At 64.1% G+C, this 112,643-nt stretch carries 119 protein-coding genes, 5 tRNA genes, 1 pseudogene and 1 riboswitch (1 of these 126 running past the window's edge); of the genes and pseudogenes, 15 read left to right on the top strand and 110 right to left on the bottom strand.

All coding sequences use genetic code 11. The features are described from left to right. Positions 1–132: pseudogene (locus WS69_RS35690) on the top strand (phage integrase); its annotated part reaches 141 nt to the left of the window's first position; the annotation flags it as partial. A 42-nt stretch (positions 133–174) separates the two neighbouring features. Beyond that, entirely contained in the window at positions 175–732 is a 558-nt protein-coding gene (locus WS69_RS34895; protein ID WP_231747164.1) for a tyrosine-type recombinase/integrase, read from the top strand. Here the strand turns inward: WS69_RS34895 and WS69_RS33510 are convergent. Then, entirely contained in the window at positions 719–1,060 is a 342-nt protein-coding gene (locus tag WS69_RS33510) for a hypothetical protein (RefSeq protein WP_156438235.1), read from the bottom strand. The two genes, WS69_RS34895 and WS69_RS33510, sit on opposite strands and share 14 nt — an antisense overlap. 90 nt (positions 1,061–1,150) lie before the next feature. Here WS69_RS33510 and WS69_RS19080 point away from each other — a divergent pair, with 90 nt between their 5' ends. The 3 genes from WS69_RS19080 to WS69_RS19070 are packed head-to-tail and all read left to right on the top strand — an operon-like array spanning position 1,151 to position 4,964. Beyond that, positions 1,151–3,220, top strand: coding sequence for an AAA family ATPase (locus WS69_RS19080; RefSeq protein WP_059472250.1), 2,070 nt, complete (start codon positions 1,151–1,153; stop codon positions 3,218–3,220). Continuing rightward, positions 3,217–3,864: a hypothetical protein gene (locus WS69_RS19075; RefSeq protein ID WP_146123369.1), complete on the top strand. Its 648-nt coding sequence runs from the start codon at positions 3,217–3,219 to the stop codon at positions 3,862–3,864. The genes WS69_RS19080 and WS69_RS19075 overlap by 4 nt, the downstream gene beginning before the upstream one ends. Beyond that, on the top strand, positions 3,861–4,964 hold the full coding sequence (locus WS69_RS19070; RefSeq protein WP_059472248.1) for a hypothetical protein: 1,104 nt from the start codon (positions 3,861–3,863) through the stop codon (positions 4,962–4,964). Before WS69_RS19075 ends, WS69_RS19070 begins: the two co-directional genes overlap by 4 nt. 6 nt (positions 4,965–4,970) lie before the next feature. Here the strand turns inward: WS69_RS19070 and WS69_RS19065 are convergent, their stop codons facing one another. The 8 genes from WS69_RS19065 to WS69_RS19030 all read right to left on the bottom strand — a co-directional run bounded on the left by WS69_RS19065 (position 4,971) and on the right by WS69_RS19030 (position 11,834). Beyond that, entirely contained in the window at positions 4,971–6,308 is a 1,338-nt protein-coding gene (locus WS69_RS19065) for an SAM-dependent methyltransferase (protein WP_059472247.1), read from the bottom strand. Positions 6,309–6,694: 386 nt separating this feature from the next. Continuing rightward, positions 6,695–6,770: transfer RNA gene (locus tag WS69_RS19060), tRNA-Thr, on the bottom strand. Between the two features lie 20 nt (positions 6,771–6,790). Further along, a complete protein-coding gene (locus tag WS69_RS19055; protein ID WP_059472260.1) occupies positions 6,791–7,315 on the bottom strand; it encodes a ClpXP protease specificity-enhancing factor in 525 nt (174 codons plus the stop codon). A gap of 69 nt (positions 7,316–7,384) precedes the next feature. Further along, a complete protein-coding gene (locus WS69_RS19050; RefSeq protein WP_010106845.1) occupies positions 7,385–7,996 on the bottom strand; it encodes a glutathione S-transferase N-terminal domain-containing protein in 612 nt (203 codons plus the stop codon). Between the two features lie 88 nt (positions 7,997–8,084). Next, a complete protein-coding gene (locus tag WS69_RS19045; protein ID WP_059472246.1) occupies positions 8,085–8,843 on the bottom strand; it encodes a cytochrome c1 in 759 nt (252 codons plus the stop codon). Between the two features lie 21 nt (positions 8,844–8,864). Then, positions 8,865–10,247 carry a cytochrome b gene (locus tag WS69_RS19040; RefSeq protein WP_059472245.1) on the bottom strand — a complete coding sequence of 461 codons (1,383 nt, stop codon included), beginning with the start codon at positions 10,245–10,247 and terminating at the stop codon, positions 8,865–8,867. After that, the gene (gene petA / locus WS69_RS19035; protein WP_059472244.1) at positions 10,248–10,868 is read right to left on the bottom strand and encodes a ubiquinol-cytochrome c reductase iron-sulfur subunit; all 621 of its coding nucleotides are present in this window, start codon (positions 10,866–10,868) and stop codon (positions 10,248–10,250) included. Between the two features lie 219 nt (positions 10,869–11,087). Continuing rightward, positions 11,088–11,834: a Nif3-like dinuclear metal center hexameric protein gene (locus WS69_RS19030; RefSeq protein ID WP_059472243.1), complete on the bottom strand. Its 747-nt coding sequence runs from the start codon at positions 11,832–11,834 to the stop codon at positions 11,088–11,090. Positions 11,835–11,855: 21 nt separating this feature from the next. Here WS69_RS19030 and WS69_RS19025 point away from each other — a divergent pair, with 21 nt between their 5' ends. Next, complete coding sequence (locus WS69_RS19025; protein ID WP_059472242.1) at positions 11,856–13,064, top strand: Do family serine endopeptidase; 1,209 nt, start codon at positions 11,856–11,858, stop codon at positions 13,062–13,064. Positions 13,065–13,387: 323 nt separating this feature from the next. Here WS69_RS19025 and tatC read toward each other — a convergent pair whose 3' ends face one another. The 29 genes from tatC to WS69_RS18880 form a co-directional block, all read right to left on the bottom strand. After that, the gene (gene tatC / locus WS69_RS19020; protein ID WP_059472241.1) at positions 13,388–14,170 is read right to left on the bottom strand and encodes a twin-arginine translocase subunit TatC; all 783 of its coding nucleotides are present in this window, start codon (positions 14,168–14,170) and stop codon (positions 13,388–13,390) included. A 38-nt stretch (positions 14,171–14,208) separates the two neighbouring features. Next, on the bottom strand, positions 14,209–14,736 hold the full coding sequence (gene tatB, locus WS69_RS19015; protein ID WP_059472240.1) for a Sec-independent protein translocase protein TatB: 528 nt from the start codon (positions 14,734–14,736) through the stop codon (positions 14,209–14,211). A 22-nt stretch (positions 14,737–14,758) separates the two neighbouring features. After that, positions 14,759–14,995 (bottom strand): Sec-independent protein translocase subunit TatA, encoded by a 237-nt coding sequence (tatA, locus tag WS69_RS19010; RefSeq protein ID WP_059472239.1) that lies wholly within the window; start codon positions 14,993–14,995, stop codon positions 14,759–14,761. A 90-nt stretch (positions 14,996–15,085) separates the two neighbouring features. Continuing rightward, entirely contained in the window at positions 15,086–15,451 is a 366-nt protein-coding gene (locus tag WS69_RS19005; RefSeq protein ID WP_010106855.1) for a histidine triad nucleotide-binding protein, read from the bottom strand. Positions 15,452–15,479: 28 nt separating this feature from the next. Further along, a complete protein-coding gene (locus WS69_RS19000) occupies positions 15,480–15,869 on the bottom strand; it encodes a DUF4870 family protein (RefSeq protein ID WP_059472238.1) in 390 nt (129 codons plus the stop codon). Positions 15,870–15,921: 52 nt separating this feature from the next. Next, positions 15,922–16,290 carry a phosphoribosyl-ATP diphosphatase gene (locus WS69_RS18995; protein WP_059472237.1) on the bottom strand — a complete coding sequence of 123 codons (369 nt, stop codon included), beginning with the start codon at positions 16,288–16,290 and terminating at the stop codon, positions 15,922–15,924. After that, a complete protein-coding gene (hisI, locus tag WS69_RS18990) occupies positions 16,287–16,700 on the bottom strand; it encodes a phosphoribosyl-AMP cyclohydrolase (RefSeq protein WP_059472236.1) in 414 nt (137 codons plus the stop codon). The genes WS69_RS18995 and hisI overlap by 4 nt, the downstream gene beginning before the upstream one ends. Then, positions 16,700–17,473, bottom strand: a complete 774-nt coding sequence (hisF, locus tag WS69_RS18985; RefSeq protein ID WP_059472259.1) for an imidazole glycerol phosphate synthase subunit HisF — start codon at positions 17,471–17,473, stop codon at positions 16,700–16,702. Before hisF ends, hisI begins: the two co-directional genes overlap by 1 nt. A gap of 82 nt (positions 17,474–17,555) precedes the next feature. Further along, positions 17,556–18,311: a 1-(5-phosphoribosyl)-5-[(5-phosphoribosylamino)methylideneamino]imidazole-4-carboxamide isomerase gene (hisA, locus tag WS69_RS18980; RefSeq protein WP_059472235.1), complete on the bottom strand. Its 756-nt coding sequence runs from the start codon at positions 18,309–18,311 to the stop codon at positions 17,556–17,558. A gap of 166 nt (positions 18,312–18,477) precedes the next feature. After that, on the bottom strand, positions 18,478–19,119 hold the full coding sequence (gene hisH / locus WS69_RS18975) for an imidazole glycerol phosphate synthase subunit HisH (RefSeq protein WP_059472234.1): 642 nt from the start codon (positions 19,117–19,119) through the stop codon (positions 18,478–18,480). After that, positions 19,116–19,736 carry a YchE family NAAT transporter gene (locus tag WS69_RS18970; RefSeq protein ID WP_059472233.1) on the bottom strand — a complete coding sequence of 207 codons (621 nt, stop codon included), beginning with the start codon at positions 19,734–19,736 and terminating at the stop codon, positions 19,116–19,118. Before WS69_RS18970 ends, hisH begins: the two co-directional genes overlap by 4 nt. A gap of 55 nt (positions 19,737–19,791) precedes the next feature. Continuing rightward, positions 19,792–20,379: an imidazoleglycerol-phosphate dehydratase HisB gene (gene hisB / locus WS69_RS18965; protein WP_059472232.1), complete on the bottom strand. Its 588-nt coding sequence runs from the start codon at positions 20,377–20,379 to the stop codon at positions 19,792–19,794. 63 nt (positions 20,380–20,442) lie between these two features. Beyond that, on the bottom strand, positions 20,443–21,513 hold the full coding sequence (gene hisC, locus WS69_RS18960) for a histidinol-phosphate transaminase (protein WP_059472231.1): 1,071 nt from the start codon (positions 21,511–21,513) through the stop codon (positions 20,443–20,445). Between the two features lie 148 nt (positions 21,514–21,661). Then, entirely contained in the window at positions 21,662–22,999 is a 1,338-nt protein-coding gene (gene hisD, locus WS69_RS18955) for a histidinol dehydrogenase (protein ID WP_059472230.1), read from the bottom strand. A 40-nt stretch (positions 23,000–23,039) separates the two neighbouring features. Beyond that, positions 23,040–23,696: an ATP phosphoribosyltransferase gene (gene hisG, locus WS69_RS18950; RefSeq protein ID WP_059472229.1), complete on the bottom strand. Its 657-nt coding sequence runs from the start codon at positions 23,694–23,696 to the stop codon at positions 23,040–23,042. Continuing rightward, positions 23,693–25,042: a UDP-N-acetylglucosamine 1-carboxyvinyltransferase gene (gene murA, locus WS69_RS18945; RefSeq protein WP_059472228.1), complete on the bottom strand. Its 1,350-nt coding sequence runs from the start codon at positions 25,040–25,042 to the stop codon at positions 23,693–23,695. Before murA ends, hisG begins: the two co-directional genes overlap by 4 nt. Before the next feature lie 13 nt (positions 25,043–25,055). Beyond that, a complete protein-coding gene (locus WS69_RS18940) occupies positions 25,056–25,295 on the bottom strand; it encodes a BolA family protein (protein ID WP_059472227.1) in 240 nt (79 codons plus the stop codon). A gap of 96 nt (positions 25,296–25,391) precedes the next feature. After that, positions 25,392–26,147 (bottom strand): ABC transporter permease, encoded by a 756-nt coding sequence (locus WS69_RS18935; RefSeq protein ID WP_059472226.1) that lies wholly within the window; start codon positions 26,145–26,147, stop codon positions 25,392–25,394. Next, positions 26,144–27,070, bottom strand: a complete 927-nt coding sequence (locus tag WS69_RS18930; RefSeq protein WP_059472225.1) for an ABC transporter ATP-binding protein — start codon at positions 27,068–27,070, stop codon at positions 26,144–26,146. The genes WS69_RS18935 and WS69_RS18930 overlap by 4 nt, the downstream gene beginning before the upstream one ends. Before the next feature lie 230 nt (positions 27,071–27,300). Continuing rightward, on the bottom strand, positions 27,301–27,570 hold the full coding sequence (locus tag WS69_RS18925) for an STAS domain-containing protein (protein WP_059472224.1): 270 nt from the start codon (positions 27,568–27,570) through the stop codon (positions 27,301–27,303). Next, positions 27,567–28,199, bottom strand: a complete 633-nt coding sequence (locus WS69_RS18920) for an MlaC/ttg2D family ABC transporter substrate-binding protein (RefSeq protein ID WP_059472223.1) — start codon at positions 28,197–28,199, stop codon at positions 27,567–27,569. Before WS69_RS18920 ends, WS69_RS18925 begins: the two co-directional genes overlap by 4 nt. Before the next feature lie 114 nt (positions 28,200–28,313). After that, a complete protein-coding gene (locus WS69_RS18915; protein WP_059472258.1) occupies positions 28,314–29,273 on the bottom strand; it encodes an MlaA family lipoprotein in 960 nt (319 codons plus the stop codon). A gap of 47 nt (positions 29,274–29,320) precedes the next feature. Continuing rightward, a complete protein-coding gene (gene mlaD, locus WS69_RS18910) occupies positions 29,321–29,878 on the bottom strand; it encodes an outer membrane lipid asymmetry maintenance protein MlaD (protein WP_059472222.1) in 558 nt (185 codons plus the stop codon). Positions 29,879–29,890: 12 nt separating this feature from the next. Continuing rightward, positions 29,891–30,658 (bottom strand): lipid asymmetry maintenance ABC transporter permease subunit MlaE, encoded by a 768-nt coding sequence (mlaE, locus tag WS69_RS18905; RefSeq protein ID WP_059472221.1) that lies wholly within the window; start codon positions 30,656–30,658, stop codon positions 29,891–29,893. Further along, positions 30,655–31,473, bottom strand: a complete 819-nt coding sequence (locus WS69_RS18900; protein WP_059472220.1) for an ABC transporter ATP-binding protein — start codon at positions 31,471–31,473, stop codon at positions 30,655–30,657. The genes mlaE and WS69_RS18900 overlap by 4 nt, the downstream gene beginning before the upstream one ends. A gap of 99 nt (positions 31,474–31,572) precedes the next feature. Further along, positions 31,573–32,676, bottom strand: coding sequence for a thiamine phosphate synthase (gene thiE, locus WS69_RS31465; protein WP_082716304.1), 1,104 nt, complete (start codon positions 32,674–32,676; stop codon positions 31,573–31,575). Beyond that, complete coding sequence (locus tag WS69_RS18890; RefSeq protein WP_059472219.1) at positions 32,673–33,488, bottom strand: thiazole synthase; 816 nt, start codon at positions 33,486–33,488, stop codon at positions 32,673–32,675. The genes thiE and WS69_RS18890 overlap by 4 nt, the downstream gene beginning before the upstream one ends. Before the next feature lie 51 nt (positions 33,489–33,539). After that, complete coding sequence (gene thiS, locus WS69_RS18885; protein WP_059472218.1) at positions 33,540–33,737, bottom strand: sulfur carrier protein ThiS; 198 nt, start codon at positions 33,735–33,737, stop codon at positions 33,540–33,542. A gap of 40 nt (positions 33,738–33,777) precedes the next feature. Next, complete coding sequence (locus tag WS69_RS18880) at positions 33,778–34,911, bottom strand: FAD-dependent oxidoreductase (protein ID WP_059472217.1); 1,134 nt, start codon at positions 34,909–34,911, stop codon at positions 33,778–33,780. A gap of 225 nt (positions 34,912–35,136) precedes the next feature. Then, positions 35,137–35,267: riboswitch (TPP riboswitch) on the bottom strand. Positions 35,268–35,539: 272 nt separating this feature from the next. Between WS69_RS18880 and WS69_RS18875 the strand changes: the two genes are divergently transcribed. Continuing rightward, complete coding sequence (locus tag WS69_RS18875; RefSeq protein WP_059472256.1) at positions 35,540–37,306, top strand: ABC transporter ATP-binding protein/permease; 1,767 nt, start codon at positions 35,540–35,542, stop codon at positions 37,304–37,306. Positions 37,307–37,828: 522 nt separating this feature from the next. Here WS69_RS18875 and thpR read toward each other — a convergent pair. The 5 genes from thpR to WS69_RS18850 all read right to left on the bottom strand — a co-directional run bounded on the left by thpR (position 37,829) and on the right by WS69_RS18850 (position 47,438). After that, the gene (gene thpR, locus WS69_RS18870) at positions 37,829–38,389 is read right to left on the bottom strand and encodes an RNA 2',3'-cyclic phosphodiesterase (protein ID WP_059472216.1); all 561 of its coding nucleotides are present in this window, start codon (positions 38,387–38,389) and stop codon (positions 37,829–37,831) included. Then, complete coding sequence (locus tag WS69_RS18865) at positions 38,386–39,900, bottom strand: alanine/glycine:cation symporter family protein (RefSeq protein WP_059472215.1); 1,515 nt, start codon at positions 39,898–39,900, stop codon at positions 38,386–38,388. The genes thpR and WS69_RS18865 overlap by 4 nt, the downstream gene beginning before the upstream one ends. 268 nt (positions 39,901–40,168) lie before the next feature. Beyond that, the gene (locus tag WS69_RS18860; protein ID WP_059472214.1) at positions 40,169–41,635 is read right to left on the bottom strand and encodes a glutamate synthase subunit beta; all 1,467 of its coding nucleotides are present in this window, start codon (positions 41,633–41,635) and stop codon (positions 40,169–40,171) included. A 93-nt stretch (positions 41,636–41,728) separates the two neighbouring features. Next, entirely contained in the window at positions 41,729–46,432 is a 4,704-nt protein-coding gene (locus WS69_RS18855) for a glutamate synthase-related protein (protein WP_059472213.1), read from the bottom strand. 292 nt (positions 46,433–46,724) lie between these two features. Next, positions 46,725–47,438 (bottom strand): transposase, encoded by a 714-nt coding sequence (locus tag WS69_RS18850; RefSeq protein WP_010106907.1) that lies wholly within the window; start codon positions 47,436–47,438, stop codon positions 46,725–46,727. A gap of 192 nt (positions 47,439–47,630) precedes the next feature. Between WS69_RS18850 and WS69_RS18845 the strand changes: the two genes are divergently transcribed. Next, positions 47,631–48,362, top strand: a complete 732-nt coding sequence (locus tag WS69_RS18845) for an OmpW/AlkL family protein (protein WP_059472212.1) — start codon at positions 47,631–47,633, stop codon at positions 48,360–48,362. Positions 48,363–48,507: 145 nt separating this feature from the next. On the opposite strand, the gene ugpQ is transcribed toward WS69_RS18845, so the two are convergent. The 12 genes from ugpQ to pilM form a co-directional block, all read right to left on the bottom strand. Next, complete coding sequence (ugpQ, locus tag WS69_RS18840) at positions 48,508–49,269, bottom strand: glycerophosphodiester phosphodiesterase (protein WP_059472255.1); 762 nt, start codon at positions 49,267–49,269, stop codon at positions 48,508–48,510. A 29-nt stretch (positions 49,270–49,298) separates the two neighbouring features. Beyond that, positions 49,299–50,390, bottom strand: a complete 1,092-nt coding sequence (locus tag WS69_RS18835; RefSeq protein WP_059472211.1) for a sn-glycerol-3-phosphate import ATP-binding protein UgpC — start codon at positions 50,388–50,390, stop codon at positions 49,299–49,301. Between the two features lie 25 nt (positions 50,391–50,415). Next, the gene (ugpE, locus tag WS69_RS18830) at positions 50,416–51,261 is read right to left on the bottom strand and encodes a sn-glycerol-3-phosphate ABC transporter permease UgpE (RefSeq protein WP_059472210.1); all 846 of its coding nucleotides are present in this window, start codon (positions 51,259–51,261) and stop codon (positions 50,416–50,418) included. Then, positions 51,258–52,142 (bottom strand): sn-glycerol-3-phosphate ABC transporter permease UgpA, encoded by an 885-nt coding sequence (gene ugpA, locus WS69_RS18825; RefSeq protein WP_059472209.1) that lies wholly within the window; start codon positions 52,140–52,142, stop codon positions 51,258–51,260. Before ugpA ends, ugpE begins: the two co-directional genes overlap by 4 nt. 125 nt (positions 52,143–52,267) lie before the next feature. Continuing rightward, on the bottom strand, positions 52,268–53,593 hold the full coding sequence (gene ugpB / locus WS69_RS18820) for a sn-glycerol-3-phosphate ABC transporter substrate-binding protein UgpB (RefSeq protein ID WP_059472208.1): 1,326 nt from the start codon (positions 53,591–53,593) through the stop codon (positions 52,268–52,270). Between the two features lie 83 nt (positions 53,594–53,676). Further along, on the bottom strand, positions 53,677–54,906 hold the full coding sequence (locus WS69_RS18815) for a deoxyguanosinetriphosphate triphosphohydrolase (RefSeq protein ID WP_059472207.1): 1,230 nt from the start codon (positions 54,904–54,906) through the stop codon (positions 53,677–53,679). Positions 54,907–54,953: 47 nt separating this feature from the next. After that, complete coding sequence (gene aroB / locus WS69_RS18810) at positions 54,954–56,033, bottom strand: 3-dehydroquinate synthase (protein WP_059472206.1); 1,080 nt, start codon at positions 56,031–56,033, stop codon at positions 54,954–54,956. Beyond that, positions 56,030–56,584, bottom strand: a complete 555-nt coding sequence (locus WS69_RS18805; RefSeq protein ID WP_059472205.1) for a shikimate kinase — start codon at positions 56,582–56,584, stop codon at positions 56,030–56,032. The genes aroB and WS69_RS18805 overlap by 4 nt, the downstream gene beginning before the upstream one ends. Positions 56,585–56,664: 80 nt before the next feature. Further along, positions 56,665–58,386 (bottom strand): type IV pilus secretin PilQ, encoded by a 1,722-nt coding sequence (locus WS69_RS18800; protein WP_059472204.1) that lies wholly within the window; start codon positions 58,384–58,386, stop codon positions 56,665–56,667. Further along, on the bottom strand, positions 58,383–59,183 hold the full coding sequence (locus WS69_RS18795) for a hypothetical protein (protein WP_059472254.1): 801 nt from the start codon (positions 59,181–59,183) through the stop codon (positions 58,383–58,385). The genes WS69_RS18800 and WS69_RS18795 overlap by 4 nt, the downstream gene beginning before the upstream one ends. Before the next feature lie 62 nt (positions 59,184–59,245). Further along, positions 59,246–59,926 (bottom strand): hypothetical protein, encoded by a 681-nt coding sequence (locus WS69_RS18790; RefSeq protein WP_059472203.1) that lies wholly within the window; start codon positions 59,924–59,926, stop codon positions 59,246–59,248. Further along, entirely contained in the window at positions 59,923–60,873 is a 951-nt protein-coding gene (gene pilM / locus WS69_RS18785) for a pilus assembly protein PilM (RefSeq protein WP_059472202.1), read from the bottom strand. Before pilM ends, WS69_RS18790 begins: the two co-directional genes overlap by 4 nt. Before the next feature lie 237 nt (positions 60,874–61,110). Here pilM and WS69_RS18780 point away from each other — a divergent pair, with 237 nt between their 5' ends. Next, on the top strand, positions 61,111–63,504 hold the full coding sequence (locus WS69_RS18780; RefSeq protein WP_059472201.1) for a penicillin-binding protein 1A: 2,394 nt from the start codon (positions 61,111–61,113) through the stop codon (positions 63,502–63,504). A 105-nt stretch (positions 63,505–63,609) separates the two neighbouring features. Here the strand turns inward: WS69_RS18780 and cyaY are convergent, their stop codons facing one another. After that, positions 63,610–63,936, bottom strand: coding sequence for an iron donor protein CyaY (cyaY, locus tag WS69_RS18775; RefSeq protein WP_059472200.1), 327 nt, complete (start codon positions 63,934–63,936; stop codon positions 63,610–63,612). 36 nt (positions 63,937–63,972) lie between these two features. On the opposite strand from cyaY, the gene lptM reads away from it, so the two are divergent. Both lptM and lysA read left to right on the top strand, forming a co-directional pair. Then, on the top strand, positions 63,973–64,254 hold the full coding sequence (gene lptM / locus WS69_RS18770) for an LPS translocon maturation chaperone LptM (protein WP_059472199.1): 282 nt from the start codon (positions 63,973–63,975) through the stop codon (positions 64,252–64,254). 10 nt (positions 64,255–64,264) lie between these two features. Then, a complete protein-coding gene (gene lysA, locus WS69_RS18765) occupies positions 64,265–65,536 on the top strand; it encodes a diaminopimelate decarboxylase (RefSeq protein WP_059472198.1) in 1,272 nt (423 codons plus the stop codon). A 159-nt stretch (positions 65,537–65,695) separates the two neighbouring features. On the opposite strand, the gene msrQ is transcribed toward lysA, so the two are convergent. From msrQ to WS69_RS18740, 5 genes are all read right to left on the bottom strand, one after another. Continuing rightward, positions 65,696–66,418 (bottom strand): protein-methionine-sulfoxide reductase heme-binding subunit MsrQ, encoded by a 723-nt coding sequence (gene msrQ / locus WS69_RS18760; protein ID WP_059472197.1) that lies wholly within the window; start codon positions 66,416–66,418, stop codon positions 65,696–65,698. 10 nt (positions 66,419–66,428) lie between these two features. Continuing rightward, positions 66,429–67,424 carry a protein-methionine-sulfoxide reductase catalytic subunit MsrP gene (gene msrP, locus WS69_RS18755; RefSeq protein WP_059472196.1) on the bottom strand — a complete coding sequence of 332 codons (996 nt, stop codon included), beginning with the start codon at positions 67,422–67,424 and terminating at the stop codon, positions 66,429–66,431. A 164-nt stretch (positions 67,425–67,588) separates the two neighbouring features. After that, entirely contained in the window at positions 67,589–68,779 is a 1,191-nt protein-coding gene (ccsB, locus tag WS69_RS18750) for a c-type cytochrome biogenesis protein CcsB (RefSeq protein WP_059472195.1), read from the bottom strand. Positions 68,780–68,783: 4 nt separating this feature from the next. Beyond that, positions 68,784–70,964, bottom strand: coding sequence for a cytochrome c biogenesis protein ResB (locus WS69_RS18745; protein WP_059472194.1), 2,181 nt, complete (start codon positions 70,962–70,964; stop codon positions 68,784–68,786). Positions 70,965–71,092: 128 nt separating this feature from the next. Continuing rightward, complete coding sequence (locus WS69_RS18740) at positions 71,093–71,740, bottom strand: c-type cytochrome (RefSeq protein ID WP_059472193.1); 648 nt, start codon at positions 71,738–71,740, stop codon at positions 71,093–71,095. 216 nt (positions 71,741–71,956) lie between these two features. Here WS69_RS18740 and yihA point away from each other — a divergent pair, with 216 nt between their 5' ends. Continuing rightward, positions 71,957–72,616, top strand: coding sequence for a ribosome biogenesis GTP-binding protein YihA/YsxC (gene yihA / locus WS69_RS18735; protein ID WP_059472192.1), 660 nt, complete (start codon positions 71,957–71,959; stop codon positions 72,614–72,616). A gap of 258 nt (positions 72,617–72,874) precedes the next feature. Next, positions 72,875–73,873, top strand: a complete 999-nt coding sequence (gene hemB / locus WS69_RS18730) for a porphobilinogen synthase (RefSeq protein ID WP_059472191.1) — start codon at positions 72,875–72,877, stop codon at positions 73,871–73,873. Between the two features lie 158 nt (positions 73,874–74,031). Here hemB and dsbD read toward each other — a convergent pair whose 3' ends face one another. The 49 genes from dsbD to WS69_RS18485 form a co-directional block, all read right to left on the bottom strand. Beyond that, positions 74,032–75,912, bottom strand: coding sequence for a protein-disulfide reductase DsbD (dsbD, locus tag WS69_RS18725; protein ID WP_059472190.1), 1,881 nt, complete (start codon positions 75,910–75,912; stop codon positions 74,032–74,034). Further along, complete coding sequence (gene cutA / locus WS69_RS18720) at positions 75,905–76,231, bottom strand: divalent-cation tolerance protein CutA (RefSeq protein ID WP_059472189.1); 327 nt, start codon at positions 76,229–76,231, stop codon at positions 75,905–75,907. Before cutA ends, dsbD begins: the two co-directional genes overlap by 8 nt. 159 nt (positions 76,232–76,390) lie before the next feature. Then, complete coding sequence (gene rplQ, locus WS69_RS18715; RefSeq protein WP_004197924.1) at positions 76,391–76,786, bottom strand: 50S ribosomal protein L17; 396 nt, start codon at positions 76,784–76,786, stop codon at positions 76,391–76,393. A 142-nt stretch (positions 76,787–76,928) separates the two neighbouring features. Then, positions 76,929–77,906, bottom strand: coding sequence for a DNA-directed RNA polymerase subunit alpha (locus WS69_RS18710; protein ID WP_009888441.1), 978 nt, complete (start codon positions 77,904–77,906; stop codon positions 76,929–76,931). A 127-nt stretch (positions 77,907–78,033) separates the two neighbouring features. Then, a complete protein-coding gene (gene rpsD / locus WS69_RS18705; protein ID WP_059472188.1) occupies positions 78,034–78,657 on the bottom strand; it encodes a 30S ribosomal protein S4 in 624 nt (207 codons plus the stop codon). Between the two features lie 152 nt (positions 78,658–78,809). Beyond that, positions 78,810–79,211 carry a 30S ribosomal protein S11 gene (gene rpsK, locus WS69_RS18700; RefSeq protein WP_010106947.1) on the bottom strand — a complete coding sequence of 134 codons (402 nt, stop codon included), beginning with the start codon at positions 79,209–79,211 and terminating at the stop codon, positions 78,810–78,812. Between the two features lie 28 nt (positions 79,212–79,239). Continuing rightward, entirely contained in the window at positions 79,240–79,605 is a 366-nt protein-coding gene (gene rpsM, locus WS69_RS18695; RefSeq protein ID WP_010106948.1) for a 30S ribosomal protein S13, read from the bottom strand. A 38-nt stretch (positions 79,606–79,643) separates the two neighbouring features. Then, on the bottom strand, positions 79,644–79,760 hold the full coding sequence (gene rpmJ / locus WS69_RS18690; RefSeq protein ID WP_004199844.1) for a 50S ribosomal protein L36: 117 nt from the start codon (positions 79,758–79,760) through the stop codon (positions 79,644–79,646). Positions 79,761–79,780: 20 nt separating this feature from the next. After that, positions 79,781–79,999: a translation initiation factor IF-1 gene (gene infA, locus WS69_RS18685; RefSeq protein WP_004521905.1), complete on the bottom strand. Its 219-nt coding sequence runs from the start codon at positions 79,997–79,999 to the stop codon at positions 79,781–79,783. 9 nt (positions 80,000–80,008) lie between these two features. Continuing rightward, positions 80,009–81,355 carry a preprotein translocase subunit SecY gene (gene secY / locus WS69_RS18680; RefSeq protein ID WP_006029294.1) on the bottom strand — a complete coding sequence of 449 codons (1,347 nt, stop codon included), beginning with the start codon at positions 81,353–81,355 and terminating at the stop codon, positions 80,009–80,011. A gap of 44 nt (positions 81,356–81,399) precedes the next feature. After that, a complete protein-coding gene (gene rplO / locus WS69_RS18675; RefSeq protein ID WP_059472187.1) occupies positions 81,400–81,834 on the bottom strand; it encodes a 50S ribosomal protein L15 in 435 nt (144 codons plus the stop codon). Positions 81,835–81,862: 28 nt separating this feature from the next. Further along, positions 81,863–82,045, bottom strand: coding sequence for a 50S ribosomal protein L30 (gene rpmD, locus WS69_RS18670; protein ID WP_010106952.1), 183 nt, complete (start codon positions 82,043–82,045; stop codon positions 81,863–81,865). 15 nt (positions 82,046–82,060) lie between these two features. Then, positions 82,061–82,579, bottom strand: coding sequence for a 30S ribosomal protein S5 (gene rpsE, locus WS69_RS18665; protein ID WP_010106955.1), 519 nt, complete (start codon positions 82,577–82,579; stop codon positions 82,061–82,063). A gap of 14 nt (positions 82,580–82,593) precedes the next feature. Beyond that, entirely contained in the window at positions 82,594–82,959 is a 366-nt protein-coding gene (rplR, locus tag WS69_RS18660) for a 50S ribosomal protein L18 (RefSeq protein WP_010106956.1), read from the bottom strand. A gap of 12 nt (positions 82,960–82,971) precedes the next feature. Then, complete coding sequence (gene rplF / locus WS69_RS18655) at positions 82,972–83,502, bottom strand: 50S ribosomal protein L6 (RefSeq protein ID WP_010106957.1); 531 nt, start codon at positions 83,500–83,502, stop codon at positions 82,972–82,974. Positions 83,503–83,522: 20 nt separating this feature from the next. Continuing rightward, on the bottom strand, positions 83,523–83,918 hold the full coding sequence (gene rpsH, locus WS69_RS18650; protein WP_059472186.1) for a 30S ribosomal protein S8: 396 nt from the start codon (positions 83,916–83,918) through the stop codon (positions 83,523–83,525). Positions 83,919–83,932: 14 nt separating this feature from the next. Then, positions 83,933–84,238, bottom strand: a complete 306-nt coding sequence (gene rpsN, locus WS69_RS18645; protein ID WP_010106961.1) for a 30S ribosomal protein S14 — start codon at positions 84,236–84,238, stop codon at positions 83,933–83,935. 7 nt (positions 84,239–84,245) lie between these two features. Continuing rightward, entirely contained in the window at positions 84,246–84,785 is a 540-nt protein-coding gene (gene rplE / locus WS69_RS18640) for a 50S ribosomal protein L5 (protein WP_004202757.1), read from the bottom strand. 17 nt (positions 84,786–84,802) lie between these two features. Then, on the bottom strand, positions 84,803–85,111 hold the full coding sequence (gene rplX, locus WS69_RS18635; RefSeq protein ID WP_059472185.1) for a 50S ribosomal protein L24: 309 nt from the start codon (positions 85,109–85,111) through the stop codon (positions 84,803–84,805). A 9-nt stretch (positions 85,112–85,120) separates the two neighbouring features. Continuing rightward, the gene (gene rplN / locus WS69_RS18630) at positions 85,121–85,489 is read right to left on the bottom strand and encodes a 50S ribosomal protein L14 (protein WP_004197951.1); all 369 of its coding nucleotides are present in this window, start codon (positions 85,487–85,489) and stop codon (positions 85,121–85,123) included. A 308-nt stretch (positions 85,490–85,797) separates the two neighbouring features. Further along, positions 85,798–86,070, bottom strand: coding sequence for a 30S ribosomal protein S17 (rpsQ, locus tag WS69_RS18625; protein WP_004201274.1), 273 nt, complete (start codon positions 86,068–86,070; stop codon positions 85,798–85,800). After that, a complete protein-coding gene (gene rpmC / locus WS69_RS18620; RefSeq protein ID WP_004199856.1) occupies positions 86,067–86,261 on the bottom strand; it encodes a 50S ribosomal protein L29 in 195 nt (64 codons plus the stop codon). The genes rpsQ and rpmC overlap by 4 nt, the downstream gene beginning before the upstream one ends. Before the next feature lie 9 nt (positions 86,262–86,270). Beyond that, positions 86,271–86,687 (bottom strand): 50S ribosomal protein L16, encoded by a 417-nt coding sequence (rplP, locus tag WS69_RS18615; RefSeq protein WP_006029288.1) that lies wholly within the window; start codon positions 86,685–86,687, stop codon positions 86,271–86,273. Between the two features lie 2 nt (positions 86,688–86,689). Further along, on the bottom strand, positions 86,690–87,490 hold the full coding sequence (gene rpsC / locus WS69_RS18610) for a 30S ribosomal protein S3 (RefSeq protein ID WP_010106966.1): 801 nt from the start codon (positions 87,488–87,490) through the stop codon (positions 86,690–86,692). An 11-nt stretch (positions 87,491–87,501) separates the two neighbouring features. Continuing rightward, positions 87,502–87,831: a 50S ribosomal protein L22 gene (rplV, locus tag WS69_RS18605; RefSeq protein ID WP_004199272.1), complete on the bottom strand. Its 330-nt coding sequence runs from the start codon at positions 87,829–87,831 to the stop codon at positions 87,502–87,504. A gap of 12 nt (positions 87,832–87,843) precedes the next feature. Next, positions 87,844–88,119 carry a 30S ribosomal protein S19 gene (gene rpsS, locus WS69_RS18600; RefSeq protein WP_004199273.1) on the bottom strand — a complete coding sequence of 92 codons (276 nt, stop codon included), beginning with the start codon at positions 88,117–88,119 and terminating at the stop codon, positions 87,844–87,846. 10 nt (positions 88,120–88,129) lie between these two features. After that, positions 88,130–88,957 (bottom strand): 50S ribosomal protein L2, encoded by an 828-nt coding sequence (rplB, locus tag WS69_RS18595; RefSeq protein WP_059472184.1) that lies wholly within the window; start codon positions 88,955–88,957, stop codon positions 88,130–88,132. A 2-nt stretch (positions 88,958–88,959) separates the two neighbouring features. After that, complete coding sequence (rplW, locus tag WS69_RS18590; protein ID WP_059472183.1) at positions 88,960–89,274, bottom strand: 50S ribosomal protein L23; 315 nt, start codon at positions 89,272–89,274, stop codon at positions 88,960–88,962. Next, positions 89,271–89,891, bottom strand: coding sequence for a 50S ribosomal protein L4 (rplD, locus tag WS69_RS18585; RefSeq protein WP_006029285.1), 621 nt, complete (start codon positions 89,889–89,891; stop codon positions 89,271–89,273). The genes rplW and rplD overlap by 4 nt, the downstream gene beginning before the upstream one ends. Continuing rightward, positions 89,891–90,550: a 50S ribosomal protein L3 gene (gene rplC / locus WS69_RS18580; protein ID WP_059472253.1), complete on the bottom strand. Its 660-nt coding sequence runs from the start codon at positions 90,548–90,550 to the stop codon at positions 89,891–89,893. The genes rplD and rplC overlap by 1 nt, the downstream gene beginning before the upstream one ends. Before the next feature lie 187 nt (positions 90,551–90,737). Next, positions 90,738–91,049, bottom strand: coding sequence for a 30S ribosomal protein S10 (gene rpsJ / locus WS69_RS18575; RefSeq protein WP_004199280.1), 312 nt, complete (start codon positions 91,047–91,049; stop codon positions 90,738–90,740). Between the two features lie 132 nt (positions 91,050–91,181). Then, a complete protein-coding gene (gene tuf / locus WS69_RS18570; RefSeq protein WP_059472182.1) occupies positions 91,182–92,372 on the bottom strand; it encodes an elongation factor Tu in 1,191 nt (396 codons plus the stop codon). A gap of 39 nt (positions 92,373–92,411) precedes the next feature. After that, positions 92,412–94,514, bottom strand: coding sequence for an elongation factor G (gene fusA / locus WS69_RS18565; protein WP_059472181.1), 2,103 nt, complete (start codon positions 94,512–94,514; stop codon positions 92,412–92,414). Between the two features lie 121 nt (positions 94,515–94,635). Further along, complete coding sequence (gene rpsG / locus WS69_RS18560; RefSeq protein WP_004198359.1) at positions 94,636–95,106, bottom strand: 30S ribosomal protein S7; 471 nt, start codon at positions 95,104–95,106, stop codon at positions 94,636–94,638. Positions 95,107–95,276: 170 nt separating this feature from the next. After that, positions 95,277–95,657 (bottom strand): 30S ribosomal protein S12, encoded by a 381-nt coding sequence (gene rpsL / locus WS69_RS18555; protein WP_010106973.1) that lies wholly within the window; start codon positions 95,655–95,657, stop codon positions 95,277–95,279. 214 nt (positions 95,658–95,871) lie between these two features. After that, positions 95,872–97,719: a DNA helicase RecQ gene (gene recQ, locus WS69_RS18550; protein WP_059472180.1), complete on the bottom strand. Its 1,848-nt coding sequence runs from the start codon at positions 97,717–97,719 to the stop codon at positions 95,872–95,874. 191 nt (positions 97,720–97,910) lie between these two features. Then, positions 97,911–102,149, bottom strand: a complete 4,239-nt coding sequence (gene rpoC, locus WS69_RS18545; protein WP_059472179.1) for a DNA-directed RNA polymerase subunit beta' — start codon at positions 102,147–102,149, stop codon at positions 97,911–97,913. 21 nt (positions 102,150–102,170) lie between these two features. Then, complete coding sequence (gene rpoB, locus WS69_RS18540) at positions 102,171–106,277, bottom strand: DNA-directed RNA polymerase subunit beta (RefSeq protein WP_059472178.1); 4,107 nt, start codon at positions 106,275–106,277, stop codon at positions 102,171–102,173. 364 nt (positions 106,278–106,641) lie between these two features. Beyond that, positions 106,642–107,016 (bottom strand): 50S ribosomal protein L7/L12, encoded by a 375-nt coding sequence (rplL, locus tag WS69_RS18535; protein WP_038754735.1) that lies wholly within the window; start codon positions 107,014–107,016, stop codon positions 106,642–106,644. A gap of 63 nt (positions 107,017–107,079) precedes the next feature. Beyond that, on the bottom strand, positions 107,080–107,577 hold the full coding sequence (gene rplJ / locus WS69_RS18530) for a 50S ribosomal protein L10 (RefSeq protein ID WP_059472177.1): 498 nt from the start codon (positions 107,575–107,577) through the stop codon (positions 107,080–107,082). A gap of 297 nt (positions 107,578–107,874) precedes the next feature. Then, positions 107,875–108,573, bottom strand: coding sequence for a 50S ribosomal protein L1 (rplA, locus tag WS69_RS18525; protein WP_059472176.1), 699 nt, complete (start codon positions 108,571–108,573; stop codon positions 107,875–107,877). Further along, positions 108,574–109,005: a 50S ribosomal protein L11 gene (gene rplK, locus WS69_RS18520; RefSeq protein WP_059472175.1), complete on the bottom strand. Its 432-nt coding sequence runs from the start codon at positions 109,003–109,005 to the stop codon at positions 108,574–108,576. Positions 109,006–109,151: 146 nt separating this feature from the next. Then, positions 109,152–109,709 (bottom strand): transcription termination/antitermination protein NusG, encoded by a 558-nt coding sequence (gene nusG / locus WS69_RS18515; protein ID WP_004525645.1) that lies wholly within the window; start codon positions 109,707–109,709, stop codon positions 109,152–109,154. A gap of 1 nt (position 109,710) precedes the next feature. Beyond that, the gene (gene secE, locus WS69_RS18510) at positions 109,711–110,091 is read right to left on the bottom strand and encodes a preprotein translocase subunit SecE (protein WP_059472174.1); all 381 of its coding nucleotides are present in this window, start codon (positions 110,089–110,091) and stop codon (positions 109,711–109,713) included. A 42-nt stretch (positions 110,092–110,133) separates the two neighbouring features. Then, positions 110,134–110,209: transfer RNA gene (locus tag WS69_RS18505), tRNA-Trp, on the bottom strand. Between the two features lie 59 nt (positions 110,210–110,268). Continuing rightward, complete coding sequence (gene tuf, locus WS69_RS18500; RefSeq protein ID WP_038802783.1) at positions 110,269–111,459, bottom strand: elongation factor Tu; 1,191 nt, start codon at positions 111,457–111,459, stop codon at positions 110,269–110,271. 63 nt (positions 111,460–111,522) lie between these two features. After that, positions 111,523–111,597: transfer RNA gene (locus WS69_RS18495), tRNA-Thr, on the bottom strand. Between the two features lie 24 nt (positions 111,598–111,621). Then, a tRNA-Gly gene (locus WS69_RS18490) sits at positions 111,622–111,695 on the bottom strand. Between the two features lie 43 nt (positions 111,696–111,738). After that, positions 111,739–111,824 (bottom strand) — tRNA-Tyr (locus tag WS69_RS18485). Positions 111,825–111,908: 84 nt separating this feature from the next. On the opposite strand from WS69_RS18485, the gene WS69_RS33505 reads away from it, so the two are divergent. Together WS69_RS33505 and WS69_RS18480 are read left to right on the top strand one after the other, a co-directional pair. Further along, positions 111,909–112,124, top strand: a complete 216-nt coding sequence (locus WS69_RS33505; protein WP_156438233.1) for a hypothetical protein — start codon at positions 111,909–111,911, stop codon at positions 112,122–112,124. A gap of 67 nt (positions 112,125–112,191) precedes the next feature. Beyond that, the gene (locus WS69_RS18480) at positions 112,192–112,464 is read left to right on the top strand and encodes a transposase (RefSeq protein WP_442854912.1); all 273 of its coding nucleotides are present in this window, start codon (positions 112,192–112,194) and stop codon (positions 112,462–112,464) included. The last annotated feature ends 179 nt before the right edge of the window (positions 112,465–112,643 follow it).

The raw sequence follows: 112,643 nt of genomic DNA, 5'->3' as shown, positions 1-112,643 counted from the left end.
TATAGGGCATCGAGGATCGCGGAGGGTGTAACTGCCAACACGGTCAATCGCGAGCACGCCTATTTGAGAGCCGTCTTCAACGAGCTCGCGCGTCTCGGTCATTGGCCCGGAGCAAATCCGCTAGCACGCCTCCGTCAATTTCGGATCGCAGAGCGAGAGTTATCCTTTCTAACATTGGAACAGATCGAGGTATTGCTGGACGCCCTCGGTCGGAGGAAAAGAAAAGATGCCCTCCTGATTACTAAGCTGTGCTTGGCAACTGGAGCTCGCTGGAGCGAAGCCGAAAGTCTTCGCTTGCAACAACTGCGGGGAAACGCAGTGCACTACACGCAAACAAAGACTGATAGAAATCGCTCAGTGCCCCTTGACGGTACGTTAGCCGACGAAATATTAGCGTTCCACGCCTCAAAGCCGAAAGCTATCGGCGATCGCTTTTTCGAAAATTCCGCCGGAGCCTTCCGAATGGCAATTGAAGATGCGCAAATTGACTTGCCTGAAGGGCAGCTTACGCATGTTCTACGTCATACATTCGCGAGCCATTTTATGATGAACGGCGGGAACATCTTAACGTTGCAACGCATCCTCGGGCATTCAAGCCTACAAATGACGATGCGTTACGCCCACCTAGCCCCCGATCATTTGCAAGAAGCACGGCAGCACAACCCCTTAGCGACCCTCCGGAATAGGGAGCGTCTCGCGAATGCGCCATCAACCAAACTCACAGCGAATTGATGTCACTGATTTTGCTTCGCGGAGCTGACCTCGACGCTACGTCGATAATCAAAAGCAACGCGCGATGGGTACGCAACAGATCACCGACCTCCAGCTCTTCGAAGGTAGCGCCCAACATTAGTCGTATCGAGGATGCCACGACCGTGCCCAAATCCATCACGCATAACCAACGCGCATCGATGGTAAAACCCAAGGCGGCTGAGGCGGCGCTGGACCAAGACTTCCAGTTTTTGCAGTAAAGTATCGTCGAATCGAAGCGGATAACAATCGCCACACCGCCCCGGGGAAAAATGTCAGCATCCAGAAAGCATGTCCAGGCTCGGCGCATTTGCGCTCACGCTTGGACGCAGTCATCCGACTTCGAGCACTCGCCCATAAGCGCCACGTCGTCTAGGCGTCAACTGTTGCAGGAGCTCGAATGATCAATCTTCCAGTTCTGGAGCGCGTGCGCGTAAGCAATTACGCGTTGTATGTTGGCACCCCAGATTCACCCGGCCTGGACCACACCTTCAGACCAGGCGTAAACGTCATTGTCGGCATCAACGGCCTAGGCAAGACTACTCTGCTCAATATCCTTCTCCGCTCGTTGACCGGTGCGTCAGACATCCCGGGAGACGATCAACTGGGAGACAAGAAACGCCGCCTGGTGCCCTCAGATCGGCTCTGGTTTCGCCGCAGAGTGCCTGACGACGCCGTCGATGCACGAGTTACCGTGTGGTTCCATTTGGGAGCTCAATACTTCGAGGTGACGCGCTCGCTTGCCAACCTAGACATCCTTGAACTCTCGGTCGATCAACAATCGCTTCCCGCAGCACGGCCAGCAGAGCTAGAAGCAACATTTCGCGAACATGTAGTCGCGGCGACGGGGCTTACGTCGTTCGATGATTTCGTGTTCCTTCTACGTTATGTTGTCTTTTACCTTGAGGATCGCCGCAGTCTGGTCTGGGATGCTGCAGCACAGGGCGATATTCTAGGCATCCTTTTTGGAGAGAAAGGTGCCGACCGCAAAGAATATGTCGAGCTGTTCAACGAGCTTGTAAGCAAGGACAGCGAATACCGAAACGTGTATGCCGTCGTAAACAAGCGTAGAAAGGATATCGCTAGGCAAGTCAGCAGCATCGAAGGTGGACAAATCGACTTACTCATAAAGACGCTGGAAGCGCGACGGAGTGAGCTGACCGACCTTGCAAAGCAGAAAAACGATGTCTCGCGCGAGCGCGACTCGTTGCGCCAGCAAATAGAGAACCGACGACAGGAAGTACACGAGAAGCGCGCCGACCTAGCGTATCGACTCAACACATTTTACGAAACGTTCTTCCCAAGCGTAAATGACGCCGGACGATACCTGCTCGCCCACTTTGAGGCTGGCGCAGGGTGCTTAGTCTGTGGCAATCAGGACGCTGACGCCGTCGCACACGTGAACACGAAGCTCTACATGAATACCTGTCCGGTGTGCGAAAGCCCTATCGATGACGGGATACAGACAGAGCACGATCCGCACGCCAGCGAATACATAGAACAACAGCGAGCTTTAATTTCTAAGGCTGAGCGTGATTTGGACGCAATGCAGTCCCCGCTGAAGGATGCAGAAAATGCCTATTCAGAAACTGCGGCGAAGCTGGTAGCCGCCACAGCAGCGGTGACATCACTGGAACAGCAACTACAAGCGTTTGGCCAGACAATGCCAGAGGCGATAGAACGTCGTACTGAACTGGAAGGACGGCTAGCGACGTTCGAAGCTACACTGAATCAGATCGACGTAGAAAGAATCGAGCTAACCGAGCAATTCCGGGAGTTGGCACATGCTATCGACCGCGAAGTGCAAGCGGTCTCAACACAGATCGAAACAGTGTTCGCTAAGTATATACGCGGCTTTTTGGCGGAGCAGTGTGAAATCAAATACACGCCAAGGCAGAGCCGAATTGGACAGCGCAGTGCTACGGAGAGTTTCCCGTTTCCACATTTCGTGCCTGCGCTGACATCCGGTGTCCATCGCGACACAGCGACCGTTAGGGAGTTTGGGCAATCAGTCTCCGAATCACAAAAGGAATTTATCGACCTCGCGTTTCGCATGGCACTGCTGGAACTGGCCGCGCCGGACGCACCCACAATGCTCATACTAGAAACGCCTGAAGCAAGCTTGGATTCCGTCTTTGTACCGCGGGCTGCCGATCTGCTGAGACGATTTGCGTCGCGTCCGGGGAATGCTGCTGCGACTAGACTGATTGCGTCGTCCAACGTCAATCGCGAGCAGATGATTCCAGCTTTGTTTGGAGCTTACCCCGACCAACGATTTTATGGTCAAGTAACCGACGAGGCGCCACAAGAGACGCCAGCTGCGATCCCCATGGAGCAGCGAGCTGCGCATGTCCTCGATCTCCTAACGATCGCGGCCCCCACCAGGGCGCTCGATCGGTTCCGGCAAGCCTACGAGGACGAACGAGACCATGCCATCTATCCGGAACGCTACGTCGGAACGAACGCATGAGCACGCCAACGCATGAGGCACGATTAGAGAATGCCGGCATGTGGAAGGCATGGGTGCTGCTGTGCATCGCGGAAGCATCTCGCATGGGGCTTACGCCGATGGCAACGCCTCAGCTACATGTCGTCCTGTACCTAGCCAACACGTTGGCCGACTTGTTCGACGTAACCCGTGTCCGCGGACGTGTCTTGAAGCATGGTCCGTTTCCGTTCTTTCCGGATGTACAGCGTGAAATTGACAGGCTCGCCTTTGCGGGCGTGCTATCGATCGAGCGAGTTGACTTCGGATCAAAAAATCGTCTGACGGCGCATTACTCATTAGGTGCCACTGGTCGGCAGATCTACTCCAACTTACTAAATCACGCCGAGGCCAAACGCACAGCGAGATTGTTTCGGGAACTCGTTTCCGCATGCTTCGGCCGCTTTCTCGCTAATAGAGCTGACATCGGCCCCATCGACGCCAATTATGGCAATGCCACGGTGATAGATGGAGAAGTCGTCGATTTCGCTGAATGGACAGACGAGAACAAGAATATCGAGGTAGCGCATCACCTGATCGATCGGCTACGGGCTCTCCGACCCGATGCTGAGCGTGACGGCGTACGCCTTTACTGCGACTACCTTGACAAAGCGATGGCACTGACATGAATAAGTCGACCAAGAGCCAATTTGGCGGAGCTCTTCAGGCAGCATTAGACGCAGTGATCGAAAAAGGGGCGTCAGTCATTTCTGTGGCTGAGGCGGGGAGCAAGGAGGCGTTCTTGGACGGTTGGACAAGGACTCTGATCGCACATGCTCGCCACCTACGAGCCAGCAAACAAGAACTGCATGGGCCGATCGTCATGGTGCATATCGACGATAGCGGTCCGTTTGCGACCAGCATGGGCTGGAAACGTAACCCAATGCTTGGTTCGTCGCCAACGGATAAGCTCGCTGGTATTTTGGCCGCCGGCACTGGAGACATCGGTGGCTGCGTGCATCCGAAGCGATTCACTGGCACAACCGAAGTCGTGGAAGAAATTCAGAATGCGGGCCTCGGTTCTGCGCTCACCGTCGCGTTAACGAGCGTTTCAAAACTAGTTATTTGGCCGCGCGGCATTGACGATCTGTCCGCGCCGTATCAGCACGAGCTAGATGACGCTCCAGTGGTCGTTGATCTAGCGGCCATCGCGCAGGCGCTCGACCAATTCTACGAGGTGTGCGCGCGGCAAACCACGACCTGGTGGCTAAATGCGAAACAGCGGGTCACGGTTTCGAGCCCAGAAAGCACGGTGCAAAACGACCTGTGGCACTTCTTGCTAGGAAAGTACTCGGACGTCGCACGCATCCGCTCCGAGCCAAACATCGGAAACGGTCGAGCCGATCTGACGGTAATACCCTTCAATGTGGGCCACAACAGTGCTGTCCTTGAACTGAAGACCACCCGCGACGCGTACACGCCTGCTAACGATCCAACAGCAGTGCCGGACCCCTTAAAGAAGAAGAAACTGACCAGGATCAGCTTGAAGGAAAACATCGCATGGGCATGCTCAGGCATCCAGCAGACCGCGGCCTACCGGGATCATGAAAAGCTGGATGGCGCTTTCCTATGCGTTTACGACTTCTGCGCTGGCAATAAGAAAGAGATCGACGATGCCATTCAAACGCCGGCGATCACATACAACGTTATTGCCAAGCGCTACTGGATCACCGCTTCCCACAAGGAGCACCGTGAGGACCTGTACCCGCTCGAAGACCCCCCCGCCTAATTCGGATCAAAGGCTGAGTTCGACCACGCTCTCAGCAAGCTGGAAGTGGCCACCTTGCTGAGCACTCAGCCGCATTTGACGAACTTCGCGAGTCAACACGTGACCGAAACCGATCTCCGACGCGAGTTCCGCAAGAATTGCCGCCACCTCGATGCGCACACTCGCGTAGCGGGAGTCTCCCACCACCATAATGACCTTTCCTGACGGCGCAAGAAGGCGCTTGCACTGCTCTAGCACAGCCTCCAGATCTCGGAAGTAGGCGCCAACCATGGCCGGGATGTTGCCGTCCCACAAAGTCTCTTGATGCGAATGAAGCGCCTTCAGCGTTTGACTCAGCTTGTGCGACGGCCTCTGCGGAAGCTCATAAGGACGTCGAATCTGGACATGGGAGCGGAGGGTTTCCTTACGCAGTTTCTGATTCTCCGTGGCACTGCGAAGATAGCCAAGCACCCAAAGTTCGACATTGTAGATGTCCGTGTAATCGAAGGAGTTTGGGTACGGCGGAGAGAAGACGATCAAGTCCGCCGGCTCATTGATCTGAGGCAGTGCCGCACGCGAGTCCCCATTGATAACCGAGACGCGAGAACGGGGGCGCTGCTCGAAACGAAGAACGTCTTCGAACGATGTGTTGAACTGACTTGCAAACATCTCGTCCAATAGGCGCGGAGTCGGTTCGTTTTCCTGCCAACCGGACCGATAGCGCCGGCCCTTCCCATTAACGTATACGTTACTGCAGTCCACGAGCACGGCACCTAGCACTACTCGAAAGAAGCGCTGGACAACATCATCTTCAATGGCATCGATGCAGGTGAGGTATTGCGACAATCGCCGAGCAACATTCAGGGGGAAAATCCAACGATTCTTGCCTTCGCCTTCGACGAACGTTGGCGGCCAATGACCCAGCCGAGAAATGTTGCTACGGGTGCTAGGCAGCATCGCTTGGAAATCGGCTGCGGCCGAGCGCAGCGCATCCGCGGAAAGCGTGCTTACTTTTGCTTGAATTACGTCTGCTAGAAATGGATTGACCTCAATTGTCGTTGCATCGATCGACAATAGTTGCGCGGTGATTGCGCTCGTGCCAGAACCTCCAAATGGATCGATCACATGGCGAGGACGATACCCAAGCGAATCAATGGCAGCGCTTACGAAGTCTGGAGAGAACGCTTCCTTGAAGTGAAACCAACGCTGAAAGGCTGTGTGCTTTCCATCCTGATTTGTTGTCAGAGGGGCAGTCGGTGCGCGCGCGTAGTCTGCTTCGCAGTCTTTGCCGGCGCCGAGCCACTGCGGCGCCCTTGCAAAACACTCCTGCAGGATCTGTAGATAACGCTCCGGTGGATTTCGCATGATGGCCAGGCCTTGTTGGTGATTGCGATCGCGAAGTACGCGCGCACGAAATTGTCAGCCGGAAGTTCTACATCACAGAGGCTAGTCACCTACCCCGTCAGATGGCGATGAAAGACACAATCGGGCTCCTCCTGCTGCACCCGAGGGAGGGCGCTGATAAGAGAGCTTATATGTCCGCTTTTATCGTTGGTGTCAACTGCGACTTCTTTTGAGCTACGCGGCGGCAACACATCACCGCCAGACGTTTATTTGCTTGGCAGCAATTGCCGGTCGCGACCATCGGCGCAATGGCCGCAGATGCCTCCAACCCACACATGCCGTTGACAGTTCGTTGACGAGAACCAGAAACGTCAAGGGCTTAGCCAAAGCTAAGCCCTTGATTTATTTGGTGCCGGCTGCAGGACTCGAACCCGCCACCTGATGATTACAAATCAACTGCTCTACCAGATGAGCTAAGCCGGCGTTGAGCCGAAGATTCTACCTCATTTCACAATCTTGAGGCGAGGCCGGCCGCCTTTCGCGCGATCGCCGTCGCCATCGGACTTCGGCGGTTCGTCCGCGCGATCGCCGGATTCCGGCGCCGCGTCCGCTGCGCCCCGCGCGCCATCGGTCACTGCGGCCTGCCCACCGACGTCGTCGCCATCGTCCGCAGCGGCAAGCGCCTCGCCGCCGCCATCGTCGCCAGCCTCCGCGACGACGTCGACCTGAAACGCCATCCCCTGACCGTTCTCGCGCGCGTAGATCGCGAGCACATTCGCAATCGGCACCTCGATCTTGTGCGCCTTGCCCGAGAACCGCGCAGTGAACTCGATCCATTCGTTGCCCATCTGCAACTGGCTCGTCGCCTCGAAGCTGATGTTCAACACGATCTCGCCGTCGCGCACGAACTGCCGCGGCACGCGCGTCGACTTGTCGACCCGCACCGCAATGTGCGGCGTATATCCGTTATCCGTGCACCACTCGTACAGCGCGCGCAGCAGATACGGCTTCGTGGAAATCTCTTGCATCGCCATCCTCGAACAGAAGCGGATGCGGCGACGTCGCGCCGCCGCATCCGCTCCCCAGTCACATACAGCTTAACGACGCATAACCTTTTCGGACGGCGTCAGCGCTTCGATATAGGCAGGACGGCTGAAGATCCGCTCTGCATACTTCATCAGCGGCGCGGCGTTCTTCGACAGATCGATCCCGTAGTGGTCGAGACGCCACAACAGCGGCGCGATCGCGACGTCGAGCATCGAGAACTCTTCACCGAGCATGTACTTGTTCTTCAGGAAGATCGGCGCGAGCTGTGTCAGGCGATCGCGGATCGCGAGGCGCGCCTTCTCGTGGCTCTTCTCCGCCGCCTTGCCCTTCTCGTTTTCGAGCGTGCTCACGTGCACGAACAGCTCCTTCTCGAAGTTGAGCAGGAACAGGCGCGCGCGCGCGCGCTGCACCGGGTCGGCCGGCATCAGTTGCGGATGCGGGAAGCGCTCGTCGATGTACTCGTTGATGATGTTCGATTCGTACAGGATCAGATCGCGTTCGACGAGAATCGGCACCTGTCCGTACGGATTCATCACCGCGATGTCTTCCGGCTTGTTGAACAGATCGACGTCGCGGATCTCGAAATCCATGCCCTTTTCGAATAACACCAGCCGGCAACGCTGGGAGAACGGACAAGTCGTGCCGGAATACAGAACCATCATGTTTGCGTTTCCTCAAAAAGCCGAGGGCCAGCGCGCGGAAAACCACCCTACTCTTCCTTGCGCTGACCCCACGCCAGTCACGGCGTGATTACTTGATATCTTTCCAGTAGGCGGCGTTGAGCCGCCAGGCGAAGAAGGTCAGGACACCGAGGAACAGCAGCACCCACACGCCGAGGCGTTTGCGGGTCTGTTGCGCCGGTTCGGACATCCAGCTCAGGTACGCGACCAGGTCGCCGACGGCAGCATCATAATCCACCGGCGAAAGCGTCCCGGGCGTCACCTGCTGGAATCCGACGAGCTTGTTCACCTTCTCGCCCGTTTCCTCGTCCTTCTTTTCCTCGAATTTTGCAATGCGCTCCCCTTGAAGCTGCCACAGCACGTGAGGCATGCCGACGTTCGGGAACACGGCGTTGTTCCAGCCCGTCGGCCGCGTATCGTCGCGGTAGAACGTGCGCAGATACGTGTAGAGCCAATCACGGCTGCGGGCGCGCGCTTCGACGGACAGATCCGGCGGTGCGGCGCCGAGCCAGGTCTTCGCGTCTTCCGGCCGCATCGCGACACTCATCGTGTTGCCGACCTTGTCGGTCGTGAACAGGAGATTCGCCTCGATCTCCTTCTGTGAGATACCGAGATCCGTCAGCCGGTTGTAGCGCATCAGGTTCGCACTATGGCAATTCAGGCAATAGTTTACAAACAACTGCGCGCCATGCTGCAAAGAGACGAGATTCTCCGTGTTGTCGGGCGCACGGTCGAGCGGAAATTCGCCCTCCTCGGCCCGCACGGATACGCTCGTCAGCAGACATGCCGACACAATAAACATTGCGAGCGTCGAAAGCAATTTCTTCATACTTATTCCTCCTCGCTCACGTCAGTGGGATTTGAACCGCACGCGTTCGGGCGGCTGCTTGAATTTGCCAAGCGGCGTCCAGAACGGCATGCCGAGGAAGAACGCGAAATACACGAGCGCGCATACCTGCGCGATCAGCGTCGCGGCAGGCGAAGGCGGCCGCGTGCCGAGGAACGCGAGCGTCAGGAACACGGCGACGAAGATCCCGAAGAACACCTTGTGGAAAAACGGCCGGTAGCGGATCGACTTCACCGGGCTGCGGTCGAGCCACGGCAGGAAGAACAGCGTGACGACGGCCGCGCCCATCACGACGACGCCCCAGAACTTCGACTCCGTGAAGTACATGAAGACGACGAGCGCCGCGGCGAGCGCGGGCAGCGCGATCTTCCACTTGCCGCGCGCGCGCACGAGCGCCAAGAGGCCGGACGCCACGAGCACGATCATCAGCACGATCTTGAACGGGTCGGTCGTCGCGCGAAGCATCGCGTAGAACGCGGTGAAGTACCAGACGGGCGCGATCTCGGGCGGCGTCTGCAGCGGATTCGCCGGGATGAAGTTGTTTGCCTCGAGGAAGTAGCCGCCCATCTCCGGCATGAAGAACAGGATCGCCGCGAACACCATCAGGAACACGCAAACGCCGAAGAAATCGTGCACCGAGTAGTACGGGTGGAACGGAATGCCGTCGAGCGGCACGCCCTTCTCGTCCTTCTTCTCCTTGATCTCGATGCCGTCCGGGTTGTTCGACCCCACTTCGTGCAGCGCGATCAGGTGCGCGACGACGAGCCCGAGCAGAACGAGCGGAATCGCGATCACGTGAAACGCGAAGAAGCGGTTCAGCGTGACGTCGGACACGACGTAGTCGCCGCGAATCCACAGCGACAGGTCCGGACCGATGAACGGAATCGCCGAGAACAGGTTCACGATCACCTGCGCGCCCCAGAACGACATCTGCCCCCATGGCAGCAGGTAGCCGAAGAACGCCTCGGCCATCAGGCACAGGAAGATCGCGCAGCCGAAGATCCACACGAGCTCGCGCGGCTTGCGGTATGAGCCGTACAGCAGGCCGCGGAACATGTGCAGGTAGACGACGACGAAGAACATCGACGCGCCCGTCGAGTGCATGTAGCGAATCAGCCAGCCCCACGGCACCTCGCGCATGATGTACTCGACCGACGCGAACGCGAGCGTCGAGTCGGGCTTGTAGTTCATCGTCAGGAAGATGCCCGTGACGATCTGGTTGACGAGCACGAGTAGCGCAAGCGACCCGAAGAAATACCAGACGTTGAAGTTCTTCGGCGCGTAGTACTCGGAAAGATGCTGCTTCCAGGTGGAAGTCAGGGGAAAGCGCCGGTCGACCCAGCCGAGCAAGCCGGTTGTGGAGATCTCTTTGTTATCGGTCGCCATTTACGCTTCTCCTTTCTCGTCCTTGCCGATCACGAGCGTCGTGGCCGACGTGAACATGTAAGGCGGGACGTCCAGATTCTGCGGCGCCGGCTTGTTCTTGAAGACCCGCCCGGCGAGGTCGTAAGTCGAGCCGTGGCACGGGCACAGGAAGCCGCCCGGCCAGTCGTCGGGCAGGTTCGGCTGCGGCCCCGGCGTGAAGCGCGGGCTCGGCGTGCAGCCGAGGTGCGTGCACACCGCCATCACGACGAGAATGTTCTTGCGGTCGGCTCTCGACCGGTACTCGTTCGCGCAATACGCAGGCAACGGCATCGAGTACGGGGATTTCGACTGCGGATCGGCGACTTCCTTGTCGGCCTTGACGACGTCGGCGAGCATCGAGTCGGTGCGGTTCAGCACCCAAACCGGCTTGCCGCGCCAGGCGACCGTGAGCATTTCGCCCGGCTTGAGCGCGCTGATATCGACCTCGACGGGCGCGCCCGCCGCCTTGGCCCTGGCAGACGGCGCCAACGACGCCGCGAAAGGTACGACGGTGGCGACGCCTCCTACGCCACCTGCTACGGATGTCGCAATCAGCCATGTCCGGCGGCCGCTGTCGACGTGTTCCTCTTCTTTGTCTCGCATTACACGCCCCAATTACGAGTTGGATTTCCGTCACGACATTTCACACCGCCGCTAGTTTGCTCGAATGGAGTCGGCATTTACAAGACCCGGACGTTAAATACCTTCCGAAGCCATTATTAATCAAGGGTTTCCCCGGGCTATCGAAATTTCCGGACCGATAATCGACGGAATGCGCACCGCATCGTGTTTTCTTTGGATGCGGTGCGACAATTCACGCAGTTAAACCGGGTTATGAATGTCGATAAAAATATGCTCGAGATCAAATCGTTCCGATAAATGCTGGCCGAGCGCCTGGATGCCGAAGCGCTCGGTCGCATGGTGCCCCGCCGCAACGAACGCGACGCCGCTCTCGGCCGACGCGTGCGTCACGTACTCGGACACTTCGCCCGTCAGGAACACGTCGGCGCCCGCGTCGATTGCCGCGTCGAAATAACTTTGCGCGCCGCCCGTGCACCATGCGACGCGGCGGAGCTGCTGGTCCGCATCGCCGAGCACGAGCGGCGTGCGGCCTAGCGTATTCTCGACCTTCGCGGTGAAGTGCTCGAGCGTGACGGGCATCGGCAGCGTCGCGAGCCAGCCGAGGTCCTGGTCGCCGAAACGGGCGTCGCCGATCAGGCCGAGGCGTTCGCCGAGCTGCGCGTTGTTGCCGAACTCGGGGTGCGCGTCGAGCGGCAGGTGAAACGCGAACAGGTTCAGGTCGTTCGCGAGCAGGCGCTTCAGGCGCTGGTACTTGCGGCCCGTGATTTGCGGCGCCTCATTGCGCCAGAAGTAGCCATGATGGACGAGTACCGCGTCAGCGCCCCATTCGAGTGCGCGGTCGAGAAACGCGAGCGAAGCCGTCACGCCGGTGGCGATTCTTTCAATCTTGCGACGGCCCTCCACCTGGAGGCCGTTCGGGCTGTAGTCCTTGAACCGCTCAATTTCGAGGGTATTGTTCAAGTACAATTCAAGTTCGATCCGATCCATATAAACCTCTAATATCTTCAAATGCTTAGACGCTTCTGGCTGTTCTTCGCCCAAGCGGTGACGGTGCTGCTCGCACTGATGTTCATCGTGGCGACGCTCAAGCCGCAATGGCTCCAACGGCAAGGACAACTCGGCAAACAGCTCGCGGCGCCGATCGTCGCGCTGCGGGAAGTCGCGCCCGGCGTCGGCGGCGCGCCCGCTCAATCCTCGTACGCGGACGCCGCGCAGAAGGCAATGCCCGCGGTCGTCAACGTATTCTCCAGCAAGGACGGTTCGCTGCCGCCCGATCCGCGCGCGAAGGATCCGCTCTTTCGCTATTTCTTCGGCGATCGCAACGCGCGGCGGCAGCAGGATGAGCCCGCGGCCAATCTGGGGTCGGGCGTCATCGTAAGCTCGGAGGGTTACATTCTAACGAACCAGCACGTCGTCGACGGCGCGGACCAGATCGAAGTCGCGCTCGCCGACGGTCGCACCGCGACCGCGAAGGTGATCGGCAGCGATCCCGAGACCGATCTCGCGGTGCTCAAGATCAACATGTCGAACCTGCCGACGATCACGCTCGGCCGGTCGGACCAGGCGCGCGTCGGCGACGTCGTGCTCGCGATCGGCAATCCGTTCGGCGTCGGCCAGACGGTCACGATGGGGATCATCAGCGCGCTCGGGCGCAACCATCTCGGCATTAACACGTTCGAGAACTTCATCCAGACCGACGCGCCGATCAACCCGGGCAACTCGGGCGGCGCGCTCGTCGACGTGAACGGCAACCTGCTCGGCATCAATACGGCGATCTACTCGCGCTCGGGCGGCTCGCTCGGGATCGGCTTCGCGATCCCCGTCTCGACCGCGCGCAACGTGCTCGAGAGCATCATCACGACGGGCGCCGTCACGCGCGGCTGGATCGGCGTCGAGCCGCAGGACGTGACGCCCGAGATCGCCGAGTCGTTCAGCCTCGCGCAAAAATCGGGCGCGATCGTTGCGGGCGTGCTGCAGGGCGGCCCGGCCGACAAGGCGGGGATCAAGCCGGGCGACATCCTCGTATCGGTCGACGGCGAGGAAATCACCGATACGACAAAGCTCCTGAACGTCGTCGCGCAGATCAAGCCGGGCACGCCGACCAAGGTGCACGTCGTGCGCAAGGGCAAGGAGCTCGACGTGACGGTCGTGATCGGCAAGCGGCCGCCGCCGCCGAAGCAGGCGCTCGACGAGCAGAATAGCGACGAGGAGGAGTAAGCAGGCGTCGGGACGGCCGAGACAACGCCCGCGACGCACGCTTCGCCGCCTTCCGGCGTGACGGCAAACAAAAAAGCAACCCAAGTGAACTGCCCCTCAAAGGTTGGATCGGTGTCCAACTTCCTGGGGGCGATTCAAAGATGAGTTGCTTTTTTGTTTCTTGCTTCTGCCGCGTCTGATCGAACCGACCGCCCGACGCGAAGCGGCTCTGAGCAAAATCCGCGCAGGCCGCCGCTCGAATGGTCCGCCGGGCGGTCGATGGCCTTTTAGTGGCCTTTACAACCAACCCAGCTACGCGCCGGCAAGCCCGGCCCACCGCCCGCTCAGCTCGCCGCGGTTTTGCCTTGGTCTTCTTCTTTCGGCGGCGGCTTGACGAAGAGCCGCGCCGCGATGATCCCCGCCTCGTACAACAGCACGAGCGGCAGCGCGAGCATCAGCTGCGAGAACACGTCGGGCGGCGTCACGACGGCCGCGACGACGAACGCGCCGACGATCACGTACGGCCGGATCTCCTTGAGCTTCTGCACAGTCAGCACGCCCATCCGCACGAGCAGCACGACGACGACCGGCACCTCGAACGTCACCCCGAACGCAACGAACATGCCGAGCACGAAGCTCAGGTAATTGTCGATATCGGTCGACATCTCGGCGCCGAGCGGCGCGTTGTAGTGCGCCATCACGCGGAAGATCGTCGGGAACACGACGAAGTACGCAAACGCCATCCCGCACAGGAACAGCACATAGCTGCTGCTGACGAGCGGCAAGACAAGCTTCTTCTCGTGCTGATAGAGCCCCGGCGCAACGAACGCCCAGATCTGGTACAGCACGATCGGCAGCGCAATCACGAGTGCGACGAGCATCGTCACCTTCATCGGCACGAAGAACGAGCCGGTGACGTCGGTCACGATCATCTTGCCGCCCTTCGGCAGGTTCTGCATCAGCGGCCGCGCGAGCAGCCGGAAGATATCGGGCGCCCAGTAGACGAGCCCGAGAAACACGACGATCACCGCCACGCCCGCCCGGATGATGCGGTCACGCAGTTCGACGAGATGGGAGATGAAGGTCTCTTCCGGACCTTCGTCCGGATTGTGCTGGGGGTCGCTCACACCGGCCCTCGGTTGAAATGACAAGCGCGATTCATCGCTCAGAAGAAACGCGCGGGACGGCGCAGGCTCGCCGGCTGGTGCCGCGCGACGCGCGCGGCGCCCGACTGCACCTGCGTGCGGCGCATCGTTGCGCGCTTGTACCAGACGGGCGTCGCCGTCTTCCTCACCCGCCAGTTGCGGCGCTTCGCCGACGCGGCGACGACGCTGCGCCACGACGGCTCGCCGAACGGCGCAGCCGAACCGTCCGACGCGTCGACGGCCGCCGGATCGCCCGACGACACCGTCGAGTTCCACGCGGCGTTGAGATCGCGTTCGTGCTCGCGCAGGTTGTCGTGGATCGTGTTCTCGACGTTGCGCGCCGCCTGCTCGAAATCGGTCTTCATCGTGCGCAGCGCATCGAGCTCGATCTCGCGCGAGACTTCCGCCTTCACGTCGTTGATGTAGCGCTGCGCGCGCCCGAAGAGCGCGCCCGCCGTCCGCGCGACGCGCGGCAGCCGCTCGGGGCCGAGCACGACGAGCGCGACGACGCCGATCAGCGCCATCTTTGAAAGACCGAGATCGAGCATCGCGGCAGTCCGTCAGCGTGTCTTATGCTTTGTGCGAATCGGACGAGCGCGACGCGGCTTCCTTCGCGTCGACGTCGACCGATCCCGAGCGCGGCAACTGCTGCGCGTCGGCGGGGGTTTCGCTCTCCTTCATGCCATCCTTGAAACCCTTGACCGCACTGCCGAGATCATTGCCGATGTTGCGCAGTTTCTTCGTGCCGAACACCAGCGCGACGATCAGCAACACGATCAGCCAATGCCAAATACTCAATCCGCCCATGATGAAACTCTCCTAAACCTCGCCGGTCTCGCGGCGCAAATCGCCGGCCCCGCGCCGGCTTCGTTCGGATGACGGGCGGCGCCCGTCATCTCATCCCATCCGGCGCCACGGACGCGGCCCGGCCAGAATATGCGCGTGCAGGTGATAGACCTCCTGCCCGCCGCCCGGCCCGGTATTGATCACCGTCCGGAACCCGGTTTCGCCGCCCGTATACGCGCAGCCCAGCTGCTCGGCGAGCCGCGCGACGAGAACCATCATTCTACCAAGCAGCGGCGCGTCTTCCTCGGTGACGGCGGACAGCGTCGGCACGTGCTTGCGCGGAATGACGAGCACGTGCGTATCGGCTGCGGGCCGGATGTCCCTGAAAGCGACGAATTCGTCGTCCTCGTGCACCCTCGTGCTCGGAATCTCGCCCGCCGCGATCTTGCAGAACAGGCAGTTCGGGTCGTGACTCATCGTGTTCCCCGACGCGTCCCGCCAGGCGTCAGAACCATGCCTGCGGATCGAGCGTCTTGTTGTCGTTCAAGTACAGCCAGCCTTTGATGATACGGTACAGCGTCCAGATCCACACCGCACCCAGCACGACGAAGCCGATCCCGACAAACAGCAGCGCAAAGCCGATCAGATACGCGATCAGCGCGCGCCAGAAGGTGCGGATCTGCCATTCGAAATGAGCCTGATACGCGGTGCCGAGCGTATCGTCGCGCTTCACGTAGTTGATGATGATCGCGACGATGCCCGTGATGCCGCCCGTCAGCCAGTGAATCGCGTATAGCAGGTAGAGGATGTGCGTCAACGTGCGCAACGATTGCTGGCGTTCGCTCTCGGTCGCGTTCTGGTATGGCGGCGGAAATTGGTTCGGCGACTCTGACATGATGCTATTCCCCTTTGATGACAAATCTTGCGCGGCGTGCGGCCGCATCGGCTCATCCGCCGTTTTCTTCGCGCTCGCGGCGCTTGCGCAGCGCCTTTTCCTCGATGCCCGACAACCCTTCGCGGCGCTCGAGCTCGGCGATCACGTCGGCGGGGCTCAGGTCGAAGTGCGACAGCGCGACGAGGCAGTGGAACCACAGGTCCGCGACTTCGCCGACGAGCGCGGACGGCGCGCCGCCCTGGCGCACGTCCTTCGCGGCGAGCACTACTTCGGTCGCTTCCTCGCCAATCTTCTTCAGGACCGCGTCGTCGCCCTTGTGGAAGAGGCGCGACACGTACGATTGCTCGGGATCGCCGCCCTTGCGGCTGTCGATTACGGCGGCGAGGCGCAGCAGCGTGTCTTCGATCGTCGATTGCGTCATTTGTAGATGTGTTCGGGGTCTTTGAGCACCGGATCGACCGCGACCCATTCGCCGTCGTCGACGGTGCCCTCGAATTTCTGGAAAAAGCACGAGCGCCGGCCGGTGTGGCACGCGATGCCCTCGACCTGCTCGACTTTCAGCAGCACGACGTCCTCGTCGCAGTCGATCCGCACTTCGTGCACGTGCTGCACGTGGCCCGACTCCTCGCCCTTGAACCACAGGCGCTGCCGCGAGCGCGAGTAGTACACCGCGCGCTTCAATTCAATCGTCTTCGCCAACGCTTCGCGGTTCATCCACGCAAACATCAGCACGTCGTTCGTCGCCGCGTCCTGCGCGATCGCCGGCACGAGGCCGTTCGCGTCCCAGCGGACCTTGTCGAGCCAGTCGCCCGGCTTCATTGCTTCGCTCATCACAACCTCACCGGAATACCGCGCTCGGCCAAGAAGCGCTTCGCCTCGCCGACCGTATGCTCGCCGTAGTGGAAGATGCTCGCGGCCAACACCGCGTCCGCGCGGCCTTCGGTGATGCCCGCCGCGAGGTGCTCGAGCGAGCCGACGCCGCCCGACGCGATCACGGGCACGGACACCGCGTCCGACACCGCGCGCGTCAACGCGAGATCGAAGCCCGCCTTCGTGCCGTCGCGGTCCATGCTCGTGAGCAGGATCTCGCCCGCGCCGAGCTCGGCCACCTTGCGCGCCCATTCGACGGCATCGAGGCCCGTGCCCTTGCGGCCGCCGTGCGTGAAGACTTCCCAGCGCGGCGCCTCGCCTTCGCCCGACACGCGCTTCGCATCGATCGCGACGACGATGCACTGCGAGCCGTACTTGTCGGCCGCGTCGCGCACGAGCTGCGGATTCGCGACCGCTGACGAGTTCATGCCGACCTTGTCCGCGCCGGCGTTCAGGAGGCGCCGCACGTCCTCGACCGCGCGCACGCCGCCGCCCACCGTGAGCGGAATGAACACCTGCGACGCGACCGCCTCGATGATCGGCAGGATCAGGTCGCGGCCGTCCGACGTCGCGGTGATGTCGAGGAACGTGAGTTCGTCCGCGCCCTGCTCGTCATAACGCCGCGCGATCTCGACGGGATCGCCCGCGTCGCGCAGTTCGACGAAATTGACGCCCTTGACGACGCGCCCGGCGGTCACGTCGAGACAGGGGATGATGCGTTTAGCTAGAGCCATGATGTTGCGCGGCATGCCGCGGGTAATGCCGCCCGCACGGGGCGGGCGGCTTGGCGAAAAGGCGGAGTGCCGAGGCGGCGCGTCAGGCGTCGTCGAGCTCGCCGTTCAGTTCGTCCGCGCGTTTCTGCGCGGCGGCGAAATCGAGGTCGCCCGAGTAGATCGCCCGGCCGCAGATCACGCCTTCGACACCTTCGTCTTCCACTTTGCAGAGCTTCTCGATGTCGCCGATATTCGACAGGCCGCCGCTCGCGATCACCGGAATGCCGACCGCCTGCGCGAGCTTCACCGTCGCCTCGATGTTGATGCCTTGCAGCATCCCGTCGCGGCCGATGTCGGTATACACGATCGACTCGACGCCGTAGTCCTCGAACTTCCGCGCGAGATCGATCACTTCGTGGCCCGTGAGCTTGCTCCAGCCGTCAGTCGCGACCTTGCCGTCCTTCGCGTCGAGGCCGACGATGATGCTGCCCGCGAACGCACTGCACGCATCCTGCAGAAAGCCCGGGTCCTTCACCGCCGCCGTGCCGATGATCACGTACGACAGCCCGGCGTCCAGATACTTCTCGATCGTCTCGAGGCTGCGGATGCCGCCGCCCAGCTGCACCGGGATTTCGTTGCCGACCTCCCCGAGAATCGCCTCGATCGCCTCGAGATTCTTCGGTTTGCCGGCGAACGCGCCGTTCAGGTCGACGAGATGCAAACGCCGCGCGCCGAGATCGACCCATTTACGGGCCATCGCCGCAGGATCCTCGGAAAAAATCGTCGCCTGGTCCATATCGCCTTGTTTGAGGCGCACACACTGACCGTCTTTAAGATCGATGGCCGGAATCAGCAGCATAGCAATCGGGTGTTGTCAGGGAAAAATGAAGAGGTCAAGAGGCGCGCGCCGGCCCATCCGGCGCGGTGCCGTCTCGCTAGTTTAGTACAACTCTTTCTGCGTATCCGCTCGCAAGGCCCGTGCGGCGGGCGACTTGCGCACGCCGGATGCGGCTCTCGCGCCACGTTCAGGGGTTCCAATGGACAAAATTCCGGTATAGCCGCAACCCCACTTCCGCGCTCTTTTCCGGGTGAAATTGGGTCGCGAAGAGATTGTCGCGCGCAACCGCGGACGTGAAGATGTCGCCGTATTCGGTCTCGCCCGCAATGTGCGCCGGGTTGTCCGGCACCACGTAATAACTATGCACGAAATAGAAATACGCGTTGTCCGGCACCCCCTCCCACAGCGGGTGCGGCCGCGCCTGGCGCACGCGGTTCCAGCCCATCTGCGGCACCTTGAAACGCGAGCCGTCGTCCTGCAGCCGGCCTTCGAGCTCGAAGCGCAGCACCTTGCCCGGCAGCAGGCCGAGGCCCTTCGTGTCGCCTTCCGCGCTCCAGTCGAACAGCATCTGCTCGCCGACGCACACGCCGAGGAGCGGCTTCGCGCGCGACGCCTCGATCACCGCCTCCTGCAACCCGGACTCGCCGAGGCAGCGCATGCAGTCGGGCATCGCGCCCTGGCCCGGCAGCACGACGCGGTCCGCCGCGCGGATCGCCTCGGGCCGGTCGACGATCTTCACGTCGGCGGCGGGTTCCGCCTTCATGAGCGCCTGCGCGACCGAGCGCAGGTTGCCCATTCCATAATCCACAATCGCAATCGAAGTTTTCATGTCAGTGCAGGCAACAATGCCTTCAGTCCATCGACGATGAATTCCACCGCCAGCGCCGACAGCATCAATCCCATCAAACGCGTGACGATGTTGATGCCGGTGCGGCCGATCCAGTGCGCGATCGGCTCGGCGAGCCGCATCGCAATGAAACAGATGAGCGCGAGCGCCGCGCCGATCGCGACGAGCCCGAGCCGGTCGTACCAGTGCCGGGCGTTCGCCGCGTAGACGATCACCGTGCTGATCGAGCCCGGCCCCGTCAGGAGCGGAATCGCGAGCGGCACGACGGCGACGCTGTTCTTCGACTCCGCCTCGTCGCGCTCCTCGGGCGTCGAGCGCGTGTTGCCGATCTGCGCGTTCAGCATCGAGATCGCCATCAGCAGCATGATGATCCCGCCGCCGACCTCCAGCGAGCCCACCGTGATCCCGAAGAAATCGATGATCTGCTGGCCGAGCAGCGTCGTCACAGCGATCACGCAGAACACGGAGATCGCCGCGATGCGGATCGTGTGTCGCCGCTCGGTTTCCGTCTGCTGGGCCGTCAGGCTCAGGAAAAACGGCACCGCGCCGAGCGGATTGATCAGCGCGAGCAGGGAGATGAACGATTTGAGCAGATCCATCGCAAGCCGGCGCAGCCGCCGCGGCCAGTGGGGTCGTTTTCGCTCCGGCTGGGAATCAGAGGCTGCCCTTCGTCGACGGGATCTGCCCCGCCGCACGCTCGTCGAGCTCCACCGCCATCCGCAGCGCGCGGCCGAACGCCTTGAACACCGTCTCGAGCTGATGGTGCGCATTGACGCCGCGCAGGTTGTCGATATGAAGCGTCACGCCCGCATGATTGACGAAGCCGCGGAAGAATTCGATCGACAGATCGACGTCGAACGTGCCGATTCGCGCACGCGTGAACGGCACGTGGAATTCGAGGCCCGGACGCCCGGAGAAATCGATCACGACGCGCGACAGCGCCTCGTCGAGCGGCACGTACGAATGGCCGTAGCGGCGGATGCCCTTCTTGTCGCCGATCGCCTTCGCGACAGCCTGGCCGAGCGAGATGCCGACGTCCTCGACCGTATGGTGGTCGTCGATATGCGTGTCCCCATGCGCTTCGATGTCGAGATCGACGAGACCATGGCGCGCGATCTGGTCGAGCATATGGTCGAGGAACGGAACGCCGGTCGCGAGTTTTTGCTTGCCGGTGCCATCGAGGTCGATCTTCACACGGATCTGCGTTTCGCTGGTGTTGCGAACGACTTCCGCCACGCGCATGGTGATTCCTTGAATTGACTGGTGTAGATGGGGACGAGAAAGACGGCGCCCCGGGGTGGCCCGTCAGGGCAGCGCCAGCTTCAGTGCGGCCAGAAGACGCGCGTTTTCTTCGGGAGACCCAACCGTTACGCGCACGCAATTGGCGAGCAATGGGTGCATTTTACTCACGTTTTTGATCAAAACCCGCTCAGTCAAAAGTACGTCGAACACGGCGGCCGCATCCGGCACCCGCACGAGCAGAAAATTGCCGGCGCTCGGGAACACCGTCGCGCCCGGCAGCGCGCCGATCGCGTGCGCGAGCCCGGTGCGCGCGTCGCGCAACTGCGCGGCCTGCGCGTCGAGCACGTCGAGGCGCGCGAGCAGGAACTCGGCCGCCGCCTGCGTCAGCACGTTCACGTTGTACGGCGGGCGCACCTTGTCGAACTGCGCGAGCCACGCGGGCAGCCCGACGAGGTAGCCCAAGCGGATGCCGGCCAGGCCGAGCTTGGACATCGTGCGCATCACGACGACATTGTCGAACTCCGCCGCGCGCGGCAGCCAACTGCGCTGCGCGAACGGCTGGTACGCCTCGTCGATCACGACGAGGCTCGCCTCCGCGGCCGCAATGATCCGCTCGATGTCCTCGTCCGGATACAGCGTGCCCGTCGGGTTGTTCGGATAGGCGAGATAAACGAGCGCCGGACGGTGCTCGGCGATGGCCGCGAGCATCGCGTCGACGTCGAGTGTCAGGTCGGCCGCGAGCGGCACGCCGACGAACTCGAGCTGCGCGAACTTCGCCGACAGCTCGTACATCACGAAGCCCGGCACCGGCGCGAGCACCTTCGCGCCCGGCTTCGCGCACGCCATCGCGAGCATGCCGATGATCTCGTCCGAGCCGTTGCCGAGCAGCACGTCGCACGCGGCGGGCACGCCCATCGCCGCGCGCAGCTTGTCGATCAGCACGGCGGGACGCGGCGCCGGATAGCGGTTCAGCGCGACGTGCGCGAGCCGCTCGCCGAGCTCGGCCGCAAGCGGCGCAGGCAGCGAATACGGGTTCTCCATCGCGTCGAGCTTCACGAAGCCCGCCGCATCCGGCACCGGGTAGCTCGTCATCGCGAGCACGTCGCGGCGGATGATGTCTTCTGGCGTAGTCATGGTGGCAACGGCGCACGGCGCCGGCATAGTCCCGGCCCAAGCGCCTCGCGCGACGCATGCGTCGCGCGGGAGCCGCTTCGCGGGCGGTCTCGGGTTGTCGTCTTTTTGGCTGGTCTCGTCTCGCGCTTCCGACGCGCTGGGCCTACCTTTAGCCTTTCTGGCGGTCGCCCGCCCCCTTCATCCGGTACTCGGCGCTCTTCGCGTGCGCCTGCAATCCTTCCCCATAGGCGAGTTCGGACGCGATCTCGCCGAGCGTATGCGCGCCTTCGGCGCTCACTTCGATCAGGCTCGAGCGCTTGAAGAAATCGTAGACGCCGAGCGGCGATGAGAAGCGCGCGGTGCGCGACGTCGGCAGCACGTGGTTCGGGCCCGCGCAGTAATCGCCAAGGCTCTCGCTCGTGTAGCGGCCGAGGAAGATCGCGCCCGCGTGGCGGATCTGCTTGCCCCATTGCTGCGGCTCGAGCGCGGAGATTTCGAGGTGCTCGGGCGCGATGTCGTTCGCAATCTTGCACGCCTCGCTCATGTCGCGCACCTTGACGAGCGCACCGCGGCCTTCGAGCGACGCGCGGATCACATCCTGGCGCGGCATCGTCGGCAGCAGCTCGTCGATCGCCTTCTCGACGCGCTCGATGAACGCATCGTCCGGGCACAGCAGGATCGACTGCGCGAGCTCGTCGTGCTCGGCCTGCGAGAACAGGTCCATCGCGACCCACGACGGATCGGTCGTGCCGTCGCACAGCACGAGGATCTCGGACGGCCCGGCGATCATGTCGATGCCGACGGTGCCGAACACGCGGCGCTTCGCCGACGCGACGTACGCGTTACCCGGGCCGCAGATCTTGTCGACGGCAGGCACTGTCGCCGTGCCGTACGCGAGCGCGGCCACCGCCTGCGCGCCGCCGATCGTGAACACGCGGTCGACGCCGCCGAGGAACGCGGCGGCGAGCACGAGGTCGTTCTTCACGCCGTCCGGCGTCGGCACGACCATCACGATCTCGCCGACGCCCGCGACGCGCGCGGGAATCGCGTTCATCAGCACCGACGACGGATACGCCGCCTTGCCGCCCGGCACGTACAGGCCGACGCGGTCGAGCGGCGTCACCTTCTGGCCGAGCACGGTGCCGTCGGATTCCGTGTACTGCCAGCTGTGGCTGCCGCACTCGATCTTCTGCTTCTCGTGGTAGCCGCGCACGCGCGCGGCCGCCGCCTCCAGCGCCGCGCGGCGCTTCGGCTCGAGGCTTTCGAGCGCCGCCGCCAGCGCGCCCTGCGGCAGCTCGAGCGCCGCGACGCTCTCTGCGTTCAGCCGGTCGAAGCGGTTCGTGTAGTCGAGCACCGCGGCGTCGCCGCGCGCCCTCACGTCCGCGAGGATCTGCGCGACCGAGCGCTCGATCGCGTCATCTTCGCTCGCCTCGAACGCGAGCACCGCGCGCAATTCGGCCGCGAATCCTTCGCTTGCCGAATCGAGTTTGCGAATCTTGATAGCCATGCTGTCATCCGTTCCGGTAATGCGCCGAAAACCGCGAGGGTCAGGCTCCGCTCCGCTGCGACGCGCGTTCGAACGCGTCGAGGAACGGCTTCAGCGCGGCGCGCTTCAGTTTCAGCGCGGCCTGGTTCACGACGAGGCGCGACGAGATCGGCATGATCTCCTCGACCTCGACCAGATTGTTCGCCTTCAGCGTGCCGCCAGAACTGACAAGGTCGACGATCGCGTCGGCCAGGCCCACGAGCGGCGCAAGCTCCATCGAGCCGTACAGCTTGATCAGGTCGACATGCACGCCCTTCGCGGCGAAGTGCTCGCGGGCGGTCTCGACGTACTTCGTCGCGACGCGCAGCCGCGCGCCCTGGCGCACCGCGTTCGCGTAGTCGAAGCCCGCCGGCACGGCAACCGACATCCGGCAGCATGCGATGTTCAGATCGATCGGCTGATACAGCCCGCCGCCGCCGTGCTCGAGCAGCACGTCCTTGCCGGCGACGCCGAAATCGGCCGCGCCATACTCGACGTAGGTCGGCACGTCGGTCGCACGCACGACGATCACGCGCAGGTTCGGGTCGGTGGTCGGCAGGATCAGCTTGCGCGACGTCTCCGGATCCTCGGCGACCGTCACGCCCGCCGCCGCGAGAAGCGGCACGGTTTCCTCGAAGATACGCCCTTTCGACAGCGCCAGCGTCAGCGGTGCGGTCATGCTTCGCTCCCTGAAATGCGGCGCACGTTCGCGCCGACGGCCGTCAGCTTCGCTTCCATCCGGTCGTAGCCGCGGTCCAAATGATAGATGCGGTCGACGAGCGTCTCGCCTTCCGCGCAAAGGCCGGCGATCACGAGGCTCGCCGATGCGCGCAGGTCGGTCGCCATCACGCTCGCGCCGGACAGCTTGGGCACGCCCGTGACGAGCGCCGTGTTGCCGTCGACCGCGATGCTCGCGCCGAGGCGGTTCAGCTCCTGCACGTGCATGAAGCGGTTCTCGAAGATCGTCTCGATCACCTGCGCGGAGCCGTCCGCGACCGCATTCAGCGCCATGAACTGCGCCTGCATGTCGGTCGGGAACGCCGGGTATTCCGACGTGCGGATCGCAACCGCGCCGGGGCGGCGGTCCATCTTCACGCGCAGCCGGTCGCCGCCTTCTTCGATCGTCACGCCCGCTTCGCGCAGCTTGTCGATCACCGCGTCGAGGATCTGCGCGCGCATGCCGGTCAGCGTCACGTCGCCGCCCGCCGCCGCGACCGCGCACAGAAACGTGCCCGCCTCGATCCGGTCCGGGATCACCGAGTGCGTCGCGCCGTGCAGCCTGTCGACACCCTGGATCACGAGCCGGTCGGTGCCGATCCCGTCGATCCTCGCGCCCATCGCGACGAGCAGGTGCGCGAGATCCGACACTTCGGGCTCGCGCGCGGCGTTCTCGATCACCGTCTCGCCGTCCGCGAGCGTCGCCGCCATCAGCAGGTTCTCGGTGCCCGTCACCGTGATCATGTCGGTGACGATCCGCGCGCCCTTCAGGCGCTTCGCGCGCGCCTCGATGTAGCCGTGCTCGATGTGGATCTCAGCGCCCATCGCCTGCAGGCCCTTGATGTGCTGGTCGACGGGCCGCGCGCCGATCGCGCAGCCGCCCGGCAGCGACACCTTCGCATAGCCGAAGCGCGCAAGCAGCGGGCCGAGCACGAGGATCGACGCGCGCATCGTCTTCACGAGTTCGTACGGCGCGACCGGATTGTCGACACGCGACGCGTCGAGCACGACGCGCGCGCCGTCCGTCTCTTCGCGCATGCCCATCTGGTCGAGCAGCCTGAGCGTCGTCCGCACGTCCTTCAGGTTCGGCACGTTGTCGAGATGGACCGGCTCGGCGGTCAAGAGACCCGCGCAGAGGATCGGCAGCGCGGCGTTCTTCGCGCCCGACACGGCGATCTCGCCCGCCAAGCGGCGGCCGCCCTCGATCACGAGCTTGTCCGTTGCATGCGCGTGCGCATCCCGATTGCCGGCCGGGGTTGCCGTGGCGACGCGCTCGACGGCGTCGTGTTCGTTGACGGTGACTTGCACTGGCTGTTTCCGGTTATACGTTCTGCCATTCGGCGGGCGTCAGCGTCTTCATGCTGAGCGCGTGGATTTCCTGCTTCATGCGGTCGCCGAGCGCCGCATAGACGAGCTGATGCCGTTGGATCGGCCGCTTGCCCTCGAATGCGGGCGAGACGATCGTCGCGAAGAAATGCTGGCCGTCGCCTTCGACTTCCAGATGAGTGCAGGCAAGGCCCGCCTCGATGTATTGCTTGACCAGTTCGGGAGTCGGCAACATGAAATGTGCTCCTGTCAGTACGCGCCGGGCCGCCCGACGCGAATCGACGTGCGCCCACGGGCGGCGGCGAACGCAGCGAGCGGCAGTCGTTTCATATCAATGACGCAGTTTGTAGCCGGTGGCGAGGAGCCGCATCGCGATCAACGCGAGCAGCACGAAGAACCCGGCGACGACCGCGAGGCTGGCGAGCGGATCCACGTCGGCGACGCCGAAGAACCCGTAGCGGAAGCCGTCGATCATGTAGAAAAACGGATTGAGCCGCGACACCTCGCGCCACACGGGCGGCAGCGAGTGCGTCGAATAGAACACGCCCGACAGGAACGTGAGCGGCATGATGAGGAAGTTCTGGAACGCGGCGAGCTGATCGAACTTCTCGGCCCAGATCCCCGCGATCAAGCCGAGCGTGCCGAGGATCGCCGAGCCGAACAGCGCGAACGCGAGGATGTAGAACGGCGCGGCGAAGCTCATCGGAATGAACCAGACCGTGACGATGAACACGCCCGCGCCGACCGCGAGCCCGCGCACGACGGACGCGAGCACGTACGCGCCGAAGATGTCCGCGTGCGACAGCGGCGGCAGCAGCATGAACACGAGGTTGCCCGTGATCTTCGACTGGATCAGCGACGACGAGCTGTTCGCGAACGCGTTCTGCAGCACGCTCATCATCACGAGGCCGGGCACGAGGAAGCTCACGTACGCGACGCCCGGATACACCTCGACGCGGCCCGTGAGCGCGTGGCCGAAGATCGTCAGATAGAGGAGCGCCGTGACGACGGGCGCGAGCACCGTCTGGAACGACACCTTCCAGAACCGCAGAATTTCCTTGTAGAACAGCGTGCGAAACCCGCTCATGCCAACCCCTCGATCACATCGGCGCCGTTCATCACTTGCACGAACACATCCTCCAGATCGGCCTTGCGGATCTCGATCTCGTCGAAGCCGCAGCCGGCCGCGCGGCACAGCGACAGGATTCGCTCGACCTCGTCGTAATCGGTGAGCCGCAGCAGATGCTCGGGCGCGGCAGCCGGCGCGGGCTCGGCTTCGAGCGCGCGCAGCTCGGCGGGCAGCGCGCCGTGCGACAGCCGCACGAACAGTTGCAGCCCCGAGAAGCGCTGCAGCAGCGCGCGCGTGCGGTCGAGCGCGACGACTTCGCCGCGCCTGAGCATCGCGATGCGGTCGCAGAGCGATTCCGCCTCTTCGAGGTAGTGGGTCGTCAGCACGATCGTGTGGCCCTCGCGGTTCAGCCGCGAGATGAACTTCCACAGCGTCTGGCGCAGCTCGACGTCGACGCCCGCCGTCGGCTCGTCGAGCACGATCACGGGCGGCCGGTGCACGAGCGCCTGCGCGACGAGCACGCGCCGCTTCATCCCGCCCGACAGCGCACGCATGTTCGCGTCGGCCTTTTCGGTGAGATCGAGGTTCGCCATCACTTCGTCGATCCAGTCGTCGTTGCGGTGAAGTCCGAAATAGCCGGACTGGATCCGCAGCGTCTCGCGAACCGTGAAGAACGGATCGAACACCAGTTCCTGCGGAACAACGCCGAGCGCGCGCCGCGCCGCCCGAAAATCCTTGACGACGTCGTGGCCGCGCACGGTGACGGTGCCTTCGTCGGCGCGCGCGAGGCCGGCGAGAATGCTGATGAGTGTGGTCTTGCCTGCGCCGTTCGGGCCGAGCAGACCGAAAAACTCGCCTTCCTCGACCGACAGGCTGACGCCCTTGAGCGCCTGAAGCGACTTGTAGCGCTTCTTGACGTGACGGATTTCTATGGCTGACATGACTGAGCGCGGCACAATGGCCGCGACGCCTTCTTTATGCTCAATGCAAATGGGGGAAATGGGGACTGTTCGGCAGTCCCGCAAAATGGTTGATTATAGGGCAAACCGGCGAGGCCGGCCGGCGCGGGGAACCCGGAGCCGGAACCCTGAAGCGCAAGCCCGTTGACGGCGTGAACAGGCGATAGGCCCGCGGGCGGCGTGGCAGCCGGCGGCGGGCCCGGACGCGAGCGTCAATGTCGCGCGGAGAGAAGCGCGTCGATGCCGTACGCCTGCGCGAGACTCGCAAGCTTCGGCGGCAGATTGAGGATGTCGAGCGTCACGCCGCGCGCACGCGCGGCGCGCTGCCATGCGAGCAGCACTGCGAGCGCCGACGAGTCGAATTGCGCGAGCGCCCCGCAATCGACGGTCGTCGCGCCCGCATCGATGCGTGCAAGCCCCTCCGCGAGCGCGGCCGTCGCGCTCGCGTGGGTCAGCGTAGCACCGGAGTCGAAGCGGCTCACGATGCCTGCTTGCCCGACGCAAGCTGCTGGTTGCGCTCGGTCAGGAACTGGATCAGACCGTCGACGCCGCTTTGCTGGATCTTCTCGCTGAACTGCTGCTGGTACGTCTGGATCAGCCATGCGCCCAGCACGTTCAGGTCATACACGCGCCAGCCCTGCGCCGTCTTGTACAGGCGATAGTCGATCTGCACCGGCTGGCCATTGTTCATCGCAACCGTGCGCACGACGACGTCGGTCGCATCCGCATCGGCGCGGAACGGCGGGTACTGGATCTGCTGATCCGGCTTCAGCTGAGCGAGCGCGCCCGAATACGTGCGGATCAGCAGTTGCTTGAACTGCTCGATCACCTGCTGCTGCTGCGCGGGCGTCGCGGTGCGCCAGTTGCGGCCCATCGCGAGCTGCGTCGTGCGGCGGAAATCGGTGTACGGCAGGATGTCCTTGTTGACGATCGTGATGATGCGGGCGGTATCGCCCTGCTTGATCGTCTGCGCGCGCACTTCGTCGAGCACCTGCTGCGTCGCGGACTTGATGAGCGCCTGCGGATTCGACTGGTCGACTTCCGCGTGCGCGGTTGCCGCGCCGAACGAGAACAGCGCAGCAAAGACGGGGATCAGAAACAGTTTCTTCATAGGTATGACCTGCTTATGTGAGTCGATGCCAATCTTGGAACCGTCGATGGCGGCGCAAGTTCGCGCCGGCCGCCGTCAGAATCGTTTCCGGCTGTAACGAATGTAAGTGCCGGATCAGTGCAGCCGGATGCTCGGGAAGCGGATGCCGCCCGGCGACGGCGGCACGACCTGCTGCGCGGGCACGTTGGTCGCGCTGCTCGGGTTCGGTGCCGCGGCCGATGCAGGCGCCGCAGCCGCCGGCGCCGATACCGGGGCCGCGCCGGATGCCGCAGCCGGTGCGGAAGCCGCAGCCGCGCCGCTCGCGGGTGCCGCGGCGCCCTCTTCCGGCATCTCGTAATTCGGCGGCGGCGCTTCGTTGCCGTAGTCCGGCAGGTTCGACTGCGCGGCCGTGCCGCCGCCGATCAGCGCCTGACGGCGCTGCAGGTACGCGTTGCGCACGAACGAGTACTTGTCGATCGCGGCCGCCTCGAGCACGTCGCCCGCGCCGAGCAGGTTCGCCCGCGTGTTGACGAGGTTCAGGCCGAACAGGCCCCAGCTCACGCTGTCGGGCCGCACGTAGGTGAGCGGATTGCCGGCATAGTCGACGGCAAGGCCCGCCGTGTCGCGCACCGTGCTCGGGCCGAGCAGCGGCAGCACGAGGTACGGGCCGCTCGGCACGCCGTAGTGGCCGAGCGTGATGCCGAAGTCGTTTGCATGCTTCGGCAGGTTCGCGAGCGTCGCGACGTCGAACAGGCCGCCGACACCGAACACCGTGTTGATCACGACCCGCATGATGTCGCCGACGCCGTCGGCGATCTTCAGTTGCACGATGTTGTTCGCCGCGATGTAGACGTCGCCGATGTTCGAGAAGAAGTTCGTCACGCTGTCGCGCATCGGCTGCGGCACCGCCCATTGGTAGCCGCGCGCGACGGGCTTGAGCGCGTAGTGGTCGACCGTGTCGTTGAACGTGTACATCGTCCGGTTGAAGCCTTCGAACGGATCGCCCTTCGTCGGCGTATGCACGGTCGCGCAACCGCTCAATGCCGCGGCCGCCGTGATCGCCAGCACCGCCTGGCTGATGCGGATCGTCTGCATGATGTTCTTCCCCTCGTTTCTTCTGTCGTGTTCCGCTTGCGCGACGTTCATTGCGCCGCCGCGCCCGAAGCAGCCGACGCAGGCACACCCGACGCGGCAGGCGCCGGCGCGCCCAACGCCGCGGCGGCCGGCTTTGCGCCGCCCGCGTCCGCGGCCTTGCTGTACAGGAACTGGCCGATCAGGTTCTCGAGCACGATCGCAGACTGCGTCATCGTGATCGTGTCGCCCGCCTTCAGCATTTCCGTGTCGCCGCCCGGCTCGAGGCCGATGTACTGCTCGCCGAGCAGGCCCGACGTCAGGATCTTCGCCGACGAATCCTTCGGAAACGGATACTGCTTGTCGATATCGATCGTGACGACCGCCTGGTAGGTGTTCGTGTCGAAGCCGATCGAGCCGACGCGGCCGACGACGACGCCCGCGCTCTTCACGGGCGCGCGCGGCTTCAGGCCGCCGATGTTGTCGAACTTCAGCTTGACCGCGTAAGTCGGCTGAAACGACAGCGAACTCATGTTGCCGACCTTCAGCGCGAGAAACAGCAACGCGAGAAAGCCCAACACTACGAAGAGGCCGACCCAGAAGTCGAGAGCAATCTTTTTCATCGTCATCCCAGAAAAGGCTTAGCTGAACATCAACGCGGTCAGCAGGAAATCGAGGCCGAGTACGGCGAGCGATGCGTACACGACAGTCTTGGTCGTCGCGTGCGACACGCCCTCGGGCGTCGGCTTCGCTTCGTAACCCTGAAACAGTGCGATAAACGTGACGGCGAAACCGAACACGATGCTCTTCAGCACGCCGTTGCCGATGTCGGCCCACACTTCGACGCCGCCTTGCATCTGCGACCAGAACGCGCCGGGATCGACGCCGATCAGCAGCACGCCGACGATGTAGCCGCCGAGCACGCCGACCGCGCTGAAGATCGCGGCGAGGAGCGGCATTGCGATGACGCCCGCCCACATCCGCGGCGCGATCACGTTCTTGAGCGGGTCGACCGCCATCATCTCGAGCGCGGTGAGCTGTTCGCCCGCCTTCATGAGGCCGATCTCGGCCGTGAGCGACGTGCCCGCGCGGCCCGCGAACAGCAGCGCCGACACGACGGGGCCCAGCTCGCGCACGAGCGACAGCGCGACGAGGAGGCCGAGCGCCTGCTCGGAGCCGTAGCGGTTCAGCGTGTAGTAGCCCTGCAAGCCGAGCACGAAGCCGACGAAGAGGCCCGACACAGCGATGATCACGAACGAATAATTGCCGAGGAAGTGGATCTGCTTCGTGACGAGCCGCGGCCGCCTCAGCAGCGAGAAGAATTCGAGCACGACGCGCGCGAACATCCGGGTCGCGTAGCCCGTGCGCTCGAGTCCGCCGAGCACGAAACGTCCGATCGCGCTGATCATCTGCGCCCTCCGCCAAGGCCGAAATCCGCCGCGAGCGGCTGGCTCATGTAATGAAATTTGAACGGGCCGTCCGGCGCGCCGTCGATGAACTGGCGCACGCTCGGATCAGTCGACGCGCGAAGCTCGTCGGGCGTGCCCTCGGCGAGGACGCCGCCGTTCGCGAGGAAGTAGACATAGTCGGCGATCGCGAACGATTCCGGCACGTCGTGCGTGACGAGGATCGACGTCGCGCCGAGCGCGTGGTTCAGCGTGCGGATCAGGTTCGCCGTGATGCCGAGCGAAATCGGGTCGAGGCCCGCGAACGGCTCATCGTACATGATGAGTTGCGGATCGAGCGCGATCGCTCGCGCGAGCGCGATGCGCCGCGCCATCCCGCCCGATACTTCGGACGGCATCAGGTTGCGCGCGCCGCGCAGGCCGACCGCGTTGAGCTTCATCAGCACGAGATCGCGGATCAGGTCTTCCGGCAGGTTCGTGTGCTCGCGAAGCGCGAATGCAACGTTGTCGAACACCGACATATCGGTGAAGAGCGCGCCGAACTGGAACAGCATGCCCATCTTTCGGCGCAGCGCGTACAGGCCGTCGCGCGTCTGCGCGCCGACGTCGGCGCCGTCGAACAGCACCTGGCCGCGGCGCGCACGCACGAGGCCGCCGATCAGGCGCAGCACGGTGGTCTTGCCGCAGCCGGAACCGCCCATCACCGCGACCACCTGGCCGCGCGCGAAGCGCATGTTCAGATTCGACAGGACGAGGCGCTCGCCGTAGCCGAAATCGACGTCGTGAAGCGCTAGCAGGGACTCGGAGGAGGAGCTCACGGAGCTGACAATCCTTATACGCAGAACGCCGAATTATAGGGCCTGCATTCGAATGATGTCGTGAAGGCCTCTCAGGCGTTCCAGTCAGAGATTGTCAAATTATCGTCCGAATATTTGCTGCATCGCAATAATCGCCGCTCGGTAATCGGCTGCGGCCGTGACCGCGCTGACGACGGCCGCGCTGCCGACGCCCGCCGCCAGCACGGCGCCGAGCGTGTCGACGGTGATGCCGCCGATCGCGACGAGCGGCGCCTGCGGCCCCGCGAAGCGCGCATAGCGCGCGAGCCGCGCCAGGCCCTGCGGCGGCGCGGCGACCGCCTTCGTCGTGGTCGCGAACACCGGGCCGAGCGCGAGGTAGCTCGGCTTCACCTGCAGCGCGACGAGCATTTCGTAATACCCGTGGCTCGACAGCCCGAGCCGCACGCCGGCCTGCGCGATCGCCGCAAGATCGGCTGTCTCGAGATCTTCCTGGCCGAGGTGGATGCCGTACGCGCCCGCGTCGAGCGCGAGCCGCCAGTGATCGTTGATGAACACGCGCGCGTCCGGATGACGGCGGCCCGCGGCGACGGCCCGCCCGATCTGGGCGCGCAGCGCGTCGGGCGACGCATCCTTCACGCGCAGTTGCACAGTCTTCACGCCGCAGTCGAGCACCCGCTCGATCCATTCGGCGCTCGGCAGCACCGGATACAGGCCGAGCCGGTGCGGGCACGCCGGGAACGCGGACTCCGGTGACGCGGCCACATCGAGCGCGCGCGGAAAGCGCGCCGGATCGACGGGCCAGGAATCGTCGCCGCGCGCCTCGTCGCCGTCGCGCCACGCGAGCGCGAGCACGAGCGCATCGGGCGCCGGAAAGCCGCAATCGAGGAACGCGGCGAGCGCGGCGATCCAGTCTTCGGCGAGCGGCGCGCGCGCGGCGAGCGCATGGCGCGCCGCGCCGGCGTACAGCGTCGCCAACGTGTCGTCGATGACGATCGCCTGCGCGCCCGCCGTAGTCAGCCGCGCGAGATGGGCGGCGTCGGCATCGGCGTCGCCTGCGGTCGCGACCCACAGGTCGCCCGCGCGCGGATGCTCGGGCGGCGCAAGGCAGATCCGCGAGCGCGCCGCGGGCTGCGGCCACACGCCGAGCGTCGCGCGAATCCGCTCGGCGGCCTCGGTAAGCTCGTCGGCGGGCGGCCAGAACGCGTCGGGCAGCGCGGCGCTCATGCGTGGCTCCCGTCCTGGTGCCAGAACGGCATCCCGACGACGGGCGTGCTCGCGTGCGCGGTCTCGCGCGCGTCCATCGGCCCGGCCAGGTACGCGGCGCGCCCCGCCTCGACGCCCTGTGCGAACGCGCGCGCCATGATCTCCGGATGCGTCGCCTGCGACACGGCGGTGTTGAGCAGCACGCCGTCGAAGCCCCACTCCATCACCTGGCACGCGTGCGACGGCACGCCGAGCCCCGCGTCGACGATGAGCGGCACGTCCGGCAGCCGCTCGCGCAGCACGCGCAGCCCGTACGGGTTCACGACGCCCTTGCCGGTGCCGATCGGCGCGCCCCACGGCATCAGCGCCTCGCAGCCCGCATCGAGCAGGCGCCGGCCGATCACGAGATCCTCGGTGCAGTACGGCAGCACCTTGAAGCCGTCCTTCACGAGCAGCGTCGCCGCCTCGATGAGGCCGACCGGGTCCGGCTGCAGCGTGTAATCGTCGCCGATCAGCTCGAGCTTGATCCAGTCGGTTTCGAACACTTCGCGCGCCATCTGCGCGGTCGTCACCGCCTCGGCGACTGTCTGGCAGCCCGCCGTGTTCGGCAACAGCGGCACGTTGTGGCGCTTGAGCAGATCGAAGAAGCCGGCCTCGGCCGCACCGGCGTTCATCTGGCGCCGCAGCGCGACCGTCACCATGCCCGGCCGCGCGGCGGCGATCGAATCGGACAGCGACTGCAGAGACGGATAGCGCGACGTGCCGAGCAGCACGCGGCTCGCGAAGGTTGTGCCGTGCAGCGTGAGCGTGTCGGCGGAAGAAAGAGGCGTCATCGGAAGATCCTGTGGGGGCGGGTGCAGGGACGAAGCTGGCGCGCCAACGCGTCAGCCGCCTGCGACCGGATGCACGATGTCGAGCTTGTCGCCCGCGGCGAGTGCGCGTGCCGCGTGCTGCGTGCGCGCGACGAACGCGCCGTTGATCGCGACCGCGAACGGCGGCTGCACGCCGTATGCGGCGAGCGCGTCGGCGACCGTCGCGCCGTCGGGCAGCGAGAGCGTCTGTTGATTGATCTGGATGTCCATGATGCTGTCGATATCGATTGATCGGATCGGCGGGCCGCGCTCACGCGGGCGCGTGCGCCGCGCCTTGCTGCAGCAGCGCCGGCCAGCGCGCGTCGTGGCGCCACGCGGCGAACGTGTCGGCATCCTTCACCGTACGCTCGACAAGCGCCCGTGCGAAGCGGACCGCGGTGTCGGCGACTTCCGGCGCGATCATGAAGCCGTGCCGGTACAGGCCGTTGACCGCGAGCGTCGCACCACCATCCCAGACGAGCGCCGGGCGATGGTTGGGCAGCGTCGGCCGGCATTGCGAATTCAGCTCGAGAATGCGCGCCTCGCCGAACGCCGGATGCACCGAGAACGCGGCGCTCAGCAGCTCGAGCGCCGAGCGCACGCTGACGGGCGACATGTCCTCGCCCTCGATCTCGGTCGCGCCGATCACGTAGAGATCGTTCTCTTTCGGCGCGACGTAGAGCGGATAGCGCGGATGCAGAAGCCGCACGGGGCGCGTGAGGCCGATGCCCGGCGCGTGCACGCGCACGACCTCGCCGCGGATCCCGCGCAGCGTCGGCATCTGCGCCTTCGCGCCGAGCCCGCGGCAATCGATCGTGATGCGCGCGACGGGCGCCGCCTGCGGCTCGATTGCGGTGTTCCAGTGCGCGTCGACGCCGCGCTCGGCGAGGCCCGCGGCGAGCGCGCGCAGCACCTGGCGGTTGTCGAGCTGGCCTTCGCGCGGCAGCAGGAGGCCGTGCGCGAAGCGCCCGGCGAGCGCCGGCTCGGCCGCGTCGACCTGTGCGCCCGCGAGCGCGACGAGGCCGCCGTCGAGCAGCTCGGCGCTCGCGTTCGCGCGCACGCGGCGCTCAAAGAGCGGCGCTTCCGCGCGGTCCGCGTGATGCCAGACGACGAGCGTGCCGTTGCGCTGGAAGAACACGGGCTCGGGCAGCTCGGCAAGCCAGCGCGGCCAGAGGTCGAGCGATGCGACGCCGAGATCGGAGATGAAGCGCTCGGCGCTCGCCGCTTCGGCGAGCGGCGCGAGCATCGCCGCCGCGATCCATGCGGCAGAACCCGAGCCCGCCGCATCGCCGCGCTCGTAGAGCGCGACGCGGTGCCCCGCGCCCGCGAGGCGCCACGCGATCAGACGGCCGACGAGGCCGCCGCCCAGCACCGCGAAATCGGGTTCAGACGCGTGCAGGTTCATCGCATCCGCCCGTCGTGTTCGTCACCGAGAGACGGCCCGAAAGGCGGGCCGGGGAAGCCGCCGCGGCCGACGGCTCGCAGCGAAGCAAAAGAACTGAAGATTGCACGGTCATCGATACCTTCCGTCACGCGCGAAGATGCGCACCCAAAAGGACGAAACCGGCGACTGAGGCCGGCCAGAACCATGCGACGCGCAGCTCGACAAAGCGACGGCGGCGGGCGCGGCCCGGCGGGATCGGAAACTTCCCGCGCCGGTATTACCCGGATCGGGTGCGAAGGGTCTCTCTCAGCCTCGCCGCGCATCCGGCCGTGCCGACCGGCAGGGCCGAGGCGCGCGAAGCACCCCTGTTTCGTCGACGGCCATTAGACCATAAAAGCGGAAACGGCAGCAAACCTCGGAATGCGGCAAATTCGCCTGCCGCACCGCGGCGCTGGCACAATGCCCGCAGGGCACGGCGCGCGAGCGACATCGCGGCGGCGGCGTGCCGATGTCGCTCCCGGCGTTAAGCGTCGTTTAAGACATGCTCGCCAGAATCCGCGGCACGCTCGCCGCGCGGCGGCGCCGAACGGGCGCGCCGGGCGCGGCGCGGCCGTCCGCCCGGCGTCGCCGGCCTCACATCAGGAAGCTCATGACTCAATCGATGCAAGCCCTCGCCCCCATTCCGGACGATCCGTCGCGACATCCGTCTCCGATATCCACGTGGAGCCTCATCAAGCCCTATTGGGTCTCCGAAGAGTGGAAGGTCGCGTGGGGACTGCTCGTCACGATCGTCGCGATCAATCTGACGCTCGTGTGGATCAACGTGCGGATCAACTCGTGGAGCGCGTCGTTCTACAACGCGCTGCAATCGAAGGACGTGCGCGACTTCCCGAGCCTGCTGATCACGTTCGCGGTGCTCGCGTTCGCGTTCATCATCCTCGCGGTGTACGGTCTCTACTTGCGGCAGATGCTCGGCTTCCGCTGGCGCCAGTGGCTGACGACGCGCTTCCTGCACGAATGGCTCGGCGACCGCAACTTCTACCGGATCGAGCGCGACCGGCTCGCCGACAACCCCGACCAGCGGATCGCAGACGACCTGCAGTCGCTCGCGTCGACGACGCTGTCGCTGTCGCTCGACCTGCTGTCGACGGTCGTCACGCTGATCTCGTTCGCGACGATCCTCTGGTCGATCGCCGGCGCGGCGACAATCACGCTCAGCGGCCACGCGATCACGATCCCCGGCTACATGGTGTGGGTCGCGATGATCTACGCGATCGCCGGTTCGTACGTGATGCACCGCTTCGGCCATCCGCTCGTGTCGATCAACTACCAGCAGCAGCGCGTCGAGGCGGACTTCCGCTTCAGCCTGATCCGCATCCGTGAGAACGCTGAGCAGATCGCGTTCTACAGCGGCGAGCCCGTCGAGACCGCGCACGAGCAGAACCTGTTCCAGCGGATCCGCGAGAACTGGTGGCGCGTGATGCGCTACACGAAGCGCCTCACGTTCGTGCTGAACTTCTACGCGCAGCTCGCGAGCCTCTTTCCGATCGCGGTCGCCGCGCCCCGCTACTTCGCAGGCGCGTTCACGTTCGGCGTGCTGATGCAGATCAGCCGTGCGTTCAGCACCGTCAGCGACTCGTTCTCGTGGTTCATCAACAGTTACGGCACGCTCGCCGAGTGGCGCGCGACCGTCAACCGTCTGCGCGAATTCAAGCGTGTGATGGGCGCGTCGCACCTGAAGGAAGCGATGTCGCCCGCGACCGAGCACGGCGGCATCAACCTGCATTACGTCGACACGGCCGAAATCACGACGTCGGGCCTAAAGCTCGCGCTGCCGAATGGCGCGGCGCTCGCGTCGATTGGCGACGTCGCGATCCAGCCCGGCTCGCGCTGGCTCGTACGCGGGCCGTCCGGCTCCGGCAAGAGCACGCTGATGCGTGCGCTCGCGGGCCTCTGGCCGTTCGGCGACGGCGCGATCGATGCGCCCGTCGACGCGCGGATGATGTTCGTCCCGCAGCAGAGCTACCTGCCGATCGGCGCGCTGAAGGCGGCGCTCGCGTATCCGTCGGCCGTCGACACGTTCAGCGACGACGCATGCCGCGACGCGCTGCGCGCATGCGGCCTCGGCGACTACGCCGAGCGGCTCGGCGAGACCGGCCACTGGACGCGCATCCTGTCGCCCGGCGAGCAGCAGCGTCTCGCGGGCGCCCGCGTGCTGCTGCACAAGCCCGACTATCTGTTCCTCGACGAAGCGACGAGCGCGCTCGACGCCGACAACGAAGCGCGCCTCTACCGGCTCTTCGACGAGCGGCTGCCGAAGGCGGCGATCGTCAGCATCGCGCACCGCGAATCGGTCGCATCGTTCCATGAGCAGACGCTCGACGTGCGCCGCGATGAAGCGAGGGTCGCCGCGTGAGCGGCGCACATTCTCGCGTCGCGCCGATCACGGGCGCGGGCTCGGAGATCAGCGCGGCGCGCGCACGCTCGCGGCGCCCGGCGGCGCGCTGATGCTGCATGCGCGCGGCGCGGACGAAGCCGCGCGCGAGCGGTTCGCCGCGGTGGACGATCGATGCCGCGCGGCGGGGCGCCGCATGCGCGGCGTTCGCCGCGGATCTCGCCGCCGGGCACGAACCGGAGATCAATTTCGACGGGGCGACGCTCGCGCGGTACGGCAGCGGGCGATGAGCGGCCGGTGCGTGGAGGTCGGCGATGCGCCAGCGGGACGCGCGGCCGCAGATCGTGTCCACGCTCGCCGACGATCGTAAATGCCAAGAAGTGTCGCCGAATGCCGGTCGGCGACGCAGCCGGTCATTTCGTCAGACGGGCGAAAGAGAGGATATCGAACGACAAGCGGCCGGCGCCGCGATCGCTTCGGGAACCTGAGCATTCGGCGAAATGCCGATCGACAACCAGGCCCCGCGCTACGCTCGCCCCGCCGTCATCCACGCAGCGCCGCCGACGCGAGCACCCGATGCTCGGCGCCCGGGCGCGTGAGAATGCTCTCGTAGAGCGTGAGCGTTTCGAACCGCAACGCGAGCGGTATGCCGCTTACGGCATCGTTCGCGCTGTCGGTCGCCACGCGATGCGCGTCACGCGGAAACCGCGCGATCGTCACGTGCGGCTTGAACGCGCGGCTGTCGGGCGGCAAACCGAGCTCGCGTAATGCGCCGCCCACCCGCTCGCCGAGCGCGAGCAATTGTGGCTGCGGCGCGAGCTCCGCGACGACGAGCCGCGCATGCGCGGTGCTCGGCCAGCAGACGACGCGCTCGACGTCGACGGGCGGCACCGCGTCGACCGCCGCGAGTTCGGCAAGGCGCGCGCCGAGCCGCTCGCTCTTCGTCCGCTCGACCGAGCCGAGGAACGCGATCGTCACGTGCAATTGGTCGCGCGACGTACGCCGCGCACCAGCGGCGACGGGCAGCGCCGCGAGCGCGTCGCGCGACGCCCGATCGAGCGTGAGCGCGACGAAGCAGCGCAGCCGGTCGCCCGCCATCGTCACCGCGCGGAGCCGAGCGGCCCCGCGGCCTGAGCCGCGCCCGCGCCACCCGCGCCGTGCGCCGCTGCGAGCTTGTCGCCCTGCGGCAGCGGCCCGTGATCGCCCCACACGTCTTCCGGGAGCACCTTGGCGAGCGTGGGAATCGTCTTGCGCGTGAACACCGGATCGGCCACGCCCGCCGCGCGCTGGCGCTGGTAATCGCGCCACGCGGCGAGCGCGTACTTGCCGAGCGCGAGGATCGCGAGCAGGTTGATGAGCGCCATCAGGCCCATGCTCGTGTCGGCCATCGCCCACACGAGCGGCAGTTGGCCGACGCTGCCGAACATCACCATCCCGAGCACCGCGAGACGGAAAATCAGCAGCGCGCCGCGTCGCCGCGTGACGAACTCGACGTTGCCTTCCGCATACGCGTAGTTGCCGATCACCGACGAGAACGCGAGGAAAAAGATCGCCACCGCCATGTAGATGCCTCCCCAGTCGCCGACGTGGCTCGAGATCGCGCGCTGCGTGAGCGCCGCGCCCTCCATCGACGTGCCCGGCTCGTACTGCCCCGACAACAGGATCACGAACGCGGTCGCGCTGCAGATCACGATCGTGTCGACGAACACGCCGAGCATCTGGATCAGGCCCTGCGTGACCGGATGCCGCGTGCTCGCGGTCGCGGCCGCGTTCGGCGCGCTGCCCATCCCGGCCTCGTTCGAGAACAGGCCGCGCTTCACGCCGATCGACACCGCCTGGCTCACCGCATAGCCGGCGAAGCCGCCCGCCGCCTGATCGAGGCCGAACGCGCTCTTCACGATGAGCACGATCATCTCCGGCACGAGCGCGACGTGCGTCGCGACCGCGTAGACGGCGAGCGCGAGATAGCCGATCGCCATCACGGGCACGATCACCTGCGCGACGTGCGCGATCCGGCGAATGCCGCCGAAGATGATCGGCGCCGTCAGCGCGACGAGCCCGAGCCCGACCGCGGCGCGGCTGAAGCCGAACGACGTGTTGAACGCCTCGGCGATCGCATTCGCCTGCACCGCATTGAACACGAAGCCGAACGCGAGGATCAGCGACAGCGAGAACAGCACGCCGAAGCCGCGCGAGCGCAGCCCGATCTGGATGTAGTACGCGGGGCCGCCGCGATACGTGCCGTCATGATGCGACACCTTGAAGATTTGCGCGAGCGTCGCTTCGACGAATGCGGACGACATCCCGACGAGCGCCGTCATCCACATCCAGAAGATCGCGCCCGGGCCGCCCACCGTCATCGCGACCGCAACGCCCGCGATGTTGCCCGTGCCGACGCGGCTCGCGAGCCCGGTCGCGAATGCCTGGAACGACGAGATGCTGCCCGGCTCGCCCTTGCTGCCGACGAGGCGCATGCTGAGGAACAGCGCGCGCAACTGGATCATCCTGAAGCGCAGCGTGAACCACACGCCGGCGCCGAGCAGCAGCGCAATCAGCACGTAGTTCCAGAGAATGCCGTTGATCCCGTCGATCAACGTATGCACAAAGCCTTCCATCCATCATCTCCTGATTTGGGGGCGGATTATTCTTGATTCCGGTCATAGCCGGCCGAGGGCCGACATGATATGACAGGTTTCGCCGACACTTACAAAATGAAATTTTTGTAGAGAAAGATGAAAGGATGTGCACGATGCGCGGCGCCCATCGACGACGCCTTCGCGATCCATGCGATGCGCGCGCCGCCGAGCGATCGCGCATAAAAAAACCGGGCGCCCTCATGGACGCCCGGTTCGTCGAAACGACGCTCTGGCGAACGACGCTCGCTCAGCGCGGCAGTTCCGAGCTGCCCGTCAGGTACGCGTCGACCGAGCGCGCGCACTGTCGGCCTTCGCGGATCGCCCAGACGACGAGCGACTGGCCCCGGCGCATGTCGCCCGCGGCGAACACCTTGTCGACCGACGTGTAGTACGCGCGATCGCCTTCGGTGCCCGCACGCGCGTTGCCGCGCGCGTCCTTCGCGACGCCGAACGCGTCGAGCACGGGCGCGGCCGGCTGCGTGAAGCCCATCGCGAGCAGCACGAGATCGGCCTTGATCTCGAACTCGGAATTCGGCACTTCCTGCATCTTGCCGTCGACCCACGCGACGCGCACCGCGATCAGCTTCTCGACCTTGCCGTTCTTGCCTTCGAAGCGCTTCGTCGCGACCGCCCAGTCGCGCTCGCAGCCTTCGTCGTGCGAAGACGACGTGCGCAGCTTGACCGGCCAGTACGGCCACACGAGCGGCTTGTTCTCCGCTTCGGGCGGCTGCGGCAGCAGCTCGAACTGCGTGATGTGCTTCGCGCCGTGGCGGTTCGACGTGCCGACGCAGTCCGAGCCCGTATCGCCGCCGCCGATCACGACGACGTGCTTGCCCTTCGCGAGCAGTTGATCGGGCACCTTGTCGCCCGCGTTCACCTTGTTCTGCTGCGGCAGGAAATCCATCGCGTAATGGATGCCCGCGAGCTCGCGGCCCGGCACCGGCAGATCGCGCGGCGTTTCCGAGCCGCCCGCGATCACGACTGCGTCGAACTCGTCCTTCAGCGTGTCGGGCGAGATCGTCTCCTTCGCCATGTTGCCGATCGACTCGGGCAGCGGCTCACGGCCGATGAACACGCTCGTGCGGAACGTCACGCCTTCCGCCTCCATCTGGCGCATCCGGCGGTCGATCAGCCACTTCTCGAGCTTGAAGTCGGGGATTCCGTAGCGCAGCAGGCCGCCGATCCGGTCGCTCTTCTCGAACACCGTCACGTCGTGGCCCGCGCGCGCGAGCTGCTGCGCGGCGGCGAGGCCCGCGGGGCCCGAGCCGACGACCGCGACCTTCTTGCCCGTCTTGTGCGCGGCCGGCTGCGGCTCGACCCAGCCTTCCGACCACGCTTTGTCGATGATCGCGTGCTCGATCGACTTGATGCCGACGGGATCGTCGTTGATCCCGAGCGTGCACGCCGCTTCGCACGGCGCCGGGCAGATGCGGCCCGTGAACTCGGGGAAGTTGTTCGTCGAGTGCAGCACTTCGATCGCCTGCCGCCAATCCTGGCGATACACGAGATCGTTGAAGTCCGGAATGATGTTGTTGACGGGGCACCCGTTGTTGCAGAACGGGATGCCGCAATCCATGCAGCGCGCGCCCTGGATCTTCGCATCCTCGTCGGTGAGTGCCGCGACGAACTCCTTGTAGTGCTTCACGCGTGTAAGCGGTGCTTCGTACGCCTCGTGGCGGCGTTCGAACTCCAGAAAACCGGTTGCCTTGCCCATAAGGTTCTCTTCTGAATCTGTTGAATCGAGTAAGGGGGACCCGCGCCCGTCCGCCGGACGGGCGCGTTCGCTATGTCGTCGAGCCGCCCTGCATCAGGCGGCGAGCACCTCGTTGGCTTTCTTCTTCGCGCCGATTTCGCCGAGCGCGCGCTTGTATTCGTGCGGGAACACCTTCACGAACTGGCGGCGCGCCGCATCCCAGTTCTCGAGCAGCGACTTCGCGCGCGGCGAGCCGGTGAACTGGAAGTGACGCTCGACGAGCCCCTTGAGGAGCGCTTCGTCCGTCGCGCCGGCGTGCCAGAGTGCGGGATCGACCGTGCGCTCCTGCTCGGCCTGTTGCAGCACCGGATCGAGCGCGACCATCGACTTGTTGCACTTCGCGGCGAACGTGCCGTCCGGGTCGTACACGTATGCGACGCCGCCCGACATGCCCGCGGCGAAGTTGCGCCCGGTCTCGCCGAGCACGACGACCGTGCCGCCCGTCATGTATTCGCAGCCGTGGTCGCCCGTACCTTCGACGACCGCCGTCGCGCCCGAGTTGCGCACGCAGAAGCGCTCGCCCGCGACGCCGCGGAAGAACGCTTCGCCTTCGAGCGCGCCGTACATCACCGTGTTGCCGCAGATGATGTTCTCCTCGGACTTGCCGCGGAAGTCGTTGGTCGGACGGATGATGATCCGGCCGCCCGACAGGCCCTTGCCGACGTAGTCGTTGCCGTCGCCGACGAGGTCGAGCGTCACGCCCTTCGCGAGGAACGCGCCGAAGCTCTGGCCCGCCGTGCCCTTCAACTGGATGTGGACCGCGTCGTCGGCGAGGCCGTCGTGGCCGTGCTTCTTCGCGATCGCGCCGGACAGCATCGCGCCGACCGTGCGGTTCACGTTGCGCACCGGCTGGATGAACGACACGTGCTCGCCGTTCTCGATCGCGGCCTTCGCTTTCTCGATCAGCGTGTGGTCGAGCGAGCGCTCGAGGCCGTGGTCCTGCGACTCGAGGTGGCGGCGCGCAATGCCCTCGCAGCCTTCCGGCTGATAGAACACGCGCGTGAAGTCGAGGCCCTTCGCCTTCCAGTGCTCGACGCCGCGGCGCATGTCGAGCAGATCGGCGCGGCCGACGAGATCGTCGAACTTCGCGATGCCGAGCTGCGCCATGATCTCGCGCGCTTCCTCGGCGACGAAGAAGAAGTAGTTGACGACGTGCTCGGGCTGGCCCGAGAACTTCGCGCGCAGCACCGGATCCTGCGTCGCGACGCCGACCGGGCACGTGTTCAGATGGCACTTGCGCATCATGATGCAGCCTTCGACGACGAGCGGCGCCGTCGCGAAGCCGAATTCGTCCGCGCCGAGGAGCGCGCCGATCACGATGTCGCGACCCGTCTTCATCTGGCCGTCGGCCTGCACACGGATGCGGCCGCGCAGGCGGTTCAGCACGAGCGTCTGCTGCGTCTCGGCGAGGCCGAGCTCCCACGGCGTGCCCGCGTGCTTGATCGACGACAGCGGCGAGGCACCCGTGCCGCCGTCATGACCCGCGATCACGACGTGATCGGCCTTCGCCTTCGCGACGCCCGCCGCGACCGTGCCGACGCCCACTTCCGACACGAGCTTCACCGAGATGCTCGCGACCGGATTGACGTTCTTCAGGTCGTGGATCAGCTGCGCGAGATCCTCGATCGAATAGATGTCGTGGTGCGGCGGCGGCGAGATGAGACCGACGCCCGGCACTGAGTAGCGCAGCTTGCCGATGTATTCGGACACCTTGTGGCCCGGCAGCTGGCCGCCTTCGCCCGGCTTCGCGCCTTGCGCCATCTTGATCTGGATCTGGTCCGCCGACGCGAGGTACTCGGCCGTGACGCCGAAGCGGCCCGACGCGACCTGTTTGATCTTCGAGCGCAGCGAATCGCCTTCCTTGAGCGGAATGTCGCGGACGATTTCGTCGCCGATCACCGACTTCAGCGTGTCGCCGACCTTGATCGGAATGCCGCGCAGCTCGTTGCGATAGCGGTGCTCGTCCTCGCCGCCTTCGCCTGTGTTCGACTTGCCGCCGATCCGGTTCATCGCGATCGCGAGCGTCGTGTGCGCTTCCGTGCTGATCGAGCCGAGCGACATCGCGCCCGTCGCGAAGCGCTTGACGATGTCCTTCGCCGGTTCGACTTCGTCGATCGGAATCGCCTTCATCGGATCGACCTTGAACTCGAACAGGCCGCGCAGCGTCATGTGGCGCTTGGTCTGATCGTTGATGAGGTGCGCATATTCCTTGTACGTCTGGTACGAGTTGCCGCGCGTCGCGTGCTGCAGTTTCGCGATCGAATCGGGCGTCCACATATGGTCTTCGCCGCGCACGCGGAACGCGTACTCGCCGCCCGCGTCGAGCATGTCGGCGAGCACCGGGTTGTCGCCGAACGCGTCGCGGTGCAGGCGGATCGCCTCGTCGGCCACGTCGAAGAGGCCGATGCCGCCCACCTTCGACGCCGTGCCCTTGAAGTACTTGTCGACGAGCTCGGTCGACAGGCCGAGCGCCTCGAAGATCTGCGCGCCGGTATACGACATGTAGGTGGAGATGCCCATCTTCGACATCACCTTCTGCAGGCCCTTGCCGACCGCCTTCGTGAAGTTGTAGATCGCCTTCTCCGGCGACAGGTCGCCCGGCAGGCCTTCCGCCATCTTCGCGAGCGTTTCCATCGCGAGGTACGGGTGCACGGCTTCCGCGCCGTAGCCGGCCAGCAGCGCGAAGTGGTGCGTCTCGCGCGCGGAGCCCGTCTCGACGACGAGGCCCGTGCTCGTGCGCAGCCCCTGCTGCACGAGGTGCGTGTGGATCGCCGACGTCGCGAGGAGCGCCGGGATCGCGACGTTCTCGGCGTCCGTCTTGCGGTCCGATACGATGAGGATGTTGTAGCCCGACTTCACTGCGTCGACGGCTTCCGCGCACAGCGACGCGAGACGCGCCTCGATGCCTTCCTTGCCCCACGCGACCGGATAGCAGATGTTCAGCTCGTACGCGCTGAACTTGCCGCCCGTGTAGCGATCGATCGAGCGGATCTTCGCGATGTCCTTGAAGTCGAGCACGGGCTGCGACACTTCGAGACGCATCGGCGGGTTGATGTTGTTCGTGTCGAGCAGGTTCGGCTTCGGGCCGATGAACGACACGAGCGACATCACCATGTTCTCGCGGATCGGGTCGATCGGCGGGTTCGTGACCTGCGCGAACAGCTGCTTGAAATAGTGATAGAGCGTCTTGTTCTTGTTCGACATGACGGCCAACGGCGAATCGTTGCCCATCGAGCCGACCGCTTCCTCGCCCTGCTGCGCCATCGGGGCCATCAGGAACTTGAGGTCTTCCTGCGTGTAGCCGAACGCCTGCTGGCGATCGAGCAGCACGGCCGACGCGCGGCGCTCGGCCGCGACGTCCGCGTCCTCCGGCTCGATCTCGTCGAGCTTGATGCGGACCGCGTCGATCCAGCTCTTGTACGGCTTCGCGTTCGCGAGATTGTCCTTCAGCTCCTTGTCGTCGATGATCCGGCCGTGCTCCATGTCGATCAGAAACATCTTGCCCGGCTGCAGACGCCATTTCTTGACGATCTTCGATTCGGGAATCGGCAGCACGCCCGATTCCGACGCCATGATCACGAGATCGTCGTCGGTGATGATGTAGCGGGCCGGACGCAGGCCGTTGCGGTCGAGCGTCGCGCCGATCTGGCGGCCGTCGGTGAACGCGATCGCGGCGGGACCGTCCCACGGCTCCATCATCGCGGCGTGGTATTCGTAGAACGCGCGGCGGTTGTCGTCCATCAGCGTGTGCTGTTCCCACGCTTCCGGAATCATCATCATCACCGCGTGCACGAGCGGATAACCCGCCATCACGAGCAGTTCGAGGCAGTTGTCGAACGAAGCCGTATCCGACTGGCCCGGATAGATCAGCGGCCAAAGCTTCGGCAGATCGTCGCCGAGCACGTGCGACGCGATCGCGCCGGTACGCGCGTTCAGCCAGTTGACGTTGCCCTTCACCGTGTTGATTTCGCCGTTGTGCGCGATCATCCGGTACGGGTGAGCCAGTTCCCACGCGGGGAACGTGTTCGTCGAGAAGCGCTGGTGCACGAGCGCGAGCGCGGAGACGACGCGCTCGTCCTGCAGATCGCGGTAGTACACGCCGACCTGGCCGGCGAGCAGCAGCCCCTTGTAGACGACCGTGCGCGCGGACATCGACGGCACGAAGTATTCCTTGCCGTGCTTGAGCTTGAGCGCCTGGATCCGGTGGCTCGCGGTCTTGCGGATCACGTAGAGCTTGCGCTCGAGCGCGTCCGTCACCATCACGTCCTTGCCGCGGCCGATGAAGATCTGGCGAATCACGGGCTCGCTCGCCTTCACCGCGGGCGAGATCGGCATCGCATGATCGACCGGCACGTCGCGCCAGCCGAGCACGACCTGGCCTTCCGCCTTCACTGTGCGCTCGAGCTCCTGCTCGCACGCGATCCGCGACGCGCTCTCCTTCGGCAGGAAGATCATGCCGACCCCATATTCGCCGGTGGGCGGCAGCGTCACGCCCTGCTTCGCCATCTCCTCGCGATAGAACGCGTCCGGGATCTGGATCAGGATGCCCGCACCGTCGCCCATCAGCGGATCGGCGCCGACCGCACCGCGGTGATCGAGATTCTCGAGGATCTTCAGACCCTGCTCTACGATTTCGTGGGTCTTCTTGCCCTTGATGTGAGCGACGAAGCCGACGCCACAGGCATCGTGCTCGTTTTGCGGGTCGTACAGACCTTGCGCGGCGGGAATCGCGCTCTGCGGCTTCTGGTGGTCGATCATGGGGACACCGTCTGTAATGGGCCTAACGGCCGTTGAACCATTTGCTTGTTGCCCGTCGCCCCCGCCTCCCGGTGGAGCGCAACGCGGCCGGCCGGGACAGAGCGCACCGCGCCCGGACCGCCGGAATTCGGAATATACGCGACGAATCAATGGAATAGCAAATTAATGCCAATGATTTGCCCCCAATTATCATCTTGGTGCGCGATCATGCACATTTATTGGGGCAGCATCAAAATGGGGCAAAAATAAGCGGCGCCCTCGGGTGCCGCCTTGCGCGCCGCCGTCGACGCGCTCACTGCTGGATGGGCGGCGTGTTCTCGCGCACCTTGCGGGGCCGCCCGCGCGGCAGCGGCGACACGCGCCGGTTCGCCGTGCGCGCCGCCCATTCGCGGTAGGTCTCGCCACCCAGCACCCAGCCCTTCAGCGTCGCCTGCTGGAGCTGATCGGCCTGGCGCTCGTCGAGCGGCTGCTCGCACAGCTCCTTGTACGCGCGCTGCCGCTCGAACGGCGTGTTGCCGAGCGCCCAGTACAGCGGATGGTCGGTGATCAGGCTATCGACGGTGAGGCCGACGTGATGGCGATAGCTCGACCAGCGGTACGCTTCGGGGCTCGTCACGAGTTGCGCGCGCACCGGGCTTATCTCGACGACGCGGCTCGCGAGCAGAAAGTAGCGCTCGCCCTCGATCACGGTCGCGCGATAGCGCCCTTCCCACAACGTGCCGCGTCGCGAGTAGCGCCGGTTGAAATGCGCGACGTAGCGGCGGCCGACCGCCTGCATCGCTTTCGGCAGGCTGGCCTCGTCGCTCGGCGTCACAAGAAGCTGGACCTGGCGCGGCAGCAGCACGTATGCATGCACCGCCAGATGATGATCGCGCGCCGCCGCCTTCAGGCAATCGATGAATAATTCGTAATCCTGGTCGTCGACGAACGCCGGTTGCTGATCCAGGCCGCGTAGAATCACGTGCTGCGGCTGATCGGGAACGTAAAGTCGTGCTAGCCGTGCCATGCTGAATGTCCGTTTGATCGCGTTAGGAAATACCCGAAGGCTCGTATAAGTGCGTCCGCGTCAAAGCCCGTCGCGGTGCGGGAATACGCACGGTCGTGCGAATTCTAGGGAAAATGCTCTAGCTTACAACTCTGTTCTGTTTGAAACGCCGTCGTCATAATGAGCACGCCCTTTTATCGGAGGAGACAAAGGATGAAACAAAAAATGGCCATTACGGGGGCCGTTGCGCTCGCTTTTGCGGCAGCCGCGACCGCAGCGCACGCGCAATCCGCAGGTAGCTTCTACGTCACGACCGGCTGGTTCCACCTCGCCCCTCAGGACAGCAGCGATCCGCTGAAAGTCATGAACGTCGGCGGCACGCCTGTCAACCAATCGGTGCCCAACACGGGAGCCGGCATCGACAATGCCGATACCATCGGTTTGGCCGCCGGCTACTTCGTGACGGATCACATCGTCACTGAATTGGTCGCCGGGATCCCGCCAAGGTTCAATCTGAACGGCGAGGGCTCGCTGCAACGATTCGGTGTACTTGGCCATGCATACCAATGGAGCCCAGCGCTCCTGCTCAAGTATTACTTCAACGATGCGAAAGCGAAGTTCCGGCCATACGTGGGCGTCGGCGCTTCCTACATCTGGTTCACCGGCGCCAAGATCACCAACAGCGTCTTCCAGCAAGGCGTGCTCGGCGGTCCGACGAGCGTGACGACGAGTAACCAGTGGGCGCCCGTCCTCAACGCAGGCTTCACCTACAACTTCACCGATCACTGGTTCGGCGGGCTTTCCGTCTCGTATATTCCGGTGAGCCTGACGGCTACGCTGACGACGCAACGCCCGACGCCAATCGGTACGCTCACGCAAACCTCGCAGGCGAAGATCCGACTGAACCCGATCGTGACCTACCTGAACATCGGCTACCGTTTCTAAGCGTAGTCGAATATTTGGGGAATGGTTAATTCCGCTGCAATTTGTAGCGGAATTTTCTTGAGGTTACGAGGCGGTCATCGCCTCTTGCTCCGGCGGGGTTCCGCCGGAGCGGTTTCGTTCCTGCATTGCACGCAAACCGCCGATTTCATCCTTCACGATCGGCAAAGCCCGGCCCGATCACGTCGATCCGGTCCGTGCAAATGACGTCCACGCCCCACTGCACGAGTTCGCGGGCCCGCGCGGGGTCGTTCACCGTGTACGCGAGAATGCGCAGCCCCGCCGCTTTAACGTCGCGCACGAGCGCCTCGTTGAATTGCGCGTGATGCGCGTGCAGCGACACGCAGCCGAGCCTTTGTGTCTCCTCCTGCCAATCGGCCGCAATCTCCTCGTACAGCATCCCGCGCGGCAGATCCGGCGCCGCCGCGCGCGCGGCGTCGAGCGCCGCCGCCGAGAACGACGACAGCAGCGGCGGCACGGCGGCGGCGCGCCACAGCGCGGCCGCTTCCGCCGCGACGACGCGTCCCGTTTCTTCGTCGCGCTCCGGGCACGGCTTGATCTCGACGTTCGCCGCCAGACCGAGCGCAAGGCAGCGCGCCGCCGCCTGCGCGAGCGTCGGCATCCGCTCGCCCGAAAAGCGCGCATCGAACCACGCGCCGGCGTCGAGCGCCTCGAGGGCCGCGTAGCGCATCGCGCGCGCGGGCCCCGTTCCGTTCGACGTGCGCTCGACCGTATCGTCGTGCAGCAGGAACGCGACGCCGTCTGCCGACAGCTTCGCGTCGAATTCGACCATCGTGTGTCCGTAGCGCGCGCCCGTGTCGAGCGCGGCCAGCGTGTTTTCCGGCGCGAGCGCGCCGCCGCCGCGGTGCGCGACCACGCGCGGATAAAGCCAGGTTTGCAGGATCGTCATCGCAGTCTCGTCGGAAGCGGTGGGTCGCATCAGCCGGCGCGCTTGCCCGTCGCCGGATCGAAGAAATGCAGATGCTGCGCGGGCAGCGCGACGGGTAGCGTCTCGCCGCGCGCCGGACGCATCGCGTGCGGCAGCCGCACCGCGACGTCGTGCGTGCCCCAGCGGCCGTGCGCGAGGTTGTCCGCGCCGAGCAGTTCGCACGAATCGACCGCGAGCGATGCAGGCGCCGCGCCCGGCTGCGGCGTCATGTGCTCGGGGCGCACGCCGAGTATCCATTCGCGCCCGAGCGCGATCTCGCGGCCGACGCCCGCCCCCGCCGCGCCCGCGACCGGCAGCCTGGGGCCGCCGTCCGCGACGTCGAACGCCGCGCCGTCTTCGGACAGCCGCCCGTGCAGCAGGTTCATCGCCGGCGAGCCGATGAAGCTCGCGACGAACGTCGTCGCCGGTTTCTCGTACACGTCGACGGGCGCGCCGATCTGCTCCGCATAGCCGCGATTCATCACGATCACGCGCTGCGCGAGCGTCATCGCTTCGATCTGGTCGTGCGTCACGTAGACGCTCGTCGTCGCGAGGCGCGCGTGCAGCCGCTGGATCTCGAGACGCATCTGCACGCGCAGCTTCGCGTCGAGGTTCGACAGCGGCTCGTCGAACAGGAACACCGACGGCTCGCGCACGATCGCGCGCCCCATCGCGACGCGCTGCCGCTGCCCGCCCGACAGCTCGCGCGGCCGCCGCGACAAGAGCGGCCCGAGCTCGAGGATCTGCGCGGCCGCCTGCACGCGCGCGTCGATCAGCGCGCGCTCGACACCGCGGATCTTGAGCCCGTAGCCCATGTTCTGCGCGACCGTCATGTGCGGATACAGCGCGTAGTTCTGGAACACCATCGCGATGTCGCGATCCTTCGGCTCGAGCGCGTTGACGACGCGGCCGCCGATCTCGATCTCGCCTTCCGTCACCGTCTCGAGGCCGGCGATCATCCGCAACAGCGTCGATTTCCCGCAGCCAGACGGCCCGACGAGCACGACGAACTCGCCGTCGGCGATGTCGACGTCGATCCCGTGCAGCACGTATTGCGCGCCGTCGTAACTTTTCCTGACGCCCTTCAAGCTCAGCGCGGCCATGCTTCGACATCCTCCAGATTGCGTTTCATTTTTCCGAATCGACGAGACCGCGCACGAACCAGCGCTGCATCGCGAGCACGACGACGAGCGGCGGCAGCATCGCGACGAGCGTCGCCGCCATCACGAGATGCCACTCGGTCGCGGCGTCCCCGCTCGCGATCATCGATTTGATGCCGACGACGGCCGTCGTCAGCGACGCGTCGGTCGTGATCAAAATCGGCCACAGATATTGATTCCAGCCATAGATGAACGTGATTACGAAAAGCGCCGCGATGCTCGTCTTCGACAGCGGCAGCACGACGTCCCAGAAGAAACGCAGCGGCCCCGCGCCGTCGATGCGCGCGGCATCGACGAGCTCGTCCGGCAGCGTCATGAAGAACTGCCGGAACAGGAACGTCGCCGTCGCCGATGCGATGAGGGGCAGCGTCAGGCCCGCGTAGCTGTTCGTCAGATGCAGCGTCGATACGACCTGCACGGTTGGAAAGATCCGCACCTCGACGGGCAGCATCAGCGTGACGAAGATCAGCCAGAACGCGGCATTGCGCAGCGGAAAGCGGAAATAGACGATCGCGTACGCGGACAGGATCGATACCGCGATCTTGCCTACCGCGATCACGAGCGCCATCACGATGCTGTTCACGAGCAGCGTGCCGAACGGCGTCGTCATCCCGCCGCTGCCGCGCCGCCAGACGGCGGCGACGTTCTCGACGAGATGCGTGCTCGGCACGAGCCGCAGCGGCACCGTGAACACTTCGTGCGCATTCATCGTCGCCGCGCAGAAGCCGACGTACACCGGAAACACGATGACCGCGATCCCGGCGATCAGCACCGCGTGGCAGAACAGGTCGAAGCCCTTGCGATTCTCGATCATGCGTATTGCACCCTCCGCTCGACGAAGCGGAACTGGACGACCGTCAGCACGACGACGATCGCCATCAGCACGACCGATTGCGCGCCCGAGCTGCCGATGTCGAGCCCCTGAAAACCTTCCGCGTAGATCTTGTAGATCAGCGTCTTCGTGCTCTGCCCCGGGCCGCCCGCGGTGGCGGCGTCGATCACCGGGAACGTGTCGAAGAACGCGTAGACGAGATTGACGACGAGCAGGAAGAAGCTCGTCGGCGACAGCAGCGGCAGCGCGATGTGAAAAAAGCGCCGCACGGGGCCCGCGCCGTCGATCGCCGCCGCCTCGATCAGCGAGCGCGGAATCGCCTGCAATCCCGCGTAGAAGAACAGGAAATTGTAGCTGACCTGCTTCCACACCGACGCGATCACGACGAGCAGCATCGCCTGGCCGCCGTTCAGCGCGTGATTCCAGACGACCCCGAAGTGCGCGAGCGCATACGTGATCACGCCGATGCTCGGATTGAACAGGAACGCCCACAGCACGGCGGCGATCATCGGCGCGACCGCGTACGGCCAGATGAGGAGCGTCCGATACGCGCGAGCGCCGCGAATCACGCGATCGGCGCATGCGGCGAGCAGCAGCGACATGACGAGCCCGCAGACGGTCACGCTCGCGCTGAATGCGAGCGTCGTCTTGAACGACTCGACGTAGAGCGGATCGGCGAACAGGTGCGCAAAGTTGCCGAAGCCGACGAACTCGCTCGACGTGCCGAACGCATCCTGCATCTGCGTCGACTGCCAGAGCGCGACGCCCGCCGGCCATAGAAAGAAGATCGCGGTGATCGCGAGCTGCGGCGCGACGAGCATGTACGGCAAGGCGCTCGCGCCGAAACGGGAACGAGGTGTCATCGACAGGATTCCGAACAGACGTCAGACGAATGCTGCTGCGCGCGGCGGCCGGCGCGGCCCGCCCGCGCGCGAAGCGATGCGGGCGGACTGCGACGGCGGCTGCGACGCGCGGCGGCGGCGGGCGCTCAACCGCCCGACTTCTCGAAGCGGCGCAGCAGCTCGTCGCCGCGCGCGGCGGCCGAATCGAGCGCCGCCTTCGGCGTCTTCTTCTGCGCCCACACCTGCTCGAGCTCCTCGTCGACGATCGTGCGGATCTGCGGCATGTTGCCGAGCCGCAGCCCCTTCGTATACGGCAGCGGCGGCTTGTTCATCATCTGCTTGATCGCGGTGTCCGCGCCAGGATGCTTCGCGTAGAAGCCCTGTTCGCGCGCGAGATCGTACGCGGCGGTCGTCACGGGCAGGTAGCCCGTGTCTTCGTGCCACTTCGCGGCGACGGCGGGCGAGCTCAGATACGCGAGAAATTTCGCGACGCCCTTATACGTGGCCGGATCCTTGCCCGCAAGCACCCATAGGCTCGCGCCGCCGATGATCGCGTTCTGCGGCGCGCCCTTCACGTTCGCGTCGTACGGCATCATCCCGGTGCCGAAGTCGAACTTCGCATACTTGTGGATCGTCGCGAGCGCGCCCGACGACGTCGTCATGATCGCGCAGTCGCCGCTGTAGAACTTCGCGGTCGCCTCGTCCTTGCGGCCGACGTACGTGAACGTGCCGTCCTTCGCCATGTCCTGCAGGAACTGGATGTGCGCGATCTGCTGCGGCTTGTTGAAGTCGAGCGTCGCATCGGCGCCGTCGAAGCCGTTGTTGCGCGTCGCGAACGGCAGGCCGTGCCACGCGCTGTAGTTCTCGAGCTGAATCCAGCCCTGCCAGCCCGTCGTGTAGCCGCACGCGTAGCCCGCTTTCTTCAGCTTTTCCGCGTCGGTCTTCACGTCGGCCCACGTCTTCGGCGGCTGGTTCGGATCGAGCCCCGCCTTCTTGAACGCGTCCTTGTTGTAATACAGCACGGGCGTCGAGCTGTTGAACGGCATCGACACGAGGTGCCCCGTCTTCGCATCGCTGTAATAGCTTGCGACCGTCGGCACGAACGCCTTCTCGTCGAGCGGCACGCCCGCCTGGCGAAACACGTCGGACACGGGCAGCACCGCCTTCTTCGCCTGCATCATCGTCGCCGTGCCCACTTCGTACACCTGCAGGATCGCCGGCGCGTTGCCGCTGCGATATGCGGCGATGCCCGCCGCGAGCGCCTGGTCGTAGGCTCCCTTGAAGACCGGCACGATCTTGTAGTCAGTTTGCGATGCGTTGAATTGCGCGGCGATGTCGTTCACGCGCTCGCCGAGCGCCGCCTCCATCGCATGCCAGAACTGGATCTCGGTGGCAGCGCACGCCGCCTGCTGCGCGCCGAACCAAAGCACGCTCCCGAACGCGAGCGAACGAACCAGCGTCTTGTATTTCATCGACCTCTCTCCTTTTCTCCTCGGTCCGGGCAACACGCGCCGCACCGCCGCCCGTCCGCGCCGGACGCGGCGAGCCGGACAGTTTAGTTTTCGTCCATGACAAACAAGCGTTGATACTCTTTCAGCGCAAAGCGATCGGTCATGCCGGCGATGTAGTGCGCGACGAGGCGCGGCTGCTGCGCGGCGTCCGCCGCCTGATAGTCGGGCGGCAGCAGGCGCGGGTCGCCGGTGAACGCGTTGAAGAGGCCGGTGACGACTCGTTGCGCCTTGCTCGCCATCCGCATCACGCGGTAGTGACGGTACAGGTTCTTGAACAGGAAGCGCTTGAGCGCCGCCGCCTGCGCGGCGATCCGCTCGCCGTGCGCGACGAGGGGCGGCGCCGCGCGCACGTCGTCGAGCGACGCCGGGGCGTGGCGCGCGAGATTGTGCGTCGTCGCGTCGATCAGATCGACGATCAGCGTGTTGATGATCCGGCGCACCGTCTCGTGCACGAGGCGGCGGCCTTCGAGATGCGGGTACTCGGCGAGCGCCGCCTCGTAATGGCCTTGCCACAGCTCGACTTCCGCGAGTTGCTCGATCGTGATGAGACCCGAGCGCAGGCCGTCGTCGACGTCGTGATTGTTGTACGCGATTTCGTCCGCGATGTTCGCGAGCTGCGCTTCGAGCGACGGCTGCCAGCCCTGCAGGAACCGCTCGCCGAGTTCGCCGAGCTTGCGCGCGTTCTCGCGCGAGCAGTGCTTGAGAATCCCTTCGCGGGTCTCGAAGCACAGATTCAGCCCGTTGAACGCGCCGTAGTGCTCCTCGAGCTCGTCGACGACGGCAAGGCTCTGCAGATTGTGCTCGAAGCCGCCGTAGTCGCGCATGCACGCGTTGAGCGCGTCCTGCCCCGCGTGGCCGAACGGTGTGTGGCCGAGATCGTGCGCGAGCGAGATTGCTTCGACGAGATCTTCGTTCAGGCGCAGGTTGCGCGCGACGGAGCGGGCGATCTGCGCGACTTCGAGACTGTGCGTGAGACGCGTGCGGAACAGATCGCCTTCGTGGTTCACGAAGACCTGCGTCTTGTATTCGAGTCGTCTGAACGCGGTTGAGTGCACGATGCGGTCGCGATCGCGCTGGAACTCGGTACGCGCGGCGGGCGGCGCCTCGGGATAGCGCCGGCCGCGCGATTGCGACGCGTGCGCCGCATACGGCGCAAGATGCGCTTCGAGCGCGGCGGTGGTCGGCGCAGCGACAGGGATCGTCTGCTCGCCGCGCGCGCGCGCGGGTTGCGCGTCGCGCGTTTCGCGTGGGATGCCGCCGGGTATTTCGCTCACCGTGTCGTGTCCTCCACGTCAAATGCGCCGGATCGGCCCGCGTCGCGTTACTGGGTGCTTGCCGCCAGCGTCGCGAAAACGGCGTCGTCCGGCGCCTGGCTAATGATCGTCTCGCCGAAGCGTTTTAGCAAAATGAACTTGATTGCGCCCGCTTCCGCCTTCTTGTCGACGCGCATCAGCTCGACGTAGCGCGCATCGCCCAGGCTCGGCGCGCGCGTCGGCAGATGCGCGGCCTCGACGACCTTGCGCAGCCGCGCGCGCGACGCTTCGTCGAGATGGCCGACGCGCACCGACAAATCGGCCGCCATCACCATCCCGCAGCCGACCGCTTCGCCGTGCAGCCATTCGCCGTAGCCGAGACCCGCTTCGATTGCGTGCCCGAACGTATGGCCGAAGTTCAGGATCGCGCGCAGGCCGCCTTCGCGCTCGTCCGCGGCGACGACGCTCGCCTTGATCTCGCACGAGCGCTTGACCGCGTGCGCGAGCGCACCCGGATCGCGGCGATTCAGCGAATCGACGTTCGCTTCGATCCAGTCGAAGAATTCGGCGTCGGCGATCGCGCCCGTCTTGATGATCTCGGCGACACCCGCCGCGAGCTCGCGATCGGGCAGCGTCGACAGCGCGCCGATATCGGCGATCACCGCTTGCGGCTGGTAAAACGCGCCGATCATGTTCTTGCCGAGCGGGTGGTTGATGCCCGTCTTGCCGCCGACCGACGAATCGACCTGCGACAGGAGCGTCGTCGGCACCTGGATGAACGGCACGCCGCGCATGTAGCACGCGGCGGCAAAGCCCGTCATGTCACCGATCACGCCGCCGCCGAGCGCGATCAGCGTCGTCTTGCGATCGGCGTGCTGCTCGAGCAGGCCGTCGAAGATCAGATTGAGGGTTTCCCAATTCTTGTACGCTTCGCCGTCGGGCAAGACGACGGTCGACACACGCTTGCCGAGCGGCGCGAGTGCCGCGCGCAGCTTGTCGCCGTAGAGCGGATCGACGGTCGTGTTCGTGACGATCGTGACGGACGCACCCGCGATATGCGGCGCGAAGCGTTCGGTGCGGCCGATCAGATCGGCGCCGATGTGAATCGGATAGGCGCGCTCGCCCAGGTCGACGTTGACGGTAATCATGCTTGTATTGGCTTGGCGACGATGCCCGCCATCTCGAGCTGCATCAGCACCATGTTGACGAGCCCGTTGACGGACGGCCGGCCGGTCTCGATGACGAAGTGCGCGCATTCGCGATAGAGCGGATCGCGCGCCTCGTACAGCGCTTCGAGCTTGGCTTTCGGATCGTCGGTTTGCAACAGCGGGCGGTTCTTGTCCTTGCGCGTGCGCAGCCAGAGGTCGTGCGGATTCGCGCGCAGATAGACGACAAGGCCGCGCGAATGCAGGCGTTCGCGGTTTTCGGGACGCAGGATCGCGCCGCCGCCCGTCGCCAGCACGATGTTCTCGCGCTGCGTGAGCTCGGCGATCATCTGCGCCTCGCGGTCGCGGAAGCCGGCCTCGCCTTCGAGTTCGAAGATGACCGGAATGCGCGCACCCGTGCGCGCCTCGATCTCGTGATCCGAATCGAAGAACGGTCTGTCGAGCCGGCGCGCGACCGCCCGGCCCACGGTGGTTTTACCCGCCCCCATGAGTCCGACGAAAATTACGTTCACGTGTGGGTCCCGCGCTTGCAACGGCTTCCTCTGCTTCAGTGAGTGTGTCGCGCAGCTTACTGGCAAAGCGCCCGCCTTGTCGAGCCTGGCTCCCACGGGGTTCAGGGCCCGATCACGACGGTCGGCGTGATGTAGACGACGAGTTCGCTGCGCTGCGCGCGCAACGCCCGGTGCCTGAAAAGCGCGCCCAACACTGGTATTTTGCCCAAGAGCGGCACGCGAGTCACATCGTCGCGGTCGTCGCTCTCGAAAATCCCGCCGATCGACACGGTTCCGCCGTTTTCGACCTCGACGCGCGTCTGCACGTGCTTCGTATGGATCGCGGGGCCGGATGCGGTTTCCTCGCCGACGCTGTCCTTCGCGACATCGAGATCGAGAATCACGCGCCCGTCGGGCGTGATCTGCGGCTCGACTTCGAGCTTGAGGGTTGCGCGTCGGAACTGGACGCCGGATACGCCGTTGCCGACCTTCGCCTGATACGGCAGCTCGGCGCCCTGCTCGACGACGGCCTTCGTCCGGTCAGCCGTCACGACCCGCGGGCTCGACACGATCTGTCCCCGGCCCTCCGACTCGAGCGCGCTCAGCTCGACGTCGAGCAAGCGGCTCGCACGCGCGGCAAACAGCGTCAGACCGGCGGTCGCCGCGTCGAAGCCGCCGATCGGCCGTGCGGTGAGGTCGGCCAGCGTGCCGTTGCGGCCGGCGACGACGCCCGTCGCTCGATCGCCCGCATCGGGCGCACGCAGCGCGAGGCGCGCGCCGAGATTGCGCGAGAACCCGCGGTCACCCTCGACGATCCGCGCTTCGATCAACACTTGCCGCGACGGCGTATCGAGCTTGCCGATCAGATCGGCAATCTGTGCGAGACGTCCCGACAGGTCGGTAACGAACAGCAGATTTGTCCGAGGATCGGCGAGCGCCGAGCCGCGCTTCGACAGGGTCCGCTGTCCGGCCGAGCCGGCGAGGAGGCGCTGCACGTCGGCCGCACGCGCGTAGCGAAGCATGAAGCTGCGGCTCGCGAGCGGCTCGAGCTCCGCGGCGCGTGCGTGCGCGTCGAAACGCAGGCGCTCGCGCTCCGCAAGTTCGGCGACGGGCGCGATCCATATCACGCTGCCGCGCCGCGCCATCGCGAGACCGTGTGCTTCCAGCAGCGCGTCGAACGCGCTGCGCCAGCGAACATGGTTCAGACGCAACGACACGGTGCCGTGCACGCGCTCGCTGACAACTATATTGAGGCCCGTGAAGCGCGCGAACGCGTCGAAGACCGCGGCGAGGCTCGCCTGCTGCAGGTTGAGGGAGATCGGGTGATCGTCGTCGGATTCGGCGATGGTGCCGGCGGGGGTGATGGCTGTGGCGGTGGCGGTGGCTGTGGCCGTGGCGGCGTCGGCGTCCGGCGACAGCGAGCGAGGCTCATCGCTCATTCGCTGCGCCGGCGCAAGCGGAACGGGTGGCCCTTCCAGCGCGGCGTCCGCCGTTTGCGCGGGCCCCGGCGCAATGCCGGCTGCCGATGCGACGCCGGCCGACGCCGAATCGACAGACGCCCCGGCCGCCTGCGCCACGCCGTTCGCCGCCTGCGCCACGTCGTCGGCGAGTTCGGCTGCACCGCCCTCGTCGCCTACGTCTTGCAGCCGTTCCGCAACCGAAGCGCGTGCGGAATCGGCTCGCCACGCCGCTACCGGCAACGGCGCGCGATCCGCCGGCCCGACCGATGCGGCCGCCGACCACCCAACGGGCGCCCCAGCGGGCAAAGGCGGCAGCGACGCCGCAGCCTCGCCCGCCGTTGCGATCGCGCACCCTATCAATAATCGAGCGAATCCGCGCATCATCCTGTCGCGCCCCCCACCGTCATTACGCGACGCCTGCCGTCGTGCGTCGCGAGCGTAACGCCGCCGGCTTCGATCCGCGCGAGGCGATCGCCGCCGATCCTCTGCCCCGGCGCGATGGACCACGCGTCGTCGCCGCGCTCGAACAGCGCGAGCCCGCTGCGCCGGTCGCGAAGCACGCCGACGAGTCGCGCCGCGTCGGCGGCGCCTTCGACGGCCAGCATCGGTATCGTCGAAAAAGGATCGGCGAACGGCGCCTCGCGCACGTTCGCGGGCCGCTGTCCGGCACCGGCCGGCAGCGCCGGCCATACATCGAGCCGGGCGTCGAGCACGGTGGTGGCGCCGCCGTCGCGCTTCACGCTTGTCGCGATAGGCACGATGAGCGCAGGCAACGCAGCAAGCCCCGACAGAAAGCGGTACAGCGCACCAAAGTCGCCTTCCGCACTCATCGCGAACGCGTAAACACCGCCGTCGTCACGCCGTTCGTCGGCGCGCTCGCCTTCGATTCGTTCGAGCTTGCGCATCCGCAACCCGCTCGCGTCCGCGTAACTGGCAATTCGCAGCGCGAGATCTGCGGGTGTCTGCCGTTCGCCCAGCGAGCGGCCATGGCCCGCAGACGATGCCGGCGGCGCGGCAAGGAGTCGCCGCGCACGGGCCTCGCGCGAAGCAACTGCTTCGAGTGCCATTCTGCTTTGCTCGACGCCGCCCCAATCCGCGTCGCGGCCCGCGTGCGCGCCGCACGCGAACACGCCGCCTGCGAGCGCTGCTCCCGCCGCGGCCCGCCAACCGGCGCCCGAAATCCGGCGAAAATCGGCAAGCCGCATCCAGGCGAGCCAGGCCGCCGATCGTCCATCCGGCATATTCACGCGCCCTCCCGTATGCCCGCCCGCGCGCGTGTCGCGACGCCGGCGACGCGGCTTTGCCGGCCCCCGGGCCAGCGAATCCGCACCGAGAAGGCAAGCGACCGGCCACCGCCCGCTTCGCGCCCCCATGCTGCCCGCGCGGCCTGCAAGCCTGCGACCTCCATCGTCCAGCCGCGCTGCGCAGCCTCGAGCTCGCGCAGCCAGCGCTCGGCCGACCCGTGATCGAGCGCGCTCGCTTCGAGCAGCGCCTCGTGCCCGTCGCAGCGGATCGAACGCAGCCGCACGCCGTCGTAGCGCAACTGCTGCAGTGCGTCGAACAGATCGACCGTGCGTGCGTGCGGCTCGGCACGCCCGATCGCCAACGCCGCGCGTTCGCGCTCGGCATCGCGCAAGCGCGCCGCCTGCTCCGCTTCTTTCAATTGCGGCGCCCACGCGGCAAGCCGGCGCTCCATCAGCGCCCGCTGCGCATCGAAGCGGGCGCGCTCGAACGAGCGGCCGACGCGCCATAGCGCAATGCCCGCAAGCCCCGCCCAGGCGGCGGCAGCCAACTCGCCGAGCACGCGCCGCCGCGCACGGCGCGCATCGCGCGCCCGGTGCGGCAGCAGATTGAAGCCGCCAAGCCATGCGCGCCGTATCTGCGGATCGCGCGGCACCGCGCCGCTCGCTGCGCTCGGCGTCATTCGAACACCCCGCGCAGCGCGAGCCCGTACGCCACCGCGAAACCCGGCGAATGGGCATACGCCTCGTCGATCGCACCCAGCGGACCGCACGCCGCACATTCGAACGGCAGGACGATGCAGCCGAGCAGGTCGCCGACGTCGGCGAGCGAAATCTGTGCGCCGCCGAGCCATTCCAGATCCCCGGCGACGAACGCACAGCGCGGCGCGCCGGCCCGTGCGAGTTCGCGCAGCGCATCGGCAAGATCCGCGTGTTCGAGTGCCGGATAGCGGATCTGCGCGGCGACCGCGTCGGCCGACACGAGCCAGCCGTGCACGCCGCCCTCGCCGATCCATATACCGAGATACGGCTCGCCCTCGTCGACCTCGCGTACGGCGACATGACGTATCGCCCGCAACGCGGCGGGCGGCTCGCCGTCGACCGCGATGAGTTCGATACCGGCCGACGCGGCGGCCTCCATCCGCACATCGAGATGCACGTGCGCCGCCGTCGCGAACGCAACCTCGCGCGGGGCAACCGCGTCGTTTACACACCAATCGACCGCGAGCGCGTCGCGCGCGAGCCCGGTGAGCCGCTCGGCCGCCGCGCGCACGGCAGACTCGACGGCCGCCCCGGCTTCGCCGCGCGGCCACGCGAGCGTCGCGGTCGAGAATGCGCCGTCCGGCAGCGCCATCACGCCCACCATCGTCCGCCGCGCCATGCCTACCGGCGGCCGCGCCCGCGGCGATCGGCCGAGCGCCGTCGCCAGCGCTGCCGCCACAGCCGACCAATCAGCGTCGGCCGGCTCGTCGAACACACCGGCCGGCAGCGGCTCCGCGTCGAGCGCCTCGAGCCGCACCGTGCCGCCGCGAACGCGCCGACTCAGCACCGCGATTCGCACCGCGCGCCGGTTTACGTCGATCCCCGCTGCAAAGCGTCGGCCGATCGACCACCACGAACGTTCTTGCATCCCTGTCCTCCATGAACGCGCCTCCCGTCGAAGCGCGATACGGAGCCATTTTGCAAAGCCGCCCGGCGCGCCGGGAGTCTGCCGAACGGCCAACGCCTGCGCCGCCCGGCTACAAGCGCGCTACAGTGAGTCATCGGCGCGCCGCGTGGCCGCGCCGCGCCGGTTCCCGTCCGGAACCTTCCGGAGTCCGGCAAAACCGGGCAGCTATAATCGCGGGACTGTTTTTTTGGTGTGCCTATGCAATCTACGAATCCTACGTCCCCGCCTCCCCCGCCCGAGCTTCGCCGCCGCCCGCTGTGGCTGAAGCTCGCGCTCGGTGTCGCAGGCGTGTGCGTGGCGCTCGCAGCCTGCGTCGGGCTCGTGCTCGGCTACGCGCTCGTCGTCGCGTCGCCGAACATGCCGTCGCTCGACGCACTGACCGACTACCGACCGAAGGTGCCACTGCGCATCTACACGGCGGATCACGTGCTGATCGGCGAATTCGGCGAGGAGCGCCGGGACATCGTCCATCTTCAGGACGTCCCGGATTCGCTGAAGAAAGCGGTGCTCGCAATCGAGGACGCGCGCTTCTACGAACACGGCGGCGTCGATCTGACAGGCATCATCCGCGCCGGCATCGTCGCACTGACGAACGGCCATGCGACACAGGGCGCGAGCACGATCACGATGCAGGTCGCGCGCAACTTCTTCCTGTCGAGCGAGAAAACGTACACCCGCAAGATCTACGAGATGCTGCTCGCGTACCGGATCGAGCGCGCGCTGACGAAGGATCAGATTCTCGAGGTCTACATGAATCAGATCTTTCTGGGGCAGCGCGCGTACGGCTTCGCCGCAGCGGCGCACGCTTACTTCAACAAGGATCTGAAGGACATCACGCTTGCCGAGGCGGCGATGCTGGCCGGCCTGCCGAAAGCACCGTCCGCGTACAATCCGGTCGCCAACCCGAAGCGCGCGAAGGTCCGGCAGCAGTACATCCTGCAGCGGATGCTCGAACTGAACTTCATCACGCGCGAACAGTACGACGAGGCGATCGCCGAGCCGCTCGTCGTCAAGAGCCCGAGCCGTGAATACAGCGTGCACGCGGAATACATCGCCGAGATGGTGCGGCAGATGATGTACGCGCAGTACAAGGACGAGGCGTACACGCGCGGGCTCAACGTCGTCACGACGATCGATTCCGCAGACCAGACGCTCGCGTACCGCGCGCTGCGCAAGGGCCTGATGACGTATGACCGGCGCCGCGGCTATCGCGGGCCGGAAGGCTTCATCGAGCTTGCCGCGAACGCGGACGACCGCGAGCAGGCGATCGACGACGCGCTCGTCGATCATCCGGACAACGGCGAGCTGATCGCGGCCGTCGTCACCGAGGCGAGCCCGCGGCAGATTCGCGTCGTATTCTCGAACGGCGGCGACGCAACGGTGAGCGGCGACGATCTGCGCTTCGCCGCCAGCTCGCTGTCGACGAATGCGCAGCCGAACAAGCGGATCCGCCCCGGCGCGATCGTGCGCGTCTTCAAGAACGACGACGGCTCATGGGCGATCGGGCAGTTGCCGCAGGTCGAAGGCGCGTTCGTTTCGATCGTTCCGCAGGACGGCGCGATCCGCTCGCTGATCGGCGGCTTCGATTTCAACAAGAACAAGTTCAACCACGTAACGCAGGCGTGGCGACAGCCGGGCTCGTCGTTCAAGCCGTTCATCTACTCGGCATCGCTCGACAAGGGGCTCGGCCCCGCGACGATCATCAACGACGGCCCGCTTTACTTCAGCGCCGCCGAAACGGGCGGCCAGCCGTGGGAGCCGAAGAACTACGGCGGCGGCTTCGAAGGCCCGATGTCGATGCGCACCGCGCTGCAGCGCTCGCGCAACCTGGTGTCGATCCGCATCCTCAACCACATCGGCCCCAAATACGCACAGCAGTACATCACGCACTTCGGCTTCGACGCGGATCGCCACCCGGCTTACCTGCCGATGGCGCTCGGCGCGGGCCTCGTCACGCCGCTGCAAATGGCGGGCGCGTTCTCGGTGTTCGCGAACGGCGGCTACCGGATCAATCCGTATCTGATCGCCGAAGTGACCGATTCAAGCGGCAACATGGTCGCGCGCGCACAGCCGCTCGTCGCCGAGCAGAACGCGCCGCGCGCGATCGATCCTCGCAACGCGTACGTGATGAACAGCCTGTTGCAGAGCGTCGCACAGCGTGGCACGGGCGCACGCTCGAACGTGCTGAAGCGTACCGATCTCGCGGGCAAGACCGGTACGACGAACGACTCGCGCGACGCGTGGTTCGGCGGCTACCAGCACACGCTCGCGGCGATCGCGTGGATCGGCTACGACAGCCCGCGCAGCCTCGGCGATCGCGAAACCGGCGGCGGTCTCGCATTGCCCGTATGGATCGACTACATGGGCCCCGCGCTCAAGAACGTGCCGGAATACAAGATGCCGATGCCCGACGGCGTCGCGACGCTCGGCGGCGAACTGTATTTCGATCAGTTCACGCCGGGCCACGGCTTCGTCGCGACGGTCGGCGTGAACCTGCCAGCCGCGCCGCCCGACTCCGCAAGCATCGTGCCCGAGCACGTCGACGAGCAGGAGAAGCAGGACATCATGAACCTGTTCCGCGGCGGCAACTGAGCGTCGTTCGCCAAACGAAAAAGCGGCCTTCGGCCGCTTTTTCCATCTGGGGCTCTGCTCGGCGGCGCTCGCACGGCGTGCGCTCGCCTGCGCGCCGCAGCCGAATCACGCGCTGAACGTGATCGGCATTCCGGCCTGCTGGGTCGCGTAGCCGGTCAGCGCCGCGAAGAACTCCTGGCCGCTGCGCGTATCGCGCCACGCGCCGTCGACGAACCGGTAATGGAAACCGCCCGCTTTCGCGGCGATCCAGACTTCCTGCATCGGCGGCTGCAGGTTCACGATGATCTTCGAGCCGTTCTCGAACGTGAGCGTGAGCACGCTGCCGTTGCGCTCGAGATCAATGTCGGCGTCGCCGTCGTTGGCGTCGTCGACCGACCGCTCGACGGCCGTCAGCACGGCTTCGGCCCGGGTCAGGTAATCAGTATCGGACATGCTAAACTCTATCGATTCAATTGTTTAGGGACGGTCATGCGTATCGTTTTCCAGATGAGCGCGATTGTAGCGGCTTTGGCGCTCGCAGGCTGCGGCCAGCGCGGCCCGCTGTACATGCCGGTCGTGCCGCCGCTGCCGCCCAAGCCAACTGAACAGACGCTGCCGCCGTCGGACGTGACGCCCGACGCCGAAACGGCGTCGGTGCGCGACAACGGCGCATCCGGCGCCGCCGGCGCGCCGCTCACGCTGTCGCCCGACCTGTCGACGCAACGCACGCCGCAGGCGGCACCCGCGTCCGGCGCCTCTTCCGCCCAATGACCGATCCTGCATGACTCAAGCTGCATTTGACTATGTCGACGGCGCGCTCCACGCCGAGCGCATCGCCGCCGCCGAACTCGCCGATCGTTTCGGCACCCCGCTGTTCGTCTATTCGCGCGCCGCGCTCACCGCGGCCTACGAGGCCTATGCAAATGCGTGCGCGGGCCGCCGCGCGTCGATTCACGTCGCCGTGAAGGCGAACAGCAACCTCGGCGTGCTGAACGTGTTCGCGCGGCTCGGCGCGGGCTTCGACATCGTGTCGGGCGGCGAGCTCGCCCGCGTGCTCGCGGCAGGCGGCCGTGCGCAGGACGTCGTGTTCTCTGGCGTCGGCAAGAGCGCGGACGAAATGCGCGCCGCGCTCGAAGCGGGCGTCAAATGCTTCAACGTCGAATCGATTCCGGAGCTCGACCGGCTGAACGCCGTCGCAGCGTCGCTCGGCAAGCGCGCGCCCGTGTCGCTGCGCGTGAATCCGGATGTCGATCCGAAAACGCACCCGTACATCTCGACCGGGCTGAAGGCGAACAAGTTCGGCATTGCGTTCGACGAAGCGCGCGCGACCTACCGCGCGGCGGCCGCGTTGCCGAACCTCGATGTGGTCGGCATCGACTGCCACATCGGCTCGCAGATCACCGAACTGAGCCCGTACCTCGACGCGATCGACAAGCTGCTCGACCTCGTCGAGCAGATCGAGGCGGACGGCGTGAAGATCCACCACGTCGACGTCGGCGGCGGGCTCGGCATCACGTACGACGACGAAACGCCGCCCGACATCGGCGCCTACGTGCGCGCGGTGCTCGAGCGCATCGACGCGCGCGGCCACGGCCATCGCGAGATATGGTTCGAGCCGGGCCGCTCGCTGACGGGCAACGCGGGCATTCTGCTCACGCGCGTCGAATTCCTGAAGCAGGGCGACGAAAAGAACTTCGCGATCGTCGACGCGGCGATGAACGATCTCGCACGTCCGGCGATGTACGAAGCGTTTCACGCAATCGAGCCGGTGAAGCCGCGCACGGACATCGCGGCGGCGGTCTACGACGTCGTCGGTCCGGTCTGCGAGAGCGGCGACTGGCTCGGCCGCGAGCGATCGCTCGCGATCGCGCCGGGCGATCTGCTCGCGATTCGCTCCGCAGGCGCGTACGGCTTTACGATGAGCTCGAACTACAACACGCGGCCGCGCGCGGCCGAGGTGATCGTCGACGGCGCGAACGCGTATCTCGTGCGGCCGCGCGAGACGGTCGAAAGCCTGTTCGAGCGCGAATCGGTCCTGTCCGACGGCAAGTGAGCGAACACCGGCTCGCATGCGCGGCCAGCCGGTGAGATCCGATCAAATGGCAAAAGGCGATGTCCGTTCATTCGGGCATCGCCTTTTTGTGTGCGTGCCGCGCAATGCGACATACGTCGTACATGCGATATGCGCAATGCGTACGCGACACGCGACACGCTACGATACACGCCCGCCTGCCTGAGCCCCGCGCCAGCGCTGCCGCGCCCACACGGCTACCCGCCAGCCGAGCAACACGAGCACGATCACGCCGTACAGCTTCGGCAGCACGAGATCGTGCTTGCCCGCCTTCATCCACCAGAAATGCAGGATGCCGAACGTCGCGATCGCATAAATCGCCCTGTGCAGCGTCTGCCAGTGCCGGCCGAGCCGACGCGCGATCGCGCGCGGCGACGTCGCGGCGAGCGGAATCAGCAGCACGAACGCGACGAAACCGACGGTGATGAACGGGCGCTTCACGACATCCTTCACGATATCCATCACGTCGAACCACTTGTCGAACCAGATGTAAGTCGTGAAGTGCAGCATCGCGTAGAAAAATGCGTAGAGCCCGAGCATGCGCCGCAGCCGCAGCAGCGCGTTGATGCCCGTCAGCCGGCGCAGCGGTGTGACGGCGAGCGTGATGCACAGGAACACGAGCGTCCAGAGCCCCGTCGAGCGCGTGATGAACTCGATCGGATTCGCGCCCAGCCGGTCGGTCATCCCGAAGAACACGATGCGCGCGAGCGGATACAGCGACGCGACGAACACGGCGATCTTCACGGGCGCGAGCCAGCGCGGCGCGCCGCCCGCCCGGCCAACGTCCCGGCGCGGCGCGCGGCCGCGCACGCCGGCGCCCGCGGTCGTCCCGGCGAATGTCGAGGGTTGCATATCGTTCTCCATTCGCCGTTACTCAGAAGTACTTCTTCAGATCCATGCCGCGATACATCGACGCGACCCAATCGCCATAGCCGTTGAACATCAGCGTCTTGCGCTTCGGCGTGAAGAATCCGTCTTCGCCGATGCGCCGCTCGGTCGCCTGGCTCCAGCGCGGATGGTCGACGTTCGGATTGACGTTCGAATAAAAGCCGTATTCGTTCGGCGCGTACGTGTTCCAGCTCGTCGGCGGCTGATGCTCGACGAAGCGGATCTTTACGATCGACTTCGCGCTCTTGAAGCCGTATTTCCACGGCACGATCACCCGCACCGGCGCGCCGTTCTGATTCGGCAGCACCTGTCCATAGACGCCCATCGTGAGCAGCGTCAGCGGATTCATCGCCTCGTCCATCCGCAGTCCTTCGGAATACGGCCAGTCGAGGATCGGCGCCGACAGCCCCGCCATCTGCGACGGATCCGCGAGCGTGATGAATTGCACGTATTTCGCGTTGCCGGTCGGCTCGACTCGCTTGATGAGCTCCGCGAGCGGAACGCCGATCCACGGAATCACCATCGACCAGCCCTCGACGCATCGCAGCCGGTACACGCGCTCTTCGAGCGGCGCGAGCTTCAGCAGCTCGTCGATGTCGTAGACCTTCGGATTCCTGATCTCGCCCTCGACCGACACGCGCCACGGATGCGGCCGCAGCGTGCCGGCGTTGCGCGACGGATCGCCCTTGTCGGTGCCGAATTCGTAGAAGTTGTTATAGGTCGTGATGTCTTTGAACGACGTCACCTTCTCAGGGACGACGAACTTCGGATTGGTCTGCGCAGCGAGCTTGCGCGCCTTCGGATCCGGCGACGAGTAAGCCGCGAACGCGAGCCCGTGCGCGCCGATGAGCCCGCCCGCCGCGGCGACGCCCGCCGCCTGCAGGATACGGCGGCGGTTCTCGAACACCGCTTGCGGCGTGATTTCGCTGCGCGGGATGTCGTCGCCGGCAAGCGTTGCGCGCTGCGCCTTCTTGATCAACATGTCGATGCTCCGTTCTGCCAGTCGGGACACTCGCGTCCCGACAATCCTTGGACCCAGTTCCGCGCCAGCCGTTTCGGCAGCGTACCGCCAAATGCCCGGCGCAAGAAAAAACCGCCGGGCACGTAGTGCGTCGGCGGTTATTAGTCGTTCGAACGGCGCGGATCTTACAGCTTGCCGTAGCTGTGCAAGCCGGACAGGAACATGTTGACGCCGAGGAACGCGAACGTCGTGACGAGGAGGCCGGTCAGCGCCCACCACGCGGCGACCGCGCCGCGCAGCCCTTTCATCAGACGCATGTGCAGCCACGCCGCATAGTTCAGCCACACGATGAGCGCCCAGGTTTCCTTCGGATCCCAGCTCCAGTAGCCGCCCCACGCCTCGGCCGCCCACAGCGCGCCGAGGATCGTCGCGATCGTGAAGAATGCGAAGCCGACCGCGATCGACTTGTACATCACGTCGTCGAGCACTTCGAGCGCCGGCAGCCGATCGGCGAGCACGCCGCGCTCCTTCACCAGATACGCGACCGCGACCATCGCCGACAGCGCGAAGCTGCCGTAGCCGATGAAGTTCGCGGGCACGTGGATCTTCATCCACCAGCTCTGCAGCGCGGGAACGAGCGGCTGGATCTGCTGCGCGTCGCGCGCGATCGAATACCACATCAGGAAGCCAACCGCCGCGCTGATCACGAGCAGCACGAACGCGCCCAGCGCGCGCGTGCCGTAATGCCCTTCGTAATACAGATAGAGGAGCGCGGTGATGAGGCTGAACAGTACGAATACTTCGTACAGATTCGACACAGGAATGTGACCGACGTCCGCGCCGATCAGATACGACTCGTACCAGCGCACCATCAAGCCGGTGAAGCCCATCAGCACGGCGACCCACGTGAGCTTCTGGCCGATCGCACCGCCGGACTCGGAGCGCGACAGCATGCCGATCCAGTAAAAAAGGGTGGCGAGCACGAAGAGCGCGCTCATCCACAGGATTGCCGACTGGCTCGACAGGAAGTACTTGAGCAGGAACGCCGAATCCGCTCGCGCGAGGTCGCCCTGATAGATCTGCAGCGACAGCAGCGACAGCGCGGCGATCGCCGCCATCAGGAGCCGCGCGGGCTTCCAGCGCCAGCCGAGCACGATGAGCGCCGGCACGGTGCCGATCAGCACGGCCTTGTCGTAGTAATCCATGTGCGCGTGGTATTGCGCGAGCGCGAAGCCCGCGCCGGCCACGAGCGCCAGCGCGAACAGCCAGTCGACGAGCGACAGGCGGCGCAGGAACGGCCGGTCGTCGAAGAGCGCCGGCTCGGCCGCGACGGAAGCGCGCGGCGCGGGGGATGACGAAACTTGGGTCAGATCCATGATGTTACCGAGTCGAGTCCTTGGAACCAGCGCCGTCGGGCGCGCGGGAGGCAGGCGGCGCGCCCAATGCGGCCCCGGCCGCATCGCGCGTCTGCACGAATTCCTTTTCGAAGTCGAATGTCTTGCGTGCGGTGGACATCGCCATCAGCACGCTGACGCCCGCGCCCGTATCCTTGAGCCAGAACCAGAGGCGTCGCTCGCGCACGTAGAACATCGCGAAGATGCCGGCGACGAGCAGCAGGCTGCCAAGATACACCAGATTCTTGCCCGGCGCGCGCGTCAGCTGGAACACCGAGGCCTGCACCTGCCTGAACGAATCGAGCTGCAGATAGACGGGTGCGCCGTACAGGAAGCTGTCCGACAGCGCGTTGATCGCGTTCTGCACGAAGCGGACCGTGTCCTGCGCCTGCTGGACGGGCGGCTCGTTCGCACGCTCGCGCACGACTTGCCAGACTTCCCACATCGAGCCTTCGAGCATCCGCAGCAGTAGCGCGGCGGCCTTCTCCTTTTCTTCCTTCGGCACCGACCGGTCGATGAACGTCGCGACCGCCTGGAAACCGCCGATCGGATTGCCGTCGGCGCCACGGCCGATGCTGCCGTCCGCGCCCGCAAAAAGGGTCAGGACGCGTTGCGCGCTGTCGTCGAGGCGGTCACGCAACGCGGCGTCGCCCGCGCCGAGCGAATGCTGCGCGAAGCGGCGCGCCGCCTCGGTGCGCACCGCCGGATCTTCGAGCGCCGCGCGCAGCCGCATCCATTCGCCGACCGTGTCGCGGCTGTCGGCCGGAATCCGCAGATAACGGAACGGATCGTTCGGACTCGCGCGCACGCCGGCGAGGAACACACGGTCGCCCCCCATGTCGATGGGCAGCATGTAGTTGTTGAATTCGCGCGCCTGGCCGTCCTTGCCGCGCACCTTGTACTGAACCGACGGCCCGATGTTGTGCAGTTCGAGCGGCTTCGACGTCTTTGCGCCGGAGCCGAGCCGCTCGTCGAAGATCTCCTTGATCGAGCGGTTCGCCGCGACGCCGCGCGCGTCGGTCTTGCCGTTCGCGTCGGTGACGTTCTCGACGTTGATCGCGCGGAAATCCGAGAACTCGACCGTTTCGCCGTCGGCGCCCGCCATCGCCAGCGGCACCGAGTTGCCGATCGTGCCCTTGAACGGGAACGTCGCGGCGCTCGAGCCCGTCATCGGATACGCGGTCATTTCCATCAGCGAGCCGCCGTCCTGGAAGCTCGACTGGTAGATCGACACACCCTTGTACGTGAACGGCTTGTTGACTTCGACGCGCACGGGAATCCGCTTGCCGGTCTCGCGATCGACGACGACGATGTCGCTCGCGAAGAGCTTCGGCATGCCGGTCGAGTAATAATCGACGATGAACTTCTCGAGCTGGATCGAGAACGGCAGATCCTGGATCAGCGAACCGGTCGGCTGATTGAGGATCGCGGTCGATACGTACTGGCCCTCCGGCACCCAGGCGTAGCCGCGGAACGTCGGATTCGACGCGGACAGCCGGTGCTCGGCGCCGATCTCGCTAATCGCCGCGCTCGAGTTGACGGGGCTCTTGCCAAACATCCACATCTGGAATTTGATCGGCAGGTTGCTGTCGAGCAGGCCGCCGACGCAGATCACGACGATCGCGAGGTGCGCGGCGATGTAGCCGAACTTCGTCAACGCGCCGCGCTTCGCGGCGACGAGCGTCGCGCCGTCCGATTCGCGCACGACGAGCCGGTAGCCCGCCTTCGCGACGAACGCAACAATGGTCTGCGTCGCGCGCGCGCGATCGCCCGCGACCGCGAACTCGGCCTTGTGATGGAACGCGCGCAGGCTGCCTTCGCGGACCTTGTCCTTCCAGCTCTTCGCGTCGGCGAGCATCTTCGGCGCGTTGCGGATCACGCAAAGCGAGATCGACACGACGAGGAAGATCAGGATCAGCATGAACCACCACGCGCTGTAGACCGTATAGAGGCTGAGCGAGCGGAAGATGTCGGCCCAGAACGGGCCGAACTGATTGACGTAGTTAGGATACGGATCGTCCTGCGTGAGGACCGTGCCGATGATGCTCGCGATCGACAGGACGACGAGCAGCGCGATCGCAAAACGCATCGAGCTCAGCAGCTCGACCGCGCGCTTGACCGCGGACTGGCCCGCTCTCGACTGCAACCCCGACGTGGTAACGCTCATTCAAACTCCAACTCACAGCAAAAAAGGGCAAGGCGGCCGTGCTTCGACGGCGCCCCACCCTTTTCTTGTTCTAGCGGCCGCTGCGTGGACGGCCGGCTCGTTCATTCGGCTCGCGAACCGGGATCGGCTCAGTGCAGGCCAGCGATGTAATCGGCGACGGCCTTGACTTCGCTGTCCGTCAGCCGGAGCGCGATCTGATGCATCGCCTCGTTGTTGCGCGTGCCCTGCTGGAACGCGGTCAACTGCGCGACCGTGTAGTCCGCCCACTGGCCCGACAGCCGCGGATACTGGACCGGAATGCCCTGTCCCGTCGGCCCGTGGCAGCTCGCGCAGGCGGGCACGCCCTTCTCGGCGATGCCACCGCGATAGATCTTCTGACCGACCGGCACGGTGGCCGCGTTGCGCGCGGCGCCGAGCTTGGCCGACTGCGACCCGTAATAGGCGGCGACGCTGCGCGCATCCTGATCGTTCAGCGCGCTCGCGAATCCGACCATCACGGAATTGACGCGCACCGGCCCCTTCGCGCCCGGCTGCGTCTTGAAATCGTGCAACTGCTTGACCAGATAATCAGGGGGCTGACCGGCGAGCTTCGGAAACGAGCCCGTTGCACTGTTGCCGTCGACGCCGTGGCACGCCACGCACACCTGCGCCGCGATCGCCTTGCCCCGGTCGAGATCCGGCTTTGCCGCATCCGCCGCTTTTGCCTCCGCCATGAAACCAACGAGCCCCGCTACTGCGAACTGAAGCACCACCAAAGACTTGCTCAGTCGATTCATTCGCACACCTTGTTTCGTCTTGTGGGAGTTGTGAGGTTCTGCAAAAAACGACGGCGCCGAGTCTACCGTAGAAGCGCGCTCCTCAGCTTCCATCACCTGCGGCAAATGCGTCGTATTGTACAATACCCCGATGAAAGCCCCGGTGCCCATCAGGGCTACTTCGGGGCTCCCCGCCTTCCACCGCGCGGCCTGCGCCGCCAGTCTCCCTCCTGTGCCATGGCCTTCTTGCTCCATCAAGCCCGCTTCCTCACGACCGTCAATCATCTACGCGACCTACCGCCGACCGTGCAGCCCGAAATCGCGTTCGCCGGCCGCTCGAACGCCGGCAAATCGACGGCGATCAACGTGCTTTGCAATCAGAAGCGGCTCGCTTTCGCGTCGAAGACGCCCGGGCGCACGCAGCACATCAACTATTTCTCGGTCGGCCCGGCGGCGGAGCCCGTCGCGAACCTCGTCGACCTGCCAGGCTACGGCTACGCGGAAGTGCCGGGCGTCGCGAAGGCGCACTGGGAGCAGTTGCTGTCGACATATCTGCAGACCCGCCCGCAGCTCCGCGGCATGATCCTGATGATGGATTCGCGCCGGCCGCTCACCGAGCTCGATCGCCGGATGATCGAGTGGTTCGCGCCGACCGGCAAGCCGATTCACACGCTGCTGACGAAGTGCGACAAATTGACGCGGCAGGAAAGCACCAACGCGCTGCGCGCGACGCAGAAGGGCCTCGACGCGTATCGGGACGCCGGCTACGTGGGCAAGCTGACCGTGCAGCTTTTCTCGGCGCTGAAGCGCACCGGGCTCGACGACGCGCATGCGCTGATCGAAAGCTGGGTGCGGCCCGCGGCCGCCGACGAAGATCGCAGCGCTGTAGCAGAATGACGATCGTGCAGCGTGCGTTGTGAAGCCGCGCCTGCCTGACGGATGTCGCGATTCGATTCGTGCGGCCCATAAAAAAACCCGCCGTTCAACGGCGGGTTAAACAGCCTAATCGAAAAACGACAGGCACCCGCTCAGGGAGGAGAAGCGGGGAGCATTGCGCAGTGCGCGTTGCTCGATCGCTATCATATACCATTGTCTCAAAAGTTTACCGAAGGGAACTGTAAGCTTCCTTCGCACACGGATCCCAGCCATTCCGCCATGAGCATCCATCCGCTGTACCGTCCGCGCCGCATGCGCCGCGACGATTTCTCGCGCCGCCTGATGCGCGAAAACATCCTCACCACGAACGACCTGATCTACCCCGTGTTCGTCGTCGAAGGCACGAACGTGCGCCAGCCGGTGCTGTCGATGCCGGGCGTCGAGCGCGTGTCGGTCGATCTGCTGATGGGCGTCGCCGAGCAGTGCGTCGCGCTCGGCGTGCCGGTCCTGTCGCTCTTTCCGGCGATCGAGCCGTCGCTGAAGACGCCCGACGGCCGCGAAGCCGCCAACCCCGAAGGGCTGATCCCCCGCGCGGTGCGCGAGCTGAAGCGCCGCTTCCCCGAACTCGGCGTGCTGACCGACGTCGCGCTCGATCCGTACACGAGCCACGGCCAGGACGGCGTGCTCGACGAGTCCGGCTACGTGCTCAACGACGAAACGCTCGAGATCCTCGTCGAGCAGGCGCGCGCGCAAGCGGAAGCGGGGGTTGACATCGTCGCGCCGTCGGACATGATGGATGGCCGCATCGGCGCGGTGCGCGAGATGCTCGAGAGCGACGGCCACATCCACACGCGGATCATGGCGTACTCCGCGAAGTACGCGTCCGCGTTCTACGGCCCGTTCCGCGACGCGGTCGGCTCCGCGTCGAATCTCGGCAAGAGCGACAAGATGACCTACCAGATGGATCCGGCCAACAGCGACGAGGCGCTGCGCGAAGTGCGCCTCGACATCGACGAAGGCGCGGACATGGTGATGGTGAAGCCCGGCATGCCGTACCTCGACATCGTACGCCGCGTGAAGGACGAATTCCGCTTCCCGACCTACGTTTACCAGGTGAGTGGCGAGTACGCGATGCTGAAGGCCGCCGCGCAGAACGGCTGGCTCGATCACGACAAGGTCGTGCTCGAATCGCTGCTCGCGTTCAAGCGTGCGGGTGCAGACGGCATCCTCACGTACTTCGCGCTCGACGCGGCGCGGCTGCTGCGCGCGCAGAAGTGAGCGCACGGCCGGCGTCCCGCGAACAAAGGGGGACGCGCCGGTTGTGAAAACAAAAACGGCGAGGCATCGAGCCTCGCCGTTTTTGTTTTCACCTGATTAACGGGCGACGACCGCAATGCGCGCGGCACGAATCCGATCGCGCAGCCCGCTTCGATTCGTCACGACGCCGACAACACGGCCGGCAGCGCCATGCGATCGAGGCTGCGCAGAAAACGATCCGCAGACTGATAGCCGACGACACGCCCGCGTTCCTGCCCGTTCCGATCGAACACGATGATGCCGGGCGGCCCGAACAACCCGAAACGCTTCAAGAGCGCCTGATCGTCCGGCGTGTTTGCGGTGACGTCCGCGCGCACGAGATGCATTTGCGCGAGCCGCGCCTCGACGCGCGCGTCGGAGAACGTCAGATGCTCCATCTCCTTGCAGCTCACGCACCAGTCCGCATAGAAGTCGAGCATCACGGGCTGCGCCGACGTCTTCACGATCTCGTCGAGCTCGGCGACCGAACGCGCCGGCGCGAACGCCGGCCCTTCGTGCGCGGCCGCGCCGGCATTCGCCACGGCGCCGCTGGGCGCCGCTCGCGCCGCCAACACCGCGAGCGGGCGCAGCGGATCAGTCGAGCCCGCTGCCAAGCCGACGAGGAGCATCGCGGCCCAGATCGCGAGCGCAGCGCCGAGCCCGCGCCCGAGGCGGCGCCAGATCGACGACGAGCCCGAATGCGGCGTGAAAAGCCCGAGCGCGGCGGCGGCGATCAGCAGCCACAACGCGCCCAGGCCGAGCTGCGACGCGGCGTTCAGCACCGGCCAGACGATCCACAGCGCGGCAGCGAGCAGCACCACGCCGAAGAACACCTTCACGCCGTCCATCCAGGCGCCGGCGCGCGGCAGCAACGTGCCTGCGCCGAGCCCGATGACGAGAAGCGGAACGCCAAGGCCGAGCCCCATCGAAAAGAGCGCCGCGCCACCGAGAAACGCATTGCCGGTATGCGCGATGAACGCGAGTACCGCGAAAAGCGGCGCGGTCATGCATGCGCCGACGACAAGCGCTGACAGTGCGCCCATCGTTGCGACGGCGGCGAAGCGCCCGCCCTTGCGCGGCCCGGAAGTCTGTGCGGCGCCGCTCTGCCAACGCTGCGGCAGCGCGATGTCGATTCCGCCGATCAACAGCAGCGCGAACACCGTGAGGAGCAGCGCGAACGCGCCGAGCACCCATGGATTCTGCAGCCAGGCGCCGAGGCTCTGCCCGACCAGCGCGGCCACGACACCGAGCGCCGTATAAACGAGCGCCATGCCGATCACGTAGGTGAGCGACAACGCGAAGGCGCGCGTGCGCGTCGCATGCGCGCCTTCGCCGACGATGATCGCCGACAGGATCGGAATCATCGGATACGAGCAAGGCAACAGGCTCAGCACCATGCCGGCCACGAAATAGAGTGCGATGATCGTCAGGAACCCGTGGCCCTCGAGCAGTGAGCGCGCGTAGTCGGCGCTTGTCACGCGCTCGTACCAGCTGCCGCCGTCGGCCGCAGACGGATCGGCACCGGCGGCGGCCACCGGCGTCGCTCCGTTGGCGCCGAGCGCCGCGCCGTCGATCCGCACGACATGCTCGGCGGGCGGATAGCAGATCCCTTCGTCCGCGCAGCCCTGCGACGTCACCGCGAGCTCAAACGGCCCCGACGCTTGTTTGACCGGCAGGTGGACCGTCAGGTCGCCGCGGTAGGTTTCGACATTCTTCTGGAACGTCGGATCGAACTTCACGTGTCCGGCCGGCAGTTGCGGCTCGCCGAGCGTCGCCGAGCCGCTTTTCACGGCGAACGCGAACCGCTCGCGATACATGTAATAGCCGTCGGCGATCTTGAAATGGATGTCGACCTGTCCCGGTGCCTCGCTCGCACTGAATTTGAATGCGACCGCGGGATCGAGAAAATCGTCTGCGGCGCGCGCCGCGAACGACGCGCCGAACAGCACGCCGAGCATTGCGACAACGGCGAGCAGGAAGCGGAGGCGGGACTGCGCGTGAAGCGGAATGCGGTTAAACATGAAATGAACGCTGAGTTTCGGTGGCGACCCACTGGCCGTAGGCGGCGGACGCCGTCGCCTGCCATGAGACGATCTCCGGGACGTCATACGGATGGTGCGACTGGATATACCGCTCGAGTTCCAGCGCTCGCACGGCGCTCGTCTTGAACAGGAGCTGGATCTCGGCGGCCGTCTCGACCTTGCCCTGCCAATGGTAGCTCGAACGGATCGTGCCGAGCTCGGACACGCACGCGGCGAGCCGGGCCGACAGCGCGCCGTCGGCGAGCGCGCGGGCAACGGCGGCGTCGGGCACGGTCGTCAACATCATCACGATCACCATTCGCGCCTCCGTCATCTGCGTTGAAACGTCATATCGTATCGCACGTCGTGAAAGCGCGTGAACGATGCGCGCCGCGTCAATCCGACGCACGGAATCGATCAACGAAAACAAAAAGGGCCAAGCATCGCTTGGCCCTTTTTGTTACGTACCGGAAGACGCTTATTCGGCTTCCTGGACGTTTTCGGTCTCTTCGACTTCCGGACGGTCGAGCAGTTCGACGAGCGCCATCGGTGCATTGTCGCCGACGCGGAAACCGAACTTCAGGATGCGCAGGTAGCCACCCGGACGGTTCGCGAAACGCGGGCCGAGAACGTCGAACAGCTTCGCGACGGAATCGCGATCGCGCAGGCGGTTGAACGCCAGGCGGCGGTTTGCGAGCGACGGCTTTTTGCCGAGCGTGATCAGCGGCTCGACGACTTTACGGAGTTCCTTCGCCTTCGGCAGCGTCGTCTTGATGACTTCGTGCTCGATCAGCGAGTTGGACATATTGCGGAGCATAGCCAGACGGTGGCTGCTCGTGCGGTTCAGTTTCCGCAGACCGTGACGGTGACGCATTTCGGTTTCCTTGATTCAAAGTTTTGATCCAGCTCTTCTATCGCGCGAGAAAATCAGGCGCACGGGCCGGTACGGGGAAAAAAGCAAGATGCGGATTCTAAAAGAAAATCCGCACCTTGACCAGTTACAGCGATAACCGGAATTACTTGTCGAGACCAGCCGGCGGCCAGTTCTCGAGCTTCATGCCCAGCGTGAGACCGCGCGAAGCGAGCACTTCCTTGATCTCGTTCAGCGACTTACGGCCGAGGTTCGGCGTCTTCAGCAGCTCGTTTTCCGTGCGCTGGATCAGGTCGCCGATATAGTAGATGTTCTCGGCCTTCAGGCAATTCGCCGAACGGACGGTCAGCTCGAGATCATCGACCGGGCGCAGCAGGATCGGGTCGATCTGCGGCGCGCGCGACGGCGCTTCCGCGGCCGTTTCCGTGCCTTCCAGCGCCGCGAACACGGACAGCTGGTCGACGAGGATGCGTGCCGATTGGCGGATCGCTTCTTCCGGCGTGATGACGCCGCTCGTTTCGATGTTCATCACGAGCTTGTCGAGATCGGTACGCTGTTCGACACGCGCGCTCTCGACCGCATAGCTCACGCGGCGAACCGGCGAGAACGACGCGTCGAGGACGATGCGGCCAATGATCTTCGCCGTTTCGTCGCCATAGCGGCGCACGTTGCCCGGCACATAGCCGCGACCCTTTTCGACCTTGATCTGCACGTCGAGCTTGCCGCCCTTCGACAGATGCGCGATCACGTGATTCGGGTTGATGACTTCGCAGTCGTGGGCCAGTTCGATATCGCCGGCCGTCACGACGCCTTCGCCTTCCTTGCGCAGCGTCACCGTGACTTCGTCGCGGTTATGCAGCTTGAACACCACGCCCTTCAGGTTCAGCAGCAGGTTGACGACGTCCTCTTGCACACCATCAAGCGTCGAATACTCGTGCACGACACCGGCGATCGTCACTTCGGTCGGCGCATAGCCGACCATCGACGACAGCAGTACGCGGCGAAGCGCATTGCCCAAGGTGTGGCCGTAACCGCGTTCGAACGGCTCCATCACCACTTTCGCGTGGTTCTCGCCAAGCGATTCCACGGCGATGATCTTGGGTTTCAACAAACTGGTTTGCATAGGTTTTCCTTTTCAATACCCTCGGCTCGTTACACCGATAAGGCTGACCGGTAACAACCTGAAAATGAACAGCCGAGGCCCTGCCTTGCGAAACGCAATGAGCAGGATTCCTCGGCCATCAATCGGATTAACGCGAATACAATTCGACGATCAGGCTTTCGTTGATGTCGCCCGCGATGTCGGCGCGCTCCGGCACTTGCTTGAACGTGCCTTCGAATTTCTTCGCATCGACCGCAACCCAGCTCGCCAGGCCGCCTTGCTCGGCCAGCGACAGCGCTTCGACGATACGCGCCTGCTTCTTCGACTTTTCGCGAATCGAGATCACGTCGCCAGCCTTCACTTGCTGCGACGGGATATTCGCGACGACGCCGTTCAGCGTGATGGCCTTGTGGCTCACGAGCTGACGCGCTTCAGCGCGGGTCGAACCGAAGCCCATGCGGTACACGACGTTGTCGAGACGCGACTCGAGCAGTTGCAGCAGGTTTTCACCCGTGTTGCCCTTGCGGCGATCGGCTTCAGCGAAGTAGCGGCGAAACTGACGCTCCAGCACGCCGTAGATGCGCTTGACCTTCTGCTTTTCGCGGAGCTGCGTGCCGTAATCCGACGTGCGCGCACCCGAGGTACGGCCGTGCTGACCCGGCTTGCTGTCGAGCTTGCATTTGTCGGCGAGCGAGCGGCGCGCGCTCTTCAGGAACAGATCGGTGCCTTCACGGCGGGACAGCTTGGCTTTGGGGCCGATATAACGTGCCACTTTGCATTCCTCTATCTATCGGTCACGCGGACCTGAATCCGCGCTAGTTCGCGCCCTTTGGGACGAACGGTGGGCTTAATCAATCAAATGCGCCTTCAAAAAAGCGCAGCCCGTCGACGCATGGCGGCGACAGGCAAGGCGCCAACGCATCGTTAGATGCGGCGACGCTTCGGCGGACGGCAGCCGTTGTGCGGAATCGGCGTCACATCCGAAATCGCGGTGATCTTGATGCCGAGGCCGTGCAGTGCGCGCACCGCTGACTCGCGGCCCGGGCCGGGGCCCTTGATCCGCACTTCCAGATTCTTCACGCCATATTCCATCGCCACGCGGCCAGCCGACTCGGCAGCCACCTGTGCGGCGAACGGCGTCGACTTGCGCGAGCCCTTGAAGCCCTGGCCGCCCGACGTCGCCCACGCCAGCGCATTGCCCTGGCGATCGGTGATCGTGATGATCGTGTTGTTGAACGACGCGTGAACGTGAACCACGCCTTCAGCGACGTTCTTCTTAACCTTTTTGCGAACGCGTTGCGCCGCGGAGTTCGAAGCCTTAGCCATTACGTTTTCCTGTAACTGTCAGTTCCGCTTATTTCTTCAGCGCTTGTGCTGCGCGACGCGGACCCTTGCGAGTACGGGCGTTCGTACGCGTACGCTGGCCACGCAGGGGCAGGCCCTTGCGATGACGCACGCCACGATAGCAGCCGAGATCCATCAGGCGCTTGATGTTCATCGTCACTTCACGGCGCAGATCGCCTTCGACGACAAACTTGCCCACTTCTTCACGCAGCTTTTCGAGGTCTGCGTCGGTCAGGTCCTTGACCTTCTTCGAGAAAGCCACACCAGAAGCCGCGCAAATGCTGCGCGCGCGCGTGCGGCCGATACCAAAAATCGCCGTCAGACCGATTTCGGTATGCTGGTGGTTCGGGATGTTAACCCCTGCGATACGAGCCATTGTTGTTCCTCAAACAAAAAGCGCAAACAAACGCGCAGTCAGCCTTGACGTTGCTTGTGACGCGGATCCGAGCTGCAGATCACGCGAACCACGCCTTTGCGCTTGATGATCTTGCAATTGCGGCAAATGCGCTTAACCGATGCCATCACTTTCATGATATTACCCTTTTTCTAAATCACTTCGCCCGGAACACGATCCGTGCACGAGACAGATCGTAAGGCGTCAATTCAACCGTCACCTTGTCGCCGGGAAGGATACGAATGTAGTGCATCCGCATCTTTCCGGAGATATGTCCCAATACGACATGGCCGTTTTCCAGCTTCACCCGGAAGGTCGCATTCGGAAGGTTTTCGATCACCTCACCCTGCATCTGGATTACATCGTCCTTGGCCATAGGTCCTTTTTAACGCATTGGGATGTTGCCGCCCTTGAAGTTGGCCTTCTTGAGCAGCGACTCATACTGTTGCGACATAACGTACGACTGCACCTGCGCCATGAAGTCCATCGTGACGACGACAATGATCAGCAGCGACGTTCCACCAAAATAAAACGGCACGTTCCAGCGCAGCACCAGGAACTCCGGCAGCAGACACACGAAGACGATATAGACCGCACCGGCCAGCGTGAGACGCGTGAGGATCCGGTCGATGTACCGTGCGGTCTGGTCGCCCGGACGGATGCCCGGAACGAACGCGCCGCTCTTCTTCAGGTTGTCCGCGGTTTCCCTGCTGTTGAACACCAGCGCGGTGTAGAAGAAGCAGAAAAACACGATTGCCAGCGTGTACAACAGCACGTACACCGGCTGGCCCGGCTTCAGCGCTTCCGCGACGTTGTGCAGCGTATCGGACAGCCAGCCCTTGCGCTCGCCCGAGCTGAACCAGCTCAGGATCGTCGCCGGGAACAGGATGATCGACGACGCGAAGATCGGCGGGATCACGCCCGACATGTTCAGCTTCAGCGGCAGGTGCGACGACTGCCCGCCGTAGATCTTGTTGCCGACCTGACGCTTCGCGTAGTTCACGAGGATCTTGCGCTGACCGCGTTCGATGAACACGACCAGGTAAGTCACCGCGGCAATCAGAACGACGATGATGATCGCCGAAATGATGCTCATCGAACCCGTGCGCACCAGCTCGAACAGCCCACCGACGGCATTCGGGAACCCTGCTGCGATCCCGCCGAAGATGATGATCGAGATACCGTTGCCGAGACCGCGCTCGGTGATCTGCTCGCCGAGCCACATCAGGAACATCGTGCCCGTCACCAGCGTGACGACCGTCGTCAGACGGAACACCGCGCCCGGATCGGTCACGAGCCCCGGCTGGTTCTCCAGCGCGGCGGCGATGCCGAAAGCCTGGAACGTCGCGAGCACCACGGTGAAGTACCGCGTGTACTGCGTGATCTTCCGCTGTCCGGCCTGCCCTTCCTTCTTCAGCGCCTCGAGCTGCGGCGACACGATCGCCATCAGCTGCATGATGATCGACGCCGAAATGTACGGCATGATCCCCAGCGCAAAGATCGTGAAGCGCGACAGCGCGCCACCCGAGAACATGTTGAACATGCCCAGGATGCCGCCCGCCTGGCTCTGGAACAGCTTCGCCAGTTGATCCGGGTCGATGCCCGGCACCGGAATGTGCGCGCCGATGCGATAGACGATCAGCGCCAGCAGCAAGAACATTGCACGCCGGCGCAGATCGCCGAACTTCGCCGTGCTTCGACCGGGTTTTGCGAGACTCGGACTGTTAGCCAAGTATCTTCTCCGATGCAAATGCTAGTGACGGCACGCGTTGCGTGTCACTCGGCAAACGAACCGCCGGCCGCTTCGATCGCGGCGCGCGCACCCTTCGTCGCACCCAGACCCTTGACGACGATCTTGCGCTTCAGTTCGCCCGTCGCGATGATCTTCGCGCTCTTCGTCAGTTCGCCGACGAGGCCGGCTTGCTTCAGAGCGAGCAGATCGATTTCGTCGACCGGCAGCTTCTCGAGGTCGGAGAGGCGCACTTCATCGACGAATTCCTTCGTCAGCGACGTGAAGCCCCGCTTCGGCAGACGACGCTGCAGCGGCATCTGACCGCCTTCGAAGCCGACCTTGTGGAAGCCGCCCGAACGCGATTTCTGACCCTTGTGACCACGGCCGGCCGTCTTGCCGAGGCCAGAACCGATGCCGCGACCGACGCGACGCTTAGCGTGCTTCGCGCCTTCGGCCGGCTTCAGGTTATTCAATTCCATATCAACTCCTTGATCCGTAGTCGGCCGCTTAACCGATGACCTTCACGAGGTACGAGACCTTGTTGATCATCCCGCGCACCGCCGGCGTATCCTGCAGCTCGCTGACCGAGTTGAGACGGCGCAGACCCAGACCGCGCACGGTAGCGCGGTGCGTTTCGCGGGTCCCGATCAGGCTCTTCACGAGCTGAACCTTGACAGTTTTTTCAGACATGGTGACCACCTGGGCTTAGCCCAAAATATCTTCGACGGACTTGCCGCGCTTCGCCGCGATGTCGGCCGGGGTCGACTGCTTGCGCAGGCCGTCCAGCGTCGCACGAACGAGGTTGTACGGATTCGTCGAACCGTGGCTCTTCGCAACGACGTTCTGCACGCCCATCACGTCGAACACCGCGCGCATCGGGCCGCCGGCGATCACGCCCGTGCCGCCCTTCGCCGGAGCGAGGAGGACTGCCGACGCGCCGTGCTTGCCGTGCACTTCGTGTTGCAGCGTGCCGTTCTTGAGCGGCACCTTGAACATGTTGCGGCGAGCCTGTTCCATTGCCTTCTGGACAGCGACCGGCACTTCCTTCGCCTTGCCCTTGCCCATACCGATACGGCCGTCACCATCGCCGACCACGGTCAGCGCGGCGAAGCCGAGAATCCGGCCACCCTTCACGACCTTGGTCACGCGATTGACCGAAATCATTTTTTCGCGAAGGCCGTCGTCGCGCTCGTCAGCCTGAACTTTCGCTTGCATCTTTGCCATGACGAATTCCTTCCTTAGAACTTGAGCCCAGCTTCACGAGCTGCCTCAGCCAGCGCCTTCACGCGGCCGTGGTAGCGGAAGCCCGAGCGGTCGAAGGCGACGGATTCGATGCCGGCGGCCTTGGCCTTCTCAGCAATGCGCTTGCCGATCAGCGTCGCAGCGTTAACGTTGCCACCCTTGCCCGACTTGTCGGCAAGCTGAGCACGCACTTCCGCTTCGAGCGTCGACGCGCTGGCGAGCACCTTGGTGCCGCAGGGCGAAAACACTTGCGCGTAGATGTGCGTGTTCGTGCGATGCACGGCGAGACGCGCGACCTGCAACTCAGCGATCTTGATACGCGTCTGGCGAGCGCGGCGCAGGCGAGATTGAGTCTTATCCATGATTGCGCACCCTTACTTCTTCTTCGTTTCTTTGAGGATCACAACCTCGTCGGAATAGCGCACGCCCTTGCCCTTGTAAGGCTCCGGCGGACGGTAACCGCGGACTTCCGCAGCCACTTGACCGACTTGTTGCTTGTTGATCCCCTTGATCACGATTTCGGTTTGCGTCGGGGTTTCAGCCTTGATGCCTTCCGGCATCTGGTGCACCACTGGGTGCGAGAAACCCAGCGACAGGTTCAGCTTGTCGCCTTGCGCTTGCGCACGATAACCAACGCCAACCAGCGTCAACTTGCGCTCGAAACCCTTGGTCACGCCGTGCACCATGTTCGCGATGATCGCGCGCATCGTGCCCGACAGTGCATTTGCTTCGCGGCTGTCGTCAACCGGCGACAGGTTCAGCGTGCCGTCGTTGTTCGCCACGCTCACGAGCGGATTGACCGCTTGCGTGATCGTGCCCAGCGGCCCCTTGACGGTGATGGAGCCGTCGGCCAGCTTGACTTCCGCGCCTTGCAGCGCGATCGGGCTCTTACCTACTCGAGACATGTTCCTCTCTCCTTTCGGCTTTAAGCGACATAGCAGATGACTTCGCCGCCGACGCCCGTAGCGCGCGCCTTGCGGTCGGTCATCACGCCCTTCGGCGTCGACACGATTGCCACACCGAGGCCGTTCATGACCTGCGGAATCTCGTTACGGCCGCGGTACACGCGCAGGCCCGGCTTCGACACGCGCTCGAGGCGCTCGATGACCGGACGGCCCGCGTAGTACTTCAGCGCGATGTTCAGTTCGGCCTTCGCGCCGTCCGCCTTCACGGCGAAATCGTCGATATAGCCTTCGTCCTTCAGGACCTGCGCGATCGCAACCTTGACCTTCGACGAGGGCATCGCCACCGAAACCTTCTCGACCATCTGCGCGTTGCGGATGCGAGTCAGCATATCGGCGATAGGATCACTCATGCTCATTTATGTTTCTCCTATTACCAGCTCGCCTTGGTCAGGCCAGGAATCTCGCCACGGAATGCGATTTCACGAATCTTGTTGCGCGCGAGGCCGAACTTGCGGAACGTGCCACGCGGACGGCCCGTGATCGCGCAGCGGTTACGCTTGCGGGTCGGGTTTGCGTTGCGGGGCAGTTGCTGCAGTTCCAAACGAGCGGCGTAACGCTCCTCTTCGGACTTGCTCGCGTCGTCGATGATCGCCTTCAGTTCAGCACGCTTCGGAGCGTACTTTTGCGCAAGGCGAGCGCGCTTCTTTTCACGTTCGATCAGTGCCAGTTTAGCCACGGTAACCTCAGTTTCTGAACGGGAACTTGAAGCTGGCGAGCAGAGCCTTTGCTTCGTCGTCGGTCTTCGCGGTCGTCGTGATGCTGATGTTCAGCCCACGCAGCGCGTCGATCTTGTCGTAATCGATTTCGGGGAAAATGATCTGCTCTTTCACACCGATGTTGTAGTTGCCGCGGCCATCGAAAGCACGACCCGACACGCCGCGAAAGTCGCGCACGCGGGGCAGCGCAACCGTCACGAAACGATCGAGGAATTCGTACATCGCACGGCCGCGCAGCGTGACCATCGCGCCGATCGGGTAGCCCTGGCGGATCTTGAAGCCCGCGATTGCCTTGCGAGCCTTCGTCACGACCGGCTTTTGACCCGCGATCTTCGTCAGATCGCCAACGGCGTTCTCGATGATCTTCTTGTCGGCGACCGCTTCGCCAAGACCCATGTTCAGGGTGATCTTGGTGATGCGCGGCACTTCCATGACCGACTTGTAGCCGAACTTCTCGATCAGGCCGGGAACAACCTTCTCTTTATAAAACTCTTGAAAACGTGCCATTTCTCTACTCCGCAGCGTCAGGCGCTCAGCACGGCACCGGTCGTCTTCAGGAAGCGAACCTTCTTGCCATCCTCGACCTTGATGCCAACACGCGAAGCCTTGCCGTTCGCGTCGACCAGTGCGACGTTCGAAATATGCAGCGGCATCGTCTTCGCTTCCACGCCGCCCGTCGCCCCCTTCATCGGGTTCGGCTTCACATGCTTCTTGACGAGGTTGATGCCCTCGACCGTCACATGCTCGGCGCCCACGGCCAGCACGACACCGCGCTTGCCCTTGTCCTTGCCGGTGACGACGATCACTTCGTCACCCTTGCGAATCTTGTTCATCGCGACTCCTTACAGCACTTCCGGCGCCAGCGAGACGATCTTCATGAATCGTTCGCTACGCAACTCACGCGTGACCGGCCCGAAAATACGGGTGCCGATCGGCTCGAGCTTGTTATTCAAAAGCACAGCGGCGTTGCCGTCGAACTTGATCAGCGAGCCGTCTTGACGACGAACGCCCTTGGCGGTGCGGACCACCACGGCGTTGTAGATTTCGCCTTTCTTCACGCGCCCGCGCGGCGTTGCCTCTTTGACGCTCACCTTGATGATGTCGCCAATGCTGGCATAACGACGCTTCGAGCCGCCGAGCACCTTGATGCACATGACTTCACGCGCACCCGTGTTGTCGGCCACTTCAAGCCGAGATTCGGTCTGGATCATGGTTTGTCTTTCCCAACTTAATCCGGATACGCCACCATGGCGCATACGGTCAGTCTTGGTCCCGTCAGCCAATCGGCTGCTTGGGTTGGAACGGCAGCGACGGCAAACGAAACCCGCCATCGCAAATCGGTGAATCCTTCGGAGCAGGCCTGACGCCAGTCCGCTTCCCCCACCAGTCACTTCGCCCGCGACGGGGCTCCCATAAAGAGGGAAGACCGGGATTATAACAAATAATCCCGGTCACGCAAGCAAAAACTTTGCGATTTCAAGCACTTCGTTGCCGAAGTGCCTTTACTGCCTGATCCCGCTTAGATCACGCGGGCTGCCTCGACGAGACGCGACACCGCCCAGGCCTTCGTCTTCGAAACAGGACGGGTTTCCTGGATTTCGACGAGATCGCCTTCGTTGTAGGTGTTCGCTTCATCGTGCGCGTGGTACTTCTTCGAACGCACGACATACTTGCCGTAGATCGGGTGCTTGACGCGGTGCTCGACCAGCACGGTGACGGTCTTGTCCATCTTGTTGCTGACGACCTTACCGACGAGCGTCCGCTTCAGCGAGGTTTTCACGCTATCGTTCATTTCTGGTTCGCCTTCTGAGTCAGGACGGTCCGCACACGTGCGATGTCGCGACGAACCTTCTTCAGCTGGCTCGTGTTCGTGAGCTGCTGGGTCGCGAGTTGCATGCGCAGGCCGAATTGCGCCTTCAACAGGTCCGACAGCTCCTTGTTGAGCGCGGCCTGATCTTTCTGGAGAAGTTCGGAAGCCTTCATGTTTTCTCCTTAGGCGCCGAGCTGACGCACGATGAACGTCGTCTTCAGCGGCAGCTTCGCTGCGGCCAGACGGAACGCTTCACGTGCCAGTTCTTCGGTTACGCCATCCATTTCGTACAGCATCTTGCCCGGCTGAATCTCGGCGACGTAGTACTCAGGGTTACCCTTACCGTTACCCATCCGCACTTCGGCCGGCTTCTGAGAAATCGGCTTGTCCGGGAAGATGCGAATCCAGATGCGGCCGCCACGCTTGATGTGACGCGTCATTGCACGACGCGCCGCCTCGATCTGACGCGCGGTCAAACGGCCGCGACCGACAGCCTTCAGGCCGAACTCACCGAACGACACGGCGTTGCCGCGCGTGGCGATACCGGTGTTACGCCCCTTCTGCTCTTTGCGATACTTCCTGCGTTTCGGTTGCAGCATCGTTATTCTCCAGTCTTGCCGTCTTCCGGCTTGCCGGCGCCACGGCGCGGTGCGCCACGGCGAGCACCCGGAGCACCGCCTTCGCCGTCACGGCGCGGGCGACGGTCGCCCGGACGCGCATTGCGACGCGGACGCTTGTCTTCGGCTACTTCTTCCACCACCGGCGCGTCGTTGCGGCCGAGCGTATCGCCCTTGTACACCCACACCTTGACGCCGATGACGCCGTACGTCGTCTTCGCTTCCGACGTCGCGTAGTCGATGTCGGCGCGCAGCGTATGCAGCGGCACGCGGCCTTCGCGGTACCATTCGGTACGGGCGATTTCGATGCCGTTCAGACGACCGGCGCTCATGATCTTGATGCCTTGGGCGCCAAGACGCATCGCGTTCTGCATCGCACGCTTCATCGCGCGGCGAAACATGATCCGGCGCTCGAGCTGTTGCGTGATCGAATCGGCGATCAGCTGCGCATCGGTTTCCGGCTTGCGGATTTCTTCGATGTTGACGTGAACCGGAACACCCATGCGGCGCTGCAGTTCCGTCTTCAGCAGTTCGATATCCTCGCCCTTCTTACCGATGACGACACCCGGACGCGAGCTGAAAATCGTGATGCGCGCGTTCTTTGCCGGACGCTCGATGACGACGCGACCGACCGAAGCGTTCTTCAGCTTCTTCTTCAGGTATTCACGAACACCGATGTCTTCCTGCAACATCGCCGCGAAATTGTTGTTGTTCGCGTACCAGCGCGACGCCCAATTGCGGCTGACGGCCAAACGGAAGCCAGTCGGATGAATTTTCTGTCCCATCGTATGACCCCTTAATTCCCGACCGTCACAGTGATGTGACAGGATTGCTTCTCAATGCGGTTGCCGCGGCCCTTGGCGCGCGCGGTGAAACGCTTGAGCGATGCCGCCTTGTCGACATAGATGCTCTTGATCTTGAGCTCGTCGATATCGGCGCCTTCGTTGTGCTCCGCATTCGCGATCGCCGACAGCACGACCTTCTTCACGATGCCAGCCGCCTTCTTCGGCGAGAACGTCAGAACGTTCAGCGCCTTGTCGACCGGCAAACCGCGGATCTGGTCAGCCACAAGGCGCGTCTTCTGCGCCGAGATGCGGGCACCGCGATGAATTGCTTTCACTTCCATCTTGATAGCCCCTTATTTCTTGGCCTTCTTGTCGGCCGCATGACCCTTGAACGTACGGGTCAGTGCGAACTCGCCAAGCTTGTGGCCGACCATGTTTTCCGAGATGTACACCGGAACGTGTTGACGGCCGTTGTGCACGGCGATCGTCAGACCGATGAAGTCCGGAAGGATCGTCGAACGACGCGACCAGGTCTTGATCGGCTTCTTGTCGCGCGAAGCTGCAGCCGCCTCAACTTTCTTCAGCAAATGGGCGTCGCAGAACGGACCTTTTTTAACAGAACGTGCCATTGCCTACTCCTTAACGCTTGTGACGGCGCTGGACGATCATCGTCGTCGTGCGCTTGTTGCGACGCGTACGGAAGCCCTTCGCCGGCGTGCCCCACGGGCTCACCGGGTCGCGACCCGCTGCAGTCTTGCCTTCGCCACCACCGTGCGGGTGGTCGACCGGGTTCATTGCAACGCCACGGACCGTCGGGCGGATACCGCGCCAGCGATTTGCACCGGCCTTGCCGATCTGGCGCAGGCTGTGCTCTTCGTTGCCGACTTCACCGATCGTCGCGCGGCACTCGATGTGCACGCGGCGGATTTCGCCCGAACGCAGACGAACCTGCGCGTACAGGCCTTCGCGAGCCAGCAGCATCGCCGACGTACCGGCCGAACGCGCCATTTGCGCGCCCTTGCCCGGCAGCATTTCGATGCAGTGGATCGTCGTACCGACCGGAATGTTGCGGATCGGCAGCGTGTTACCTGCACGGATCGGCGCTTCCGAGCCCGACATCAGCTGCTGGCCGACCGTCACGCCCTTCGGCGCGATGATGTAACGGCGTTCGCCGTCGGCGTACAGCACCAGCGCGATGTTCGCGCTGCGGTTCGGGTCGTACTCGAGACGCTCGACCTTCGCCGGGATGCCGTCCTTCGTGCGACGGAAATCGATCACGCGGTAGTGCTGCTTGTGACCACCACCCTGGTGACGCGTCGTGATACGGCCGTTGTTGTTGCGGCCAGCCTTGGAGCTCTGCGTGTCGAGCAGCGCTGCGTGCGGCTTGCCCTTGTGCAGATCCTTGTTGACCACCTTGACCATCGCGCGGCGACCCGGCGAAGTCGGCTTAACTTTCACGATTGCCATGATTACTTGGCCTCCGCTTCAAAGTTGATTTCCTGGCCGGGCTTCAGGCACACGTATGCCTTCTTCACGTCCTTGCGACGGCCCATCGAGCGGCCGAAGCGCTTGTGCTTGCCCTTCTGAACCAGCACGTTGACCGAATCAACTTCAACCTTGAACAGCAGCTCGACAGCCGCCTTCACTTCCTGCTTCGTGGCATCCGGTGCGACTTCGAACACGACTTGCTCGTTCTTGTCGGCAACCAGCGTGGCCTTTTCGGAGATCACCGGTGCGAGCAGGACCTGCATCAAACGATGATCGTTCTTGCGAATCTCGCTCATGACAGCAACTCCTCGATCTGGGCGACCGCAGCCTTCGTGACCAGCACTTTCTTGAAGTAGATCAGCGACAGCGGGTCAGCGTAGCGCGGCTCGACAACTGCCACGTGCGGCAGGTTGCGCGACGCGAGGTACAGGTTTTCGTCGACCGTGTCGGTGATGACCAGCACGGATTCGAGACCCATGGCCTTGAACTTGTCGGCCAGCAGCTTGGTCTTCGGCGCCTCGAGAACGATGTCCTCGACGACCGACAGACGGCCTTCGCGAGCCAGCTGCGAGAAGATCGAGCAGAGACCTGCGCGATGCATCTTCTTGTTGACCTTGTGCGAGAAGTTTTCGTCGGGCGAGTTCGGGAAGATCCGGCCGCCGCCACGCCACAGCGGGCTCGACGACATACCGGCACGAGCACGGCCCGTACCCTTCTGGCGCCACGGCTTCTTGGTCGTGTGCTTGACTTGCTCGCGATCCTTCTGGGCGCGGTTGCCCTGGCGAGCATTCGCCTGGTAAGCAACGACGACCTGGTGGATCAGCGCCTCGTTGTAGTCACGGCCGAACACGACGTCCGACGCGTTGACCACCGCACCTTCCTGACCATTCGAATTCAGGAGCTTGAGTTCCATTATTTCGCCCCCTTCACGGCACGCGTCTTCACGGCCGGCGTCACGAAAACCTTGCCGCCCTTCGCACCCGGAACTGCACCCTTGACGAGCAGCAGCTTGCGGTCGGCGTCGATGCGAGCGATTTCGAGGTTCTGAACCGTCACCGTCTCGTCACCCATGTGACCCGTCATGCGCTTGCCCGGGAACACACGACCCGGATCCTGCGCCATGCCGATCGAGCCCGGCACATTGTGCGAGCGCGAGTTACCGTGCGACGCACGGCCGGAACCGAAGTTGTAACGCTTGATCGTGCCGGCGTAGCCCTTACCGATCGACACGCCTTGCACGTCGACCTTCTGACCCACTTCGAACAGATCCGGACCGACGATGGAACCATTCGACAGCTCGGCTGCCTTGGCCGCATCGATGCGGAATTCCTTGAGGATTTCACCGGCTTCGACACCGGCTTTGGCGAGATGACCTGCCAGCGGCTTCGTCACGCGCGATGCGCGGCGGGAGCCGAATGCAACCTGCACGGCCGTGTAGCCGTCGGTTTCAACAGTCTTGATCTGCGTCACGCGGTTGTCCGACACGTCGAGCACGGTGACGGGAATCGAATCCCCTTCAGCCGTGAAGATACGGGTCATGCCAACCTTGCGACCTACGAGTCCAAGGCTCATCGTTTTCTCCATTCCCGACTGCGATTGGTCGGGGCTAATTTACAAAACGCCGTGACCCAGGGAGGCCCCAGGTCGCCAGCTTTTTACGCAAATACGCGAAAAGCCTTGCATTATAGCGAGGCCCCTCGTTTTCCGCAAGCAATCAATGACTTAGCGCGACCCGGCAAGCCGGGCGGCGCTGGAAGCCTTATTGCAGCTTGATTTCCACGTCGACGCCAGCCGGCAGGTCGAGCTTCATCAGCGCGTCGACCGTCTTGTCGGTCGGGTCGACGATGTCCATCAGGCGCTGGTGGGTGCGGATTTCAAGCTGGTCGCGCGACGTCTTGTTGACGTGCGGCGAACGGAGGATATCGAAGCGCTGGATACGCGTCGGCAGCGGCACGGGGCCACGGACGATCGCGCCGGTCCGCTTTGCCGTGTCGACGATCTCGGCAGCCGACTGATCAATCAGACGATAGTCGAAAGCCTTCAGGCGAATGCGGATTTTTTGCTGCTGCATGGCGATTCCTTCAAAAGAGCGAGGCGATATTGCACCGCCGGATCACAAAAAGAACGTAGGACCGGGCATCCGCGGAGAGCGGGCGCCCGGCCCCGGGCGCTGAATATTACTACAAACTGCGGATCGTCGATATTACTCGATGATCTTGGCGACGACGCCGGCGCCGACGGTACGGCCACCTTCGCGGATCGCGAAGCGCAGACCTTCTTCCATCGCGATCGGCGCAATCAGCTTCACCGTGATCGACACGTTGTCGCCCGGCATCACCATTTCCTTGTCCTTCGGCAGCTCGATCGAGCCCGTCACGTCCGTCGTACGGAAGTAGAACTGCGGGCGGTAGTTGTTGAAGAACGGCGTGTGACGACCACCTTCGTCCTTCGACAGCACGTACACTTCAGCCGTGAAGTGCGTGTGCGGCGTGATCGAACCCGGCTTCGCCAGAACCTGGCCGCGCTCCACGTCTTCACGCTTCGTGCCGCGCAGCAGGATACCGACGTTGTCGCCTGCCTGACCCTGGTCCAGCAGCTTGCGGAACATTTCCACGCCCGTGCAGGTCGTCTTCACCGTCGGCTTGATACCGACGATTTCGATTTCCTCACCAACCTTGATCACGCCGCGCTCGACACGACCCGTCACCACCGTACCGCGGCCCGAGATCGAGAACACGTCTTCCACCGGCATCAGGAACGCACCATCGACCGCGCGCTCCGGCGTCGGGATGTACGTGTCCAGCGCGTCCGCCAGGTTCATGATCGCCACTTCGCCCAGCTCGCCCGCGTCGCCTTCCAGCGCCAGCTTCGCCGAACCCTTGATGATCGGCGTGTCGTCGCCCGGGAAGTCGTACTTCGACAGCAGTTCGCGCACTTCCATCTCGACCAGCTCGAGCAGTTCCGCGTCGTCCACCATGTCGCACTTGTTCAGGAACACGATGATGTACGGAACGCCAACCTGACGCGCCAGCAGAATGTGCTCACGCGTTTGCGGCATCGGGCCGTCTGCCGCCGAGCACACCAGGATCGCGCCGTCCATCTGCGCCGCGCCCGTGATCATGTTCTTCACGTAGTCAGCGTGGCCCGGGCAGTCGACGTGCGCGTAGTGGCGGTTCGCCGTCTCGTATTCCACGTGCGCCGTGTTGATCGTGATGCCGCGCGCCTTTTCTTCCGGCGCCGCGTCGATCTGGTCGTATGCCTTCGCTTCGCCGCCGAACTTCTTCGTCAGCACCGTCGTGATCGCCGCCGTCAGCGTCGTCTTGCCGTGGTCAACGTGACCAATCGTACCAACGTTCACGTGCGGCTTGGTCCGCTCGAATTTGCCTTTTGCCATGACTCTCTTCTTTCAAAAATAATCAGTTGTATTGTCGAGTTACTTCGACTTGGCGCTGATGATCGCATCAGCAACGTTCTTCGGAGCTTCAGCGTAGTGCTTGAACTCCATCGTGTACGTTGCACGACCTTGCGTCAGCGAACGCAGCGACGTCGAGTAGCCGAACATTTCCGACAGCGGCACTTCGGCGCGAACGATCTTGCCGCCGCCGACCATGTCATCCATGCCCTGAATGATGCCGCGACGACCCGACAGATCGCCCATCACGTTGCCCATGAAATCTTCAGGCGTCTCGACTTCCACAGCCATCATCGGCTCGAGCAGAACCGGATCGGCGCGGCGCATTGCTTCCTTGAACGCCATCGAACCAGCCATGCGGAACGCATTTTCGTTCGAGTCGACGTCGTGGTACGAGCCGAAAGTCAGCGTGACCTTGACGTCCACCACCGGGAAGCCTGCCATCACACCGCTCTTCAGGGTTTCCTGAATACCCTTGTCGACCGAAGGAATGAATTCGCGAGGAATCACACCGCCCTTGATCGCATCAACGAATTCATAACCCTTGCCTTGCTCGCTGCGCTCAAGCGTAATCACCGCATGGCCATACTGACCACGGCCGCCCGACTGCTTGACGAACTTGCCTTCCACATCCGCGGCCGACTTGCGAATGGTTTCGCGATATGCCACCTGTGGCTTGCCGACCGTCGCTTCCACGCCGAACTCACGCTTCATCCGGTCAACCAGGATTTCGAGGTGGAGCTCGCCCATGCCCGAAATGATCGTTTGACCGGATTCTTCGTCGGTCTGCACGCGGAACGATGGATCTTCCTGAGCGAGACGGTTGAGCGCCAGGCCCATCTTTTCCTGGTCAGCCTTCGTCTTCGGCTCGACTGCCTGCGAAATCACCGGCTCCGGGAAAATCATGCGTTCGAGCACGATCGGATGTGCCGGATCGCACAGCGTGTCGCCCGTCGTCGCTTCCTTCAGGCCGACCGCCGCGGCGATGTCGCCGGCGCGCACTTCCTTGATTTCTTCGCGCTGGTTCGCGTGCATCTGCAGAATACGGCCGAGACGTTCCTTCTTGTCCTTGGTCGCGTTGAGCAGCGTATCGCCCGAATTCACCACACCCGAATACACGCGGAAGAAGATCAGTTGCCCGACGAACGGGTCGGTCATGATCTTGAACGCGAGCGCCGAGAATTTCTCGTCGTCGGCAGCGCGGCGTTCCGTCTTCTCGCCATTTTCGAGTTCGCCCGTAACCGGCGGAATATCGACCGGCGACGGCAGGAAGTCGATCACGGCGTCGAGCATACGCTGCACGCCCTTGTTCTTGAACGCGGTACCGCACAGCATCGGCTGGATTTCGCAAGCGATCGTGCGATCTCGCAGGCCCTTGACGATTTCCGCCTCGGCCAGCTCGCCCGCCTCGAGATACTTGTTCATCAAGTCTTCGCTCGATTCGGCCGCTGCTTCAACCATCTTCTCGCGCCACTCGTTGCACGTATCGGCGAGTTCAGCCGGGATGTCGACGTAGTCGAACTTCGTGCCTTGGGACGCCTCGTCCCAAATGATCGCCTTCATCTTGATGAGGTCGACGACGCCCTTGAAGGTTTCTTCCGCGCCGATCGGCACCACCACCGGCACCGGGTTCGCCTTCAGACGCGTCTTCAGTTGGTCGTAGACCTTGAAGAAGTTCGCGCCGGTACGGTCCATCTTGTTGACGAACGCAAGACGCGGCACCTTGTACTTGTTCGCCTGGCGCCACACCGTTTCCGACTGCGGCTGCACGCCGCCCACTGCGCAGTAGACCATGCACGCACCGTCGAGGACGCGCATCGAGCGCTCCACTTCGATCGTGAAGTCGACGTGCCCCGGGGTGTCGATGATGTTGATGCGGTGTTCCGGATAGTTGCCGCCCATGCCCTTCCAGAAGGCGGTGGTCGCAGCGGACGTGATCGTGATGCCACGCTCCTGTTCCTGCTCCATCCAGTCCATCGTTGCAGCGCCGTCGTGAACTTCACCGATCTTGTGGTTCACACCGGTGTAAAACAGAATGCGCTCGGTCGTCGTCGTTTTGCCGGCGTCGATGTGAGCGCTAATACCGATGTTGCGGTAGCGCTCGATAGGAGTCTTACGAGCCACTTTGATCCTCTATTGGTTGGCGCGATGCGACCCTTGTCGCAGCACACCTCAACACAAACGGGCGAGGCGCTCGAAAAGCGCACCCGCCCGGAATTTTTCCGCTAACAGCCCAGCCTGGCGCTTAGAAACGGAAGTGCGAGAACGCCCGGTTGGCTTCCGCCATCCGGTGAACTTCGTCGCGCTTCTTCATCGCGCCGCCGCGGCCTTCAGCCGCTTCGGAGAGCTCACCGGCCAGACGCAGCGCCATCGACTTCTCGCTACGCTTCTTCGCAGCCTCGCGCAACCAGCGCATCGCCAATGCCATACGACGCGACGGGCGCACTTCGACCGGAACCTGATAGTTGGCACCACCAACGCGACGGCTCTTCACTTCGACGACCGGCTTCACGTTGTTGAGCGCAACCGTGAACACTTCCAGCGGGTCCTTGCCACCCTTGGTCTGGATTTGTTCGAATGCGCCATAAACGATGCGTTCAGCGACCGACTTCTTGCCGGACAACATCAGCATGTTCATGAACTTGGCTACATCTACGTTGCCGTACTTCGGATCCGGCAACACTTCCCGCTTGGGGACTTCGCGACGACGCGGCATGTTTCTTCCTTTACCTGTTCAGTTGGAGCTCGAAAGCCCCGCGGTCACCAACTAACCCGATCTCATCTGCTCGACTAACCAGCTTGGCCGGGTGACCACTTACTCGACAGCACCGGCAATCCGGCACCACCGCCTTAACCGCCCGGAGGCGATCTCCATTCAGAGGCAGCTTACTTCGCAGCCTTCGCACGCTTCGCGCCGTACTTCGAGCGAGCTTGCTTACGGTCCTTGACGCCCTGCGTATCCAGCGAGCCGCGAACCATGTGGTAACGCACACCCGGCAAGTCCTTCACACGGCCGCCGCGGATCAGCACAACCGAGTGTTCCTGCAGGTTGTGGCCTTCACCGCCGATGTACGAAATCACTTCGAAGCCGTTCGTCAGACGAACCTTGGCGACCTTACGGAGTGCCGAGTTCGGCTTCTTCGGCGTCGTCGTGTACACACGGGTGCACACGCCGCGACGCTGGGGGCAGTCCTGCAAGGCCGGGCTCTTGCTCTTCGTCGTTTCCGACGTGCGGCCTTTGCGAACCAGTTGATTGATGGTTGGCATTGTTTATTCCTGAAATTGACCAAAAACGACACGTCGGCCTCGGGCAAAGCGAAATCCGACGTGCGTGACACTCCGGAACGCGTATGCGACCCAGGGCTAGCGCCCAGGAATCAACCCACCGAGAACCGGAACCCGGCATGATATTCCGAAAATCCCAAGTGAGTCAACAGCTTGCGTGATTTTTGGTGCCAGATGCGGGCGCCGGCGACGCGCGTCAGGCCGCTTCGACGACCTCGAGGATCTCATCGCCGAAGCGGTCGAGCTTGCGCGCGCCGATCCCCGGAATATGGCGCAGATCGTCGATCGACTCCGGCGCGTTGCGGGCGATCTCCGCGAGCGTCGCGTCGTGGAAGATCACGTACGCGGGCACGCCGTCGCTCTTCGCGGTTTCCGCCCGCCACGCGCGCAACCGCTCCCAGCACGCGCGCTCGCGCGGATTCATGCCGGCCGTCGGATCGACGCGTGCGCCGCTGCGGCCCGACGACTGGCGGGTGCGCGCCGGCTTCACGTAGCGACGCAGCGTGACCTTCTCCTCGCCCTTCAGCACCGGCTTGCTCGCCTCGGTCAGCACGAGCGCGCCAAAGCCGCCGTGATCGACGGCGAGGTAGCCGAACGCGACGAGCTGCCGGAAGATCGCGCGCCATTCGGGCTCGGACAGCTCCGCGCCGATGCCGAACGTGCTGAGATTCTCGTGGCCGCGCTGCAGCACCTTCTCGTTGCGCGCGCCGCGCAGCACTTCGATCAGGTGGCTCGCGCCGAAATTGAAGCCGCTCGCGCGCTGCGCCCGAAACACGCACGACAGCGCCATCCGCGCCTCGCGCGTCGCGTCCCACGTCGCCGGCGGCTCCAGACAGGTGTCGCAGTTGCCGCACGGCGCGCTCGTCTCGCCGAAATACGCGAGCAGCCGGACGCGGCGGCACGACGCCGTCTCGCACAGCCCGAGCAACGCATCGAGCTTCGACGTCTGGACGCGCTTGTGCGTGTCGTCGGCGTCCGACTCGTCGATCATCTTGCGCTGCTGGACCACGTCGCCGAGCCCGTACGCCATCCACGCGTTGGCGGGCATGCCGTCGCGACCCGCTCGGCCCGTCTCCTGATAGTAGCCTTCGACGCTCTTCGGCAAATCGAGGTGCGCGACGAAGCGCACGTCCGGCTTGTCGATGCCCATCCCGAACGCGATCGTCGCGCACATGACGACGCCTTCTTCGCGCTGGAACATTTCCTGGTGCCTCTGGCGGATTTCGAATTCCATCCCCGCGTGATACGGCAGCGCGCGAACCCCTTGCGCCTTCAGCCACTCGGCCGTCTCCTCGACCTTGCGGCGCGACAGGCAGTAGACGACGCCCGCGTCGGTCGTGCCGTCCGCATTCGTGTGCTCTGCCCGGATAAAGTCGAGCAGCTGCGCGCGCGCGTTGTCCTTCTCGACGATCCGGTAGCGAATGTTCGGCCGATCGAAGCTCGATACGAAAATCCGCGCGTCGTCGAGCGCGAGCCGCTGGACGATCTCGTCGCGTGTGATCGCGTCGGCGGTCGCCGTCAGCGCGATCCGCGGGACGTCCGGGAAGCGCTCGTGCAGCACCGACAGCTGGATGTATTCGGGCCGGAAGTCGTGCCCCCACTGCGACACGCAGTGCGCCTCGTCGATTGCGAAGAGGCCGATGCGGGCGCGCTCGATCAGATCGAGGAAGCGCGGCGTCATGAGCCGCTCGGGCGCGACGTAGAGCAGATCGATGTCGCCGTCGCGCAGCGCGCGCTCGGTCGCGGCCGCCTCGGCGCCGGAGAGCGTCGAATTCAGATACGCGGCGCGCACGCCGACTTCGGAAAGCGCGGCGACCTGGTCCTGCATCAGCGCGATCAGCGGCGACACGACGATGCCGGCGCCGCGACCCGCCTCGCTGCGCACGAGCGCCGGAATTTGATAACAGAGCGACTTGCCCCCGCCCGTCGGCATCAGCACGAGACAGTCGCCGCCCGCCGCGACGTGCTCGACGATCTCGCCCTGTTGACCTCGGAAGGCGGGATAGCCAAAGACTTCGTTGAGAATTTCGAGCGCGCGGGACATGGATCGAATGGAGGACAGCGAAAAGAGCCGGTGGGCGGAATTTTACCAACGTCCCCGCAATGAAAGGGGAACGGCGTTCGCACGTTGTCCGTTCGGCGGACTCGCCGCCGAACGGTTCGCAAAAAAAAACCGCCCGGTCGAAACCGGGCGGCTTCATCAGCAGACTGGCAAAGCGGCTCGCGCCGCTTCACTTACTCCGCCGGATGCTGCGGCTCTTCGGCAGGCGCTGCCGGCGTGCCGAACTCGAACGCCTCTTCCGCTGCGATCTGGTCGAAACGCTCGCGATCCGACAGTTCCTTCGCCTTGCGCGCCTTGTGGAACGCGAGGCCCGTACCCGCCGGAATCAGACGACCGACGATCACGTTTTCCTTCAGGCCACGCAGATCGTCGCGCTTGCCCATGATCGCGGCTTCGGTCAGCACGCGGGTCGTTTCCTGGAACGATGCCGCGGAGATGAACGAGTCGGTCGACAACGACGCCTTCGTGATACCCAGCAGGATGTTGTCGTACGTCGCCGGACGCTTGTCCTCGGCGATCATGCGATCGTTCTCGTCCAGCATGTCCGAACGCTCGACCTGCTCGCCAGGGATGAAACGCGTATCGCCGTTGTCGACGATCTGCACGCGGCGCAACATCTGACGTACGATCACTTCGATGTGCTTGTCGTTGATCTTCACGCCCTGCAGACGGTACACGTCCTGCACTTCATCGACGATGTAGCGCGACAGCGCCTCGATACCCTGCAGACGCAGGATGTCGTGCGGATCGGCCGGGCCGTCCACGATCATTTCGCCCTTGTTGACGACCTGAGCATCGTGGACCAGCACCTGCTTTTCCTTCGCAATCAGGAACTCGTGCTGGTTGCCCTCGAGATCCGTGATGACGAGACGCTGCTTGCCCTTCGTGTCCTTGCCGAACGACGTCGTACCGGTGACTTCCGCGAGAATGCCCGCATCCTTCGGCGAACGCGCTTCAAACAGCTCGGCGACTCGCGGCAGACCGCCGGTAATGTCACGCGTCTTCTGCGCTTCGGTCGGGATACGCGCGAGCACCTCACCCACCTGCACCTGCTGACCGTCCTTCACGGTGATCAGCGCGCCGACCTGGAAGCCGATCTGCACCGCGTGCTCCGTGCCCGGGATCTTCACTTCTTCGCCGTTCGCGTCGAGCAGCTTCACCTGCGGACGCACGCTCTTCGAAGCTTGCGAACCGCGGCGCTTCACGTCGATCACGACGAGGGTCGACAGGCCGGTCACGTCGTCGATCTGCTTCGCGACCGTCACGCCTTCCTCGACGTTCTCGAATTTCACCGTACCGCCGTACTCGGTGATGATCGGACGCGTCAGCGGATCCCACGTGGCCAACTGCGTACCCGCCTTGATCTGCGCGCCGTCGAGCTGCAGCAGCGTCGCGCCGTACGGCACCTTGTGGCGTTCGCGCTCGCGGCCGATATCGTCCGTGATCATCGCCTCGCCCGAACGCGAGATGACGATCTGCTCGCCCTTCGCGTTCGTGACGTAACGCATCGTCGCCGTGAAGCGCACGGTACCGTTGCTCTTCGCTTCGACCGACGAAGCCACTGCCGCACGCGATGCCGCACCGCCGATGTGGAACGTACGCATCGTCAGCTGCGTGCCCGGCTCACCGATCGACTGCGCCGCGATCACGCCGACCGCTTCGCCGACGTTCACGAGCGAGCCGCGGCCGAGGTCGCGGCCGTAGCACGACGCGCACAGACCGTAGCGCGTTTCGCAGGTCAGCGCCGTGCGCACGCGCACTTCGTCGATGCCGAGGCGCTCGATCTCTTCGACCGCCGTTTCGTCGAGCAGCGTGCCGGATTCGTACAGGGTTTCCTGCGTTTCCGGATTCACGACGTCCGCCACCGCGACGCGGCCGAGGATACGGTCGCGCAGCGCTTCGACGACTTCACCGCCTTCGACGAGCGCCTTCATCGCGACGCCGTTGGACGTACCGCAATCGTCCTCGACGACGACGAGATCCTGCGTCACGTCGACGAGACGACGGGTCAGGTAACCCGAGTTCGCCGTCTTCAGCGCCGTATCAGCCAGACCCTTACGTGCACCGTGGGTCGAGATGAAGTACTGCAACACGTTCAGGCCTTCACGGAAGTTCGCGGTAATCGGCGTCTCGATAATCGAGCCGTCCGGCTTCGCCATCAGGCCGCGCATACCGGCCAGCTGACGAATCTGCACCGCCGAACCCCGGGCGCCCGAGTCGGCCATCATGTAGATCGAGTTGAACGATTCCTGACGCGTTTCGTTGCCGTCGCGGTCCGTCACCGGCTCCGTCGACAGCTGCTCCATCATCGCCTTGCCGACCGCTTCCGACGTCGCCGACCAGATGTCGACCACGTTGTTGTAGCGTTCCTGCGCGGTGACGAGACCCGACATGTACTGGCGGTCGTACTCCTTCACCTTCTTCGCGGCGTCGCCGACGATCGTTTCCTTCTGCGGCGGCACGAGCATGTCGTCGACGCAAATCGAGATGCCGGCGCGCGTCGCGAGACGGAAGCCCGACTGCATCAGCTGGTCGGCAAACACCACCGTCGCGCGCAGACCGCACTTGCGGAACGCGGTGTTGATGAGGCGCGAGATTTCCTTCTTCTTCAGCGGCTTGTTCAGCACCGAGAACGGCAGGCCGGCCGGCAGGATTTCCGACAGGATCGCGCGGCCGACGGTCGTCGCGTACAGTGAGATCTTCGGCACGAACTGCGGCGCGCCTTCCGACGTGTCCTCGTTGCGGACCATTTCGGTGATCCGCACGTTCACGCGCGATGCGAGCTCGACTTCCTTGTTCTCGTACGCGCGGAGCACTTCCGACACGCCGGTGAACGTCAGGCCTTCGCCCTTCGCATTGATCGCTTCGCGGGTCGCGTAGTACAGACCCAGCACGATATCCTGCGACGGCACGATCGACGGATCGCCGTTCGCCGGGAACAGCACGTTGTTCGACGCGAGCATCAGCGTGCGCGCTTCCATCTGCGCTTCGAGCGACAGCGGCACGTGAACGGCCATCTGGTCACCGTCGAAGTCGGCGTTGAACGCCGCGCAGACGAGCGGGTGCAGCTGGATCGCCTTGCCTTCGATCAGCACAGGCTCGAACGCCTGGATGCCGAGACGGTGCAGCGTCGGCGCGCGGTTCAGCATCACCGGGTGCTCGCGGATCACCTCTTCGAGGATGTCCCACACGACTGCCGTCTGGTTCTCGACTTCCTTCTTCGCGGCCTTGATGGTCGTCGCGACGCCCATCACTTCCAGCTTGTTGAAGATGAACGGCTTGAACAGCTCGAGCGCCATCAGCTTCGGCAGACCGCACTGGTGCAGCTTCAGCGTCGGGCCGACCACGATGACCGAACGGCCCGAGTAGTCGACGCGCTTGCCCAGCAGGTTCTGACGGAAGCGGCCGCCCTTGCCCTTGATCATGTCCGCGAGCGACTTCAGCGGACGCTTGTTCGCGCCCGTCATCGCCTTGCCGCGGCGGCCGTTGTCGAGCAGCGAGTCGACGGCTTCCTGCAGCATCCGCTTTTCGTTGCGGACGATGATTTCCGGCGCCTTCAGCTCGAGCAGACGCTTCAACCGGTTGTTACGGTTGATCACGCGGCGATACAGGTCGTTCAGGTCCGACGTCGCGAAACGGCCGCCGTCCAGCGGCACGAGCGGACGCAGTTCCGGCGGCAGCACCGGCAGCACTTCGAGGATCATCCACTCGGGCTTGATGCCCGAGCGCTGGAACGCCTCGAGGACCTTCAGGCGCTTCGCGTACTTCTTGATCTTCGCTTCCGAGCCGGTGTTCTTCAGCTCGGTGCGCAGCGTCTCGACCTGCTCGTCGATGTTGATCGCGCGCAACAGTTCACGTACGCCTTCCGCGCCCATCTCGGCGCGGAATTCGTCACCGTATTCCTCGACCTTGTTGTAGTAATCCTCTTCGGTCATGATCTGACGCGCCTTCAGCGGCGTCATGCCCGGATCGATCACCACGTATGCTTCGAAGTACAGCACACGCTCGATGTCGCGCAGCGTCATGTCGAGCACCATGCCCAGGCGCGACGGCAGCGACTTCAGGAACCAGATGTGCGCGACCGGCGAGGCCAGCTCGATGTGGCCCATCCGTTCACGACGCACCTTCGCGAGCGTTACTTCGACGCCGCACTTCTCGCAGATCACGCCGCGGTGCTTCAGGCGCTTGTACTTGCCGCACAAGCACTCGTAGTCCTTGATCGGGCCGAAGATCTTCGCGCAGAACAGACCATCGCGCTCCGGCTTGAACGTACGGTAGTTGATCGTTTCGGGCTTCTTCACTTCGCCGAACGACCACGAACGGATCTTGTCCGGCGAAGCCAGACCGATCTTGATCGCGTCGAAAACTTCTTCCTGTTGGACTTGCTTGAATAGATCGAGCAGAGCTTTCATTGCCTTCTCTCCGTAGTCCGATTAATTGCGGTCGAGATCGATGTCGATACCGAGCGAGCGGATTTCCTTCACGAGCACGTTGAAGGATTCCGGCATGCCTGCATCGATCACGTGATCGCCCTTGACCAGGTTCTCATAAACCTTGGTCCGGCCGGTCACGTCGTCCGACTTCACCGTCAGCATTTCCTGCAGCACGTACGATGCGCCATACGCTTCGAGCGCCCACACTTCCATTTCACCGAAACGCTGGCCGCCGAATTGCGCCTTGCCGCCCAGCGGCTGCTGCGTGACGAGCGAGTACGGGCCCGTCGAACGCGCGTGCATCTTGTCGTCGACCAAGTGGTGCAGCTTCAGGTAGTGCATGTAACCGAGCGTCACGCGACGCTCAAACATCTCGCCCGTGCGACCGTCGTACAGACGAACCTGGTTCTTCGACGGGTTCATACCGAGCTGTTCGGCGATGTCGTCCGGGAATGCCAGGTCGAGCATCTTCGACATTTCTTCTTCGGTCGCACCGTCGAACACCGGTGTCGCGAACGGCACGCCTTCGCGCAGGTTCTTCGCCAGTTCGAGGATCTCGTCGTCGCTGAAGCTTTCCAGATCTTCCGCGCGGCCCGACTCGTTGTAGATCTTCGTCAGGAACACGCGCAGTTCCTCGATCTTCGTCTGACGCGCCAGCATTTCGCCGATACGCCAGCCGAGGCCTTTCGCGGCCCAGCCGAGGTGCACTTCCAGAACCTGACCCACGTTCATCCGCGACGGCACGCCGAGCGGGTTCAGCACGACATCTGCCGGACGACCGTCGGCCATGTACGGCATGTCTTCGATCGGAACGATCTTCGACACGACACCCTTGTTACCGTGACGGCCTGCCATCTTGTCGCCGGGCTGCAGACGGCGCTTCACCGCGAGATACACCTTGACCATCTTCAGCACGCCCGGCGGCAGTTCGTCGCCTTGCGTGAGCTTCTTGCGCTTCTCTTCGAACGCGAGGTCGAACTGGTGACGCTTCTCTTCGATCGAGTTCTTGATCGCTTCGAGCTGCGCGGCCGCTTCGTCGTCCGCGAGGCGGATGTCGAACCAATGGTAGTGGTCGAGATCTTCCAGGTAAGCCTGGTCGATCTTCGTGCCCTTCGCGAGCTTCTTCGGACCGCCGTTCGCGACCTTGCCGACGAGCATGCGCGCGAGACGCTGGAACGCGTCGCCTTCCACGATGCGCAACTGATCGTTCAGGTCGAGACGATAGCGCTTCAGTTCATCGTCGATGATCTGCTGCGCACGCTTGTCGCGCTGGATGCCTTCACGCGTGAAGACCTGGACGTCGATCACGGTGCCGCTCATGCCCGACGGCACGCGCAGCGACGTGTCCTTCACGTCCGACGCCTTCTCGCCGAAGATCGCGCGCAACAGCTTCTCTTCCGGCGTGAGCTGGGTTTCGCCCTTCGGCGTCACCTTGCCGACCAGCACGTCGCCCGCTTCGACTTCCGCACCGATGTAGACGATGCCCGATTCGTCGAGACGGCCGAGCTGGACTTCCGCCAGGTTCGAGATGTCGCGCGTGATTTCTTCCGGCCCGAGCTTCGTGTCGCGTGCAACGACGTTCAGCTCTTCGATGTGGATCGACGTGTAGCGATCGTCGGCCACGACCTTCTCCGAGATCAGGATCGAATCCTCGAAGTTGTAGCCGTTCCACGGCATGAACGCGATCAGCATGTTCTGGCCGAGCGCGAGCTCGCCCAGATCCGTCGATGCGCCGTCGGCCAGCACGTCGCCGCGCGCAACCTTGTCGCCCATCTTCACGATCGGACGCTGATTGATGTTCGTGTTCTGGTTCGAACGCGTGTACTTGATCAGGTTGTAGATGTCGACGCCGACTTCACCCGCAACCGCTTCGTCGTCGTTCACGCGAATCACGATACGGCCCGCGTCCACATAATCGACGACGCCGCCGCGCAGCGCCTGCACCGTCGTACCCGAGTCGACCGCCACAGTGCGCTCGATGCCGGTACCGACGACGGGCTTCTCGGGACGCAGACACGGCACGGCCTGACGCTGCATGTTCGAGCCCATCAGTGCGCGGTTCGCGTCATCGTGCTCGAGGAACGGAATCAGCGAAGCCGCAACCGACACGATCTGCGACGGCGCCACGTCCATATACTGGATGCGATCCGGCGTGACCATCATCGTTTCGCCGGCTTCGCGCGACGACACCAGTTCGTCGACCAGCTGACCGTTGTCGTCGATCGCCGCGTTCGCCTGCGCGATCATGTAGCGGCCTTCTTCGATCGCCGACAGATAGTCGATCTGATCGGTCACCTTGCTGTCGGCGACCTTGCGGTACGGCGTCTCGAGGAAGCCATACTCGTTCAGGTGCGCGTACAGGGCGAGCGAGTTGATGAGGCCGATGTTCGGACCTTCCGGCGTTTCGATCGGGCACACGCGGCCATAGTGGGTCGGGTGCACGTCGCGGACTTCGAAGCCCGCGCGCTCGCGCGTCAGACCGCCCGGGCCCAGTGCGGAAACGCGGCGCTTGTGCGTGATTTCCGACAGCGGGTTGGTCTGGTCCATGAACTGCGACAGCTGCGACGAACCGAAGAACTCGCGGATCGCCGACGAGATCGGCTTCGAGTTGATCAGGTCGTGCGGCATCAGGTTTTCGCTTTCGGCCTGGCCGAGGCGTTCCTTGACCGCGCGCTCGACGCGCACGAGCCCCGCGCGGAACTGGTTCTCCGCCAGTTCGCCGACGCAGCGCACGCGACGGTTGCCGAGGTGGTCGATGTCGTCGACTTCGCCCTTGCCGTTGCGCAGTTCGACGAGGATCTTGATCGTCGCGAGGATGTCGTCGTCCTGCAGCGTCATCGGGCCAGTGATTTCGTCACGGCCGACGCGGCGGTTGAACTTCATGCGGCCGACCTTCGACAGGTCGTATGCGTCTTCGCTGTAGAACAGACGATTGAATAGCGCCTCGACGGCTTCTTCCGTCGGCGGCTCGCCCGGACGCATCATCCGGTAGATCGCGATGCGCGCGGCCGTCTTGTCGACGGTTTCGTCGACGCGCAGCGTCGACGAGATGTACGGACCCTGGTCCAGATCGTTTGTGTAGAGCGTCTGGATTTCCTTGATCTTCGCTTCGCGCAGCTTCTCGAGCACGCCTTCCGTGATCTCGTCGTTCGCGTTCGCGATCACTTCGCCCGTGTCGCCATCGACGACGTTCTTCGCCAGCACGCGGCCGAGCAGATAGTCTTCGGGCACCGAGATGTACTTGGTCTTCGCGGCTTCGAGATCGCGAATGTGCTTCGCGTTGATCCGCTTGTCCTTCTGGACGATGACCTTGCCTTCGCGATCGGTGATGTCGAAGCGCGCGACTTCGCCGCGCAGGCGCTCGGGCACGAACTCCATCTGCGCGCCTTCGTCCATCAGCGTGAAGTTGTCGAAGACGAAGAAGTTCGCGAGGATCTGTTCCGGCGTGAGGCCGATCGCCTTCAGCAGGATCGTGACCGGCATCTTGCGACGACGGTCGACGCGGAAGTACAGCACGTCCTTCGGATCGAATTCGAAGTCGAGCCAAGAGCCGCGGTACGGAATGATCCGCGCGGAGAACAGCAGCTTGCCCGAGCTGTGCGTCTTGCCCTTGTCGTGTTCGAAGAACACGCCGGGCGAACGGTGCAGCTGCGACACGATCACGCGCTCGGTGCCGTTGATGACGAACGAGCCGGTCGGCGTCATGAGCGGAATTTCGCCCATGTACACTTCCTGTTCCTTGACTTCCTTGACGACGGGCTTGCTCGGCGACTCCTTGTCGAGGAGCACGAGGCGCACCTTCGCGCGCAGCGCCGAGCAATAAGTCAGGCCGCGCTGCTGGCATTCCTTGATGTTGAACGCCGGCGACGATAACGCATAGCTCACGAACTCGAGACGAGCGAAGCCGTTATGCGAGACGATGGGAAACACCGACGTGAAGGCGGCCTGCAACCCTTCGGACTTGCGTTGCGCTGTGAGCACATCGGCTTGCAGAAATGTGCTGAATGATTCAAGCTGGGTGGCCAGCAGGAAAGGCACTTGGTGAACGATGGAACGCTTCGCGAAACTCTTGCGAATGCGCTTCTTCTCGGTGAAGGAATATTGCATACGATCTCCGAATCACGACGGGCGCTATCGAGGCGGGATACCTTGACGTGTCAAACCCGAGTGTTCACCGACTGAGACCCGATGGCCGTCCGACGGCACGAGCCGAGAAGCTTGGTGGTTGGCCGCTACCAACCGCTGGCTGACGGCAGCGGATGCCTGTGTTGCCCGCTGCCCGACCAAACTTGCCTTCTGCAGTCGCTTCAGAAGACAAAGAAAATCGCCGATCGATGGTGGATGGGCGTTTTTCTTTGGCTTCTAGGGGTGCTCGTCCGACTCTCTTCAAAGAGTGTCAAAACACCGCTCCCACAAAGCACAAAAAGGCCGGCGGTGAAAAACCGCCAGCCTTCGCACAGCGCGTCGAAACTTACTTGATTTCGACCTTCGCGCCAGCTTCTTCCAGCTTCTTCTTCGCATCGTCAGCAGCGGCCTTGTCCACGCCTTCCTTGACGGGCTTCGGTGCGCCGTCGACGAGGTCCTTCGCTTCCTTCAGGCCCAGGCCCGTGAGTTCGCGAACGGCCTTGATGACGGAAACCTTGTTGGCGCCGGTTTCAGCCAGAACGACCGTGAATTCGGTCTTCTCTTCAGCAGCAGCAGCAGCGCCGCCGGCGGCCGGGCCAGCAACTGCGACAGCAGCAGCCGACACGCCAAACTTCTCTTCGAACGCCTTGACCAGCTCGTTCAGTTCCAGAACGGTCATCCCTTCGACTGCTGCCAGGATGTCTTCTTTTGCGATTGCCATTTGAAATACTCCTAAATTGAATTCGGATACAGCCAGCGATCTGTTGTGCCCGGATGCGTCCGCTTATGCAGCTTCGGCCTGCTTCTTCTCCGCCAGCGCAGCCAGAGCGCGCGCAAAGCCGGAAACAGGCGCCTGCATGACGAACAGCAGCTTCGAGAGCAGTTCTTCGCGGCTCGGGATGCTGGCCAGCGCTTGCACGCCGGCCTTGTCCATCACCTTGCCATCGAACGAACCGGCCTTGATGACCAACTTGTCATTGCTCTTGCTGAAGTCGTTGACGATCTTCGCAGCAGCAATGGCATCTTCCGAGATGCCGTAGATCAGGGGGCCAGTCATCTGCTCCGCCAGCGGAGCAAACGGCGTACCTTCGACGGCGCGGCGCGCCAGCGTGTTCTTCAACACGCGCAGGTAAACCTGTTGCTCGCGCGCTTTCGCGCGCAGCGTGGTCAGATCGCCAACCGTAATCCCACGATACTCAGCCAGCACAACGGTCTGGGCCTTCGCAACTTGCGCGGCGACCTCAGCAACGACGGCTTGCTTGTCTTCTCTATTAAGCGGCACGGTTAGCCTCCAGAATCGATACGCTCCGCATGACGCGTCGCGTACCTCGTTCAACAACGGCGTCCGACTCGTTAGGAGTATTTCCGCCGAAGATCGTCGATCGCTCGTCGACCTTCCGCTTCACCACTGCAAAACATTTTCGGGTTCGCCATCTGCGTTGGCTTGCATTAAGGGATCGCCCGGCTGCAGCTTTCCCACCAACGGTCTTTGATAACCGGCCGTCCGACGATGCTGCATCGAACGACCGCCCAAAGCCCTTTTGAGCCGCTTCTCGCGGAAGCGGCCCGAATACTTCGCTTACTGCGCGGCCAGCGAGCCCTGGTCGACGCGAACGCCGATGCCCATCGTGCTCGACAGCGCGATCTTGCGCAGGTACACGCCCTTGCTCGTCGCCGGCTTCGCCTTCTGCAGCGCTTCGATCAGCGCCGACAGGTTCGTGCGCAGCGCGGTCGGCTCGAATGATGCACGGCCGATCGTTGCGTGGATGATGCCCGCCTTGTCGACACGGAATTGCACCTGGCCTGCCTTCGCATTCTTCACTGCGGTCGCGACGTCCGGCGTGACCGTACCGACCTTCGGGTTCGGCATCAAGCCGCGCGGACCGAGGATCTGACCCAGCGTACCGACGATACGCATCGTGTCCGGCGAAGCAATCACGATGTCGAAGTCCATTTGACCGGCCTTGATCTGCTCAGCCAAATCTTCCATACCGACCACTTCGGCGCCTGCAGCGCGCGCTTGCTCGGCTTTCTCGCCTTGCGCGAACACGGCGACACGGACCGACTTGCCGGTACCGGCCGGCAGCACGACCGAACCACGAACGACCTGGTCCGACTTCTTCGCATCAATGCCGAGCTGAACCGCGACGTCGATCGACTCGTTGAACTTCGCGCTCGCGCATTCCTTCACGAGAGCCAAAGCCTCGTCGATCGCGTACAACTTCTGACGGTCGACCTTAGCGGCAAATGCCTGACGGCGCTTCGAGATCTTGGCCATTTACACGCCCTCCACAGTGATGCCCATCGAGCGTGCGCTACCAGCGATGGTGCGAACGGCCGCGTCGAGATCAGCTGCCGTAAGATCCGGCATCTTGGTCTTGGCGATTTCTTCCGCTTGCGCGCGGGTGATCTTGCCGACCTTGTCGGTGTGGGGCTTGCTCGAACCCTTGTCGACCTTCGCCGCCTTTTTGATCAGGACCGTCGCGGGCGGGGTCTTCATCACGAACGTGAAGCTCTTGTCCGCGTATGCCGTGATGACGACCGGCACCGGCAGGCCCGGCTCCATGCCTTGAGTCTGAGCGTTGAACGCCTTGCAGAACTCCATGATGTTCAGGCCGCGCTGGCCCAGTGCCGGACCGACCGGCGGCGACGGGTTGGCTTTACCTGCAGGGATCTGCAGCTTGATAAAGCCGATAATCTTCTTTGCCATTTGAAAACCTCGTTGGAACGCATGAAAGCGTCCGGTGAGTGATAACGCGGGTTCGTCCTGCGACTACTTGCGCTCCTCAACGACCATTAGCGCGGGCCGTAAGCGCGAAGGTGGGCAGCTCCCAGAGCTGCCCACCTGAAATTTGCTCAAACCTTTTCGACCTGGCCAAACTCCAATTCAACCGGCGTTGCGCGACCGAAAATGGTGACCGACACGCGAACTCTCGATTTTTCGTAGTTCACTTCTTCGACCGTGCCGTTGAAGTCCGTGAACGGACCTTCCTTCACGCGCACCATCTCGCCGACTTCGAACAGGGTCTTCGGGCGCGGCTTCTCCACGCCTTCCTGCATCTGCGACATGATCTTTTCGACTTCCCGCGGGGAAATCGGACTCGGGCGATTGCGCGCCCCACCGACGAAACCGGTGACCTTCGCGGTGTTTTTCACGAGGTGCCACGTTTCGTCCGTCATTTCCATTTCCACCAGCACGTAGCCGGGGAAGAAACGACGCTCGGTCACCGCCTTGTGACCGCCTTTGACCTCAACCACTTCCTCGGTCGGAACCAAGATCTGGCCGAACTTGTCCTGCATGCCGGCACGCTCGATGCGCTCTTGAAGCGCACGTTGCACGCTCTTCTCCATACCGGAGTAGGCGTGCACGACGTACCAACGTTTTCCGCTCGGGGATGCCGGAGTATCGCTCATATCATTTCCAACCCAGAATCACCGAGAAAATCACCCATTCGATGGATTTATCGCTTATCCAAAGAAGGAGAGCCATGACCAGCACAAAACCGAAAACGACAAGCGTGGTTTGCGTGGCTTCCTTGCGCGTGGGCCAAACGACTTTACGCACTTCGCGATACGAATCCTTCGCAAAAGCAACGAAGCTCTTGCCCGGAAGCGATATCAACGCAACGCCCACACCGGCGATCACTCCCACTGCCAGAGCAGCGCCGCGGATATACCACTCCTTGCCATCCAGCAAGAAGAAGCCCGCGAATCCGGCCAAGACCAACAATACACCCAGGGCCAGCATCAGCTTATCGCCGGAGGTATTTACAGTTTCGACGGAAGGATTCGCCATAACACTCTAAAACAAACGCCACGCAAAAGAACGTGGCTTATGTGGCAGGGGCAGAGGGAATCGAACCCCCAACCTTCGGTTTTGGAGACCGACGCTCTGCCAGTTGAGCTATACCCCTAGACCATGTTGGGACCGGCTGACACCGCCCCCTAAACTGTCGATCAACAAGTAACTGGCTTACTCGATGATCTTGGCGACGACGCCGGCGCCGACGGTACGGCCACCTTCGCGGATCGCGAAGCGCAGACCTTCTTCCATCGCGATCGGCGCAATCAGCTTCACCGTGATCGACACGTTGTCGCCCGGCATCACCATTTCCTTGTCCTTCGGCAGCTCGATCGAGCCCGTCACGTCCGTCGTACGGAAGTAGAACTGCGGGCGGTAGTTGTTGAAGAACGGCGTGTGACGACCACCTTCGTCCTTCGACAGCACGTACACTTCAGCCGTGAAGTGCGTGTGCGGCGTGATCGAACCCGGCTTCGCCAGAACCTGGCCGCGCTCCACGTCTTCACGCTTCGTGCCGCGCAGCAGGATACCGACGTTGTCGCCTGCCTGCCCCTGGTCCAGCAGCTTGCGGAACATTTCCACGCCCGTGCAGGTCGTCTTCACCGTCGGCTTGATACCGACGATTTCGATTTCCTCACCAACCTTGATCACGCCGCGCTCGACACGACCCGTCACCACCGTACCGCGGCCCGAGATCGAGAACACGTCTTCCACCGGCATCAGGAACGCACCATCGACCGCGCGCTCCGGCGTCGGGATGTACGTGTCCAGCGCGTCCGCCAGGTTCATGATCGCCACTTCGCCCAGCTCGCCCGTGTCGCCTTCCAGCGCCAGCTTCGCCGAACCCTTGATGATCGGCGTGTCGTCGCCCGGGAAGTCGTACTTCGACAGCAGTTCGCGCACTTCCATCTCGACCAGCTCGAGCAGTTCCGCGTCGTCCACCATGTCGCACTTGTTCAGGAACACGATGATGTACGGAACGCCAACCTGACGCGCCAGCAGAATGTGCTCACGCGTTTGCGGCATCGGACCATCTGCCGCCGAGCACACCAGGATCGCGCCGTCCATCTGCGCCGCGCCCGTGATCATGTTCTTCACGTAGTCAGCGTGGCCCGGGCAGTCGACGTGCGCGTAGTGGCGGTTCGCCGTCTCGTATTCCACGTGCGCCGTGTTGATCGTGATGCCGCGCGCCTTTTCTTCCGGCGCCGCGTCGATCTGGTCGTATGCCTTCGCTTCGCCGCCGAACTTCTTCGTCAGCACCGTCGTGATCGCCGCCGTCAGCGTCGTCTTGCCGTGGTCAACGTGACCAATCGTACCAACGTTCACGTGCGGCTTGGTCCGCTCAAACTTTTCCTTGGCCATTTTCAACTCCCGAAAGGAATTTCACATGTTGCGCCGCGCGCAAACAGACACCGACTACTTCACTGGTGCCCATGGGCAGGATCGAACTGCCGACCTCTCCCTTACCAAGGGAGTGCTCTACCACTGAGCCACATGGGCGCTTTACGCTTCAACTGCTTGAACTGGAGCGGGTGAAGGGAATCGAACCCTCGTCGTAAGCTTGGAAGGCTTCTGCTCTACCATTGAGCTACACCCGCAAGGATCAGCAACGATTCCCTATACCGCTCTGTGCTTATGTCTTGGTGGAGGAGGTTGGATTCGAACCAACGTAGGCGTAAGCCAACAGATTTACAGTCTGCCCCCTTTAGCCACTCGGGCACCCCTCCGTAGAGAACTGACGATTATGGGAGCACATCGAATTCGTGTCAAGCGCTTCGTTGAGATTATTTGCACCTTCTTCGAGCGCGCCGATGTCGTCCGACCTGTGCCGCCGCTTTTCGGTTGCCGTCGCATCGGCAACGGGGCTGTCTATGCGCGCTACTGAACCGAACGAGAACGTCTGGTACCGCCTTTCGTCGCTTCCGCTCGCCCAGCAAGAAACGCGCCGGGAAACGGAAGACCTGAATCATACGGTGTTGGAAGAGTGCCGCCAAGTGCCGGCCTTATCCAACGGCAAAGGAGTCTGAGCGGGGTTTTGGGGGCCGATCATTGCAGGATGGTGATCGATATGGATACAGCTGTCGTAAGCGATCATTGATCGACGCCCTGTTCCTGCGAGGCTGGACGGGCGACGATTGTGTCCACTTGAACGAGGAGGTGGACGCAATGACAGAGCACAGCGACGATCTGAGGTCACGCCTGGTGACGGGCTTCGAACGCGACGGGCGGCGCCGGCGTTTTGATCCGCAGGCCAAGCTTGAATTGGTCCAGGCATGTATGCAACCGGGCGTATCGGTCGCGAGGATAGCGCTGGAGCACGCGGTGAACGCCAACCTGCTACGCAAGTGGATCAGGGACTGGGGGTGACCAGGAAGTGACCGTGGTGGCCCACATGAGCTGGGCATTTCTGAACAGACGCTTCGCAACTGGGTGAAGGCTGAGGCGTCACTACCCCCGCCGACCGGCCAAGCTAGTCGGCCCTGAACAATTCGTTTTGTCGCGCAGATGAAGCTACGCCGCCGACGGCGCAGCGGCTCGGAAGCTGA

The organism is Burkholderia sp. BDU5, from assembly GCF_001522845.1.
GTDB classification, from domain to species: domain Bacteria; phylum Pseudomonadota; class Gammaproteobacteria; order Burkholderiales; family Burkholderiaceae; genus Burkholderia; species Burkholderia mayonis.
The sequence above is the reverse complement of the archived record's forward strand: the minus strand, read 5'-3'. Positions and strand labels throughout refer to the sequence as shown.

Bases quoted from the DNA above. Each gene is read 5' to 3' on its own strand.
- WS69_RS33510 (WP_156438235.1), bottom strand. From the start codon at position 1,060: ATGCGCCGAGCCTGGACATGCTTTCTGGATGCTGACATTTTTCCCCGG.
- WS69_RS19080 (WP_059472250.1), top strand. From the start codon at position 1,151: ATGATCAATCTTCCAGTTCTGGAGCGCGTGCGCGTAAGCAATTACGCG.
- WS69_RS19075 (WP_146123369.1), top strand. From the start codon at position 3,217: ATGAGCACGCCAACGCATGAGGCACGATTAGAGAATGCCGGCATGTGG.
- WS69_RS19070 (WP_059472248.1), top strand. From the start codon at position 3,861: ATGAATAAGTCGACCAAGAGCCAATTTGGCGGAGCTCTTCAGGCAGCA.
- WS69_RS19065 (WP_059472247.1), bottom strand. From the start codon at position 6,308: ATGCGAAATCCACCGGAGCGTTATCTACAGATCCTGCAGGAGTGTTTT.
- WS69_RS19055 (WP_059472260.1), bottom strand. From the start codon at position 7,315: ATGCAAGAGATTTCCACGAAGCCGTATCTGCTGCGCGCGCTGTACGAG.
- WS69_RS19050 (WP_010106845.1), bottom strand. From the start codon at position 7,996: ATGATGGTTCTGTATTCCGGCACGACTTGTCCGTTCTCCCAGCGTTGC.
- WS69_RS19045 (WP_059472246.1), bottom strand. From the start codon at position 8,843: ATGAAGAAATTGCTTTCGACGCTCGCAATGTTTATTGTGTCGGCATGT.
- WS69_RS19040 (WP_059472245.1), bottom strand. From the start codon at position 10,247: ATGGCGACCGATAACAAAGAGATCTCCACAACCGGCTTGCTCGGCTGG.
- petA (WP_059472244.1), bottom strand. From the start codon at position 10,868: ATGCGAGACAAAGAAGAGGAACACGTCGACAGCGGCCGCCGGACATGG.
- WS69_RS19030 (WP_059472243.1), bottom strand. From the start codon at position 11,834: ATGGATCGGATCGAACTTGAATTGTACTTGAACAATACCCTCGAAATT.
- WS69_RS19025 (WP_059472242.1), top strand. From the start codon at position 11,856: ATGCTTAGACGCTTCTGGCTGTTCTTCGCCCAAGCGGTGACGGTGCTG.
- tatB (WP_059472240.1), bottom strand. From the start codon at position 14,736: ATGCTCGATCTCGGTCTTTCAAAGATGGCGCTGATCGGCGTCGTCGCG.
- tatA (WP_059472239.1), bottom strand. From the start codon at position 14,995: ATGGGCGGATTGAGTATTTGGCATTGGCTGATCGTGTTGCTGATCGTC.
- WS69_RS19005 (WP_010106855.1), bottom strand. From the start codon at position 15,451: ATGAGTCACGACCCGAACTGCCTGTTCTGCAAGATCGCGGCGGGCGAG.
- WS69_RS19000 (WP_059472238.1), bottom strand. From the start codon at position 15,869: ATGTCAGAGTCGCCGAACCAATTTCCGCCGCCATACCAGAACGCGACC.
- WS69_RS18995 (WP_059472237.1), bottom strand. From the start codon at position 16,290: ATGACGCAATCGACGATCGAAGACACGCTGCTGCGCCTCGCCGCCGTA.
- hisI (WP_059472236.1), bottom strand. From the start codon at position 16,700: ATGAGCGAAGCAATGAAGCCGGGCGACTGGCTCGACAAGGTCCGCTGG.
- hisF (WP_059472259.1), bottom strand. From the start codon at position 17,473: ATGGCTCTAGCTAAACGCATCATCCCCTGTCTCGACGTGACCGCCGGG.
- hisA (WP_059472235.1), bottom strand. From the start codon at position 18,311: ATGCTGCTGATTCCGGCCATCGATCTTAAAGACGGTCAGTGTGTGCGC.
- hisH (WP_059472234.1), bottom strand. From the start codon at position 19,119: ATGAAAACTTCGATTGCGATTGTGGATTATGGAATGGGCAACCTGCGC.
- WS69_RS18970 (WP_059472233.1), bottom strand. From the start codon at position 19,736: ATGGATCTGCTCAAATCGTTCATCTCCCTGCTCGCGCTGATCAATCCG.
- hisB (WP_059472232.1), bottom strand. From the start codon at position 20,379: ATGCGCGTGGCGGAAGTCGTTCGCAACACCAGCGAAACGCAGATCCGT.
- hisC (WP_059472231.1), bottom strand. From the start codon at position 21,513: ATGACTACGCCAGAAGACATCATCCGCCGCGACGTGCTCGCGATGACG.
- hisD (WP_059472230.1), bottom strand. From the start codon at position 22,999: ATGGCTATCAAGATTCGCAAACTCGATTCGGCAAGCGAAGGATTCGCG.
- hisG (WP_059472229.1), bottom strand. From the start codon at position 23,696: ATGACCGCACCGCTGACGCTGGCGCTGTCGAAAGGGCGTATCTTCGAG.
- WS69_RS18940 (WP_059472227.1), bottom strand. From the start codon at position 25,295: ATGTTGCCGACTCCCGAACTGGTCAAGCAATACATCGAGGCGGGCCTT.
- WS69_RS18935 (WP_059472226.1), bottom strand. From the start codon at position 26,147: ATGAGCGGGTTTCGCACGCTGTTCTACAAGGAAATTCTGCGGTTCTGG.
- WS69_RS18930 (WP_059472225.1), bottom strand. From the start codon at position 27,070: ATGTCAGCCATAGAAATCCGTCACGTCAAGAAGCGCTACAAGTCGCTT.
- WS69_RS18920 (WP_059472223.1), bottom strand. From the start codon at position 28,199: ATGAAGAAACTGTTTCTGATCCCCGTCTTTGCTGCGCTGTTCTCGTTC.
- WS69_RS18915 (WP_059472258.1), bottom strand. From the start codon at position 29,273: ATGCAGACGATCCGCATCAGCCAGGCGGTGCTGGCGATCACGGCGGCC.
- mlaD (WP_059472222.1), bottom strand. From the start codon at position 29,878: ATGACGATGAAAAAGATTGCTCTCGACTTCTGGGTCGGCCTCTTCGTA.
- mlaE (WP_059472221.1), bottom strand. From the start codon at position 30,658: ATGATCAGCGCGATCGGACGTTTCGTGCTCGGCGGACTCGAGCGCACG.
- thiE (WP_082716304.1), bottom strand. From the start codon at position 32,676: ATGAGCGCCGCGCTGCCCGACGCGTTCTGGCCGCCCGCCGACGAGCTT.
- WS69_RS18890 (WP_059472219.1), bottom strand. From the start codon at position 33,488: ATGACGCCTCTTTCTTCCGCCGACACGCTCACGCTGCACGGCACAACC.
- thiS (WP_059472218.1), bottom strand. From the start codon at position 33,737: ATGGACATCCAGATCAATCAACAGACGCTCTCGCTGCCCGACGGCGCG.
- WS69_RS18880 (WP_059472217.1), bottom strand. From the start codon at position 34,911: ATGAACCTGCACGCGTCTGAACCCGATTTCGCGGTGCTGGGCGGCGGC.
- WS69_RS18875 (WP_059472256.1), top strand. From the start codon at position 35,540: ATGACTCAATCGATGCAAGCCCTCGCCCCCATTCCGGACGATCCGTCG.
- WS69_RS18865 (WP_059472215.1), bottom strand. From the start codon at position 39,900: ATGGAAGGCTTTGTGCATACGTTGATCGACGGGATCAACGGCATTCTC.
- WS69_RS18860 (WP_059472214.1), bottom strand. From the start codon at position 41,635: ATGGGCAAGGCAACCGGTTTTCTGGAGTTCGAACGCCGCCACGAGGCG.
- WS69_RS18855 (WP_059472213.1), bottom strand. From the start codon at position 46,432: ATGATCGACCACCAGAAGCCGCAGAGCGCGATTCCCGCCGCGCAAGGT.
- WS69_RS18850 (WP_010106907.1), bottom strand. From the start codon at position 47,438: ATGGCACGGCTAGCACGACTTTACGTTCCCGATCAGCCGCAGCACGTG.
- WS69_RS18845 (WP_059472212.1), top strand. From the start codon at position 47,631: ATGAAACAAAAAATGGCCATTACGGGGGCCGTTGCGCTCGCTTTTGCG.
- ugpQ (WP_059472255.1), bottom strand. From the start codon at position 49,269: ATGACGATCCTGCAAACCTGGCTTTATCCGCGCGTGGTCGCGCACCGC.
- WS69_RS18835 (WP_059472211.1), bottom strand. From the start codon at position 50,390: ATGGCCGCGCTGAGCTTGAAGGGCGTCAGGAAAAGTTACGACGGCGCG.
- ugpE (WP_059472210.1), bottom strand. From the start codon at position 51,261: ATGATCGAGAATCGCAAGGGCTTCGACCTGTTCTGCCACGCGGTGCTG.
- ugpA (WP_059472209.1), bottom strand. From the start codon at position 52,142: ATGACACCTCGTTCCCGTTTCGGCGCGAGCGCCTTGCCGTACATGCTC.
- ugpB (WP_059472208.1), bottom strand. From the start codon at position 53,593: ATGAAATACAAGACGCTGGTTCGTTCGCTCGCGTTCGGGAGCGTGCTT.
- aroB (WP_059472206.1), bottom strand. From the start codon at position 56,033: ATGATTACCGTCAACGTCGACCTGGGCGAGCGCGCCTATCCGATTCAC.
- WS69_RS18800 (WP_059472204.1), bottom strand. From the start codon at position 58,386: ATGATGCGCGGATTCGCTCGATTATTGATAGGGTGCGCGATCGCAACG.
- WS69_RS18790 (WP_059472203.1), bottom strand. From the start codon at position 59,926: ATGACGCCGAGCGCAGCGAGCGGCGCGGTGCCGCGCGATCCGCAGATA.
- pilM (WP_059472202.1), bottom strand. From the start codon at position 60,873: ATGCAAGAACGTTCGTGGTGGTCGATCGGCCGACGCTTTGCAGCGGGG.
- WS69_RS18780 (WP_059472201.1), top strand. From the start codon at position 61,111: ATGCAATCTACGAATCCTACGTCCCCGCCTCCCCCGCCCGAGCTTCGC.
- cyaY (WP_059472200.1), bottom strand. From the start codon at position 63,936: ATGTCCGATACTGATTACCTGACCCGGGCCGAAGCCGTGCTGACGGCC.
- lptM (WP_059472199.1), top strand. From the start codon at position 63,973: ATGCGTATCGTTTTCCAGATGAGCGCGATTGTAGCGGCTTTGGCGCTC.
- lysA (WP_059472198.1), top strand. From the start codon at position 64,265: ATGACTCAAGCTGCATTTGACTATGTCGACGGCGCGCTCCACGCCGAG.
- msrQ (WP_059472197.1), bottom strand. From the start codon at position 66,418: ATGGAGAACGATATGCAACCCTCGACATTCGCCGGGACGACCGCGGGC.
- msrP (WP_059472196.1), bottom strand. From the start codon at position 67,424: ATGTTGATCAAGAAGGCGCAGCGCGCAACGCTTGCCGGCGACGACATC.
- ccsB (WP_059472195.1), bottom strand. From the start codon at position 68,779: ATGGATCTGACCCAAGTTTCGTCATCCCCCGCGCCGCGCGCTTCCGTC.
- WS69_RS18745 (WP_059472194.1), bottom strand. From the start codon at position 70,964: ATGAGCGTTACCACGTCGGGGTTGCAGTCGAGAGCGGGCCAGTCCGCG.
- WS69_RS18740 (WP_059472193.1), bottom strand. From the start codon at position 71,740: ATGAATCGACTGAGCAAGTCTTTGGTGGTGCTTCAGTTCGCAGTAGCG.
- yihA (WP_059472192.1), top strand. From the start codon at position 71,957: ATGGCCTTCTTGCTCCATCAAGCCCGCTTCCTCACGACCGTCAATCAT.
- hemB (WP_059472191.1), top strand. From the start codon at position 72,875: ATGAGCATCCATCCGCTGTACCGTCCGCGCCGCATGCGCCGCGACGAT.
- dsbD (WP_059472190.1), bottom strand. From the start codon at position 75,912: ATGTTTAACCGCATTCCGCTTCACGCGCAGTCCCGCCTCCGCTTCCTG.
- cutA (WP_059472189.1), bottom strand. From the start codon at position 76,231: ATGGTGATCGTGATGATGTTGACGACCGTGCCCGACGCCGCCGTTGCC.
- rplQ (WP_004197924.1), bottom strand. From the start codon at position 76,786: ATGCGTCACCGTCACGGTCTGCGGAAACTGAACCGCACGAGCAGCCAC.
- WS69_RS18710 (WP_009888441.1), bottom strand. From the start codon at position 77,906: ATGCAAACCAGTTTGTTGAAACCCAAGATCATCGCCGTGGAATCGCTT.
- rpsK (WP_010106947.1), bottom strand. From the start codon at position 79,211: ATGGCTAAGGCTTCGAACTCCGCGGCGCAACGCGTTCGCAAAAAGGTT.
- rpsM (WP_010106948.1), bottom strand. From the start codon at position 79,605: ATGGCTCGTATCGCAGGGGTTAACATCCCGAACCACCAGCATACCGAA.
- rpmJ (WP_004199844.1), bottom strand. From the start codon at position 79,760: ATGAAAGTGATGGCATCGGTTAAGCGCATTTGCCGCAATTGCAAGATC.
- infA (WP_004521905.1), bottom strand. From the start codon at position 79,999: ATGGCCAAGGACGATGTAATCCAGATGCAGGGTGAGGTGATCGAAAAC.
- rplO (WP_059472187.1), bottom strand. From the start codon at position 81,834: ATGGAATTGAATAACCTGAAGCCGGCCGAAGGCGCGAAGCACGCTAAG.
- rpmD (WP_010106952.1), bottom strand. From the start codon at position 82,045: ATGTCTGAAAAAACTGTCAAGGTTCAGCTCGTGAAGAGCCTGATCGGG.
- rpsE (WP_010106955.1), bottom strand. From the start codon at position 82,579: ATGGCAAAGATGCAAGCGAAAGTTCAGGCTGACGAGCGCGACGACGGC.
- rplR (WP_010106956.1), bottom strand. From the start codon at position 82,959: ATGGATAAGACTCAATCTCGCCTGCGCCGCGCTCGCCAGACGCGTATC.
- rplF (WP_010106957.1), bottom strand. From the start codon at position 83,502: ATGTCTCGAGTAGGTAAGAGCCCGATCGCGCTGCAAGGCGCGGAAGTC.
- rpsH (WP_059472186.1), bottom strand. From the start codon at position 83,918: ATGAGCATGAGTGATCCTATCGCCGATATGCTGACTCGCATCCGCAAC.
- rplE (WP_004202757.1), bottom strand. From the start codon at position 84,785: ATGGCACGTTTTCAAGAGTTTTATAAAGAGAAGGTTGTTCCCGGCCTG.
- rplX (WP_059472185.1), bottom strand. From the start codon at position 85,111: ATGAACAAGATTCGCAAGGGTGACGAAGTGATCGTCGTCACCGGCAAG.
- rplN (WP_004197951.1), bottom strand. From the start codon at position 85,489: ATGATCCAGACCGAATCTCGGCTTGAAGTGGCCGACAACACGGGTGCG.
- rpsQ (WP_004201274.1), bottom strand. From the start codon at position 86,070: ATGAACGATAGCGTGAAAACCTCGCTGAAGCGGACGCTCGTCGGTAAG.
- rpmC (WP_004199856.1), bottom strand. From the start codon at position 86,261: ATGAAGGCTTCCGAACTTCTCCAGAAAGATCAGGCCGCGCTCAACAAG.
- rplP (WP_006029288.1), bottom strand. From the start codon at position 86,687: ATGCTGCAACCGAAACGCAGGAAGTATCGCAAAGAGCAGAAGGGGCGT.
- rpsC (WP_010106966.1), bottom strand. From the start codon at position 87,490: ATGGGACAGAAAATTCATCCGACTGGCTTCCGTTTGGCCGTCAGCCGC.
- rplV (WP_004199272.1), bottom strand. From the start codon at position 87,831: ATGGAAGTGAAAGCAATTCATCGCGGTGCCCGCATCTCGGCGCAGAAG.
- rpsS (WP_004199273.1), bottom strand. From the start codon at position 88,119: ATGGCACGTTCTGTTAAAAAAGGTCCGTTCTGCGACGCCCATTTGCTG.
- rplB (WP_059472184.1), bottom strand. From the start codon at position 88,957: ATGGCAATCGTGAAAGTTAAGCCGACTTCGCCGGGTCGCCGCGCGATG.
- rplW (WP_059472183.1), bottom strand. From the start codon at position 89,274: ATGAGCGAGATTCGCAAGAACGATCATCGTTTGATGCAGGTCCTGCTC.
- rplD (WP_006029285.1), bottom strand. From the start codon at position 89,891: ATGGAACTCAAGCTCCTGAATTCGAATGGTCAGGAAGGTGCGGTGGTC.
- rplC (WP_059472253.1), bottom strand. From the start codon at position 90,550: ATGAGCCTTGGACTCGTAGGTCGCAAGGTTGGCATGACCCGTATCTTC.
- rpsJ (WP_004199280.1), bottom strand. From the start codon at position 91,049: ATGCAGCAGCAAAAAATCCGCATTCGCCTGAAGGCTTTCGACTATCGT.
- tuf (WP_059472182.1), bottom strand. From the start codon at position 92,372: ATGGCAAAAGGCAAATTCGAGCGGACCAAGCCGCACGTGAACGTTGGT.
- rpsG (WP_004198359.1), bottom strand. From the start codon at position 95,106: ATGCCGCGTCGTCGCGAAGTCCCCAAGCGGGAAGTGTTGCCGGATCCG.
- rpsL (WP_010106973.1), bottom strand. From the start codon at position 95,657: ATGCCAACCATCAATCAACTGGTTCGCAAAGGCCGCACGTCGGAAACG.
- recQ (WP_059472180.1), bottom strand. From the start codon at position 97,719: ATGTCCCGCGCGCTCGAAATTCTCAACGAAGTCTTTGGCTATCCCGCC.
- rpoC (WP_059472179.1), bottom strand. From the start codon at position 102,149: ATGAAAGCTCTGCTCGATCTATTCAAGCAAGTCCAACAGGAAGAAGTT.
- rpoB (WP_059472178.1), bottom strand. From the start codon at position 106,277: ATGCAATATTCCTTCACCGAGAAGAAGCGCATTCGCAAGAGTTTCGCG.
- rplL (WP_038754735.1), bottom strand. From the start codon at position 107,016: ATGGCAATCGCAAAAGAAGACATCCTGGCAGCAGTCGAAGGGATGACC.
- rplA (WP_059472176.1), bottom strand. From the start codon at position 108,573: ATGGCCAAGATCTCGAAGCGCCGTCAGGCATTTGCCGCTAAGGTCGAC.
- rplK (WP_059472175.1), bottom strand. From the start codon at position 109,005: ATGGCAAAGAAGATTATCGGCTTTATCAAGCTGCAGATCCCTGCAGGT.
- nusG (WP_004525645.1), bottom strand. From the start codon at position 109,709: ATGAGCGATACTCCGGCATCCCCGAGCGGAAAACGTTGGTACGTCGTG.
- secE (WP_059472174.1), bottom strand. From the start codon at position 110,091: ATGGCGAATCCTTCCGTCGAAACTGTAAATACCTCCGGCGATAAGCTG.
- tuf (WP_038802783.1), bottom strand. From the start codon at position 111,459: ATGGCCAAGGAAAAGTTTGAGCGGACCAAGCCGCACGTGAACGTTGGT.
- WS69_RS33505 (WP_156438233.1), top strand. From the start codon at position 111,909: ATGTCGTCCGACCTGTGCCGCCGCTTTTCGGTTGCCGTCGCATCGGCA.